Genomic DNA, 112,818 nt, shown 5'->3' with positions numbered 1-112,818 from the left:
ACTTCTCCCAGATTGAGCTGCTGTTTCAGAGCTTCTGCTTGGTTTAAATCGCCCCGCTGGGCAATAATTTGCGTTTTCTCTAAGGATTCCGGCCAGTCTTCGATCACGTAAACGCGACGAATGCCAAGCTTCGCCAAAGCCTCCGCCAAAGCTTGGGCAGCTTGCGGCTGTCCTGAGGAGTCCTGAATAGCCACACGCAGATCTTCAAAGGCGAGGCGATCGATCGGCTGGAAGCTCTGTTGCCCAAAGAAATCACTGACGAGGCGATCGCGCGCTCCTTCATCCAAGCGCCAATAGCTGATCTCGTCTTGCATGATCGGCCGACCCGGCAGCATCACCATCCGCATCTGCGAGAGATCCTGCTGCAGTCCAATACTGACCAGCGCCATGATCTCCTCAAAGCTGAGGTTCGTATCCACGTATTTCTGGAGGACCTTCACCAGATCCGGGGCCTTGGTCAGAATCAGCGGATTAGCCAGTTTTTGGCGTAGGGCGCGCAGTAGCATCTGCTGGCGCTGAACCCGCCCGATGTCGCCGAGTTCGTCGTAGCGGAAGCGGGCAAATTGTTCGGCCTGATCGCCATTGAGGGTTTGGCGACCAGCAGGTAAGTCGATGTAGAGCTTTTGCGTGTTGTCGGTGTAGCGCATCGGCTTGGGCACATACACCTCAATCCCGCCGACGAGGTCAACCAACTCCTTAAAAGCCGTGGTGTCGATCCGCAGATAGCGATCGATGGGGATGTCATTGAGGGTGCGACTGACCACATCAGCTGCGAGCGCTGGTCCCCCAAAGACATTAGCCGCATTCACTTTGGTGGTGCCATAGCCCGGAATTGCCACCTGGGTATCACGGGGAATCGATAGCAGACTTGTAGTTCCTTCTAGGGGGTCAAAACGCAGCACGAGGAGGGTATCGCTGCGGGTGCCAAATTTTTCAGCAGCCTCATTGGTTTCTGCCTGATCCAACCCCATGACGAGGACATTGACAGGTCGGTTGAAGCTGTAGGGCAGCAATGCCATCAACGGCGAGGTGGGGGCAACCGGCTTGGCTGATCGACTGAGCGGCAGGGCATAGACCAACCCAGCGGTAGCGATCGCACTCAAGCTGGCGATCGCCGCCATCAACCCAACCTGGGGCCAGAGCCGGCGCGATTTTGGCGCGGGCGACGGAACACGCTTCACCTTTGGTTGAGCCACAGTTCGAGAAATGGGTGAAGCCCCCACAGATTTACCTCAGTCAGAATTGACGGATTATAGGCGACTCTCAGCGCTCAGCAAGGTTGGCTGGCGTGCAGTTCTCGTAGCGGCTGCGATCGCACACAGTATTTATACCTAATTTTAGTCGTTTACCTAGGTGAGATAACTGTGGTCTATCCGCATCATTGGCGAGCAGCGATTTCGGGACTTTTCGAGCTCCGGTAAGGTGGAAACATTGGCTTTGTCCTCATGGTTTGGCATGACTGCAGCACTTCCCCACCGTCGCGCCCGCGCCCTCAAACCTGGGAGCCGTCGGCCTGCCAAGGATCTTTGCAGCGAGTGTGGTCTCTGCGACACCTCTTATGTGCATTACGTCAAAGAGGCCTGTGCTTTTTTAAACCAGCAGTTTGAACCGCTTGAACAACAGGTTCATGGGCGATCGCGGGATTTAGAAAACCCTGAGGAGCTGTACTTTGGGGTGCACCAATCGATGACCGCCGCCCAAAAGCGAGAGCCAATCGAGGGCGCCCAGTGGACTGGGATTGTCAGTGCGCTGGCCTGCCGGATGCTGGAGCAGGGCTGGGTGGAAGGCGTGGTCTGTGTCCAAAACAGTCCCAGCGATCGCTTCCAGCCGGTGCCCGTCATTGCGCGGACGACCGATGAGATTTTGGCGGCGCGGGTCAACAAACCCACCTTGTCACCCAACCTGAACGTCCTTGATCTGATTGAGCAATCGGGGCTGAAGCGGCTGCTGGTGATCGGTGTCGGTTGCCAAATCCAAGCCCTGCGCGCGGTTCAAGACAAGCTGGGACTCGAAAAGCTCTACGTGCTGGGCACGCCTTGCGTCGATAACGTCAGCCGTGCTGGTCTGCAAAAGTTTCTGGAAACCACCAGTCGATCGCCTGAGACGGTTGTGCACTACGAGTTCATGCAGGACTTTCGCATCCACTTCAGGCATGAAGACGGCAGCACTGAGACCGTGCCTTTCTTTGGCCTCAAGACCAAGGAGCTGAAGGACGTATTTGCGCCTTCCTGTCTAAGCTGCTTTGACTACACCAACGGCCTTGCGGATCTGGTCGTGGGCTACATGGGCGCACCCTTTGGTTGGCAGTGGGTTGTGGTTCGCAATGCGATCGGCCAAGAAATGTTTGAGCTGATCCAAGACGATCTGCGCCTGCAGCCGGTCCAGAGCAGTGGCGATCGCCGGGCGGCGGTGCAGAACAGCATTCCCGCCTATGAGCAAGGCGTCCAGCTACCGATGTGGGCCGCTAAGCTGATGGGCCTAGTGATTGAGCGGATTGGTCCCAAAGGACTGGAATACGCCCGCTTTTCGATCGATAGCCACTTCACCCGCAATGCCCTTTATGTGCGGCGCAACTATCCCGAGAAAGCTGACGCTCACATTCCTGAGTTTGCCAAGCGGATTGTCAGTCAGTATCAATTGCCGCCGATTGAGGGATAGTCATTCGGGCTTGGCAATGAGCGAGAACATTCTGCCCAAGAATGTCTTTTGTCTGTGACTGAAGGCAGCGGCCCTGAGTGCAGGACTGATCACTAGGCGTGGCGATAGATTCCTATGTGGCAGTGCATCCCTTAAGCAAACCCGTGGTTCGGCTTTCCCCCTTGCTGTACCTGATAGGATGCCTGTATTCCTTTATGCAGCGCTTTTTCGCGCTTTTGTCGCCGCTTTTTTATGGAACCTGGCAGTAGTAGCCGCGCCAACGCACCCGCGCCCCAAACGCAACGATGGTCTGAACGGTTTGGAATTGCGATCGCGTTGGCAACCTTAGTCATTCCCTTCTGGGTCATTAGTTTTTACTCCACAACGCGGATGGCTGCGCCACCCCCACCCGCCTTGCAACTACGGGGCAATTAATCCAGCGAGCGATCGCTTCCTTCTTCAATTGCAAGATCAACGCTAGATCCAGAGCCTGTCTGCCGAAGTCGGTGTAATTGTTGTGGTCTGAAAGCGTGGCACGCTAGGAAAGCACAATGCCGGAGCCAATTGAGATGAGCAACGTCTCAGAACCTTGGTGGGTTCAGCAATGGCTAGATCTGATCAACGCCTATCGCTTTAAAAAGCGCTTAGAGCGCGGCTGGCGCTATGCCCGCGAAGGACATGTGCTCAGCATCCGTTTTCAGGGCCAGAAAGTAGAAGCTGAGGTGCAAGGCACTGAGCCCAAGCCCTATCGCGTTTCCCTCTGGCTCGATCCCATTCAGGATGAGGACTGGAATTACGTCATTGATGCCTTAGCGGCTGAAGCCCGCTGGTCAGCGCTGTTGCTGGCCGGTGAAATGCCGGCAGACATTGAGACCGTCTTTGCCCGCAACGGCCTACGCCTGTTTCCGTTCAGTCTCAGCGATGTTCACTCGCGCTGCAGCTGTCCAGACAAGGCAAATCCCTGCAAACATGTCAGCGCCATCTACTATCGCCTCGGCGATCGCTTTAGCGAAGACCCCTTCGTGCTTTTCCAACTCCGTGGCCGTCATCGAGATCAGTTACTGGCGGAGCTGCGATCGCGACGTCAGATAAGCCTTACAGCCGCAGCAACAACAGCCGCCGTTGCGGCTCCCAAGCTGCAACAGTTTTGGGATTATTCAGCCCCTCTCGATCCTGACTTGGTGGTAATTACACCAAACCTTGGAGAAACCGTGATCGACCAACTGGGATCTTTACCCCTCGCTAGCGACCCCCGCTTGCAGACGAGTGCCAATCAATGGCTCGGACAATTACGGCAGTTGTATGGCGATGTCGCCCAGGCCGTCTTTCTCGAATCAATGGCCACAGCTAGCGATCGCTAGACTCGTCGCGCTTCGCTTCACAACTGAGTTAAACTCAAGCGATCGCTTACAGCAACCAAGCCAAACAAGGCATCAACTAGTAGCGTTCCGAGCACGGCACCCGCAAACGCCCAGTGGGCAGGACGGGGCTGACGCAATGCCCAGACACCTGCCCCACAGAGCAAGGGAATGAGCACGATCGCCCCCACCAAAGCAGTCGGTGATTGGAGACAGGCGATCGCCTGCTGCGCGAGTGGCAACGCTTCAGTGGGACTACTGCGGGCAATTTCTCGCCAGAAGGGAACGGCACCAATCCAGTAGAAGTAACCGTCGGTGACCGCAGTGCCGATCAAGGAGCCCAAGTAAAAACCATGGCCAACCAGACCTTGCTGGCGTCGCAGCCCCACAATGACCAAAGGAAGGGCGATCGCTTCGACTGGCAGATGGAGGTAGGGTTCCCAACGCAACCAACCCCAATAGATTGAGCCAGCCAACCAGCTCCACGCAAAGCCTTGGAGAAGATCGCCCCAACTCTGCCAGCGCGGTTGACGCTGCAACAAACCAGCGATCGCAAACCAAATCAGGCTGATTAGCAGACTCGCCTCTGGACAGAGCCGCACCAAAGGGGCTTGGACAAAAACTGGTACGGAGACCAGAAAGGCGGCTGCCCACAATTTGACCCAGGGGCGTGGCGTACTAAGAGCCATGTCCCGTGACAGCAGCCGGACAAGGGTATCGGCGGTTGGACGGGACGTAACAACCAAGGGAAGCAGACGCCTTTTAAGGAACTTTATTTTTATTCACATTAGCAGAGATTATTTCCTTGAAAAGCGCAACGGTTGGAGTGGCGGTTGTTCTGAGCGATCGCAGGTCTACGGCACCCTCGTGATCAGCAAAGTCGTCACGATTCCTACTGCATTCCCCGTCTTAGGAAGGAACCAGTTCTGCGATCGCGGTTTTGTGGTCAGCGATCGCGGCGGGCAGCGCTTCAATTTGCACGGCGCAGGCTTTCAGTTCCGGTTCGCCAGAAATGGGACAAGCCGCAGGATGAGTGAGGGCATTGGCCTCGGTACGATCGCCCCAGAGCGCCCCCCAGTGCATCGGCACGAACAGGACTCCCGGCGAAATCGCTGTCGTTACTTTGGCGGGGAAACAGCCTTCGCCACGCCGCGATCGAATCAACACCGGTTGTCCCTCGCTGATCTTGTAGCGATCGGCATCGCGGGGATGAATTTCAACAAATGCGCCAGGGTGCAACTTCTGGATCTTGTCGATCCGACCCGTGCGGGTTTGGGTATGCCAATGGCCGTAGAGTCGTCCCACCGTCAGCACAAGTGGGTAGCGGACGTCAGGCGGTTCTGCCACCCCAAGGTGATGGAATGGCTGGAAGCGGGCTCGACCATCGGCATAGGCAAAGCGATGGTTGGTGTAGAGCCGCTTACTCTCGGTTGTCGGTTCTGCGCCTGCTGGGAAGGGCCACTGTTGTGGGCCAGCCTTGGCTAACAGTTCATGACTCAGACCACTGAGATCACAGACTCGGCCAGCCGTCACCTGCACATATTCTGCAAACACGGCAGCAGAATCAGCGTAGTCGAAATGGAAACCCAAGCGCCGTCCGACTTCTGCGAAAATCTGCCAGTCAGCTCGTGCTGCCCCCGGTGGCTGCCGAAAGGCTTGGCAAAGCGTGACGCGCCGTTCAGAATTGGTCATCGTGCCCGTTTTCTCGCTCCACTGGGCAGCAGGTAAAAGGAGATGCGCGTAGGTGGTGGTTTCGGTGGGATGGTAAGCGTCTTGGAGAACAGTGAAGGGCGATCGCTTCATGGCAGCTTGAGCCCGTTTCACATCCGGCAGACTCACCGCTGGATTCGTAGCAGCCACCCAGAGTAAACCAACGGCACCTTGCTCCAGTCCTTCGATCATTTGCCAAGCGGTGCGGCCAGGTTGAGCGGCAATGCTGCCAGCAGGCAGTCCCCAAATCGCTTCCACATCGGCACGATGTTTAGGATCAATCACCTTGCGATAGCCCGGCAACAGGTGCGCCAGTCCGCCAGTTTCGCGGCCGCCCATGGCATTGGGCTGCCCCGTCAAGGAAAAAGGGCCACAGCCCGGTAGACCAATCTGCCGCGTCAGCAGATGCAAGTTGATCAGGCTCGTTGCTTTGGCTGTGCCCTGAATCGATTGATTGACACCCATCGACCAAAGCGAGAGCCAGCGCTGCGCCGAAGCAATCAGGTCGGCGGCTCGGACGAGATCGGCAATTTCTAGTCCTGTGAGTTCTGCCGTACGCTGAGGCGGGTAATCCTGAATGATGGCCAGCCAGTCCTCAAAACCCTCGGTCTGGTTAGCAATGAAGTCTTTTTTGACGTAGCCCATCTGATGCAGCAGCCAGCCCAAACCGTTGAGTAAAGCAACGTCGCTGCCAGGCTTGAGAGCAAGGTGGAGATCGGCGACTTCAGCGGTGGGCGTACGACGCGGATCAACAACGATCAGGTTGGTGCCGCCCTGTTTATGGCGCTTGCGATAGCGGTTAAACAGAATCGGGTGGCATTCTGCCGTGTTGCTGCCGACAATCAGCAAGCAGTCTGCTAGATCCAAGTCCTCGTAGCAAGCTGGTGGGCCATCACTGCCAAGGCTGAGGCTATAGGCCGACACTGCCGAGGACATGCAGAGGCGAGAGTTGGTGTCGAAATTGTTGGTGCCCAAACAGCCTTTTACCAGCTTTTGGGCGATGTAGTAGTCCTCGGTTTGAAACTGGCCAGAGCCGTAGAAGCAGATGCCGTCTTTGCCGTAGTCGGCTTGTACCTGCTGGATGCGATCGCAGAGGCGATCGAGGGCTTCGTCCCAGCCAATTTCCGTAAACGGATCGTCGAGACTGGCTCGAAACATTGGATATTTCAGCCGATCCTTGCTGACGGATTCCGCGACTGTTGCGCCTTTGACGCAGACCATGCCCTGACTAGAGGGATGCTGGCGATCGCCCCGAATTTGCCAGACTGGTGTGCCCTCGCGATCGCGCACGGTTGCTCGACCGGGTTGGGCGGGAGGAACGGCTTCGAGACCACAACCGACACCGCAATAAGGGCACAAGGTTTTCGCAGGGTCGGTCATGAGTCGCGTGATGGCCGGCAGAAATTGGGTACTAAAATTGCCCTCGCCTTCCACTCCTCTCCTTCAACGGCTGAAGAGCGCTTGAAAGCGAGATTGAGGTCCCTTCTCCTGTGTAAGAGAAGGGATGCTGGGATGGATAACCCCCTCAGGGATTTCCCTGCGCTGACGAGCAGCAAGAGGAGGGATTAATCGTCGTCGTGAGCAAAGCGTCGATAGAGGAAATCGAGGGCTTCGGTACGCAATTGGGCGTAGCGCGAGTCTTCCACCACCGCTTCACGATCGCGGGGGCGATCGAAGGGAATCTCCAGCACTTCACCAATCGTGGCAGCAGGACCGTTGGTCATCATCACGACGCGATCAGCTAAGAACAGTGCTTCGTCGATGTCGTGGGTGATCATCAGCACCGTTGGGCGCGTCTCCTCCCAGATATTGAGCAACTCTTCTTGCAGTTCTTCCTTGGTGATTTGGTCAAGGGCACCAAAGGGTTCGTCCAGAATCAGCACTTCAGGCCGAATCGAGAGCGCCCGGGCGATCGCCACTCGCTGTTTCATACCACCCGAAAGCTGATCGGGTCGCTTATGCTGTGCCTCCATCAACCCCACGAGCTCAAGGTGATGATCAACAACTTGGCGTTGCTCGTTGGGGCTGAGGTGGGGCCGCGCTGCTTTAACCGCCAGCGCCACATTTTCGCGAGCACTCTTCCAGGGCAAGAGCGAATAGTTTTGAAACACCACCATGCGATCGGGGCCGGGTTCCTGAATTGGCTTTCCATCCAAATAGACCCCGCCGCTGGTGGGATGCGAGAAGCCAGACACCAGATTGAGCAGCGTTGATTTGCCGCAGCCCGAGTGGCCGATCACACAGATAAACTCTCCCTGTTCCACGGAGAGATTGATGTCCTCGATTGCAACGTAGGGACCGCGGGGCGTGGGGAAAGTTTTGCCAACGCAATCGAAATGCAGAAAACCCGTTTTCACTTTCGAGGCCGTGGGGGGAAGGATGGCAGTCATGGTCAAGACCTAGGCAGAAGTGGCAAGCGGAATGGGAGCGACTTGAATCGGCGCTTTGATCTCGAATTGTTCGAGGTACTGCAGGGGACGATCGGGGTTGAAGGGCACCGCATCAAACAGCTCGAAGGTCCGCTGGCTGGGTGCGATCAGTGGGAAACCGACTGAGGCGATCGCAGCCTCATAGATGTCGCGGCGATAGACGCGATCGAGCAGTTCTTGCCGGTTCTTGGGCAGTGGCGTCAGTCCCCAGCGGCAGAGCTGCGTGAGCAACCAAGTGCCTTCCAGCGGATTGGGGTAGTTGGCCTGATCGACATGGAATTGGTTGAAGCGCAGGATTTGTGTGGGTTCACCACCCAGACCAAAGTCGAAATAGCGCTTCAGCACAGCTCCAGCTGCAGAGCCGAGATATTGCGGGCGTTGCAGCACTTCGACGATGCGATCGCGCTGACGCGGATCATCACAGATTTCCCCGGCCTTGAGCAGCGCAGCGCAAAGGGCGATCGCTGCTTCAGGATTAGCTTGTAGCCACGCTTCGGGCAAGCCCAGCACTTTTTCTGGGTGCCCTGCCCAAATATCTAAATCCGTGGCGAGCACGTAGGCTGAACCAGTTTGCACTGCCAAGGCGATGCGCATTTCGCCAGCGGCAAAGCCATCGATTTCCTCAGCCTTAAGCGCCTCCACCATCTCGTAGGGCGACATCACCACCAGCTCGACATCCCGATCGGGATCCAAGCCGATACTGGCTAACCAATAGCGCAGGAGCAGGGCGGGCATCGCGATCGCATCAGGAATAGCCAAGCGCAAGCGCTGGGGATGCTCAGCGAGGAAGTCCCGCAGATCCTCAAGGCTGCGCACGCCTGCTTCCAAGTAGCGACGGCTAAAGGCGATCGCGCCACCATTGCGGCTGACTGTCAGCGGCGTGGCAATCGGCAGTGGACGGTGACCGCCCAAACCCATGGTCATCGCCAGCGGTTGCGATGCCATCATCAAAGCACCGTTCAATTGCCCAAGGCGAAGGCTATCTTCCAGCGATTCCCAAGTCAGGAAGGATTGCAGCTCAACTTCCAGACCCACGTCTTGGAACAAGCCCAATTCTTTCGCGATCGCTAGGGGAGCACAGTCATTGCCTGGCAAAAAGCCGAGTCGCACTGTTTGCTGCCGCGAAGCTGTGGCCACGGCAGGTACAGATGTCGGCACTGCTTTGGATCGCCGTTTCGCCCGCCGTTGTTGCTGCAGGAAGTTGATCAACTCGTTCCGCAGCTCGTAGTAGTGCGGTGTTTCCATCATCTCCAGCCGCTGCCGGGGACGCGGAAAATCAACTTCAAGAATCTGGCCGATTTGCGCTGCCGGTCCATTGGTCAGCATCACCACGCGATCGGAAAGCAGGAGTGCTTCATCGACATCGTGGGTGACCATCACGGCGGTCACGCCCGACTCTTGGCAAATCCGCATCAGCTGTTCTTGCAGGTTGCCGCGAGTCAGAGCATCTAGAGCGCCGAAGGGTTCATCCAACAGCAGCAGTTTGGGACGAATCGCCAAGCCCCGAGCGATCGCAACCCGCTGTTTCATGCCGCCCGAAATCTCGTGCGGGTACTTGTCTGCGGCTGCTCGCAGTCCCACCAAGTCGATGGTTTCTTCAACGATCGTGCGACGTTCCGTGCGGTTGCGATCGCGAAGGACGCTATCCACCGCTAGAGCAATGTTTTGACGCACGGTTCGCCAGGGCAGCAGCGAATAGTTTTGGAACACCACCATGCGATCGGGGCCGGGTTCCGTCACTTGCCGACCTTCAAGGATGATGCCGCCGCTGCTGGGTTGCGTGAGCCCTGCAATTAAGTTGAGAAGAGTGGATTTACCACAGCCGGAGTGGCCAATTAAAGAGATAAATTCGCCGGGGCGGATATTCAGACTGACATCTTTGAGGGCAATGTACTGACCGCCACCGGGCAGGTTAAAAACCTGATGAACGTGGTCAACCGCTAAGAAAACAGACATGACGATGAGACTCCCTAGCGGCTGACAGGACTGACACGACGACCAATCCAAGCCACAAGGCGATCGAGGCTCAGACCGACGAGACCGACATAGAAAATCGCCAGAATAATTTGACTCGAACTCCCATCCCCGCCAGCGTTGTAGGAATCCCAAATAAAGTAGCCAATTCCACCGTCAGCTTTGAGCATTTCAGCAGCCACGATCGCTAACCAAGCGAGGCCCACTGCAATTCGTAAGCCAGCAAAGACATAAGGAACAGTTGAAGGAATCAAAATATTGAGGATGTAGTCCTTCTTGCTGAGTTTGAGAACGCGAGCAACGTTGTTATAGTCATCCGGAATTTGGTTAATTCCAACCGCCGTATTGATGATAATTGGCCAAATTGCCGTAATGAAAATCACGAAGATTGCTGAAGTGTTGGCATCTTGGAACACCATCAAGGAGATGGGGAACCAAGCCAGCGGGGGCACCGTTCGCAGAACTTGAATAACCGGATCAAGCCCTTTGCCAAGAAACTTGCTCATACCCAAAATGCCACCGATCAAAATGCCGGTGAACGCAGCCAAAAGGTAGCCGATCGCAACCCGTTGTAGGGAGATCAGAATTTGTAGACCCAGACCCTTGCTGGTACCACCGTTATCAAAGAAGGGCTCCGCAATGTAGGGCATCCAGGTGTTGGCCACCACGTTGATGGGGCCAGGCAAACGGGATTCCCCAAGGATGGCTGAAATCACTTGCCAGATGGCTAAGAAGATCGGCAGGCAGATGACGTAGGGCAGGAAGGGCTTGAGCTTAGGATTGCTAGCCCAAGCCGAGCGACGAAGTGAACTGGGAGGGCGGAGTGCGGTAGTCATGACAGAAAACGGTGAGAATGCCTGCGATCGCGCGATCGCAGGCGTGAACAAGATGACTTAGGCTTTGATGGCTTTAAATTTGAGGCCGTCGAGATAGGCTTTGGGGTTTTCGGGGTCAAAGGTGACGCCATCGAAGAATGTCTCTACCCCGCGCGAATCACTAGCAGGAATATCCTGTTCGCGACCAATCGCTTTTGCTGCTTCGCGCCACAGATCGCTGCGATTGACTTTGTCAACCAGAGCTTTCGTATCGGTTGAAGCTGGCAGATAGCCCCAGCGAATGTCCTCCGTCAAGAACCAAAGGTCATGACTCTTGTAGGGGAAGGAAGCATTTTCACTCCAGAAACGCATCCGTAGGTCAGAGTTTTTAACCACACGGCCATCGCCATAGTCGATGTCGCCTTGGAGACGGGGTTTGATGTCTTCGATACTGGTTTTGAAGTACTTATCCTGAGCAGTAATTTTGCAAAGCTCGTCCAGATTAGCGGGATCTTCGCACCAAATCTGTGCCTCTTGAACTGCTTTGAGCAATGCCATCGCCGCTTTCGGATTTTTGTCAGCCCAATCCGCGCGAACTGTTAGCGCTTTTTCAGGGTGGAACTTCCAGAATTCACCCGTTACGGCTGCGGTATAGCCTAGTTTTTTATTCACTAAGCGCGCATTCCACGGCTCACCGACGCAGAAGGCATCCATCGTGCCAGTCTGCATGTTGGCGACCATTTGTGGCGGCGGAATGACCACAATATCTGCTTCTGTTGTGGGGTCCACACCATTGGCAGCCAACCAGTAGCGCATCCAGAGGTCATGGTTACCGCCAGGGAAGGTGACCGCAGCCTTCAGCAGTTTTCCAGATGCCTTTTTCTGATCCGCAATTTCCTTGATCTTGGGATCTTTCAGCTGAACCTTTTCAGCCAAGAACTCATTGGACAGTGAGAATGCCTGTCCTTGGGTATTCAGCCGCGCCAAAATATACATCGGCAACGGTTGTTGCGATTTGGTAATCGCTCCCGCAGTCAGCAAGTAGGGCATCGGGCTGAGGATGTGAGCACCGTCAATGCCACCGCGATCGCTACCCAACTCCAAGTTGTCGCGGGTAACGGCCCAGGAGGTTTGCTTCACCACCTTGGTTTCTGGCAGGCCGTACTTGGCGAACATCCCTTTTTCGAGGGCAATGATCACGGGTGCGGCGTCGGTCAGGGCAATAAAGCCCAAGGTCACCCCTTTCACTTCCGGTGCGTCACCGCCACTCGCGCCACTGGGGGCTGGCGTTGAGGTCGATCCGGTTGTGTCAGTGGGAGCGTTATTGCCACCACAGGCATTCAGCCAGAGTGCAGCAGCTGCAGTGCCACCTGCGGTCAGCAAGAACTTACGCCGAGAAAATTGACTCATGATTTTGGAAGTGGAGATGACAGGGTAGTGAATCAGGCACGGTGAAGAGTAGGACTTAGCGCGATCGCGCCTGAGCCCCAAATCGCTCGATCAGCAGTTGGCGCAACACATCCGGTAAGTCCTCACAGGCGATGCCCGTCAGAGCTTTCTCTCCGAGATGAGCTGCGTGGCCGACTTGCCCCCCCAAGAAGATGTCCACACCCTCAACGACTTGGCCGTCCTTGCGAACCTTGGCACCCATCAAACCGATATCGGCCACTTGGGGTTGACCGCAGGAATTGGGACAGCCGGTCCAGTGAATCCGGACTGGACGGGGGAGATCTAGCTCAGCCTCGAGTGCTTGGGCGATCGCGATCGCCCGCTGCTTGGTCTCGATCAGTGCGAAGTTGCAATACTGCGACCCGGTGCAAGAGACCGTACCTCGGCTGAGAGGCGCCGGCTGGGGCGAGAAGCGAGCCAGCAGGGGTTCTGCCAGCAGCGCCGGCAGTTGAGCATCGGAAATGTGGGTGAGGATGACGTTTTGCTCAACTGTCAGTCGCACCTCGCCTTGACCATAGGTGTCGGCGAGACGGGCCAACTCATAGAGGTCTTCCGTTTTCAAGCGTCCCACCGGCACATGCAAACCGACATAATTCAGGCCCGTTTGTTTTTGCGGGTGGACGCCGAGGAAATCGCGCTTTTCCCAGTCCATGGCCTCGGGTGCAGCCTCTGACAAGGGCGATCCATAGACTTCGCAGACGACTTGGCGGAAGTGATCAATTCCCCACTCATCGATCAGCCACATCAGGCGCGTCTTCTGGCGATTGCCGCGCGAACCGTGATCGCGGAAGACTTCGAGAATGGCACGGCTGAGCTGAATTACGCTTTGGTCAGCAGGCACCCAAGCATTGAGTGGGATGGCTGGCGCTACTCGGGTCGAGGAGAAAAAGCCACCAACCCAAACGTTGAAGCCCAGCACTCCATTGTGATAAGCCGGCGTAAAGGCTAAATCATTAATTTCAGCGTGAATCGAATTATCCCGTCCGCCTTCGATCGCAATATTAAACTTGCGAGGCAAGTTTGTAAACTCAGGGTTGCCTTGACCCAAAGCAGTCAGATTGTCTTGCAAATCCTGAATGAGCGATCGCGTATCAAATAACTCATCAGCATCTAAGCCGGCCACTGGTGACCCAGTGATATTTCGAACGTTATCCATACCAGACTGCACGCTGGTTAAACCCACCGATTGCAGTCGCTCTAAGAAGGCCGGCGTATCTTCTAATAACAGACCGCGTAGCTGTAAATTTTGCCGCGTGGTGATATCAACACTAGCTTGGTCGCCATAGCGTTGGAGAAAATTTGCTAAAGCATTCAATTGCCGACTCTGCAAGATTCCATGGGGAACTCGCAGTCGAGCCATAAATCGACCTGGCGTTACGGGTCGCCAGAAAATACCCAGCCATTTCAGCCGATGCTCGCGATCGCTGGGGTCCATTGCTTCCCAGCCAATTGAAGCAAAATGCTCAACTTGATCACGGACGGCTAACCCGTCTTTTTCGAGCTTTATCTTCTCAAATTTATTGAGTTTTTCTGTAGTAACAGTGGCTTGAGCCATGGATTCATCTGCCTATCAAGCAGCTTGCATGTTCGGCAGATTAGGCAGAATCTCTAGCTCGATTGGTAACAGAAACTACAACTTTCTTCGGGACATGCAAATCTTGCAAGAAGTTTGCGCAGGAAGAACATTAAGTAACAACTGCTACTCTTTGCCCATAACGCAGGCAAAGAGTAGGTATTGAGGCAGCGATCGCTATTTTTAGTAGCAATTGCTACAAGTTCAGTACCCAAACCTCGCTTAGGTAGAGCCGTTAGCATGGTTTTTGACCTGTGTTGATTGCACATGATTGATGCAACATTTGCAGAAAGCGCTGGCTGGCCCGTCGGTGATTTCGAGCACTGCTGGCGACAGGTGCAGCAACTCGCCAAAAGCCTTGATATTCGGGTCTTAGAAGACGGTCTCGACCGTTGCCAAAGCAATCCTGATGATTGGCAAACGCAATGGCTGGTGGCCTATCTCTGTCGTTTGTGGCAACACGATCGCATTCCAGCCGTTCTGCGCACCCTGCAAGGGTTGTGTCGTGATGGCTTAGTCAAAACAGAAATCTATAGGGCTTGGTTAGCGCAAGGAGCGATCGCCACCGACTCTATCCAAGCGGCCTTAGAGGATCCTGAAGAGCGACCTTGGCTGCTGCCAGCGCTAGCCAGTCACCCTGATCCGGCGATCCAACAGCTGCTTCAGAATTTTAGTAGCGATCCCGATCCGCAATGGCGATCGCTGGCGGCGACGGCGCTGGGATCAGCTAGCCACTCCCATAGTCGCCCCAGACTCGAACAGCTGTGCCAAGATCCTGAGCCGCTCGTTCGTCGTGCAGCCCTTGAGTCAGTGCGCTTCTCGGATCAATTCACAGAGGCTGAACGGTTGGCTGTTTTGAGGGCAGGGGCTTGGGATCCTGATCCAGAGGTCGTGCGAGTAGCCGTTTGGAGTATTGCTGCGATCGCCAACTCCGACGCTTGGAATAGTTTGGCGATGATCGCCACCCAGTCGAGTCGGGGCCGTGCCGCTGCCCTCGCTGCGCTCGCGGATGCTGGCACGACTGAAACTCTGACGGCGCTGGCCCGCCTCTCAACGACTGCCTGGACTGTCCCAGACTGGCAAGCCTGCCTGCGATCGCTGGGGCAGCACCCCCACAAACAGGCAGCGACCTTGTTGTTACTGCGCTGGTTGCCGCAGTGTCCCTGTCCGATGGATGGTCTCTACAGTCTCAAGCAGCTGGATGACCGTACTGCCCTCTCGCAACTGCGATCGCTCCTCAATCTCCCGACCTCTCGAGCCCTGCAGACCGGCGTGCGATCGCTGATTCAGGAGTGGGAGCAGTCGCCATGCGCCTAGAACAGCTACAAGCCGCGCTGCGAGTTGCCGAAACCGGCAGTTTTCAAGAAGCAGCCCAAAAGGTTGGCTGCAACCAATCGACAATCAGTCGCCAAGTCAAGGGGCTTGAGGATGAACTGGGAATTGCCCTATTCCGGCGGCAAGGACGGATGAAGTTGACGGCAGCTGGTGAGCGGCTGCTGCCGCGTCTACGCCGCATTTGTCAGGAGTGGCAAACCGCTTGCGCCGAAATTGATGAGCTGTTGAGCGGCCGCCAAACTGAATTGTGCATGGCGATCGCCGACTCCATTGGCGGCTGCTATTTGCCAGCTGTCCTCAATCGGTTTCAACAGCAGTGGCCCTCCATCCGTCTGCGGGTCAGCACTCTCGGCAGCGATCGCGCCCTCAAGGTGTTGCGCGACGGCCTGATTGATCTGGCAATCGTCATGGACTCCCCCAGCATGACCACGGGTTCAGGACTGGTGGTCGATCTGCTGCTAGAAGAAGAGGTGCAGGTGCTGCTGGCAGCAGATCATCCCCTCGCCGCCCAAAAAGCGATCGCTTGGGAGCAGCTCAGCCAAGTTCCCCAAGTCGTGTTCAAAGATGGCTATGGCATGCAGCGCTTGGTAGAGCAACGTTTTCGAGACTTGGGGCTAGAGCTCAATAGCTGTCTGGAACTTAACTCGCTCGACAGCTTTCGTGGCGTTGTGCGAGAAGGCTACTGGCTGGCGCTATTACCGCAAGCTGCCTTGGTCGATGCCCGCCATGATCCACGGTTAGTGATTCGCCCCACGACAGAGCCCCGTCTGAGTCGGCGGATCAAGCTCGTGATTCCAGAAGATCATCTGAGTCTGCCCCCCGTTCGCCATTTTCGGCAGCTCTGCCGCGAAGCCATGACTGCTGAGTTAGCCGATCTCAAAGCAGTGAGTCAGTTGTTCTAATTTCAAGGCTGCCACGGGTTAGGGAGCAAGTCGCTGGGCAATCGGTGAGGCGGGTGCGGTTGGGAGTGATGGCGTCGGCGTCATTAACTGCGAGAACAACAACAGACCAATTGTGCAAAGACCGCTATTGAGCCACAGTGCTGTCCGAGTGATAGGAGTGGGTGCAGCCATGATCGGGAGCAGATCAATCCTGCTGAGTGCTGATGCTTCCTAGACTGCAGCCGCGATCGCGGAGTTACTGTGCGCTGGATCAGCAGCAATTGTGAGATTGATCACAGGGCATCCAGTCTGACGCCGGCGATCGCCGGACCAGCGTGCTCATTACTCGCTAGGGGTTGACCGCAGCGCGTAGGCCATAGCGAATCAAGGTTTGCACCGAGAGTTGCCAAGGATCGGACATGCGATCGAGGAGGCCGCGCTTTTCGAGTGCACTCAACTCGCGAGAGGCGGTTTCCCGAGCCATGCCTGCCAAACTGCCCAGAATGCTGACATTAATCGCCGGGACAGGTTGCCACGCCGAGGTCAGCTGCGGCAGCGCGGCTTTTTGAGCTAGGCAGTCAAGCGCCTCAACGATGCGGGCGGTCGCGTCTTCGCTGCGATAGACGAAGCGACGGTTAGTTTCCAAGAGACGCCGCGCCAGCCCTTGGGCCAAGCGCAGGCCCAATTGCGGCTCCACCTGTAAGGCTTGTGCGAGGGGCATCGATTGGAGATGGATCACCTGCAGCGGGGTGAGGGCGGTGACATCCGCCGTCCGACTCTCAAACCCCAGAGCCCGCAGTTCCCCGAAAAGTTCTCCAGCCCCGAGCAACCCAACAATCACTTCAGCACCGCCTGAACTAGCGATCGCCACCTTGGCCACACCGGCCGTAATGAGGTAATAGCCATCGCTCCAGTCATGCTCTAACAGCACGGCCTGCCCCGCAGGATAGTGGCGCGATCGGCTGGTTTGGGTCAACCGAGTTAGTTGTTCTGCTGAGAGATCCGCAAAGAGCGGGTGTTGCTGAAGGGTCGAGGAGTCTGCCATGCCAACTGCTGCGATCGCTGAGTGACACTTTGGAGCCGACTCAGCACAGGAAATCCAGTCTTGGCCTGAGCCAAAGACACGGTATGCACGATCGTTGATGGGCTGAGCCAAAGTGTCAATCCACTCGCTGCTCTCAACCGGCAAAGTAGCATCCACGCGATCGCCCACTTCACTCTCTATCCCAGGAAGGAGAAGCGATCGCGGTAAACTCAAGCCCACAACTGGTTGGTGAGTGACAGGCGACACCCCTATGGATCCTGTGCTGGAATTGGAAGCCGTGAGTAAGTGCTTCCAACGCTATGCTCACCCTCGCGATCGCCTCTGGGAGCTGCTCTTTCCTCGCAAATCACGGGTGCAGACCTTTCAAGCCCTCGAGGATGTCAGTCTACAAGTGGCACCCGGTCGAACCGTCGGCCTTGTCGGACGTAACGGCGCTGGCAAAAGTACCCTACTGCAAATCGTGGCAGGCACCCTCACGCCCAGTCGTGGTCGTGTGCAAGTGCGAGGCCGAGTGGCCGCCCTCCTGGAGCTTGGTAGCGGCTTCAATCCAGAATTCACCGGTCGCCAGAATGTTTTCTTCAATGGGCAGCTCTTGGGTCTAACCCCCCAGGAAATTCGCGATCGCTTTGCTGAGATTGTGGCTTTCGCAGAAATTGGCGACTTTTTGGACCAGCCAGTCAAGACCTACTCCAGCGGCATGATGGTGCGGCTGGCTTTCTCGGTTGTGGCTCACCTCGACCCTGAGTTACTGATTGTCGATGAGGCTTTAGCAGTCGGCGATGCTCGTTTTCAGGCCCGCTGCATGAAGCGGATTCGTGAACTCAAGGAGAAAGGAACCACCATTCTTTTTGTCTCCCATGATGCCAATGCCGTGCGCATGCTCTGCGATGAAGCGGTTCTGCTGGAATGCGGACGGATTCTGGAGCAAGGCAACCCGAATTGGGTGCTCAATCATTACAACCAGTTGCTCGGTTTAGAAGATCGCGATGACTATCGCCCCCTCGCGAAAGAGACCCAGCAAGCAGGTCTCTGCTACACACTTCAGGCCTATCACCCCAACCGCCATGGCAATGGGCGTGCCACTATCACCCGCGCTTGGCTCAGCGGATCCGGATTGCAAGCTGGCAAGGTCATCCAAGGTGGCGACCTCACGCTGGCCTTCCAGCTGCAAATTCACCAAGATTTACCAGACGCACTCATTGGCTTGTCGATCCGCAATCTCTACGGGGTTGTGATCTATGGCACCAACAACCTGCAGCTGGAGAAACGCCCCAAGGCTTTGGCCGCAGGCAGTTGCCCTGAATTGAGCTTTCACTGGCGCAATCAACTGAATGCCGGGGTATACACAATCAGCATCGCCATCACCAGTGAGGATTGCGAAGTCTACGACTGGATTGATGAAGCCCTCGTTTTTGAAGTGGTCAACGATCGCTTCTGCGAGGGGGTGATCGACCTTGGCGCTGAAGTTATCTGGCAATCTGACACAACTCCCTCTCGCTCCTTCCTAACGATCGATCCAACCAGCTGAGACACCCCACTACGCAGACCACGGCTCAACTTGCACCATTGCAACTAACACAACTAATTTGCAGTAGCCTATTGCTATCACTCACAGGCGATCGCTGACTACAGGCTGCGGATGCTCCTGCGATCGCGTTTTCTCACATCTCACTTAGGCCTATCTGCTCACTCGTTCTGAACCGCCGGCGCAGCCAGAGCGACCTACCCACTCGCCCTGAGTTTATTGAGAAATAGTTGCATTAAATAATGTTCAGCTGTAGAGTAGTGAGCGACGTGTTCTCTTCTCCTCTTTGGCACTCAGCCAAACGGGATCGGCATTTGGGGCGGCGGTGGGTCGCCCTTTTTTCTGCGAAGGGCCCACGGCTGAGCGGGCTACACTCAGAAGTCGAACCTGTTTGACACCCGCTATGACTGCTGCGATCGCTGCCCCCGCCTACGATGCCATCGTGATTGGCTCGGGCATTGGCGGACTTGTGACGGCAACCCAGCTCGCAGCCAAAGGGGCAAAGGTTTTGGTGCTAGAGCGCTATTTGATTCCGGGCGGCAGTGCGGGGTCATTCGAGCGGCACGGCTATCGCTTTGATGTTGGCGCCTCGATGATTTTTGGTTTTGGCGATCGCGGCACGACGAATTTGCTGACTCGCGCCTTGGCAGATGTGGGGCAGACGATCGAGACCGTGCCCGATCCCGTCCAAATTCACTACCACCTACCCAACAATCTCGACCTCAAGGTCCATCGTGACTACGAGGCATTCCTGAAAGAACTGATCGCCCAGTTCCCTGAAGAGGCGGAGGGGATTCGCCGTTTTTACGACGAGTGCTGGCAGGTCTTCAACTGCTTGAATGCCATGCCGCTGCTCTCGCTGGAAGAACCAAAGTATCTGTTCAATGTCTTCCTGCAGCATCCACTGGCCTGCTTGGGCTTGGTCAAATATCTGCCCCAGAATGTCGGCGATATTGCGCGGCGCTACATTCAAAACCCAGAGCTGCTGAAGTTCATCGATATGGAGTGCTACTGCTGGTCGGTGGTGCCCGCGACGATGACGCCGATGATCAATGCCGGTATGGTCTTCAGCGATCGCCACTACGGCGGTATCAACTATCCCAAGGGTGGTGTCGGTCGCATTGCCGAAAAACTGGTGGAAGGTCTGGAAGCCAAGGGCGGCGCGATTCGCTACAAATCCCGTGTCACCCGCATTTTGATCGAGAACGGACGAGCGATCGGCGTGGAATTAGCGGATGGTGAAAAACTCTACGCCAAGCGGATTGTCTCCAATGCCACCCGTTGGAATACTTTCGGCGAACTGCTGCCGCCACAACAAGAGCCCGCTAAGGAACAGCGCTGGCAACAACGCTATCGGCAATCGCCCAGTTTCCTCAGTCTTCATCTCGGGGTGAAAGCTGATCTGCTGCCAGCCGGTACGGAATGCCACCACATCCTGCTGGAGAACTGGGAGGAATTAGAAGCAGAGCAAGGCACGATCTTTGTCTCGATCCCAACCCTGCTCGACCCATCCCTCGCACCGCCTGATCGCCATATCATCCATACCTTCACGCCCAGCTGGCTGGGTGAATGGGACAACCTCAGTCCTAGTGAATATCGCGATCGCAAGGCAGCAGCGGCCGCACAACTGATTCAGCGCTTGGAAGCGATCTTCCCCGGACTCAGTGGCGCGATCGACTATCAAGAAGTGGGTACGCCCCGCACCCATCGCCGCTTTTTGGGTCGGCAAAACGGCACCTACGGACCGATTCCGCGCCGTAAGTTGGCCGGTCTGCTGGGGATGCCCTTCAATCGCACTGCAATTCCCGGTCTTTACTGCGTTGGAGATAGCACCTTCCCAGGTCAAGGACTAAACGCTGTGGCTTTCTCGGGCTATGCCTGCGGCCACCGTGTCGCCGCTGACTTGGGTTTGGTCTAAGGCGATGGATTTAGACAGTGATGCGCTAGGACGCTACATCAGTGCAACTGAGGGAGTCAGCAAACCTTGGTTGTTGTTGCAGTTGCGTCTGAAAAAGCTGCAAGACAATCGCGATCGCATGGAACCTGCAGCCTACGAAGCCGCGATCGCAGAATTACACCAAGCCCTGATGGATTTAGGCGAATGGTGGGTTGGGCGCGAAGCGGAAGTCTTTGGAGGAGGGAAACCGCATGACGACTGATGCCTTGCCAGAGCAGCGCATTTATCGCATTTCACCCCTGATTCGCGTCACCCTGCTTCTGCTCTATCTCGCCTTGACCAGTCCCTTGGCCAGTCTGGCAGAAGTCACGGCTGCACCTATTTCACCGCAATTGCTAAAAGTTGGTCTGGCGATCGGGTTCGTCTTGGTCTATGCCGCGCTAAGTGAGCAAGTGGAAATCAGCCCCGAGGGAATTCAAGTTCGCTATCCGGCTTGGTGCCGTTGGTTTCTGCGGCGACAGTGGCAACTGCCGTGGGATGCGATCGCCCGTATTCAACCGCGATCGACGGGGCAAGGCGGACTGGTCTATTACCTCATCGATCGCCAAGGTCAGGGCTATCTCCTGCCAATGCGGATCGCTGGCTTTGCGGAGCTAACTCGAATTCTGCAAGCGCGAACCACGATTGATATGCGCGATGTTCGACCTCTCTCTCAGCCTTGGATGTACTTGATCCTGTTGGTACTGACGCTGCTGCTGTTACTGATTGATGCTTGGGTAGTTTGGGTCGCGATGCCTGATTTTGCTGACGTGATCGCCAGTTCCCTCTCAGCCTCAGCACAGTTGGGCTGACGGGCGATCGGAGGGAGATGGCAGCTCTCAAAAATGGCTCAAATTTTTTTGGAAACTTCGGGAACCTTGGCGCAAGCCAGCCGTCTAAAAGCTCCAGATAGGCTCTAAGCCGAACAGCGAGGAAGTGGAAGAGGGAGGCATTGCTTCCCTCATTTATTTTGAAAAGCCGCGATCGTAACAGGATGTCCATCACATCTAACGCCGATCAAGGATTGGCTGGAACCGCTTCAACAGTCATTTACCAGTGCTGCTGAATTAGAGCGATCGCAGATTTTCCATAGCAAAAACCGAGCTAAGTCATAGACTCAGCCCGGTTATCAACTCTCACTTAATCTCTGATGCTTTCCTAGAGAGGATGGAAGAGCAAATCAGGGAAGAAGCGGTTGAATTCGATCAAGATACCGGCGGTAATCGCAAACCAAATGGTTGCGAGAATCGGGGCAGAAGAGAGATAGCGTTTCAGTCCATCCATGGCCAGGAATCAGCTCCGTAAAACGACAGGAATCTTAGCGGGGCGAGACGGTGATTTCGTCTGCTTTCGCGAGTAGCTTACCGCTGCTGAACTCTTGGAGCGCTGCCAAGGGCCAAGCAAAACCAGTCAAGGAAAACTTCACAGCCAAGGGCACATCGATCACGATTTCCTTGCCCGCAGCATCTTTGTCAGACTTAATCGCTTGCAGGTAGGAACGACCCACCCAGCCGATCCAGCCAGCAATGTAGAGGAACAGCAAACTGGGGATGATGAAATCACCAGCATGATCCAGACGGCCATCCACAATCAGGTGGGGCAGACCATCCGCACCGCAAAGGGCTTGCGAATAGTTTTCGAAGCGGGCTTTCGCCTGGGGAGTTGCAGCGGCTTCAGCCCGTTGGATGAAACGGGGGGACTCGCTACAGGGCGTCAGGCCGGCAACATCAGCCGAAGCCTGGGGAGCAAAGCCCAGCCACAGACAGGCGGCGAGCACGACAGCAAACAGTCGACGCATGAACTGGCTTCCTTCGAGAAGTGACGACAGAACAGTCGCATTGGGAGCCACGATCGAAATGAGCGATCGAACTCCGACCAGCAGTACCAAAGATTCGACGACGAGCGCCAAGCACTCGTTTCCGAATAGAATCAATCCCGAAGCTTCGGGAAAGCTTTATCAGGAACCGTATCAGTTGATGACAACCGTTTTAGCAGTTGAAACAAGTTGTGATGAAACAGCGGTGGCGATCGTAAAGGATCGTCATATTCTCAGCAGCATTGTTAGTTCGCAGATTGATCTGCACCGTCGTTACGGTGGCGTTGTACCCGAAATGGCAGCGCGCCAACATCTGGAAACTGTCAATCCGGCGATCGCTCTTGCCCTCTCCGAAGCAGGCCTTGATTGGTCCGCGATCGATGGCATTGCGGCGACGGTTGCACCCGGTTTGGTCGGAGCTTTACTCGTTGGCACGATGGCCGCCAAGACGCTGGCGCTGTTGCACAACAAACCGTTTTTAGGCGTTCATCACCTCGAAGGCCATATTTTTGCGGCCTATCTGCAGGAGCCATCGCTGCAGCCGCCCTTCCTGTCACTGCTGGTTTCGGGTGGCCACACCAGCCTGATTCGGGTTGATGGCTGCGGCCAGTACCGCACCCTCGGTCAGACTCGAGATGATGCCGCGGGTGAAGCCTTTGACAAGGTGGCACGGTTGCTGGGCTTGGGCTATCCGGGTGGGCCAGTGATCGATCGCCTGGCAGCGACGGGCGACCCAGCCGCGTTTCGTTTGCCAGAAGGGCAGATCTCGCTGCCGGGCGGGGGCTACCATCCCTATGACTGCAGCTTTAGTGGCCTCAAAACCGCAATGTTGCGACTCTGCGATCGCCTGCGATCGGAGTCTGATGAGTTACCGATCGCGGACTTAGCTGCCAGCTTCCAAGCTACGGTGGCCCGAAGCTTGACCAAGCGCGCGATCGCGGCAGCTTTGGATGAAGGATTAACCACGATCGCGATCGGTGGCGGGGTCGCAGCCAATCGCGGTCTGCGGGAACAACTCGGCAAAGTGGCAACTGACCACGGCATTACAACGCTTTTTCCGCCGCTGTCTCTGTGCACTGATAACGCTGCCATGATCGCCTGTGCCGCAGCGGCTCACCTTGCGGCTGGCGATCGCTCGGATCTGAGCCTGACAGTGCGATCGCGCTTGCCTTTGGAATCTGTCGCCGAGTTGTACCAAGCGTCGGCCTAGTAGGTCATCACTCGATAGCAGCACAGGAGCGATCGCCGCTAGACTGCTGGCTGGGAGTCTGGCAGAGATATGGCGCGCTTTCTGCATCTTGCGGATGTTCACTTAGGCTTCGATCGCTACAACAACCCCAAGCGCACCACAGACTTTTTTGATGCCTTGGAGGATGCTTTAAAGCGCCATGCGATCGCTTCAAAGGTGGATTTTGTAGTGATTGCAGGCGACCTATTCGAACATAAGGTCGTACAGCCAGCCATTCTCAGTCAGGCCATGCTGGCGCTGGAAATGCTGCAAGAAGCAAACATCCCAGCGATTGCGATCGAGGGTAACCATGATCACCGGCCCTACGGCAGTCGCAGTAGTTGGCTGCGTTATCTCGCTGATTGGTACGGACTGATCCTGCTAGAGCCTGAAGCCAGTGTGGCTGAGGGAGAAAACCGTTATCAACCGTGGGATCCGGAAGAATACACAGGCAGCTATATTGACCTCGACTGTGGCGTGCGCGTCCTCGGTTCTTGCTGGTATGGCTCGGCCGCTCCGCAAATGATTCGCTTATTGGCTGAAGATATTCGCGCCTTACCACCCGGGCCTGAACATACGGTGATGCTGTTTCACCACGGCGTGGAAGGGCAGATCGCTCGCTATAGCGGCGCCTTGCGCTACGAGGATCTGTTGCCGCTGCGCGAGGCAGGCGTCAACTATCTGGCGCTCGGTCACATTCATAAGTATTACGAGCTTGAAAATTGGGTGTTTAATCCTGGCTCGGTGGAAGCGAATAGTATCGCTGAGGGCCAAGATCAAACTCCACGAGGCGTTCTGTCAGTGGAATTGAAGCCAGGAAACCCGCAGCCGCTGGCCACTTTGCAACGAGACTATCTGCAACGGCCTGTCTTGCGCCTCCGCCTTGAAACTCGTGTGGATTGGTCACCCGCAGACCTTGAAGCAGCCGCGATCGCAACGGTTGAGCAGGCGATCGCAGCCGGACAAACCCAAGCGGCGATTGTCGAACTGCGCATTAGTGGCCCAGTCGCTTTTCCGCGCTCGGATCTCGATACGCGATCGCTGCAGCAACAGCTTCATCAGCAGAGCGAAGCGCTAATTTTCAACCTGCGCTACGACGTCACTGGTCAGGAATTTGCCTCACCCATCCTGCCGAGTGAACAGGTGACCCCCGAGGTGATTGAGGCAAGCGTCTTTGCGGATCAATTGGCAGAGCATCAGGCCTATCGCGATCGCTGCGATCAACTCACGCCCGTCTTGCAAGACCTTAAAGACCGTTTGCTAAGGGGCGAAGAGCCAGCCAATCTCTATCACTTTCTAGAAACCGCGATCGCCTCAACGACTGCTCCAGTTGAAATAACTACGGCAGAGAAGTCAGCAACGAGCGATTGCCAGCCCAGTCGTTAATCATCGACATTCAAGTCTGCCAGTGGCTGAACATTGCGGAGCTGTTGCTGTACATCGTCAATGGCTTCGCTGAGCTGAGCAATCTTGTCTTCAAGACCCCGCCGCGTATTGTCCATCGGCCCCTCAGTCCCATCATCACTGTCCCCACTGAGGTTCTGATCAGAGTCAGCTGCCTGACGCTGACTGAGGGTGACCCCCAAGATGCCGCCGAGGATGCCGCCGAAGACAGCTCCCAAGAGAAAGCCGCCGGCAAAACGGTTGGGTTGGCTCATGGTGAGTTGCGGATGGGGAGAGGTTCACTGTTCATTCTGAAGGGCAGTCGCCAGCGCCTGCAAGCAGACCAAGGATTCAGAGGATCGTGATCGCGCAGCCAACGGTGTCGTTAATCACAGCTTTTGCGAATGCGTTAGGTTATCTCTTAGGTTAAGAACCGTTTAAGAGTCTTTATGCGATCGCCTTTTTTCGCGATGCTGAAAAGCCTCTAGCTCTTTCCACTGCTAACCCGGGGAGGGGGAATGCCCATGTTTGCACCTGCATCGACCGTCAAAGCACTACAACGCGACGCTGAGGATCTGTTAATCCCAGCCGGTAGTGTGATTTTTGCGGAGGGGGAGGCTGCTGAAGAAATGTATGGCATTCTCTCCGGCGAGGTAGAACTCAAGGTCGGAGATCGCACCGTTGAGGTTCTCAAGACTGGTGATGTTTTTGGGGAAGGCGCACTGGTGCAAGCCCAGAAGTTTCGTGCCACCACTGCGATCGCCCGTCAAGATTGCCGCCTCGCTCGCCTCGATCGCCGGCGTTTCCTGTTTGCTATCCAAGAAACCCCAACCTTTGCGCTGGATGTGATCCGAAGCTTCTCGCGACGGCTGCGGACGCTCAAACAGACAAAGCTCGCTGGAGCCGAAGCTTAGCCGCTGAGTTGGGCGATCGCTGAGACTAGCGACTCGACTTCTGCTTCTAAAGTCAGGTAGTGACAGCAGGCTCGGAGACAATCTGGGCCGACCAAGCTGCGGATTTGCAGCCCTTGGGCTTCGAGCTGGCTGACGATTTTGAACGGAGCTTGAGGGCTATCAATCTGAAACGAGACAAGTCCGGATTGTGGCGGCGTGGTTGCGAGGCAGCGCACTTTTGGTAATGCCTGTAACGACTGCCAAAGCAACTGTGCTAACTGACGGGCGCAGTCGTAACGCTCCTCAGCAGTTCCGTAGTCGGCTTGTTGGGCGATCGCTGCACTTAAGCCGGCATAGAGCGGATAAGCCGAGGTTGCAATTTCATAGCGGCGGCCATCGTTTTTAGGCCGAATTGGCCAGCCTTGGGCATTCTTCTCGACCCCTCGCCAACCTAGCCAAGTCGGTAGCAACTGCGATCGCGCCTCAGGGTGACTGTAGAGTCCGCCCACACCCTCCGGACCACAGAGCCACTTGTGACCTGTAAACGCGTAGAAATCCACCCCGCTTGCGGGCAGATCCAGCGGCAAGATCCCGACGGATTGTGCCCCATCCACCAATAGCCGGCAGTCTTGTCGATGCGCTTGTTCCGCGATCGCTTCTAGGGGCAGAACCGTGCCGTAGTTCCAGAGGACATGGCTGATGGCAGCGAGTCGCGTTCGTGGCTGCAGCTGCGTAGCAAATGCCTCTGCTAAATCTTGACCCGCCACGACCGCAGCCTGTAGCGGCCAGATATCCAGCTCCACCGCGAAGCGCTGGGCGATCGCCTGGGCAGTAGCCACGACGCTGGGATGCTCACAGTCGGTGATCAAGAGGCGATCGCCGGCTTGCCAGTCGACGCCCCAGAGCACGATGTTGCAGCCAACTGAGACATTTTCGGTCAGGGTGATGTTCTCGGGCTGGGTTTGAAGGAGCGCCGCCAAATCTGTACGGAGGCGATCGCTGATCTGTTCGACTCGTTGACCCGCCGCCAGGGAAAAGGGTCCGAGCTGTTGTCCTTCCAGAAAAGCAGTCTGGATCGCTGTGAGCGCTGAAGTTGAGAGGGGTCCCTGCCCCCCGTAGTTAAAGTAAGTCTTGGTCTGTAGCGCGGGAAATTGCTGGCGGTGGGTGAGCAAGCGATCGCTGGTCATCAGCAGGTCAACGGGATGCGGGTTTCTTCACCGTAGAGTGGAAACGACCCTCTCGTGAATGCAACCCATGCTGAAGCTATACGGCGGTGCGCGGACCCGAGCATCTCTCGTGGCTTGGTACCTCGAAGAACTTGGACAACCCTACGAAGCCGTTGCGGTTGATCTGGCTGCAGGCGAACATCGGCAGCCGCCCTTCTTGGCCCTCAATCCCTTTGGGAAGGTGCCTGCTGTCGTCGATGACGAATTCAGTCTTTGGGAATCTGGTGCCATCCTGCTCTACCTTGCCGAGAAGTTTGGTGAACTCCAAACCCTGCAAGATCGGGCGATCGCAGCACAGTGGGTGTTGTTTGCCAACGCAACGCTGGGGCCAGGGCTGTTTGTCGAAGCCAACCGCGCCAAAGAAGCGCCGCGTCTCCTGGGTAGCCTCAATACCCTGCTCAGCCAGCGTGACTATTTGGTGGGCGATCGCCTCGGCGCGGCGGATATCGCCGTCGGTTCCTATCTGGCTTATGTTCCGATGTTTTTCCCGGACTTTGACCTCAGCCCCTATCCCGCTGTGCAGAGCTACATCAGTCGTCTGACGCAGCGACCGGCTTATCAAAACACGATCGGTCGGCGCTAGACGACGTAACCCAGCAGTTCGTTGCGCTAGACCCGAAGAAGATCCCGGATTGGCTGAGCCATGACGACTCCTCCCTCTGTTGCTGCTGAGATTTCCAATCCGCCTGCCGCACCGCACTGGAGTAATCCGCTGGTGCGGCTGTTTAGCCCCGAGTCCTACCTGCTGCTGCTGGCGGCGGGTGTCGGGCTGAGCACGGGCGCTGCGATTGTGGGGTTCCACCTCCTCTATGAATCTCTCCATCAAGGGGTGTTTGGCTGGCTCAGTAGCGCCCTGTCTGCTTGGGGAGGCTATCGCACCTTGGCCCTTATCCCCTTACTGGGTGGGCTGGTGATGGGTGGATTGATCCTGATCTGGCCCCGCTTTGGACCGAGCATGACCGGGCTGATTGGTCTAGCACGGGGTACTGGAGCCGATGAGCCACTGCGAACCCCCCAAAAGCTGTTGGCGGCTTCGCTATCCCTTGCCAGTGGCGCATCGCTGGGGCCGGAGGGGCCAAGCGTGGAGAGTGGCGGCAATTTAGGGCTGGCGATCGCTCGCTGGGCACGGATGTCGCGGGAGCGGCAGCTGTTGCTAATTGGAGCCGGTGCTGCAGCTGGGATTGCCGCTGGCTTTAACGCCCCGATCGCGGGGGTATTCTTCGCTTTTGAGGTGGTGCTCGGCACCAGTTTCGCCGGAGCAGCAGTCAGCGCTGTCTTGATTGCAGCTGTGTTGTCAGCGCTGGTTGCTCAAGTGGGTTTAGGCGCTCAGCCCGCCTTTTCTCTACCAGCCTATGTGGTGCGATCGCCCTTAGAACTCCCGCTCTATCTGGGATTGGGCGTGCTCGCCAGCTTAGTGTCCAGTAGCTACATGGCATTGGTGCAGCTACTCCAGCAAGCCTTTCGGGGCGAGACTGCGATCGGCTCGGTGTTGGGCCAAATCCCGCGATCGCTGCGTCCCGCTCTTGCAGGGTTGATTGTTGGGCTTGTTTCGCTGCAGTTCCCCCAAGTGCTGGGCGTTGGCTACGAAACGATCGAGGGGTTGCTGAGCGGCATGAGCCTGACGCCCCTGACGATGGTGCTCTTGTTGATTGGCAAGCTTGGCCTGACGGCACTCTGTTTAGCCAGTGGCTTCGTGGGGGGTGGCTTTGCACCCGCAATGTTCCTCGGTGCAGTTCTGGGTAGTTTCTACGGCTGGGTGTTGACGGCGCTGTTTCCGACCTCTTGGATTCCGATCGCCTCCCCACCGGCCTACGCCATGGTGGGCATGGCTGCCGTACTGGCGGGGAGTGTCCGTGCGCCGCTAACTGCGATTTTGCTGCTGTTTGAACTGACGCGGGACTATCGGATTGTGCTGCCGTTGATGGCGGCGGCAGGTCTGAGTGCTTGGCTGGCCGATCGCCTGCGCCCGAAAGCGACCCATTCAGACTTGCCGGGATTGCCCCAGAAGCGGCAACCGGATCTGCCGCTACGGCTACCTGTAGAAGTGGCGCTGCGTCCCGTCGAGTGCTGGCTCCCCAGTGACATTCCCGCCGATCAAGCCCTCGCACAGCTGATCGAGGCCGCCAGCTATCACGCCTTGGTTCACGATCGCCACGATCGCGTCCTTGGCTTGGTGACACTGCCTGACTTACAGCGCAGTCTCTCGGCGACACCGACAGAACCGCTCTTGGCGATCGCCAGCCGAGAGTTGATTTGGGTGCATTGCGGCGAAAGTCTCGCGGAGGCGATCGCGCGGATGGATGTGCGCGGTCTGCAGCAGTTACCCGTGCTTGCCGGTGGAACGGATGAGAGCGCTGTGGCCATCACAGCTGTCCAAGGCTGGGTCGATCGCGACAGTATTCAACAAGCCCTCAACCTGGCGGAAGCCCAGGATCAACTCCTGGCCCATCAAGCCCGTCAACTGACCGCCCCCGTTCTCACGGAGAAAACCTGATGGCGATCGCGCTGGATGATCTGCTGAAAACACTGCGGCAAGACTATGCCCGCTTCCCCAAGGATCAAAGCTTTGAGGTCTACGACCCCGACGTGTTCTTTCAAGACCCCCTGACCCGCTTCCAAGGCCGCGATCGCTACCAGAAAATGATTGCCTTCATCGATCGCTGGTTTCTGGATCCTCAGCTCACTTTGCACGATATCCATCAGACTGAGACTGGCCTCGAAAGTCGCTGGACGCTGAGTTGGACGAGTCCTTGGCCTTGGCGACCGCGATCGCAAATCAGTGGCCGCACCCTCTTTGAACTGACGGCGGAGGGCAGCATTCGCAGCCACCGCGACTACTGGGATTGCTCACCCTGGGCGGTTTTACGCCAACAATTACCGCGACGGCGCACTAAAAATCCCCGATAGAATAAGTTGACGAATCTTTAAGCGATTCTCATCAGGGCAAGGACTTCATGCGTGTAATTTTGATGACCGGTAAGGGCGGCGTCGGCAAGACCTCTGTGGCCGCTGCCACCGGCTTGCGCTGTGCAGAACTCGGCTACAAGACCTTAGTTCTGAGTACGGATCCGGCCCACTCCCTCGCCGACAGTTTCGATATGGAACTCGGCCATGAGCCCCGTGAGGTCAAGCCCAACCTTTGGGGTGCCGAACTGGATGCCCTGATGGAGCTAGAGGGCAACTGGGGCGCGGTCAAGCGCTACATCACCGACGTACTGCAAGCTCGGGGACTGGAAGGGATTGAGGCAGAGGAGCTGGCGATTCTGCCGGGCATGGACGAAATCTTCAGCCTCGTCCGGATGAAGCGCCACTACGACGAAGGCGAATATGAAGTCCTGATCATCGACTCGGCTCCCACCGGAACTGCGCTGAGGCTGCTCAGTCTGCCCGAGGTGGCAGGCTGGTACATGCGCAAGCTCTACAAACCCTTCCAAGCCGTTTCAGAAGTGCTGCGGCCGCTGGTTCAGCCTCTCTTTCGCCCAGTGGCGGGCTTCAACCTGCCGACCAAAGAGGTGATGGATGCCCCCTATGAGTTCTACGAACAGCTAGTCGAGCTGGAAAAAGTCCTGACCGACCCAGGAACGACCTCAGTGCGTTTGGTCACCAACCCCGAAAAAATGGTGATCAAGGAATCGCTGCGGGCCCACGCCTATCTCAGCCTCTACAACGTCGGCACCGATTTGGTGATTGCCAATCGGATCATTCCTGACAGCGTTACCGATCCGTTCTTCCAGCGTTGGAAAGAAAATCAAAAGCAATATCGCGACGAAATTCACGCCGATTTTCAGCCGCTGCCGATCAAGGAAGTTCCGCTCTACTCGGAAGAGATGTGTGGACTGGAAGCCCTTGAAAGGCTGAAAGAGACCCTCTACGCCAACGAAGATCCAACACAGGTTTACTACAAGGAAACCACCCTCCGAGTTGTCCAAAACGGCAGCGACTACAACCTCGAGGTCTACTTGCCGGGAATTCCCAAGAGCCAGATTGACCTCAGTAAAAATGGCGATGAGCTGAACATTCGCATTGGCAATCACCGCCGTAATCTGGTGCTGCCCCAAGCTCTGGCTGCCCTCAATCCGATGGGAGCCAACATGGAGGATGACTACCTCAAGATTCGCTTTGCAGCCAGTTGAGAAAGCGGCTAAGAAGGGAACGGCAGCCGCTGAGGCAGCGTCATTGATAGCTTGAGGTGCTGATTGGGGGTCCCATGGCTGTTCGTCGTCCGTTTGCTGCTGCGATCGCGGCCTTGGCCATTACGGCAGGGCCTGCTCAGGCTCAATCCTTTGATCCGGGCCTGCTCAACCTGCTGCGGGGTGGAATTCAGCTGTTTCAAGGCCTGAACTTTAGCAACCTCAATCCCAATCAAGAGGTGCAGCTAGGGCGGCAAATGAATCAGCAGATGCTGAGTCAACGCTTTCGCCCCAACCGCGATCGTGCCTTGGCGGCTTACATCAACGATGTGGGTCAGCGGCTCGCTGCCCAGAGCGATCGCCCCGATCTTCCTTGGCAATTCCAGGTGGTCGATAGCCGCGAGATCAATGCCTTTGCCACGATGGGCGGCTACGTCTACATCACCACGGGCATGCTCGGTTTCCTGAGCAATGAAGCCGAATTAGCCGGTGTCCTCGCCCACGAAATTGGCCATATTGAAGGACGGCACCTGCCCCAGCGATTGGGCCAAAGTTACCTACAGCAAGCCGGTCTTTCTGCTTTGGGGATTGATAGCGATCGCTTTACGCAAGTTGCCGTCGACCTGGCCCTGAATCGTCCCAATAGTCGTAGTGCTGAATTTGATGCGGATGCCCGCGGCCTGCGAGTTATGGAACGGGCGGGTTATGCCCCAGCCGGGCTGATCTCGGTGATGAATAAGCTAGCTAGCCTCGGTAACAACGGCATGACCTTTCTCAGTACCCACCCTGATTCTCGGGAGCGGGCACGCGCCTTGACTGCTCAACTGAATGGCGATCGCAATCGCATCAATCAGGGCTTTGGCCTGGATGACCGTAGCTATCGCCAGCAGGTGTTAGCTCGCCTCTAAGCGATCGCCTAGAATCCCTCGGTGCGCGGCAGAATCGCTTGGGATGCCGGACGGACTCGACCTAGAGCCGCCCATTCTTGCAGTTGCTGAATTTGCTGCTGGGCTGTGCGCGCCAAAGGAACGAGCTGCCCGATCGCATCGATGATGTCGTCGGTATTGAAGTCGCGATTCTGGCTAAAGCCAAGGTGCATGGCTTCAATCAGCGCCTGCTCAATTTCCGCACCCGAAAAGCCTGGCGTGGCAGCTGCCAATCGTTCCAAGTCGTAGTTGCGCAGACTTGAGGGCCGTAACCGATTCAGATGCACTTCGAAGATGGCGCGGCGTTCCTCTTGATTGGGCAGCCCAACAAAGAAGATTTCATCGAAGCGGCCCTTGCGTAGCAGCTCTGGCGGCAGGCTAGTGACATTATTCGCCGTCGCTACAACAAAGACCGCACTTTGTTTTTCCGCCATCCAAGTCAGCACCGTGCCAAAAACGCGATTGGCGGTGCCGCTGTCGCCGCGACCGTCCAAGCCAGCGAAGGCTTTATCGATTTCATCGATCCAGAGCACGCAGGGCGACAACGCCTCAGCAATTTGGATCATCTGACGGGTGCGGGCTTCCGATTCCCCAACCAGACCGGCAAATAGCCGTCCTACATCCAGGCGCAGCAAGGGCAGATGCCAATAGTGGGCGATCGCTTTCGCAGTCAAAGATTTGCCGGTGCCCTGAATCCCCGCCAGTAGTAATCCGCGCGGATGGGGCAAGCCGTAGCGCCGTGCCGCTTCGGAAAAGGCACCGCCCCGTCGCAGCAGCCATTCCTTCAGCAGATCTAAGCCGCCGATATCCGACATCTGCTCATGGGCAGGGATGAAATCGAGGATCTGGGTCTGACGAATGGTCTGACGTTTTTCTTCCAGAATTAGGTCGAAATCTTCGCTATTCAGCTCACCATGCTTGGCGATCGCACGGGCAATGACACGGCGGATCCGTTCCAGCGACAGTCCTTGGCAGCTGCGAACCACTGCATCCAAATCTGCTTCGGAGAAGCGCTGACCGGTGGCTTGCAGCAGCCGCTGCAGCTCGACTCGAATTTCGGCCGCCGTCGGCAGCGGAAACTCAACGACGGTGATCACCTCGGCTAGGTCGTCGGGAATCGCCAAGCGACTGCTGAGGATCAACAGGTTTTTGGGCTGGGACTTGAGGCGACGCGCTAGGTTGCGCAGCTTGCGCGAGACGGCTGCATCTTCCAAGAAGCGATGGAAGTCGCGCAGAATGACCAGTGCTGGAGCAGTCGCCGGCAACTGATCGAGATATTCCAAAGCTTGCAGCGGATTGCGCTTGCCAAAGCCTTCACTGTTGGCTGTGCCTTGGTAGCCCTCGACAAAATCCCAGCAGTACACTGCCCGATCGCCCTGACTTTTAGCGACCGCCGCGATCGCCGCTTCAGCCCGCTCCTCTTCGTTGGTCGCGAGGTAGAGCACGGGATACCGCGCCCGCAAGAGAAGGCTAAGTTCTGCTTGAAAAGAGTTCATTCCCCGAGGCGATCGCGCAGCTTCGCTAAGGCTAACCACCGCTCATCGACGAGGGTGGGTTCTGGCTTCGGTTCAGGCTGGGGCGGGCCAGGGCAATCTTCAGCGCAGACGTTACGCAGGGGCAATGCGAGGCACAGCTGCTCGTAGAGCCATTGCTGCGGATCAAAACTGCCGTCCGGCGGCAGACTCTCTTCCAACTCGTCTTCCGGCTCCCATTCCGCCAACTCAGGCGTTTCATCGCGCAACCAGATCAGTTCCCGCGTTTCTACCTGCAGACGATGGTTATAGCAACAGAGGCAGCGATCGCAGGTGAGATTGACGATCGTCTCTGCCTGGAGCATGACTTCTAGAAAGCTGTAGCCATGTCGAACCGACAACTCACCCTGCACCGGCGTCAGGCTCTCGAAACCTTCAACTGGATCGGCCAGTTCCCAGCTCTGGGTTTGTTGGGGTTGCTGAAGCAGCTGCTGAATCGGAAAGGGACGGAAGCGCGATCGAGCCATGGTTATTCCTCAGCGCGGCGGCTGATGAGCAGCGATCGATGCGGTTCGCGGCCCTCACTCACGGCTTGCAGGTGAGGATAAGCGTCAAACAGTTCATGGAGAACGCGGCGATCGGCTGAAGAATAGTGTTCTAGCTTCTCCGGCTCCCCAGAACTCAGGACGCGATCGGCCACTTGGGCCGTCAGTTGACTCAGTTCCTGCCGCCGTTGCTGCCGATAGCCCGCCAGCTCAATCGTGAAGTGGAGATGATCGTCTGGTTCACGATGCTGATTCAGGGCCAAGTTCGCTAGAAACTGCAGCGCATCCAGAACAGCGCCGCGATCGCCCGTCAATAGAGCCGCCCGTTCCGGCAACAGCTCTCCCTCAGGGTCGAGTTCTAGCCACCCTTCAGGCTCTGTGCGACCTGCGACAGAACGCAACTCAGCCTGCACTGCAACCGGACAACCCATCCGTTGCAACGTTTCGGTTAGCCAGACTTGACCTTGGTTGAGAGCGAGCTCGTGGGTCATCCGTTTTTCTTCTTGCGATTGCCGCCGGGTTCAAAAGGTAACCGTTCCGCCGTGGTGTCAATCGTCTGATTTTTAGCCGAAGCTGTGCTCAGACCACTACCACCCGTGCCGCCTGCACCTTCCGCCACCAATTTCTGCAGATTTTCCGGCAGGGGTTCCCGCATCAGGATGAAGGTCTGCAAGGTCTGGAAGATGTTGGCGATCACCATGTACATCAGCACCCCAGCCGGCAGGGGGAAGAACAGGAACATGCCCGAGAACAGCACCGGCGTAATTTTGTTGACCTGATCCTGCTGAGGATTGGGAGCAGCACCTTGGGAGGAGAGTTGTTGGCTGACGTAGAGGCTGACGCCAAAGGCCAACACGAGGCCCAACACATCCCAGTTGATGCCGTCTTCGCTCTGGATCCCGACTTCGCCCAAGGCTTTGATAAACAGGAAGCCGTTGTTGGCGGCAATACCCGGAATCGTGACTTGCAGCGTTGCGTCACCCGCAGAGACGGCTTCGACTACGCCATCTTCGCCAACCCGAATGTGTTCGCTGCCCTTGGTCACGCTCCAAGTCGGTTTTAAATCAGCAGCGCGATCGCCCACCAAAGACTCAAACGATTCGCCGTTCGTGCCTTGGAAGGCTACCGTCGTGCGATCGCCCACACCCAGCTGGGTGCCCGCTGGTAGAACAGCTGCGACCCGGTAGTGCACACCATCGGCGACAAAGACGTTTTGGGGCTTGGTCGAAAACGCACGGGGCTGAACTTGGGCAATCTGCTCTGAGGGCAAGACTTGCAGATTGACGGTGTAGTTGATGTCCGCAAAGGGCGAGCCCCGCAGGGTGGCAAACAGCGCAAACAGCAGCGGCATTTGCAGCAGCAAGGGGAAGCAACCCGCTAGCGGGTTGCCAAATTCCTTGAATAGCTTGGAGGTTTCTTCCTGCAGCTTGCTGGGATCGTTGGCATAGCGCTCCCGAATTTCCTGCTGCCGCTTCTGCATGACAGGATTGGCAATGCGCATCCGGCGCGCATTCCGAATCGCCCCGGCACTGAGGGGATAGAGCGCGATCCGAATCACTAAGGTCAGCGCAATAATCGCCAAACCATAGCTGGGTACCAATCCATAGAAGAAGTCTAGGATCGGCAACATCACGTTGCTGGAAAGAAAACCGATTCCGAAATCCATGTAGGCCCCGGGGTCAGACGCAAATGGGAGACACCGCTTTCCAATCTACTGGAAATTGCCGCGTCCCTTGTCAGATTGGGATAACTGCGATCGCGACTCGATCGCTAAAACCCTCGAGCTGACAGGCTTGGATGGGAATCCAACCTACCGAGTGCCATCGAGGGTTTCGTTGAGATACTGTGCTGCAGATTAACGTGTCGTGCGTTAAGCAGCCGTCACTGTTTTTGCTTGCTTCGCAGCCATCTGGGTTTTGATGAACTCGACAACGCCACGATAGTTGGGCACCGATCGCATTTCGAGGCGAGAGCGATCCTTGAGGATCAAGCAGATATCGCCCCAGAAGCCCAAACCACGGGGAATGCTGACTAGATCGGCAATTTCGGAGTAGATAATCTCACTACGTTCACGCCCCTGCCAGCCACCGGTGACGGTAATCCGGCGATTAGTAATCCGAAAGCGCAACCACAGCGCCCGCACGATCGCGCCCACAGCCAAGGGAAGGCCAACGAGTGTTAGCCCAATCAGCAGGTTCAAAATCAGGTCGCCTTTGTGGGGCCCACCTTCGTAGAACACTTCTTCATTGACGGCCATGGATAATCTCTGCCCGAGTTAAAAGGTCTTCTAATTCTTGCAAAAACTCAGCCGTGCTGGTGTTGAGGTCAATCCCCGTCTTGACGGTGAGCAAGCCATCAAAGCCTGGTCGCAGGCGCTCGCGCAGTTGCAGCAAAGCCGCTTGTAGTCGGCGTCGCAGGAGATTACGACGCACCGCTCGCTTGTGCACTTTCAGGCTGACCACAATCGCAAACCGACTGGATGCGCTTGATTCAGGCTGGGGAAGCCAGCGAAACAAAAGCGAGGGCGTCGAAAGTTTTCGACCCCCTCGATACAGTGCTGGAAAGCGATCGCGTTGTCGCAGCCGATGGCAACGAGGCAGAGCCAAGGGTCTTAGACAGCGAGACGAGCCCGACCTTTGCTGCGACGAGCTTTAATCACGCGACGACCGGTGGCGGAGCGCATCCGCGCCCGGAAGCCAGAAGTGCGCTTCCGCTTCCGGTTGGTTCCTTCGAGGGTGCGCTTAGTCATAACTGTGCCGGTTCAAAAATCACAATTTTTAATCGTAGCATCTGTCTCTAGTTGTTACGGAGATCGATCGTGACGATCCAGCTGCCCAAGTAGCGACTGATCGGCAAGTCACCGGGCGACAAAGCCGAGGCGTTGAACTGGAACATCCCCGGGTTATTCGGGTTGATCACGCCTTCAAAGACAACACCCAAGGTCGTGCCAGCCGGGATCGGTGCCTGCGGGTAGAAGTCGATGCGACCGTTGTCGCGATCGATATCGCGATCGCTGAGGGGAACAACTTCATCACAACGGGTACGCGAGAGAACATTGCCCAGTCGGCAGATGCGCAGGGAAACTTTATCGTCGCTAAAGGAGCCGGTGTAATAGGTCGGATAGGTAATCGTCAGCTGTTGAATCGCCTGTTCAATTTCACGACCGGGAATCGCGAGGGTGTAGCGATCGAGCGCACCGACGGTGCCACTGTTCAGGAAGTATTTCAACTCCCGAAATCCGCCTTCATTACCATTCCAACGCAGGGTCAGTCCCGGCAGGCCTTGCGCTAGCACAGGCGGGACGGAAACAGCTGCCAGCCCCGTTGCACAGGCAATCGCAGCGGCGACAGGGAATAGACGAGAACGAGCCATAGCGGATTAGGGATGGGCAAACACGACCATTATGACGAGCGGGCCAACATTGCGGTTCCTGAATTGTTACGCTTCCTTGGCTGGAATCCCGAAAGCATCTTGAAAATTGCTGATCCCCTAAAAAGCCGCTCCTAGGATGCGATCACCGGTCAACTGCCCAGCAGAAGGCTGTTTCGACAACGCGGCGGAATCCCGTCAGCAAACCGTAATGAAGATTTTGATTCCCTGTGAGCCGGGGCTGCAGGAGCGCCGTGTCGCCATGCTGCCCTCGCAGCTTGCCCGTCTCAAACAACTGACGGGCGCAACGATTCAAGTTCAAAGTGGAGCCGGCCGCTGGTTGGGGCTGAGCGATCGCGACTATCAAGCCGCTGGCGCTGAAGTCAGCGACGAGATCGAAACCCTGTGGCGTGAAGCCGATCTGGTTCTTTCGATCGGGCCTTGGAGTAGTGAGGAATCTACTCCCCTAGGCTGGCTCAAAGCTGGGGCTTGTTTGATAGGTCTGCTCGATCCTTGGTCACAAACCGCCAGTCTCGATCGCCTCGCTGCCCAGGGGGTTTCTGCGCTCAGCTTGGAACTGATTCCCCGTATCAGTCGGGCGCAGGCGATGGATGTCTTATCCTCCCAAGCCAGCATTATTGGCTACCGCAGCGTGCTTCTAGGGGCCACGGCTCTCGGACGCTATCTGCCCATGTTGACGACAGCCGCTGGTACCATTCCCCCTGCCAAAGTTATGGTGCTTGGTGCTGGGGTCGCTGGGTTACAGGCGATCGCCACAGCTCGCCGACTAGGAGCCGTCGTCAGTGCCTTTGATGTGCGCCAAAGTGCAGCTGAAGAGGTCCAAAGCCTCGGGGCGAAATTCATTGAAGTCGACTTGAGCGAGTCTGCTGAAGCTGGCGGTGGCTACGCCAAACAGCTCAATGAGGACAGCATGGTGCGACTGCGCGCTGGGCTTCTGCCCCATCTGCAGCAAGCCGACCTGATTGTGACTACAGCGCAAGTGCCGGGCAAGCCAGCTCCTTGCCTGATCTCGGCAACGATGGTGGCGCAACTCCAACCCGGGACGGTCATTGTCGATGCAGCAGCTGAACGCGGCGGCAACTGTGAACTGACTAGCCCCGGCCGCGACGTGGATATCGATGGGGTGAAAGTGCTGGGTCCCACGGCGATCGCAGCAGGACTTCCCCACGATGCCAGCTTCCTGTTCGGTCGAAACCTACTGGCCCTGCTTCCCCTGATCTGTCACGAAGGTCAGCTTCAACTTCCGCTGGAAGACGAGATCATCGCGGGCTGCTGCGTTGTCACTGCCGGTGCTCGACGTTTTCCACCGCAACCGAAGCCCATGCCTGTGCCGGAGGCTGTATGACTATCACCAACTGGTTTGCCGCTCTATTTGTCTTTACGTTGGCCAGCTTTGCGGGTCTCGAAGTCATCAACAAAGTACCGCCGACACTCCACACCCCCCTGATGTCGGGCGCCAATGCCATCTCCGGCATTGTCTTGCTAGGTGCTCTAACGCTCTTGGGTGGAGAAGGCCCACCACTTCTCAAAGGATTAGCTTTTGCAGCGGCTGTCTTGGCCACAGTGAATGTGGTGGGCGGCTTCTGGGTGACTGATCGCATGTTGGCGATGTTCAAAGCACGGGAGACGAAGTGATGCGAGAACTGTGGGTTCAAAGCAGCTATCTCGCTGCGACCATTCTTTTCTTTCTGGGCTTGAAGCAACTAGGCCATCCTGCCACGGCTCGCCAGGGCAATTATCTGGGGGCCGCTGGCATGGGCTTGGCGGTGCTGGGCACCGCCTTTCACCCAGATCTACATGATCCGTGGTTACCGCTCTTGGCCGTCGGTCTGGGCAGTGTGGCCGGCATTGTCTCCGCTCAGAAGGTGGTGATGACTGCCATGCCGCAGATGGTGGCCTTGCTCAATGGCTTGGGTGGAGCTGCCTCCGCCTTAGTGGCGATCGCAGAATACTTGCGCCTAGCGCAGGTGCCGATGACAACAGTGCACCAACTCCCAACTCTGATTGCCCTGATCCTGGGGCTGCTGATTGGCGGCGTCACCTTAAGCGGCAGCCTCGTCGCCTTCGCCAAGTTGCAAGGTTTAATCAGCGGTCAGCCCCTGACTTTGCCTCAGCATCGGCTGTGGAGTGTGCTGCTCCTGCTGGGCTTTGTGAGTGGTGCTGTGCTGTTCCTCGTTGCCCCCCAGGCACCTACTGCCTTCGCGGTTCTTAGCGCACTCGCGATCGCCACAATCCTGCTGGGGCTGTTTTTCGTGGCCCCTGTGGGTGGTGGCGATATGCCCGTGGTCATTGCGCTGCTCAACTCGTTGTCGGGTCTGGCAGCCAGTGCAGCTGGTTTTGCCGTCAACAACAATCTCCTGATCATCGCGGGTGCCCTCGTCGGCGCTTCGGGCTTGATCCTGACGGTGATTATGTGCAAAGCGATGAACCGATCGCTAACTAACGTTCTCTTCTCGGGGCTAGTAGCCACCGCTAGCACTGGCTCGGGAGAGGCAGCAACCGCAGGCGATCGCAATGCCCGGCAGATTGATTCTGAAGAAGGAGCGATGCTGCTGGGCTACGCCCGTTCAGTCGTGATTGTGCCGGGTTATGGCATGGCAGTGGCCCAAGCACAGCACACTGTCCGAGAGTTAGCTGAACAACTGCACCGTCTTGGTGTGGAAGTGAAGTATGCAATTCACCCCGTCGCTGGTCGGATGCCGGGACATATGAATGTCCTGCTGGCAGAGGCCAATGTCCCCTACGCTCAGCTCTACGACTTGGAGTCGATTAATTCCGAGTTTGAACACACGGATGTTGCCCTGGTGATCGGCGCCAATGATGTCGTCAATCCTGCCGCTCGCCTCGATAACAGCAGCCCGATTTATGGCATGCCGATTTTGGATGTCGATCGCGCCCGTCAAACGATTGTGATCAAGCGCAGTATGGCCAATGGCTATGCTGGCATCGACAATCCACTCTTCTACGGCGATCGCACCGTCATGCTCTTTGGCAGTGCCCGCGATGTTGTCTCTCAGCTTGTGGGTGCAGTCAAGGAATTGATTTAACAATCGACGTCGATTGCAACTCAACAAAAAACCCCTTCTGAGCTTTGACCTAGAAGGGGTTTTACTGATTCGATTTCGATGGCTCCTGCTAGTCACAGGGCTGAGTGATGATTCTGCAGTGATTGACTCCAGTCAGGGGCAATGTCCAGTGCACTCAGCCACGAAGCTACGAATGAGTTGCGATCGCCTACTGGGCTGGCGTTGAGGAATTCGCACCTCGGAATTGATAAATCAGATAAGCCCCTAAAGCCCCGACCAAGAAACCAGCGACGTTGCGGAATAGCGGTAGCCAGTCGGAAGTCCGCGTGATCACCGGCCCAATGCCGAAGGCAATGAACAGAATGCCCCAAAGCGGCGAAAAGATCAGAACCCATTGCCAAGCAATGACTTGGCCCGGCTTACGGGGGTGAGCTGTAAAACCACAGACCAAGCCGCCCAGAACAGAGGTGACGAGTGTGAGGATCCATTGCTCTTGAGGGAGTCCTGGCACCACACTGCACCCGCCTTGGCGGAGACACCCTTCGATGGAATGTAGAGAGTCGAAGATCGCTCGGTCTTCGCCATGGTCGCGCACATAGAACTGGTTGCCGTAGCGGGTTTGTAACTCCACCCAAAAGGTACGGGGCATAAAGGCGTAGAAGGCTTCGCCGACATTGAAGTTGAGTAAATTCCCGCCCCGTTGATCTGCGACCAGCAGGACACTGCGCTCATCTAGGTTCCAAAAATCCCGCACGGCGAGGCCCGGCGTGCGATCGAACTGCGTCAGCACCCGCAGCTTCCAGCCAGTTTCCTCCTCAAACTGGTTGAGTTCCCGCGCGAGGCGTTGCTCTTGGGTATCGGTGAGAACGCGAGCCAGATCGATGATGGGCGTGGGGCTATCAGGTAACAGCTCCGGGTTATTGAAGGCGTGAGCTGGCGCAGCAGGGATGAATAGCAATAGCGCCGCGATCGCAGCACAGAGTTTCGGAAGCCAGGAGGTCAACATGGGCAGTACCGGAACGGCGCGGAAAAAGGACAAGGCAATGCAGCAAAAATCACAATTCTTAATAAGACTCTCATCGTAGCAAGCCGACTCCCGCTCTCATCACCTCCCCAGGATTTCTAGCGTGCTAGAGAAAGCCTGAAAAACCACCTTCAATTGAGGCAAGGCCATCGGTTTCGCAAATCGTACCCGTCGGCAAAGCGGATACCAGTTTTTAAGAATGACTCAAGACTTAGTCAGCAGCGTCCCAATCTGGGGCGATCGCGGTGGAGTGTCGATAACCGAATGACTCGCGATCGCCGTTAGGCTACCGTGATTCCAAAGCCCCTCCATGTGAGAGCGTTCATGGCCATCAAGGAGAATCCCACGCGGCCCAGCCGCAATCGCATTATCAGCCTGGTTTTGTTTGGCGTGGGTCTATTCTTTCTGCTGATTGGATTGATCCCCGGTGTGGGCAGTCCACAGGTGTCTCGGGTGCCCTACAGCTTGTTCATCGATCAGGTGAATGATGGTTTGGTAGCCCGTGCCTACATCACCCAGGAACAGATTCGCTATCAACTCAAGGATGATGTTGAGGGTAAGGCTGGCGATGTCCTGAGCACAACGCCGATCTTTGACTTAGAACTCCCGCAACGACTGGAACAAAAAGGGGTTGAGTTTGCCGCCGCCCCGCCCCAGAAAGGGAACTTCTTCACAACCTTGCTGGGCTGGATTATTCCACCCCTGATCTTTATCGGGGTCTTGCAATTTTTTGCTGCTCGTCAAGCCCGCAACGGCCCACAGGGAGCGCTTTCCTTTACCAAGAGTCGCGCCAAGGTCTACGTCGAGGGTGATGATACCCGTACCACCTTCGGTGATGTTGCAGGGGTTGAAGAAGCCAAGGCAGAGCTACAGGAAATTGTTGATTTCCTGAAAACCCCCGAACGCTACCTCAACATTGGCGCCCGCATCCCCAAAGGGGTGCTGCTCGTGGGGCCGCCAGGGACGGGTAAAACCCTGCTGGCCAAGGCCGTCGCTGGCGAAGCGCGAGTGCCGTTCTTCTCCATTTCGGGCTCTGAATTTGTTGAACTGTTCGTTGGGGCGGGCGCTGCTCGGGTCCGCGACCTGTTTGAACAAGCCAAACAAAAGGCTCCCTGTATCGTCTTCATCGACGAATTGGATGCAATCGGCAAGTCCCGTGCCAGCGGCAACTTTATGGGGGGCAATGACGAACGCGAGCAGACCCTCAACCAGTTGCTGACCGAGATGGATGGCTTCTCAGCGGATGGAGCCACCGTCATTGTCCTAGCGGCCACCAACCGACCGGAAACCCTCGATCCAGCCCTGTTGCGACCGGGTCGTTTCGATCGCCAAGTCCTGGTTGATCGTCCTGACTTGGCTGGGCGGAAGGCCATCCTCGACATCTATGGCCGCAAGGTCAAGCTCGATCCTGAGGTCGATCTGCAAGCGATCGCAGTACGCACGTCTGGGTTTGCAGGTGCTGATCTAGCCAACCTGATCAACGAAGCGGCACTCCTCGCCGCGCGTAATGGTCGCACCCAAGTGGCGCAAGCCGACCTCAACGAAGCAATCGAGCGGGTAGTCGCCGGCCTTGAGAAGAAGAGCCGTGTACTCAACGAGAACGAAAAACGGATCGTTGCCTATCACGAAGTCGGGCATGCGATTGTCGGCGCTTTGATGCCTGGAGGCAGCAAAGTCGCCAAGATTTCGATCGTGCCTCGCGGCATGGCGGCCCTGGGCTATACCCTGCAACTACCGACGGAAGATCGCTTCTTGCTCAGTGCGGAGGAATTGAAAGGCCAGATTGCCACCCTTCTCGGTGGGCGATCGGCGGAAGAGATTATCTTCGGCAGCATCACCACCGGGGCATCAAATGACCTGCAGCGGGCTACGGATGTGGCTGAGCAAATGGTCACGACCTATGGCATGAGCCAAGTCCTAGGACCGCTGGCCTTCGATAAAGGAGGCGGTAACAATTTTCTCGGAGGGGAGGGGATGAATCCTCGTCGTCGGGTCAGTGATGAAACCGCCAAGGCAATCGATGCCGAGGTGAAGCAACTCGTAGACGAGGGCCATGAGCAAGCACTGGCCATTCTGCAACGTAATCGTGACCTCCTCGAGGAAATTGCCCAGCGCATCCTCGATGTGGAAGTGATTGAAGGCGAAGAACTGCAAGCCCTGCTTCAGCGCGCTGAACTGCCAGAACTCCAACCGGCGTAAGTCATCTGTCGCAATTCAATAACGAGACCCTTCTTCGCAGTGAGTGGAGGAGGGTCTTTTATAGGCGCGATCGCGCCAACCATGAGGGTTTCTTCCAGAGTAGTCATGAGTTCGCTCGAGAATTGCGCAGGCAAGTGCTAGAGGCTCCGGAGAGGACTGAGCTTGCCGCGACCCACAAAAAAGCGGAACCCCCAGATGGGAATTCCGCTGCACTCCAGAGAGGTCAAATGAGGCGCGATCGCCTCCTTAGGGTTTAGGCAAACACTTTGGTTTGAGCGCGCAGTTCGCCTTTGGCGTATTTTGCTGCGAACTCATCCAAACCTTCTTGCTTGATCTTGCTAGCTTGGCCAGCGGTGTTGAAGGCCACGTAGCGATCGACGCACACTTGTTTCATGTACTTGATCGCCGGTTTGTTGAAGTGGCGGGGGTCAAAGTTGCTGGGGTCTTTGGCCGCTGCTTCACGAACCGCAGCCGTGAAGGCCAAGCGGTTGTCGGTGTCGATGTTGATTTTGCGGACGCCGAGTTTGATCGCTTTTTGGATCTCTTCGACGGGAACGCCGTAGGTTTCCGGAATTTGACCGCCGTACTCGTTGATCAGTTCCAGCAACTCTTGGGGCACCGACGAAGAACCGTGCATCACCAAGTGGGTGTTGGGCAGACGACGGTGGATTTCTTCGATGCGGCTGATTGCCAAGATTTCGCCCGTCGGTTTGCGGGTGAATTTGTAAGCACCGTGGCTGGTACCGATCGCAACGGCCAGGGCGTCAACTTGCGTTTTTTCGACGAAGTCAACCGCTTGGTCGGGGTCGGTCAGCAGTTGCGAATGATCGAGAGTGCCTTCAAAGCCGTGGCCGTCTTCTGCTTCGCCTTTGCCGGTTTCCAAGGAGCCCAAGCAACCCAGTTCGCCTTCGACGCTGACGCCGATCGAGTGAGCCACATCCACCACTTGGCGGGTCACTTCGACGTTGTACTCGTAGCTTGCAGGGGTTTTAGCGTCGGCTTCCAAAGAGCCGTCCATCATCACGCTGGTGAAGCCGTTTTTGATGGCGGAGTAGCAAGTGGCCGGGCTGTTGCCATGGTCTTGGTGCATGGCGATGGGGATGTGGGGGTAGGTTTCCACAGCCGCCAGAATCAGGTGGCGCAAGAAGTTTTCGCCAGCGTAGCTACGGGCACCCCGAGACGCTTGCAGAATGACAGGGCTATCAGTTTCGTCTGCCGCTTGCAGAATCGACTGAACCTGCTCCAGGTTGTTGACGTTGAAAGCAGGAATGCCGTATTCGTTCTCAGCTGCATGATCAAGCATGAGCCGCAAGGGTACGAGCGCCATAGAAGGTCCTCCGACTTGGGTTCCTGAATGCTGACGACCTGTTCGACCAGGCCGCAACTCTCTGTTCAAACAATCTTAGGCTAAGGGCAGCCCTGCAGACGGTCGCGAGCAATGCTAAGCGGGATCAAGCCGCGATCGCTCCTCAAACGACTGCCCTGTCATCGCAGATCCCTAGTTCAGGACTGCAATTACTAACAGCCTACACAAGAGCTAATGGTGACTACTGAAAAAATGGGTCGCCTGGGATTCGAACCCAGGACCAATCGGTTAAAAGCCGAGTGCTCTACCGCTGAGCTAGCGACCCATGCCTGATTGAGGCACGTTTTCTAATTTAGCATAAGTGCCTTGCTCCGCAAGCGATCGCCGCAAGGATTTCAGTCAGATGAGGCGAGGCGGGCCTGCAGGCGCAGAAATTCCAGCGGCAGACCATCGCGATCGGCCAAAAACATCACTTCGTAGATAGTGCTTCCAATCTGTTGCTGGCGCGGAGTCAGCAACACTGGGGCTAGGTCTTCGCCCTGAGCCTGTAGTCTGGCCTGAAACCCATCCAGCCACTGACTAAGATTTGGCGTCTGCTCAGTCAGGTCAAAGGAGAGATGGTAGTAGCCGGTGTAGTGCTCGTCGTGGAAGGCATCAGCGGCAGGTTGGGGTTGGGGGACTTGCAGGAGTTCGATGCGGCCGCCCAAACCTTCCATCCAGCAAGCCAAGGTGTAGCCGGCAGTGAAGCGCTCGCAAACCTGAAATCCTAGAAGTTCGTAGAAGGCGATCGCGCGATGGATATTGGCTGTTCGGATCGAGACGTGATGCATGGGGCAGGGTGCAAGTGGGTGTGGATGGTTGAGTTGTGATGATTCTGGTCTATCAATCAAAACCTTTGTCCGTGGGGGTGATTGCGCACCCCCACACCCACGCACTGGGGGACTCGACTCCCCCAGCCCCCCCCGCAACAGGATGATCGGTGGGACTTCATGGGTAAGAGTCAGACATTGCGATTAGTTGACTTGCGGGAGCAGGCATTTGGGTTTGAGGCTCAAACAGCACTCCAAGGGCAATCATGATGTCTGCGTCACTGACGGCGATCGCGGTCTTGGGGCTGGCGGCTCTGCTGGACTATGGCGTGGGCGATCCCTGGGGCTGGCCGCATCCGGTGCAATCCTTGGGTTGGGTGATTGCTCGCTGGCGCGACTGGACGTTTCGCTGGCTGAAATCTCCGATCGCTCAGCGGATCTCAGGCGTGGTCCTGACGATTGTTCTAGTGGCTGGTAGCGCGATCGCCAGTTGGGCAGTCTTTGACGCGATTGCTCGTTGGTCGCCACTCCTCTCGGCAGGATTACAGGTGATTCTGCTGGCGAGTTGTTTCGCCGGTCGGAGTCTGCGCGAGGCGGCGGCAGAAGTTCTGAAGCCTTTAGTGGCTAATGATTTGCCAGCAGCCAGAATCGCCCTGAGTCGCTATGTAGGTCGCGATACCGATCAGCTCTCGGCGACCGAGATTCAGCGAGCGGTGCTGGAAACTGTGACTGAAAACGCGACGGATGGCGTATTGGCACCGCTGTTCTATGCCGGACTGAGTGCAGTGCTAGGACTTGGCCCTGTCCCTTTAGCGATCGCCTACAAAGCCGCCAGCACTCTGGACTCAATGGTGGGTTATCGCCGTCCGCCCTATACCCATCTTGGTTGGTTCCCAGCTCGCAGCGAAGATGTCTGGACTTGGCTACCCTGCCGCTGCGTGGTGCTGACGATCGCGATCCTCAGCGGTCGACCTCAGCAAGTCTGGCAAATCTGTTGCCGCGATGCACCAGCGGATCCCAGTCCTAATGCGGGTTGGAGTGAAGCAGCCTATGCAGCGGCCCTCGGTGTGCAAGTCGGTGGCGACAACCACTACCAAGGCCAAATTGTCTCGAAGCCACTATTGGGGGATCCGGTGCGATCGCTGGACACCACGGTGATTCAGCAAGCCTTGCGTCTGACCCGCATCGCTTTCCTGTTGTGGTTGGCGGTAATTACGGTTTTGCTCCTGCTTCAAGGGCGCTGAGAGGCGTCCCCTCAGCCCAGTATTCTGGGAAAGGCTTTTTCCATATCTCATGCGCGTTCGTGTCGCTGTTCCCGCTACGACGGCCAACCTCGGGCCGGGTTTTGACTGCCTTGGGGCAGCCCTAACGCTCTACAACCAGTTTTGGTTTTCGGTGGCACCTTCAGGTGAGCTGGAGATTACGGCTCGCGGCCTCGATGCCGAGAAGATTAGTGGCGATCGCGACAATCTGGTTTATCAAGCCTTTGCTGCCTTCTTTGAAAAGCAGGGGCAGCCTGTCCCTGCCCTCCGGTTGGAGATTGAGCTGGCGGTGCCGCTGGCACGAGGCTTAGGGAGTTCTGCGACCGCGATCGTGGCCGGTCTTGTCGGTGCGAATGCGCTGGCAGGCAACCCGTGGACCAACGCTCAACTTTGCGATCTGGCGACGGAACTGGAAGGTCATCCTGACAATGTGGTGCCGGCGCTGCTGGGCGGTTGTCGCTTAGCCGCTCGCGATCGCCAAAATCAGTGGGCGATCGCCGATCTCGACTGGCACTCTGACTTGATTCCGGTCGTTGCCATCCCGGACTTCGAACTCTCAACGGAAGCAGCGCGTCAGGTTCTCCCCACGCAATACAGCCGCAGTGATGCGATCTTCAACGCTGCTCATGTCGGTCTCGTGGTGCGATCGCTAGCCAGTGGCAATGGTGAATGGCTAGCAGCCGCTCTCCAGGATCGCCTCCATCAGCCCTATCGTCAGGTGCTGATTCCCGGCTATGAAGTGGTGGAAGCTGCTGCTTTGAAGGCTGGCGCTTTTGGCCTAGTGATCAGCGGTGCCGGCCCGACCCTATTGGCGATCGCCAGCCCAGATCACGCTGAAGCAGTGCGACAAGCCATGCAGACAACCTGGCAAGCAACTGGACTGTCTGTCCGAGCTGAAATTCTGGCGATCGCCCAGACTGGGACGCTTGTCGAATCGGAAGCCGAAAATTAAAGTCACGATCGTGTCATAAAACTTTACAATCAAGAAAGAGTGGCGATCGCTGACTTGAGTATTTCTACTCAGCTCGGGTATATACTGGATGCCGAGCCACTAAGCAAATCTGCTTATCGACCAGGCTTGCACCTGGAGACCCGATGACAAGCGAACAATTTCCCTGGCTTACGAGCATCATCCTGTTGCCAATCGTGGCAGCACTCCCCATTCCGTTAATCCCTGATAAGGATGGCCGGACAGTCCGCTGGTACTCCCTATTGGTGGGGCTGGCGGATTTTGCGTTGATGGTCTACGCCTTCTGGCAGCATTTCGATCGCAGCGAAGCTGGGCTGCAAATGGTCGAAAAGATTAGCTGGGTTCCGCAAATCGGCCTCAACTGGTCCCTGGCTGTCGATGGCCTGTCGATGCCCTTGGTGCTCCTGACCGGATTGGTCACGACGCTGGCTATCCTGGCCTCGTGGAACATCAACGTCAAGCCCAAGCTCTTCCATTTCCTGCTGCTGCTGCTTTACGGCGCTCAGATTGCCGTTTTCACAGCCCAAGACATGATGCTCTTCTTCCTCGTCTGGGAATTGGAGCTGGTGCCGGTCTACCTGCTGATCTCGATTTGGGGTGGCCCCAAACGGCAGTACGCCGCCACTAAATTCATCCTTTACACCGCCCTTGCCTCACTGTTCATCTTGGTGGCGGGTCTGGCTCTGGCCTTCAGCGGTGATAGCTTTAGCTTTGACCTGACTGAACTCGGCCTCAAGAACTATAGTTTCTGGCTGGAACTGCTAGCCTACGCTGGCTTCTTGATCGCTTTTGGCGTCAAACTCTCAGTCTTCCCGCTCCATACTTGGCTGCCGGACGCTCACGGCGAAGCCAATGCACCCGGATCAATGCTGCTGGCTGGCATCCTCTTGAAGATGGGGGGCTATGCGCTGATTCGCTTCAACGTACAACTGCTGCCGGAAGCGCACATCCACTTTGCGCCTGTTCTTGCCGTTCTGGGCATCGTCAACATCATTTACGGTGCGTTCAACGCCTTTGCCCAAGACAACCTCAAGCGCAAGATCGCCTACTCTTCGATCTCGCACATGGGCTTTGTCCTGCTGGGAATTGCGGCCTACAACAGCTTGGGTCTGAATGGCGCCCTGTTGCAGATGCTCTCCCACGGCTTGATTGCAGCAGCACTGTTCTTCTTGGCAGGCGTTGCCTATGAACGCACCCACACGCTGCAAATTCCGCAAATCAGCGGTCTTGCCAAGCAAATGCCCGTCACCTTTGCACTGTTCACGGCGACGGCGATGGCTTCCTTGGCGCTGCCGGGTATGAGTGGTTTTGTCAGTGAACTCACGGTTTTCCTCGGCTTCACCGACAGTGTCTACAGCAGTGGCTTCCGCACCGTAACTATCCTGCTGGCCGCCGTGGGCTTGATCCTGACGCCCATGTATCTGCTTTCGATGCTGCGCCGGATCTTTTACGGCAACTACAACCTGCAACTGGGCCAAGTGCTGGCAGATGCTAAGCCCCGTGAGCTGTTCATCACCTTCTGCTTGCTCATTCCCACCTTGGCGATCGGTTTCTATCCGAAGCTGACCACTCAGGTCTATGACGCCACGACCACTGCTTTAGCCGCTCAAGTGCAGGCGAATCTACCTACCGTTGCCTTGACTCAGCAAGGAAGTCTCTACTCGCAGATGCCAACGGGTGAAGAAACGACGGCAGTCTCCATGGTCTCCGCCCCTGTGATCGATTAAGTCCTCACTGAAGCACTTGATTGATCAGCAGGAGCACTTGCTGCACTGCATCTCCTCTCTCATTGCGAGGGAGGAGATTTTTCGTTGGAGGAGGTTGAGTTGCTTGAACTTGCCAGTAGACCGATAGGTCATTTTAGGGGTGTCCTGGCCGACGACCCCAGCGATCATAGGTTTCAAAGGGCTGTTCAATCCAAGGATTATCAGTCAGGACTTGTGCCACAAAATCCGGCTGAAACTGGCTACTGGGTTTCTGCCAAAGGACAGCTGTGCGCAGCTCCATAACCTTTTGGGTTTGTTGCAGCCAGACCCTGGTTTGCTGCAGGGTTTCGCCGGAATCCACGAGGTCATCGACCAGCAGTAGCGGACTGAGTAGGCGATCGCTGGTCATGGCGATGTTGGCACCAATCTGAACGGCACCGCGATCGCGACCTGCTTCACCACCGTAGGATTGCACCGCCATCACTGCCAGCGGCACTTGCAAGATGCGCGAGAGGGCATCGCCTAAATAAAGACCGCCCCGCGCGATCGCAAGAACCTGTTGCGGCCGCCAATCTGATTGCTGAATCGCGATCGCGACTTGCTCAATTAGGGTCTGATAGGCCAGCCAATCGACCTGCAAAACCGCCGTCATGCCGTTGGCAGCCCAGCATCAGGCTGGAATTGCTGGCGATACCAGTCGATCACCGTTGTTAAATCGAGTTGCTCTAGTGAAATCGATGCAGCAGTCGCCGCTTGACTGAGCGGCTGCTTGGCCGAAAGCAACAGCCTTGTCCAAAAATTGAGAAACGATTGATCGACCGTCAAACCTTGTTGCTTCAGGGCCTCAGCAAGTTGGGGAGACTGTTGCAACCAAGCCTGTAGTTGCGGCGCTTCGATCGCGGCGATCGCTAATTGCTGATCAGCAGCTAATGCTTGCAGGAGGCGCAGGGAATAAGCCGCCAGCCGCAGGGAAAAGCGATCGCGGGCAGGGAGTAAGGTCGCTTCAATCGCAGACACTTCCTCAAGGCTGAGCAAGTTGGCAAAGGGATCAGCAGTCATGGTTGAGGTTGAATCAAGTAGCCACAGCGATGTTCACCATCGATCAGCCAGTGAGTGCGCTCCACATGGCAGTCGGGCAGGGTTTCGGCAAACAAGGCCAGCTCGTGGTCACAGACGCGGGGGAAGGACTCGGCGACACTGGCGATCGCACAGTTATATTCCGTGATCACAAAAGCGGGCGGGCTGCGATCGGGTGCCGGATGGACTTCGGCCATGAAGCCTTCGGCCTGCCGTAAGGCAGCCAACTGTTGCAAACGATCGGCCAGACTGCCCTGCCCCAACTGTTGCCGATAGACCTCGGCCTTGCGACGCCATTGGTGAGCCAAAACTGCTTCAAACTCTTGGGGCGGCAACATTTCGGAGAGACTGTCCAGCAAATCCACCGCAAAGCGATCGTGGCTACTGGGAAACTGCGATCGCCCTTGGCGGCTCAGCCGGAAATGATATTGCGGCCGTCCCATGCCAGCCACAACCGCTTCCTGTTCAATCAGACCTTCTGTGGCTAAATCCTTGAGATGCCGCCGCACCGCTTGGAGACTAATTGCGAGGGCTTCCGCGATCGCCGCAGACGTTGCTTGCCCTTGCTCTAGCAAAAGACTGAGAATCGCTTCTTTCGTTGTAGGGCTGTGAGCGGGGGGCATTCGCTTTCTACAATGCAAGAGGGAATCTGGATGGACTTGGCAGCGATCGCAGCGGACGCACTTGAACCCAAGACTTTGACAACATTGATGTTGTTCAAATAACCTAAGGTAGTTAAGCAACGTCTGTGTTGTTCAACCCAGATTATACCGACTTCGTCATTCCCCTCTTCTTCCCATGACCCAGACGACCAGCCCCGCTTCAGCCTCCGACAAAAGCTTGGAGACCATGCGGAAGTTTGCTGAAACCTACGCCAAACGGAGCGGCACCTATTTTTGTGTCGACCCCGGGGTGACAGCCGTGGTGCTGGAAGGCTTGGCTAAGCACAAGGAAGATCTGGGGGCTGCTCTCTGCCCTTGTCGTCACTACGAAGACAAGCAAGCCGAAGTGGAAGCGGCGTTTTGGAATTGCCCATGCGTGCCCATGCGCGAACGCAAGGAATGCCACTGCATGCTGTTCCTGACGCCGGAAAACGAATTCGCTGGGCCGAATCAAGAGATCAGTCTGGAACAAATTCGCAGTCTGACTCACCCTGCTTAACGCGATCGCCTGTCTGCCGCTGCCCTGAGAGAGAACCGCCATTCATGAGCGCCACGGTGCAAGCGCTGGTTAACCAGCCTTACAAATACGGCTTCGTCACCGACATTGAGACCGAAAAGATTGCCAAGGGCCTCAGTGAGGACGTTGTGCGTCTGATTTCGGCCAAGAAAGAAGAGCCAGAGTGGATGCTGGAATTTCGGCTCAAGGCCTATCGTCGCTGGCTGACGATGGAGGAGCCGGATTGGGCAGCGGTGGGCTATCCCGCGATCGACTACCAAAACATCGTCTACTACGCAGCACCCAAGCAAAAAGCTGAGAAGAAGCAGAGCTTGGATGAAGTCGATCCGACGCTGTTAGAGACGTTTGAGAAGCTGGGGATTCCCCTCAGCGAACAGAAGCGGCTAGCGAATGTGGCTGTTGACGCGGTGTTTGACAGCGTTTCAATCGCCACCACCTTCCGCGAAAAGCTCGCTGAAGAAGGCGTAATTTTCTGCTCCATTTCAGAAGCCGTACGGGAATATCCCGAACTGGTGAAGCAGTACCTCGGCAGTGTGGTGCCGATTGGCGACAACTACTTCGCAGCGCTCAACTCTGCAGTCTTTAGTGACGGCTCCTTTGTCTTCATTCCCAAGGGCGTCCGCTGCCCGATGGAACTGTCAACTTACTTCCGAATCAACAGCGGCGACACCGGTCAGTTTGAGCGGACGCTGATCGTTGCCGAGGAAGGCAGCCACGTCAGCTATTTGGAAGGCTGCACCGCACCGATGTTCGACACCAACCAGCTGCATGCGGCGGTGGTGGAACTGGTGGCCTTGGATGATGCCGAGATTAAATACTCGACCGTTCAAAACTGGTACGCCGGCGATGAAAACGGCAAGGGCGGCATCTACAACTTCGTGACCAAGCGCGGTCTCTGCAAGGGTCGCAATTCCAAGATTTCTTGGACGCAGGTGGAAACCGGCTCAGCAATCACCTGGAAATACCCCAGTTGCGTGCTGGTTGGCGACAACAGCGTTGGTGAGTTCTACTCCGTGGCGCTGACCAACAACTGCCAGCAGGCCGACACTGGCACCAAGATGGTGCACATCGGCAAAAACACCCGCAGCACGATCGTCAGCAAGGGCATCTCTGCTGGACGATCGCAGAATAGCTATCGCGGCTTGGTCAAAGTAGGGCCACAGGCGACAGGGGCACGCAACTACAGCCAATGTGACTCGATGTTGATTGGCGATCGCGCTGCTGCGAACACCTTCCCCTACATCCAAGTCCAAAACGCCAATGCTCAAGTTGAGCACGAAGCCTCGACCAGCAAAATTGGCGAAGATCAGCTCTTCTACTTCCAGCAACGGGGCATCTCCCTCGAAGACGCAGTGTCGATGTTGATCAGCGGCTTCTGTAAGGACGTCTTCAATCAGCTGCCGATGGAATTTGCCGTCGAAGCCGATCGCCTACTCAGCCTCAAACTGGAAGGCTCAGTCGGCTAACCCCATTTCTTCACCATTGACCCATCGTTTTGTCCGCAGGAACGACTCGTGATTATCGAAAACAGTGATGTGATCCTGTCGATTCAGGATCTGACAGCTGAGGTTGAAGACGCTGCCATTCTCAAGGGCGTCAATCTCGAAGTACGCGCCGGTGAAATCCACGCAATTATGGGCCGCAATGGCTCTGGCAAAAGCACCCTGTCCAAAGTCTTAGCAGGGCATCCGGCCTACCGCGTCACCGGTGGCAGCGTCACCTACAAAGGGCAGGATCTGCTGGCACTCGAACCGGAAGAGCGATCGCGCGCTGGGGTCTTTTTGGCCTTCCAATATCCGCTAGAAATTCCTGGCGTCAGCAACCTCGATTTCTTACGCGTCGCAGTCAATGCCCGTCGCAAGGCTGCAGGCCAAGAAGAATTGGATGCCTTTGACTTCCAAGAGCTGGTGGAAACCCGCTTGGATGTGGTCAAAATGAATCCCGATTTTCTCGGCCGTGGCGTCAACGAAGGCTTCTCGGGCGGCGAGAAAAAGCGTAACGAAATCCTGCAGATGGCGCTGCTAGAACCGAGTCTCGCAATCCTAGACGAAACTGATTCTGGCCTAGATATTGACGCACTCAAGATCGTTTCCGACGGCGTCAATCAGTTAGCCAATGCTGACAACGCCACAATTTTGATCACGCACTATCAGCGCCTGCTCGACTACATCAAACCCGACTTTGTGCATGTGATGGCGGAAGGCCGGATCATTCGCACCGGTGGCCCCGAATTGGCGCTGGAGCTGGAAGAAACCGGCTACGAATGGGTCGACCAAGCTTTGGCAGGAGCGGTAGTCTAATGACGCTTTCTGTGGTTTCTCCTCTGGAGCAAGTCAACTCCGATGCTGCGCCGGTTTCCGCCGTCGAGCAACGGCAAACCGTTCTCCAGCAACTGCTGAATTTAGGGCAGTCCGCAGCCGGGGCTGAGTCGTTGCAAGCCCAAGCTCGCGATCGCCTTGCTGATTTGGCAATCCCTTCGACGAAAGTTGAAGACTGGCGGTTCACCGATCTTTCCTTGCTGCTGAAGCGATCTTTTTTGGCAGCACCGGCGACAGCAGAGGCAGATTTCGTCGAACCGCTTTTGCTGGCGGACGTGCCGCTGCGAGCCGTCTTTGTTGATGGTCAATTTCAGCCGGCGCTTTCCAGTACGGAATGGCCAGAAGGACTGAGTCTGACGGTTGGCTTTGATGCTGCGATCGCCCAAAACTTACTGGCCGACGACCTGTTTGCCACGCTGAATACGGCGGGCTTTAGTCAAGCAGCTGTGATTCGGGTGGCTGCCGGAGCTGCGATCGCGCAACCCCTGCATCTGCTCTGGATTAGCAGCAGCACCAGCGATACAGCGTTTAGTCAGCCCCGGGCCTTGATTGAACTGGGCGCGAATAGTGCCCTGACGGTGATCGAAGATTTTGCGCCACTCGGCAACGACTGCACGGCGGATTACTTCGTCAATGCCGTCACGGAAATTCAGCTGGGTGCCAATGCTCAGCTGCAACACAGCCGCGTTCAACGGGACGGCGATCGTGCTGTTCACATCGGTACAACGACGGTGCAGCAAGAACGGGATAGTCGCTACCACGGCATCGCGATCAGCACCGGCGCTCAACTGTCGCGCCACAATTACCTGGCGGCTCAGAATGGTTCGCAGGCCGAAACGATTCTGGATGGTTTGAGTCTGGCCGATGGCGATCGCCTCGTCGATACTCACAGCGGCATTTTCTTCAACCAGCCCCATGGCCGCAGCCAGCAACTGCACAAGTGCATTGCCAGCGATCGTGGTCGGGCAGTGTTCAGCGGTCGCGTGGTGGTGCCGCAAATTGCCCAGCAGACCGATGCGGCGCAATTGAGCCGGAATCTTCTGCTCTCTCCGCGGGCACGGATTGACGCCAAGCCACAACTGGAAATCGTTGCCGATGACGTCAAGTGCAGCCACGGCGCTACCGTCAGCCAGCTCAGCGAAGACGAGATCTTCTATCTGCAAAGCCGTGGCTTGGATCAGGCAGCCGCCACCCATTTGCTGATTGAAGCTTTCGCTGGCGAAATCCTGCAAAAACTACCGTCTGCACAGTTGCGTGAGGCTCTTAGCCGCTGCGTCAGCTGCCGTGCCGAACGTCCGGAATCCTCTCCTGCCTCCTAGAGCTGAACCATGACTGCGATCGCCCTGACCAATCTTGCGACTGAGGTTCGTGCCGACTTCCCGATCCTGCATCAGCAGGTCAACGGCAACCCATTGGTCTATCTCGACAACGCGGCAACCTCGCAAAAGCCGAGAGCGGTGATCCAGTCCCTCGTCGATTACTACGAGGGCTACAACAGCAACGTCCATCGCGGCGTTCACACCCTCAGCGGCAAGGCAACTGATGCCTACGAAGCAGCGCGGCAAAAGGTGGCGCGGTTTGTCAATGCTCGCAGCGAACAGGAGATCGTCTACACCCGTAATGCCAGCGAAGCGATCAACCTCGTCGCCTACAGCTTCGGCATGAATTTTCTCCAAGCCGGTGACGAGATCATCCTCTCGGCCATGGAGCACCACAGCAACCTCATCCCTTGGCAATTTGTAGCGGCCAAAACGGGAGCGGTGCTGAAATTCGTCGGCGTGACTGAGACAGGACAGTTCGACCTCGAGCAGTTCCGCAGCCTCCTCAGCGGTCGCACCAAACTGGTGTCAGTTGTCCACGTGTCCAACACACTGGGCTGCTGCAATCCCGTCACGGAAATCTGTCAGCTCGCCCATGCCAAGGGTGCGCGAGTACTGATTGATGCCTGCCAAAGTCTGCCCCATCAGGCGATCGATGTGCAGGCGATCGATTGTGATTGGCTCGTCGGTTCTGGTCACAAAATGTGTGCCCCAACCGGCATTGGTTTCCTCTACGGCAAGCTCGACCTATTGCGTCAAATGCCGCCTTTCCTAGGTGGCGGCGAAATGATCGCGGATGTCTTCCTCGATCACGCAACTTATGCAGATTTGCCCCACAAATTTGAGGCAGGAACCCCCGCGATTGGAGAAGCGATCGCCCTCGGTGCTGCGATCGACTATCTCACTGCGATCGGCATGGACCGCATCCACGCTTACGAACAGCAACTGACGCAACATCTGTTCCAGCGGCTGACCGAAATTCCGGAAATACAAGTTTACGGGCCAACCCCGGAACAGGATCCGCATCGCGCTGCCCTCGCTGCTTTTACGGCTGGCGACGTGCATCCCCACGATCTCTCAACCATCCTTGATCAGTCAGGGATTGCGATTCGGGCAGGCCATCACTGCACCCAACCCTTGCATCAAGAATTAAAGATTCAATCAACCGCGCGTGCGAGTTGCTATTTCTACAACACGACCGAAGAGATCGATCGCTTCATTGATTCGCTCAAAGAAGCCGTTGAGTTCTTTGGCGCAATTTTCGCTTAGGCGATCGCGATCACTTGTGCTGTTGCTCAAGGACTACCCGCATTGACCGCTGCACTACTCAAAATTGGTGAAATCGCCAAACAAGTTGGGGTCGCCGTCGGCACGATTCGCTATTACGAAACCCTGCAACTGATTCAACCCAGTACGCGGGGGGAAAATGGCTATCGCTACTACACTCACCAAACGATTCAGCACCTGCAATTCATCCGGCAGGCACAGACTTTAGGATTTTCACTGGAGGAAATCCGACAAATTCTGACGGTCTATGCCGAAGGCACACCCCCTTGCGGATTAGTGCAGACTCTACTCAATCAAAAAATTGAAGCTTTAGAAGAGAAACTCCAGCAGATTCAAACCTTCAAAGCGCAGCTAGAGTCCTACCGCGATCGCTGGCAACAAACACCTCAGCCTCAGACCTTGGCAGAATCAGAGATCTGTCCGCTAATTGCCACAATTCCTCAGACGTAATACGCCCAAACTTCGCTACTGAAACTCGCCTAGCATTTTTACTTCTGGATGAAGGCTGACGCCAAAGCGATCGCGTACAGTTCCTTGGACGTGCTGAATCACATCAAGAATGTCTTGGGCGCGGGCAGAGCCACAGTTCAAAATGAAATTGGCATGCATTTCAGACACCTGGGCATCACCAATTTGATAGCCCTTTAAGTTGCATGCTTCAATCAGTTGCCCGGCTTTTTGCGGCTCGGGGTTACGAAAGACGCTGCCACAATTCGGCAGATGATACGGTTGGGTACGTTTGCGCTGTCGGAAATTGGCACTGGTATCCGCTAAGACCTGCGATCGCTCAAATCCAGGCTGGAGCTGCAAGTTCACTGAGACAACACAAGCCTGACCCGATTGCAGGATTGAGTGGCGGTAATCATATTGCAAGTCAGCCTGTGACCAGGTTTCTAGACCGCGCGGCGTAATCACTTGAACCGATTGCAAACTATCAGCCATGCAACCGCCTTGAGCTCCAGCATTCATGACTGCAGCTCCGCCGATCGTGCCCGGAATGCCCACCGCCCATTCCAAACCACGCCAACCCTGCCGAGCAGCTGCCCAAGCGAGTCGTGGGATCGGTTCACCAGCAGCGACTTGGATCAAACCTGCTGCTGGATCAAATCGGGCACCTTGGAGTTGCCGCAAATTGATCACCAAGCCATCCAAGCCGCGATCGCTGATCAACAGGTTAGAACCGGCACCTAAAAACGTGATCGGCAGACTTTCAGACTGAGCCCACTGCCAAGCCGCAGCGATCGCTTCCGAAGACTGCGGCTCCAAATAAAATTCCGCCGTGCCACCCACCCGAAACGTCGTCAGTGGCGCCAGTGAGACAGCCGATCGCAGTCCTTCGAGTGACATCACAACTTCCATCAGCCCTGAAATTCTAGGCTGCGGAGCGATCGCAGGCGTAGTACGCCAACAATCGGGGAATCACTTGATTGAGATTACCGGCGCCCAGGAAGAGCGCTAGATCACCCGGTTGCAAGAGCTGATGGAGAGCTGATTCAATCGCCTCCAAATCAGGAGCATAGTGGACGTTGTCTTGATGCTGGGCGATCGCATCAGCCAAGGTCTGCCCACTCAGCTGTCCCGGATTGCGTTCACCCGCAGCATAGATATCACTGATCAAGACCAGATCAGCCGGGCCAAAACTCTGGGCAAATTCGGCCAAGAAAGCTTGGGTACGACTGTAGCGATGGGGTTGAAAAATCGCGACCAAACGCTTCGGTACTTCCGGTAAACGGCTGCAGCCCGAATCAATTTGTAGCCGGGCTGCCGCCAAAGTGGCTGCTAATTCACTGGGATGGTGCGCGTAGTCATCGACGAATTGAATCCCTTGGGCAGAGCCCCGAAATTCAAAGCGACGCCGAGCCCCTTCAAAACCAGCCAACCCTTCACGAATGCTGGCAAAGTCCATCCCTAAATGACGGCAAGCAGCGATCGCCGCCAGCGCATTGCTGAGGTTATGGGCTTCGAGGAGAGGTAAGTGAATGAGCCCGAGAATTTCACCGCGCTCCCAGACCCGAGCTTGGGTCCCACTACCGCGGAAACTGATTTGATCGACGGTGTAATCTGCACCCCGCGTCGGATCAAGGCTGTAGCTGATCGTGCCCGGAATGCGATCGCGCACCGTGGGACAGTCCCAGTTCGCGACCAATTGGGTGCAGTTGTTGGAAAACGTCTCGAAGGTTGCGATCACTGCTTCCAAGTCGCAGTAGTGATCGGGGTGATCCAGCTCAATGTTGGTGATGATGCCAATCGCTGCTTGCAGTTTGACCAGCGAGCCATCGGACTCATCCGCTTCTGCCACGAGGTGACGGCCTTGTCCTAGGCGGGCGTTACCGCCTAGGGCATTGACCTCGCCGCCAATCACGACGGTTGGATCCAGACCTGCTTGGTAGAGCAGATAGGCAATCAGCCCACTCGTTGTCGTTTTACCGTGGGTTCCAGCAACTGCAATACCTTCATAAACCCGCAGCAGTGCCGCCAGCAAATCGGAGCGATGAAAGACCGGACAACCTAGATCAATAGCCGCCTGGTATTCCTCGTTATGAGCGTGGATCGCGGTAGAGCAAATGACTTGTGGGGATTGACCAGCAGAGACCGCTTCCTGAAAAAATGCCAGATTGGCAGCATCTTGGCGATCGAAAATCTGGGCCCCCAGATCCGCAAGGCGATCGGTAATGTGGCTGCGGCGGATATCGGAACCCGAGACTGGCAACTGCCGTTCAGTCACCACTTGAGCAAGAGCTGACATACCAATGCCGCCAATGCCAATGAAGTGAAAAGGGCGCCCCTCTAGGTCTACCGCGATCGTCATCCGTCAACCCTCACGTCCACACTAAGGGACTCAAATCCGGCGATATCATAGCAAGCTCTGACAAACAAGCTGTCATTGCTGTCTAGCTTTTACCGTGATCCCCAAGTCAATCGAGGACTATTTAGCCCAGTGACTACTCACCCTCGACACTGCATACAAAGCAGCGGCTTAGCTTAGCATCTTGTCCTGCGATTCAGCAGAAAGAGCGAGTCTTAATGCAGTATGATCAGAAAGCTTAATAGGTATTTACACCTGAACGCACGTACGAGGGTATAGGGCAGTGACGATTCGAGTCGCGATCAATGGCTTTGGCCGCATTGGCCGGAATTTTCTGCGTTGCTGGTTTGGACGGCAGAACACCGATCTAGAGGTTGTGGCCATTAACAACACCTCGGATGCACGGACGGCTGCTCACCTGCTGGAATATGACTCAGTTCTCGGCCGCTTCAACGCTGACATCAGCTACGACGAGAACTCCATCACCATCAACGGCAAGACGCTGAAAATCGTCTGCGATCGCAACCCCCTCAATCTGCCTTGGAAAGAATGGGACATCGACCTCGTCATCGAATCGACAGGCGTATTTGTCACGGCTGAAGGCGCATCTAAGCACATCCAAGCCGGCGCTAAGAAAGTCCTGATCACCGCTCCTGGCAAAGGCGAAGACGTCGGCACCTATGTGATCGGTGTCAACGACTCTGAATATCGCCACGAAGACTACGCCGTCATCAGCAACGCCAGCTGCACCACCAACTGCTTGGCGCCAGTTGCCAAAGTTCTGCACGAGAACTTTGGGATCATCAAAGGCACGATGACCACCACCCACAGCTACACGTTGGACCAACGCATCTTGGATGCCAGCCACCGCGATCTGCGTCGGGCACGGGCTGCTGCAGTCAACATCGTCCCGACCACAACGGGCGCTGCCAAAGCCGTTGCCTTGGTCATTCCTGAACTGAAAGGCAAACTGAACGGCATTGCGCTGCGTGTCCCCACCCCGAACGTCTCCGTGGTTGACCTCGTGGTTCAAGTGGAGAAGCGGACAATCACCGAGCAGGTCAATGAAGTCTTGCAAAAAGCTGCACAAACCACGATGAAGGGCATCATCAAATACTCTGATCTACCCTTGGTGTCTTCCGACTTTCGCGGCACGGACGAATCTTCGATCGTGGATGCCAGCTTGACCCTCGTGCTCGATGGCGACATGGTCAAAGTGATTGCTTGGTACGACAACGAGTGGGGCTACAGCCAACGGGTTGTGGACTTGGCGGAACTTGCCGCACGCAAGTGGGTAGCTTAAGGGTTGTCTGATCCCTCTTAAGGTTTAAGTGTCGGTAGCCTCCTGATGTCAGGGGGCTTTTTGTTTCTTCGTTCAGCAGCATTTACTGATTGAATGCCTCCAGTGCTAAGGCGGCATTTGAGATTCTTTTCGCCTGTCAAACGAAGGCTGAAAACATGATTCTGCTTTTGATCCCTTGGATTCGTTGGCAGAGCGAGGCCGGGACTCTTCAACTGCTATTTCTATCTGGGTCAGGAGTGAAGTTGCTTAGGTTCACCCCTAGTTCAGTCTGTTGACGATCGCAGTCTTCCTTGACCTCCCAGCCTGAACACAGATACAGTCGCCGTGCGATCGCGCCAAAATGACAGCGCTCAATGCTCTGTCTCCCGCGATCTCAATCTAGGAATTCGGCCACAGAACTTGGATTGGCCGAGAGAGATGTCAAAATTTACAGAAGTGATGATTAGGAGCGATCGCCGCATGGCTTTGCTGGAGACCCGCACCGAGCCAATGGTGCTCAACATGGGCCCGCATCACCCGTCAATGCACGGGGTTTTGCGCTTGATTGTCACCCTCGACGGCGAAAACGTCATCGACTGTGAACCCGTGATCGGCTATCTTCATCGCGGCATGGAGAAAATTGCCGAGAATCGCTCCAATGTAATGTTCGTGCCCTACGTCAGCCGCTGGGATTACGCGGCGGGCATGTTCAACGAAGCGATCACCGTCAACGCTCCTGAGAAGCTTGCCAATATCCCGGTGCCTAAGCGGGCCAGCTACATCCGGGTGATCATGCTGGAGTTGAACCGGATTGCGAACCACCTGCTCTGGCTTGGCCCTTTCTTGGCAGATGTGGGCGCTCAAACACCCTTCTTCTACATCTTCCGCGAGCGGGAGCTAATCTACGATCTTTGGGAAGCGGCGACAGGGCAACGCCTGATCAATAACAACTATTTCCGCATTGGCGGTGTTGCAGCCGATCTGCCCTACGGCTGGCTCGAGAAGTGTATCGACTTCTGCGACTACTTCGAAGCCAAGGTCGATGAGTACGAACGGCTGATTACCGATAACCCGATCTTCCGGCGCCGTGTCGAAGGGATTGGCTTGATCACCCGTGAAGAAGCCCTCAACTGGAGCCTCTCAGGGCCGATGCTGCGGGGGTCTGGCGTTAAGTGGGATCTGCGCCGCGTCGATCATTACGAGTGCTACGACGACTTTGATTGGGACGTAATCACGGCGGAGGAAGGTGATTGCTTTGCCCGCTATCGCGTTCGCGTCCAAGAGATGCGCGAATCGCTGAAGATCATTCGTCAGGCCTGCGCTAGCATTCCGGGCGGCCCCTACGAAAATCTCGAAGCGCGGCGGATAGCGGAAGGTAAAAAGTCGGAGTGGTACGGCCCCGACTACCAGTACATCAGCAAGAAAGTAGCTCCCACCTTCAAGATTCCGGCGGGTGAACACTATGTCCGTCTGGAAAGTGGCAAAGGGGAACTAGGCGTCTTCATCCAAGGTGCGGACGATATCTGCCCCTGGCGCTTCAAAATCCGTGCTCCTGACTTCAATAACCTGCAGATTCTGCCCCAGCTGCTGCAAGGGGTGAAGGTCGCCGACATCATGGCGATTCTGGGCAGCATCGACGTGATCATGGGTTCCGTCGACCGCTAGCCATACATCAGCTTGAGAAGCTATCAATTTCCAGCTATCTGATCAGAGTCAGCTGCGAAGTAGATAGCTTTTTAAGTGGTAGGGGCTGAAGGACAGGGATGCGGCCCAAGCGGCGAGACTGGAACGAGCTGAAAAGGCTGGAGTCATGGCTGACTATCAGTTTCAACGAGTAGTTCGCTTTGCAGATACGGATGCGGCAGGAGTTGTCTACTTTGCGCAACTTCTGTCAATCTGTCATGAAGCCTACGAAGCCGCGATCGCAGATCTCGGGTTTGACGTTCGATCCTTCTTCAGCGATCGCGGGACGTTGATCCTGCCGATTGTGCATGCGGGGATCGACTACCGTCGACCAGTTCACTGCGGCGATCGCCTGACGATTGATCTGCAGGCCACAGCCTTGAGCAGCGATCGCTTTCAAATTGACTATCAGGTTAGTTGCGAGGGGCAAGCTGTTGCGCAGGCACAGACGGTTCACCGCTGCTTAACCAGCCAAACTCGCAAGCGATCGCCGTTACCCGATCGCTTACAGACTTGGCTGCAGTCCTAGACACGGCGCTGTGTAATCAATCCCAGTAATTACCTTGAGCCAAAGCAGTTGAACTGTTCTGTTCATGATGGTCAGGTACGAATTAATCAGAGTCGATGACTAGCGCCATCGACTCGTTTTTGACGAACAAACAGCTCTGTCACACTGGTTCTAACAGACAGCGACTTTGAGCTCGTCAATTTTTTGCTGACACCGGCATCGACATCGACTGACTGAGATGACAGACTGCTCTACCGTTAGGCCTGATAGTTAACAATCCGAGCAAAGCTCTCAGCATCTAGACTAGCTCCACCCACAAGCGCTCCATCAATTTCAGGCTGTGCCATGATTTCGTCGATGTTTTCGGGTTTGACGGAACCACCGTACTGAATCGGCACATCGGCATCCTTGAGTTGGCTACGGATCAAACCAATGACGCGATTCGCTTCCTCAGCAGCACAGGTATCTCCCGTGCCGATCGCCCAGATCGGTTCATAAGCAATGACCAAGTTCGATTGATCAACACCAACCAAACCCTGTTCGAGCTGGCGGCTAATTACGGCTTCTGTTTCGCCTGCATCACGCTGTTGCTTCGATTCACCCACACAAAGAATGGCGAGCAGACCATAGGACTGTGCCGCCAGCAAGCGTTGGTTCACAGTTTCATCCGTTTCACCAAAGTACTGGCGTCGTTCACTGTGGCCAATCACCACATAGCGAACGCCAATCTCGGTCAGCATCGCCCCAGAAATTTCTCCTGTGAAGGCCCCTTCCTTAGCCCAGTGGACATTTTGAGCCCCGACGCGCACGCGACTGCCATGGAGCGTTTTACTGAGGCTTGGCAGCGTCGTGAACGGTGCGCAGAGGACAACCTTGCGAGCTTCGGGTGTCTCGCTGAGCTGCGGTAGAAACGCTTGCAAGAACTCCAGGGCTTCGGCCTGGGTTTTGTACATTTTCCAGTTCCCGGCAATGATGATCCGACGCACGGCTGACTGTTCGCTCCTTGCAAGACCGTTCACCAGTTTATGATGTCGCCGGACTTCTCCCAAATTGAGGCCAGCGTCAGGCCGGCTGAGGTTGCGATCGCAACATGTTAAGCGCTACTGCTTCAGCGACTTTAATCCCATCAATGCCGGCTGAGAGAATACCACCGGCATAGCCTGCACCCTCGCCAGCGGGAAAGAGGCCAGTGGTATTGATGCTTTGGAAATCCTCACCGCGCTTAATCCGCACGGGAGACGAGGTGCGCGTTTCCACCCCCGTCAACATGGCATCGGGTAGGGCAAAGCCTTGGATCTGTCGATTGAAGGCGGGTAGGGCTTCACGAATGGCTGCGATCGCATAGTCAGGCAGACTCTGGCTGAGATCGGTGAGATGCACCCCAGGTGCATAGGAGGGGCGCACGCTTCCTAATTGCTGGGAAGGACGACCGGCTAGAAAATCCCCGACGAGCTGACCTGGGGCTTCGTAGGTGCCACCGCCGAGTTCAAAGGCTTTGGCTTCGAGGCGACGCTGTAGATCAATGCCCGCGAGGGGATGGCCAGGATAATCCTCTGGTGTGATGCCGACAACGATGCCACTGTTGGCATTACGTTCGTTACGGGAGTACTGGCTCATACCGTTGGTGACTACCCGCCCCGGCTCGGAAGTCGCTGCAACGACCAGTCCACCCGGACACATGCAGAAGCTATAAACCGTTCGCCCATTTTGGCAATGGTGCACCAATTTATAGTCGGCAGCACCTAGGGATTTATGGCCTGCAAAAGGTCCGAAACGAGCGCGATCGATGAGCGGTTGCGGATGTTCAATTCGAAAGCCAATTGAGAAGGGTTTAGCCTCGATGTAAACACCCTGATCAAACAGCATCTGGAAGGTGTCTCGAGCGCTATGACCGATCGCTAAGACAACATGGCGGGCTGGGATATAGTCGCCATTCGTTAGCCGCACCCCTTTCACTTGCCGGTCTTCAATGTGGATTGATTCAACTCGACTTTGAAAGTGAATTTCACCACCCAGTGCTTCGATACGAGCCCGCATTTGCTGAACCACGCCCACAAGTTTGAAGGTGCCAATGTGGGGTTTATTAACGTAGAGGATTTCGGGATTAGCTCCGGAGTTGACCAGTTCTGTTAAGACCTTACGGCCATAGTGCTGCGGGTCACGAACTTGGCTGTAGAGCTTGCCATCTGAGAAAGTCCCAGCACCGCCCTCGCCAAATTGGGCATTGGATTCCGGGTTAAACTCGCCCCGTTTTTTCCAAAAGGCAAAGGTATCGGTAGTGCGATCGCGGACGGTTTTACCCCGCTCAAACAAAATGGGTCGGAAGCCCATCTGAGCCAAGGTCAAGGCAGCAAACATGCCGCAGGGACCTGCACCAATCACCACGGGTCGCTCCATCAACCCTTCCGGTGCTTGAGCAACTACCCGATAGGACATATTGGGCGTGGGATTGACGTGAGGATCTTTTTGGAAGCGCTGGAGGAGCTGAGCCTCATTCTTGACTTCAAGATCGAAGATATAAACCCAAACGATCGCATCTTTTTTACGGGCATCATAGCTGCGCTTGAAAATCTCATAGCGAATCAAATCACCCGCCTGAATTTTCAGTTTTTGCAGAATTGCAGTGACGATCGCCTCAGGGGGATGATCGAGCGGCAATTTGATTTCGGAGAGGCGCAGCATAGGAGCGTTCAGCTAACAAAAATGAAAGTGCGATCGCCAACGATGAGCCGGAGCATCCGAGCGGTTAATACAGCTCGTACTTCATCAATTGGCAAAGCAATCCCCCATTATAAACAGGCGTTCGCTGAGCCGATTTCAGCCCGATCGCCCGTGCTAGCTCTTTGTTGCCACTGAGGACAAAGGCCGTCCAGCCCTTGAACTGTTGCTTGAGTACATCGCCCAACTGTTTGTAGAACGCTCCCAGATCGCTATCGCTCCCTAAGCGTTCGCCGTAGGGCGGGTTACAAATCACCACGCCACTATCAGCAGGAGCAACAACTTCCGAGAGATCGAGTTGGGAAAAGTAAACCTGCTCAGCCAATCCGGAATTTTCAGCATTGGCGATCGCCTGATCCACCACTTCCAGCTCGCGATCGCTGCCCCAAATGGGAGCCGGTAGAGCCTTGCGACGACTGGCTTGAGCTTGCTGACGTAAGTCATCGAACAACTGCGCATCGAAATCGCACCAGCTTTCAAAGCCAAAGCGATCGCGAAACAGACCCGGGGCCACTTGCAGCGCCATCAACCCCGCTTCTAAGGGCAGCGTGCCAGAGCCACAGAGCGGGTCATAGAGCATCTGAGACGGATCCCAGCCCGAGATTTGTAAGAGAGCAGCGGCCAGCGACTCTTTCAGGGGGGCCAAACCAACCGCCGGACGATAGCCGCGCCGGTGCAAGCTGCTACCCGAGCTATCCAAGCTGAGACTGCAACGTTCTTGGGCAAGGTGAACCCGCACCAGCAGATCCGGTCGTTCCGTGTCGATGGGCGATCGCTCACCGAACTGATCCCACTGCTGATCGACGATCGCGTTTTTGACCTGCAGGGCGGTGAAGTGGCTGTGGTTGAGGCGATCGGTTTTGCCGGTGGCACTGACTGCAAAACTGCGATCGGGCGTCAAAAAGTAAGACCAATCAATGTCGCGAATGCCTTCGTAGAGATCGGTGGCATCCCAGCAGGGAAATTGATCGATCTCCCAAAGAATCCGAAACGGAATCCGCGCCCACAAATTGACCTTGTAGAGCAGGGCGCGATCGCCTTGGAAAGCAACACCACAGAACTGGGGTTCGACCGCTGCCGCGCCGAGCTGCTCCAACTCTTGCGCTGCGATCGCCTCGAGACCACGACCAACGGTGGCAAAGTACTGATTCATGACGGGAAGGAAACCATGGAGGACTGCTGTCCTGAACCGTCACGAAAGAGGACAGTCTTTGATCCTAGCAAGGCGCTTTGGTGGCGACCGCAGTCCGGCATTGAATGCGATCGCGAGCCCTAGCCTTCATCCAGTTTTGCCGCACACTAGAGGGCGATTGCCACCTGCTCCAACTGTGCTGACTCTCTTACTGGCCAACCTGCCACCCAATTCCAGCAGTGCCATTTCAGAGCCGAGTGCAAACTTGGCAACCACGCTGACGATCTGTTTGCTTGGGGCCACAATTGTTGCCCTGATCTCCCGGCGCTGTCGCATTCCCTATGTCACGGGCTTGGTTCTAGCGGGGCTGGCGATCACCGATGTCCTACCCCAAAAACTGGGCATCGACTCTGGTCTCATCCTGAATTTGTTTCTGCCAATTCTGGTCTTTCAAGCCGCGATCAATACAGATATCAGCCGTCTCAGGAGTTCTTGGCCCCCCATTAGCGTATTGGCTGGACCCGGCATTCTCATTGCCACGGCGGTGACGGCCACTATCCTCAAATTTGGCTTAGGGCTGAACTGGATTGCGGCGCTGCTCGTGGGCAGCATTTTGGCGATTACCGACACAGTTTCGGTGATTGCGGTTTTCCGAGAGGTCACAGTTCCCTCACGGCTAGCAACCATCGTTGAGGGTGAAAGCCTCTTCAATGACGGGGTTGCGCTGGTCATTTTTGGTTTGGTTGTGGAGCTGCAAGCAGGTGAACAAGTCACGGTTCTTGGTGCTGTTCAGTCCTTTTTTGTCGTGATTTTGGGAGGCGGACTGCTGGGGTTAGCCACGGGCTACCTCGCCTCAGGACTGTTTCGGGCTTTGGCCGATGACTCGCTCAGTGGCGTTCTCCTGACTGTGGCGGTGGCTTTTGGCACCTTTCAACTAGGCGAAGCGCTTGATGTTTCCGGTGTTGTGGCGGTGGTCGTTGCAGGCTTGACGGTGGGTGCCTTAGCACTCGATCGCGCCCAGTCACCCTCGAGTCGACTCACACTCCTGAACTTCTGGGAATACGCAGCCTTCTGCGTCAACACCTTCATTTTTTTGTTTATCGGGGTGGAGGTTGACCCGAAATCGCTCCTGCAAACCCTGCCAGCAGTGCTGCTAGCGATCGTGGCCTACCAGCTCGCCCGCCTAGTCACGGTCTACCCTTTGATGGCGCTGGTCAATCGCTTCGATCGCCCCGTTCCTGTGCGCTGGCAACATGTGCTGTTCTTGGGCAATATCAAAGGCTCACTCTCGATGGTCTTAGCCCTTAGCTTGCCCGCAACCCTCAGCGGTCGCAGCGAGCTGGTCAATCTTGTCTTTGGGGTCGTGTTGCTGTCTTTAGTGGGACAAGGGCTGAGTTTGCCTTGGCTGGTAAAACGACTGAAAGTGGCAACCCGTTCCACGCGATCGCAGGAAGCTGAACAACTCCAAGCCCAACTGATCGCTGGCAAGGCGGTGCAGGCTGAACTCTCCAGTCTTTACGATGCTGGTGTCTTGCCCAAGGCCATCCACGAGGAACTGCGAGCTCGCTATCAACTGGCGATCGCCGGAGCGGAGCAATCGCTGCGCGGACTCTACAACCGGCGGTCGACCGATCTCCGCAGCAGTGCTGCACCCCCATCCTCAATGTTGCAGCGCCGACTGCTCTTAGTCGAGAAGAATGCGCTGCTGGAATCCGTGCGCAAGGGCATCCTGACGGACGAATCGATCAGCGATCGCCTACAGGTTATTGATGCAGCACTCCTGCAGGCTGAAGTGGACTGAACAGACTGGGCATCAAAAAATTCACCAGCGCTTGCACCAATCCAGGCTTAGTCGCGAGCAAAACAGTCGCATCCGCTTCCAGCACGGTGTTGCCACTGGGAATCACCAGATCAGCTTGGGGATGGGGCTGGTAGCCAATGATCAAAGAAGAACTCGGAAAGTCGATATCTTGGGCGATCGCAGCCACACTGCGGCCAATCACTGGCGATTGACGATCCAGCGTCAGTTTAAAGACTTCAATTTGCCCCTGTTCAAAATGCAGCATCGACTCAACCTGCGGGCATTTGATCGCATTGACCATCGTCGATACCACCAGATCAACCGTGCTGATGATGTGATGGGCACCCGCAAGGCGCATCGGCTCAATAAAGTCCCGTTGACTGATCCGGCTGATAATTCGCGACACACCGTAGTGACGAGCCAAAGTCACGAGCGCCAAATTTAGGGCATCTTGACGGAGAACCGCCGCAACCGCATCGGCTCGACAGATCCCAGCCTCCACCAACACATCCGTACTGACAGCGCTCCCCTCAAAAGCCATCGCTCCCAGGCGATCGCGTACCATCCGGCAGACCTGCGGATTGTCATCAATCACCGCAACAGTATGCCCTTGATCCAGCAGTTGCCGAGCTAGCTGCTGTCCGATTAAACCAGCACCACCAATCAATACATACATAAGCACTTTTAGGAAGTCGCCTGAATTTTAGCAATCACCGAACAAGGCGCGATGGTCTACCAGCCTTTGCTTATAGCGGCATTGATCCAGAAACTTCTTAATCGAATCACTTGAGAAGTTAAGAAATGGATTTAGAGATGAGCAATCGCCTTCGCCAATTCTTAATTGACCGACAACTATGTACTTAGAGTGACTTAGGAAAACCATTGTAGAAAGTGAAGTAGTCGTTTGGTCATTGGCGTGAGGAGGGTTCGTCGGTAAGTGTCTGCTGCTTTTTTGATACTTTCTGCTTGAGTTGGATAGGGATGAATCACGCCACTCAAAGCACTCAGACCTAAGCCATGAGCGATCGCAGTCGAGATCTCAGAAATAATTTCACCGGCATGGGGAGCGACAATCGTTGCGCCAAGAATCCTGTCTGAATTAGGTTGGTGATGGATTTTGATGAATCCTTCAGTCTCTCCATCCACGATCGCGCGATCGACTTGGCTGAATGGGATCGTAATTGTTGCGATCGCGATGCCCTGTTGCTGGGCAGAACGCACCGAAAGACCAACATGAGCCACTTCTGGATCCGTAAAAGTTACTCGCGGAACAATTAAGTTACTCACTTTTGATCGCCCTAGGCCCAAGGGTGAAAAGAGCGCATTCTTCAGAACAATTCGAGCTGCAGCATCAGCAGCATGGGTAAACTTCCAATCTAAACAGATATCTCCCGCTGCATAAATCTTAGGATTACTCGTTTGCAGATAGTCATTGACAAAGACACCATGATTCACTTCATAATCAACACCTGCCGCTTCAAGATTGAGACCTTGAACATTGGGCGATCGCCCTGTTCCTACTAAAATTTCATCAACTTGAATGAATGAGTCTTGACCATCTTGACGGTAGTAGATTATTTTCTCTTGTCCATCTTTTTCAGCGCGATCAATCTGAGCAGCAAGAATCAGTCGAACCTCTTCTGTAGTCAATTGCTGCTGAATAACCACAGCAACTTCCGGATCTTCTTTTTTTAAGAGTTGTGGTCCTCGATGGAAGAGTGTTACCTGACTGCCCAAACGCTGAAAAGCTTGCGCTAATTCACAACCGATTGGCCCACCACCGATCACTGCTAAACGCCGAGGACAATCAGTCAAGGAAAAGACTGTTTCGTTAGTCAAGAAGCCAACAGACTGCAGCCCACTAATCGCTGGGTGCTTTGCGTGTGCCCCTGTGGCAATTACCGCTTTACGAAAGCTCAGAGCTGAATCACCAACTTGAACTGTTTGGCAATCGCTAAACTGAGCCTGACCGAAGAAGACATCAACGCCAAGATCTTTGAAGCGCTCGGCTGAGTCATGAATACTCATTGCTGCTCTGACTTGCCGGACTCGCTCCATTACAGCAGCAAAGTCAATTGCGATCGCATCTTCAGGAATCTGAATCCCTAGCTTTTTCGATTTTCGTAGTTCTCCAATTACCCGAGCGGCACGAATGAAAGTCTTGGAGGGTACACAACCAAAGTTGAGGCAATCACCACCCATCAAGTGCTTTTCAATCAACGCAATCTTGAGTCCTATCCCTAACCCTGCCGCCCCTGCTGCTACGACTAGCCCCGCAGGTCCAGCACCAATCACTACCAGATCGTAGGATTTTGGAGGGATCGGATTCGTCCAATTCTGAGGACTGACTTGGTCAATCAGGAATTGATTTTGCGCATCTGAGGGACTGATGAGATCCGTAACCGATTGAGGACCTGACATCATCACTCTCCTGCAGAACTCACCACTGTTTGCAATGCTTGTCGAGCAATTCGCGTAACGTAGAGAGTAACCGCAACAGTGGCAAAAAATCCTAGGCCATGAAAAGCCCAATCTGCGACTTTGGGTTTCGACAAGTCACCCACACTTAGACTAGCCAAGTCACCTGCGAGAGAACCCATATAGACATATAAAACTGTTCCCGGAAGCATGCCAATTGATGCTATAGCATAGTCTTTCAAAGTAACACTAGTCACGCCATAAGCATAATTCAAAAAGTTAAATGGGAAGAGAGGTGAAAGTCGTGTAAGCAAAACAATTTTGAGGCCAGATTTTCCCATCGCTCGATCGATTGCCTGAAACTTTGGATGACTCGTAAGCTGCCGATAGACCCAACGACGAGTAAGATAGCGCCCCACTAAAAAAGCAACGATCGCTCCTAGAGTTGCACCGATAAAAACATAAAGTGATCCCCAGACAACGCCAAACAGGACACCTGCACCAAGCGTGAGGAGAATACCAGGGAAGAAAGCAACTGTGGCTACTATGTAGAGTCCAATAAAAGCGATCGCACCGAGCGAACCGAGATCATGAATCGTGGCTAAAGCATCACGCAACACCACCTGTAAATTCCAAACGGTTGCTTGATCTGAGGCGATCGCAAGCAGCTGACTCAGCAAGGGTATTGGCATGGGGCAGGTGATATCAGAAATGAATATCTGAAGATTATCGGTGATGATGCAGGGATCGAGGTAGCTATTACAATTCAATTTTTATCTGCAAGCACAATCCTTTCAATTTCTGGATTCAATCTAAGGGCTGATTTAGTTATGCAACTCCGCCAAACGGCATTCTCTTGGTGACAGGAGCACAAACAGGGCAGGCTGTCACCGTAAGCTAAAAATATGACTGCAATCCCGATGACGCCCCTGGTTGCTTGGCTAGAAACTGCAGCCTCCACTGATTTGGGGCCAGCTCACTACTGGTATGAAGCGGCCTGTCCTCGGAGTCGGCGTTGGCTGCGACTGCCTCGAACTACGCTGGCAGAACAGTTGGCCCAGCAACTGATGCAGCAGATTGAAGCGCAACGGCTCGTGCCATTTGAAGGCAAGATGTTTGGCCTGCTGATTGCTGAAAATCATCAGGGCGATCGCTTTGTCTTACAGGCTTTTTCTGGCTCGCTTCAGGGCAAGGCCGAATGGCCAGGTTGGGTACCCCCGATTCCTGGGCGTGAACGCACCAGGTTACAAGAGGAATTGACCCTACTGGAGCTGCAGGATATTCGCAGGACTCTGCAGGAGAATCAGCAGCATCCCAGCCGTGCAGCACTCCAGAAGGCTGAGCAAGTGTGGCAAGACCGACTGGATCAGCTCAAAGTGGAACAGCAGCAACACCGCCTCCAGCGCCAGCAAGCGCGTGACCAAGCGATCGCCCAGCTCAGTGGTGAGGCTCTCGACCAACGCCTTTGGGAACTCGAACAGGCGGGTGCCGATGATGGGTTTGCGCGATCGCGCCTCAAGCAAGCCCGTCGCCAAGCCTTAGCAGACTTACAGGAAGAAGTTGCTGCACTGGATGCAGAGTGGCAGCGCCTTCGCCGTCGTCGTCGCGCTATCTCGCGAGCCCTGCAAACGGCGATGCATCAAAGCGCTACCCTACGCAGTTTTGACGGGGTGGAACAGGCGATCGCCAGTTTGGGGCGTCTGCCAACGGGCACCGGTGATTGTTGTCTGCCAAAACTTTTGCACTGGGCAGGTGTCGCTGGCCTCACGCCCCTCTCGATCGCAGAGTTTTGGTGGGGGCCACCCCTCGGCGATCGCCAAGCAGGACAGTTTTATGGCCCTTGTCGCGATCGCTGTCAGCCGATTCTGGGGCATTTACTCGCAGGCCTCCCGCCAGCTTCAGAGGAACCCACGGAGCTGCCGATTCTCTATGAAGATGCCGATCTCCTGGCGATTGTCAAACCGGCTGGCCTGCTGTCAGTTCCTGGCACGCGAGGACTTCAACAAGCCAGTGCGATTCAACTGCTACGGCAACAGTTTCCTGATTTGCCGACCTACTGCGTTGTGCATCGGCTTGATCAAGCGACTTCCGGTGTTCTCTTGGTTGCTCGCAATCGTCCCACGCAAGCCGCTCTGTTTGAGCAATTTCGACGGCGGCAGGTTCACAAAGTCTACGAAGCACTCTTGGAAGGGCGCCCCAATCGCAACGAGGGCATGATCGACCTACCCCTGCGACCCGACTGGAGCCGACGCCCCTACCAACTCGTCGATCGCGATTGCGGGCGCGCCGCCCTTACCCACTATCGCTGTATCGGTCAAATGGGTGATCGCTGTCGCATCGAACTGCAGCCGATTACGGGGCGTACCCATCAATTGCGGCTGCATATGGCTCACCCTGAGGGATTAGGAAAACCGATTGTGGGCGATGATCTGTACGGTCATAGTAGCGACCGCCTCTACCTACATGCGCGATCAATCCGCTTCCAACACCCCAGCCAACTCGGTTGGATTGAGCTTGAAAGTCCAACCCCTTTTTAAGCAAAATTCAGCAAAATAATCACAACATTCAAATCATCAAAAGATTGAAAGTGACTGACCAGACTGAGTAATCAATGATTAATATCAGCACAAAACTTATCGTTATTTCTATCTAAAACTGAACATTGAAGGGTGTATAATTTTTAGGCTGACGGTTCTAGTGGGGATCAGCCACTAGAAGCAATGGGGAAAGTGCAGTGTAAGTCTGCCACTGTCCCGCAACTGTAATGAGAGTATCCATCTCTGAGTCAGAATGCCCGCCGTACAGCTCCTAAAATACTGTCTGCGAGGTACAGGCACATGCAAATTCAATCTGGGCAACCATTGTATTCTATTCAGCGATCGCTCCAAAGATTCAGCCTTTTGAGTGTGCCCATCCTTTTAGTTCTGTCAGCATCGCCCGCATTTGCTCATCATGCGATTGGTGGCGAAACACCCACAACTGTTTTTGAAGGATTGCTGGCTGGCTTAGCCCACCCCGTTATTGGTATCGATCATTTTGCCTTTGTGATTGCAGTTGGTTTGCTCGCGTCAGTGACCCGCCAAGGGGTGTTAAGCATTGCTGCCTTTATTGTTGCTGCTTTATTGGGTACTATGCTTCATCTTGCCAGTCTTAATCTACCCGGCGTAGAACTCTTGATCTCCGCTTCAGTTCTACTGTTTGGCTGGTTACTAGCTCGCAAATCTATGCTTCCCACTTGGGCGATCGTAGGTTTGGCAGCGATCGCGGGTATTTTCCATGGTTATGCCTATGGTGAGGCCATTATTGGTGCCGGTATGGCTCCCTTGTTTTCCTATTTGATTGGCTTCAGTCTGACTCAGCTTGTCATTGCAGTTGCTGCTTGGTCTGTGGGTCGCGCTTTGATCAATCAGTCCTCTGAAACAGCAATAACGACGTCGCCCTTGAAAACAACAGGGCTCATTTTGGTAGGTGTTGGACTTTCTTTCCTAGCGTCTGAGCTCATTAATCTTGTGCTGCCCCAAGTAGCTTAAACGCTCTCAAACACATTTGAGGGATCATAGAAAAAGGGGAAATAATTTCCCCTTTTTTGATCGCTGCTCAGACTGTAACTAAGCTCTCAAGTTAGGCGCTGAAGTATTTAGCAACAGGGTGATAGGCAATAATCGCTGTGGTCGATTGTTCTGGATAGAGTTGCTCACTCTCATCCATGCTCATACCAATGCGATCGGCACCCAAAAGATCGAGTTGAATCCGAGAATCTGCCACATTTGGGCAAGCCGGATAGCCAAAACTATAGCGACTTCCTTGGTAACGTTGTGCCAAAATATCGCGCAGGTTATCTGGCTCCAGCGAACCATAACCCAGTTCGCGCCGAATACGAGCATGGGTCCACTCCGCCAAGGCTTCAGCTAGTTGCACAGCCAAACCATGGAAGTAGAGATAGTCACTGTATTGATCGCCGGCAAATAACTTCGCTGCGAACTCCGTTGCCTTGTGCCCAACTGTCACTGCTTGCATCGGGAAGACATCACGAATACCTGACTCTTCCGGTGCAAAGAAGTCCGAAATGCACAGTCGCCGCAAACTGCGTTGACGGGGAAAATCAAAACGGGCCACGGGACGATCGCGATCGCTTGGGTCAAAAATCTGTAGGCTATTCCCGACTGCAACACAAGGGAAGTAACCATAAACCACTTGCGGCTCTAGCAGATCTTCTTCAAGAATTCGCGTCGTCCACTGCTGGAGAATCGGCTCGACTTTTTCTGAAATAAAGGCATCGTAGTCCTCGCGACTTTGCTCCTTGGGCTTACGGAATTGCCACTGACCGACAAAGAGAGCTTGGCGATCAAGGTAGCTGAAGACTTCTGCAAAGGGAATTTCTTGAGGACCGAGGATTTTGGATCCCCAAAACGGTGGTGTGGGGCGAACGATATCAACTGCAACAGCTTCCGATCGCTGTAAATCGATCACAACTTCTGATTTAGTCTCTGCTGGCTCAGCAGGCTCAGAGTCTTCAGCAGCGATCGCGGCAACCTGCAAAGGCTGTCCCTGTTCATCCAAGAAACCCAACTGGTCATCCCATTGCTCCTTGGACTTTGCTGCCATTAGCTGATCCATGAAATGAAGATCAGCGAAAGCATCTTTGCCATAGATGACTCGACCTTTATAGGTCTGTTGGCAATCCTCATAAACAAACTTTGGCGTTAGTGCCGCGCCGCCCAAAATGACTGGAACTGAAATACCTTCCTCGTTGAAGGTAGCTAAGTTTTCCTTCATAAAAGCGGTGGACTTCACTAACAGCCCACTCATGGCAATACAGTCTGCATTGCAGTCACGATAGGCTTGAATAATATTTTCAACCGGTTGTTTAATACCAATATTGACGACTTTGTAGCCGTTGTTCGTCAGAATAATATCGACTAAGTTTTTGCCAATATCATGGACATCCCCTTTAACAGTTGCGATTAAGAATGTCCCTTTGCCCGAGTCATTGGTTTCCTCTTTATCCATGAAGGGCTCAAGGTAAGCCACAGCAGACTTCATGGTTTCAGCTGATTGCAGCACGAAGGGCAACTGCATTTGGCCGCTACCAAAGAGATCGCCAACCACCTTCATGCCATCCAGCAAAAAGGTGTTGATAATTTCTAGCGGTGGGTACTGCTCAAGCGCAGTCGCTAATGCCTGATCTAAGCCAATCCGTTCGCCGTCGATGATGTGTTGTTTGAGGCGTTCTTCTAATGGCAAATCAGCTAGCGAAGGACCACTCGCTCGGGCTTCCTTCGCGCTGACGCCTTCGAACAGGGTTGTCAGTTCCGTCAGGGGGTCGTAAACACAGATTCCATTCTCAAAGCGACGGCGATCGCCAATCAAGTCACGGCAAACCTGCAGAGGTTTCTCATCAATTTTGCTGAGGGGCAGAATTTTAGCAGCACTAACGATCGCGCCATCCATTCCTGCTTCACAGGCATCGTGAAGAAAGACTGAATTGAGGACAATTCGAGCTGCAGGATTGAGGCCAAAGCTGATATTAGAAACACCCAGCAGGATGTGAACACCGGGAAGATTCTCCCGAATCAAGCGAATCGCTTCAATCGTCTCGCGACCATTGCCGCGATCCTCTTCAATCCCTGTTGAGATTGGCAAAGCGAGTGGATCGTAGAAGATTTCGTGTGCGGGAATGCCAAATTCCACAGCATCCCGATAGGCCCGCTGAGCGATCGCAAACTTTTTCTCAGCCGTTCGCGCCATCCCTTCTTCATCGATGGTGCCAACGACAATGCCAGCCCCATACTGTTTAGCTAGCTCGAGTACTTTGAAAAAGCGCTCATCCCCATCCTCGTAGTTTGTAGAGTTGAGGATGCATTTACCGCCTGCTTTCTTGAGGCCGGCTTCCATTTTTTGCCACTCGGTCGAGTCGAGCATCAGCGGCAAATTGACATTGGTAACGAGCCGCGACACCAGTTCACTCATGTCACGTTCGCCATCGCGACCGACATAGTCCACGTTGACATCGAGAACGTGCGCTCCCTCTTTGACTTGGCTGCGGGCGATCGCAACTAGTCCATCCCAGTCCTCTTCATTCAGCAGTTCCCGTACTTTTTTGGAGCCGCTAGCGTTGAGTCGCTCGCCAATGATCAGGAAAGAGTTGTCTTGAATGTAGGGCGTAGTGCCGTAGATCGAAGCCGCAGAGGGAATGTAGTTAAACGGCTGCCGTTGCTGATGGTCGCGATCGCGTCGCACGGGACGGTCTTTGGCTTGAAGTTGAGTTGCCACCTCTGCTAGTTGGGCGATGTGCTCAGGCTTCGTGCCGCAGCAGCCACCAATCACTTGCACGCCCAGATCTTCGACAAAGCGATGCAGCGCCATCCGTAATTCCATCGGCGTCAGGCGATAGTGCGCATGGCCACCGACATTCTCCGGAATCCCGGCATTGGGAATACAGCTGATTACAAACGGGGAATGCTCGCTCAGATATTTAATGTGCTCGACCATGCGATCGGGGCCGGTGGCACAGTTCAACCCGAGGATATCGATCGGATAAGGCTCTAGAATCGCCAGCATCGCTGCCACATCCGAACCAACCAGCATCGTGCCGGTGGTTTCCATAGTCACTGAGACCATCAGCGGCCGGCGATCGCCTTTTTCTGCAAAGACTTCTTCAATGCCGTTCAGTGCCGCTTTGATCTGCAGCACGTCCTGACAGGTTTCGACAATGAAGAGGTCAACGCCGCCATCCCACAGACCCCGCGCCTGCTCAGCAAACGACGCCTTCATCTCGTCATAGCCGATATGCCCTAGGGACGGTAGCTTTGTAGTTGGTCCCATTGACCCAGCAACAAAGCGCGGTTTCTCTGGCGTCGAAAACTCCGTCGCGATCGCCTTCGCAAGCTTAGCCGCCTCCACATTCAGAGCATAGGCATGCGCTTCGAGGCCATACTCCGCCAGCACGATCGAGGTCGCCCCAAAGGTGTCTGTCTCGATTACATCCGCGCCCGCTTCTAGAAACTGGCGATGCACTATCGCGATCGCCTCAGGCTTGGTGCGAATCAACCACTCATTACAGCCTTCTGTTTCAGGCCCACCAAAATCCTCAGCTGTCAGGTTTTGAAACTGCAGGGTGGTTCCCATGCCGCCATCAAAAACCAGCACGGGCCGCTCAGGGCTATGCAGACGGTCGAGGAACAGGCTTTGCATGGTTACAGTGCATCAGCAAGCAATCTTTTCCAGTGTACGGAGGATTGTCGGTCTGCTTCCGGTTGGAGCGATCGCTTGGCAACGGTTAACTGAGGGGAACATCAGGGCGACTGAAGGGCAATTCGGCGTTAATGGCCTCAATTTCTTGACTTTCGAGGTCATTGACCTGTCGCAGCCAACTGCCGAGGATTTGGCCGAAACGGGGCTGATACCAGCGATGCAAGCTCCAATTTGGCGTAGCGGGGAAACCGCGTCGTTTCTTGTGGCTGCCGCCCGCCCCCGGATCGAAACTTTGAATGCCGTTGGCGATCGCCCACTCAATCGGTTTGTAGTAACAGACGTTGAAGTGGAGGTTGTCGATTTCGCGATCGCAGCCCCAGTAGCGACCGTAGAGGCGATCGCCTTTATGCACACAGAAGGACATGGCGATCGGGCGATCGCTGCCTTCAGGAGTCGCCGCCACAAACAGCAGGCGATCCCGTGAATTGTGCATGGCGCGATCGAAGAAGTCCCGCGTGAGGTACTTGCTGCCCCACCAGCCGAACTTGTCGCAGTGGTCGCTGTAGAAGCGATACATCAGCGGAAAGTAATCGCGGGGAATTTGGTCGCCACTCAGACAGGTCAGCTCCAGCCCCGCCCGCTCCATCGATTTAACTTCGCGTTTGATATTGCGCCGCTGATTGGCATTGAACATGCCGAGGTAGTCGTCGAACGTTCGAAAGCCGTGGTTTTGCCAGACCGAATTGTGATGCTGCCAAGCGCTGTAGCCTGCGGCTTCTACTAAAGGCTGCCAGTCAGGATCGACGTAGAGAAAATTGCAGCTGAGGATCTGATTGTTCTCGCAGAAGCGATCAATTTCCCGCAGCATCAAGCCTGTCAGCGTTGCCTCATCTTCTGAAGGCACAATCAAGAAGCGATAGCCCACCGCTGGCGTCAACGGCGTCATGCCCAGCAGCTTGGGGTAGTAGCGCAATCCCAAGCGACCGGCGAGATCAGCCCACTGTTGGTCAAACACAAATTCGCCGTAGCTGTGGCCTTTCAAATAAAGCGGCGCAGCAGCAATCAGGCGATCGCCCCGCCAAACGACGAGATGACAAGCCTGCCAGCCGGCCTTCGCCACAACACTGCCCGAAGCTTCTAAATCGTGCAGCCAATCCCATTCCAGAAATGGCGTGGCCAAGGGCTGCGCGATCGCATTCCAATCCTCTCGCGGCAGATCCCCGAGGCGATCGCACCATTGGAGTTTGAGCTGATCCGTCACGATGGGCTGGGGGCAAAGGTAAACGCTTTTGAGCCTATCGTGTCTCTCTAGCGACGGCGGTAATGCAAGAACAGCTCATCGCCTACGGGTTCTGCACTAAGAAGCTTCCAGCGGGGCGCATCCGCGACTGAAAAGTGCAAACCTGCCACCAAAGGAGAAGCTGGGCGAGCGCCCAGCAATAAGGGGCAAAGCGTCAGATACAGCTCCTCAATCCGGTCTGCCGCCAAGAGGCTGCCTAGCAGTTGCCCACCCCCTAAAACAGCAAGCTGCTGCCAAGCCAGATCGAATTGCGTAAAGGCATCTTCCCAATCCAACTCAGCCCGACCTGCCGTCAGAATGCGATCGAAGCCGGACTGACTGCCCCAACGATCGCGTCCTTGCTCTGTGGTCAATAACCAGCGCGGCACCGGCTGCTGAAAAAAGCGGCAGGCCTGATCGATCTGTCCCGAAGCCGAACAGATGATTTGCACTGGCTGCAAAGGCTGATCGCGATCGCGGCGTTGCTGTTGCAACTGAGGATCCGTTACCGATCGGCAGCTGCCATAGGCTCGCAGGGTGGCTGCACCCATCAGCACCGCATCCGATTGCGCCACGATCGCTTCGAGTCGCTGTTGATCCTGTTTTGAGCCAAAGCGGGCTGGAATTGCTGCCGCTTCAGCAATCCGTCCATCCAAACTGGTGGCGAGCACCGCGACAACTCGCATGCAGACTCTCTTCGGTTGATCGCTATGGGGAGTTTCGCTGAGTCCCAGTCAGACAGAACTGGAATACCTCAGGATCAAGACGGTGCACGTAGAGCTGCCTGCTGAGCAGCTTGAATTTCGATGATGCCCTGTTCAGCCAAATCCAAGATGCGGTTGAGCTGCGCTCGCGTGAAGTGATTGGCCTCAGCCGTGCCTTGAATTTCGATCAACTCACCGCGATCGCCCATCACCACATTGCAATCGACATCAGCTTTGACATCCTCGGGATAGTTAGGGTCGAGGAAAGCTTCGCCCTCAATCAAGGCTACGGAAACCGCCGCCACCGATCGTTGAATTGGAGACTCCATCAACTCCCCTTGATCGATCAACTGCGCGATCGCATCCTGTAGCGCGACCCAGCTGCCATTGATCGCCGTCGTGCGGGTTCCGGCATCCGCCTGCAAAACATCTGCATCGATCAAGAGAGTTCGCTCGCCTAACTTTTCGAGGTCGATCGCAGCTCGCAAGCTCCGTCCAATCAATCGCTGGATTTCTTGGGTACGCCCCGACAACTTCAGCCATTCCCGCGATTGGCGATCGGGCGTGGCACCGGGCAACATGCGATACTCTGCCGTCAGCCAGCCCTGTCCTTTTCCCATCAACCAGCGAGGCACGCCCGACTGGATTGTCACGGTGCAGAGCACCTGCGTTTGGCCAAACTGAGCTAGGACTGAGCCTGCAGGAAACTGGGTAAACCGTCGCTGAAAGGCGATCGCACGCAGCTGATCAGGGCGGCGACCATCGGGACGAATCCAGGGCATGCAGGCCAAGGGGCTGAGGGTTAGCCTTAGCCTATCAAGGAAGTTAGCACTACAAATAGTGCCAAGTTTTTCTCAAACAGAATTTCAGCGCTATATTTAGAATCCAGTTCCTCGGTGTGGCCTGCTCCATGGTCTCTCAGCTCAAGCCATCTCTGCTGTCTGTGGTTCCCCAAGAAAAGCCTAGACAGCCTTTGCCGATGGTTGAGGGACTGGTGCAAATCTTCACGGCGAGCCAGCGTGGATTTTTCACGAGCGTCATGTCGCAAGCCCTGCGATCGGCGGGGCAAGGCAACACGGCGTTGGTGGTGCAGTTCTTGAAAGGCGGTTGCCAGCAGGGACCGGATCAACCGATTCGCTTGGGTCAAAACCTAGAGTGGGTACGTCTAGGGGTGCCAGGTTGTGTGGATACGCCCGACATTACTGACGACGAAGCGATTGCCCTCAAACAGCTCTGGGCCTTTACGGTTGAGGCGATTCACAGTGGCTACCATGAGCTGGTGGTCTTAGATGAGCTAACGCTAGCGGTGGACTTTGGCCTGATTCCCGAGGCTGAGGTGGTTCAGCTCCTGAGCGATCGCCCCCGCCATGTCGATGTGATCCTGACTGGGCCGCGTGTCTCGGAAGCGCTGCTCGCGATCGCGGATCAAATTACTGAACTCCGTCGGGGAAGTCGTTATTAACTGAACCGGAGCGATCGCGCTTGGTTCCTGCTGACTGAGGGCCGACCCTGCCCATAATGGGTCTAAGCGTTGTCGCTCTCAGGGGCGATCGCTGCTGTTGCGAGCAAGCAGGAGCCGCCAAGTGATTGAAATGAAAGTGGCTGGAATTGCCCTTGAGGCTGCCACCCGCAGTCCGATTGTGCTGCTGCGCGATTCCAGCGAGCGGCGCGCTCTCCCGATTTGGATTAGTCAGGATCAGGCTAAGGCCATCTTGGCTGTCCTAGAAGACCAGACCCCACCGCGGCCGCTGACCCATGACTTGATGGCTGAACTCTTACAGCAGTGGGAATTAACGCTCGAAAGCATCATCATCCACTCGCTGCAGCACAATACGTTTTACGCCAGCCTACGCGTCCGGCAGGGTGAGGTGGTCAAAGAAATTGATGCACGGCCCAGCGATGCGATCGCCCTAGCTTTGCGGACTCAAGCCGCCATTTGGGTGATGGAAGAAGTGATTGCTGAGGCTTCGATTCCTGTGGATCAGGAAGCCGATGAAGCGGAGCAAGAAGCCTTCCGAGATTTCCTCTCCGAGATCAATCCCGCCGATCTGATTCAGCACCATCGCAGCCAGCGGGGAAACTAGAAGCCGCGATCGCAGATCTGTGGGTCTGATGCCAGCCATGCATTATCGCAAATACGGTCGAACCGGGCGATCGATCTCACGGTTTTCGTTGGGGTTGATGCGCTGTCTAGACTCTGCAGCGCAACTCGAGGCAGTGATTGCCGCGGCTTGGCAACTGGGAATCAATCATTTTGAGACCGCTCAGTCCTACGGCCCCAGCGAAGCCTATCTCGCTACAGCCCTGCGATCGCTACAATTGCCCCGCGATCAAGTTGTGATCACAACCAAAATTCTGCCCGATCGCGATCCTCAGCAGATGGTGGATGCTGTGTTGCGATCGCGCGATCGCTTGGGGATCGACCGGATTGATTGCCTCGCCCTGCATGGTCTGAATCAGCCCGAGCATTTGCAGCAGGCGATCGCGGCGTTGCCTGTGCTCCAAGCCTTGCAAGCGGACGGGGTCTTCCAGCATTTAGGCTTTTCCAGTCACGGCGATCGCGAGTTGATCCTGCAGGCGATCGCCACCGATGCCTTCGACTTTGTCAGCCTGCACTACTACTTACTGTTTCAGCGTCACGCGCCAGTCATCGAAGCTGCAGCAGCACGTAATCTCGGCATTTTCATCATTTCGCCAGTGGATAAAGGCGGGCTACTCCACCAACCTTCGCAACAGTTGATTGCGGACTGTCACCCCTTCAGTCCTTTGGCGCTTAACTATCGCTTTTTGCTCAGCGATCGCCGCATTACCACTCTGAGTTTTGGGGCAGCCAAGCCAGAGGAGTTAGCGGTTCTTCAGGATTTTGTGGATGCGGATCAGCCGCTCAGCCCAGAAGAGACGGATGCGATCGCACGACTGGAACAGGTTCGCCAGCAACGGCTAGGCACAGACTACTGTCAGCAGTGTTACGCCTGCCTACCCTGTCCCGAGGCCATCAATATCCCCGAGGTTCTGCGGCTCAGAAATCTCGCGATCGCCCACGACATGCAAGCCTATGGGCAATACCGCTACCGCATGTTCGAAAATGCTGGGCACTGGTTTCCGGGGCAGCGAGGGAGCCGTTGTACGGACTGCGGCGATTGCTTACCCCGCTGCCCTCACCACTTGCCGATCGCGGATTTGGTGCGCGATGCTGATCAGCGATTAGCAGGCGCGCCTCGGCGGCGTCTGTGGGGAGATTAGCTATGCTCGCCAGTCTACTCAGCGTCAGTCTGCTGGCCTCAACCCCTGCCGGCATTGATCCCTGGACAACGCCCCCCCGTCCAGACCCAACCCCACTGGATTTTGCGCTACTCGATACTGACCAGCCCCTGGTTTGCACTGGTTCAGAGGCTTCGCTACCACCGGGTACGACCATCACGAATCGCACGATTTGCCCGCTGGGAATCATGCAGCCCGACCTCTGGCTAACCCGAGATCTCTATGCCCGCGACCTCGATCCCCAGTGGCTCGTGCAGTTACCTCAACCCGGGCAACCGGGCCGGGTGGACTTGGTCGTTCGCACTGCTGAGTGGAGTAATCGCAGCTATTTTGGTCGCTATCGCTTTTTGATGATCTTCGGTCGGGTCAGCAGTGTTGCGGGCTATAACCTGCGCATTTTTAACCGAGCTGGCCAGCGTTTGGGGAGCTACACCTGCTGGTATCAGCCCGATCCTGTGGGTTGCGTTGTCAATCTCACAACCCCCGGCACCCGTGGTTAGCAGCAGGCACCGAGTCTGAACCACTGCGAGATAAAAAAACGGATCTGAGTGATGAACCCAGATCCGTCTCTTGCCATTCAGCAAGGCTTTAGAGCGTTAGGCTTTCCGGTTGGTTTTCGATCAGGTCTGCTAGGTCTTTGAGGAAGGCCGCTGCATGAGCACCGTAGATATGGCGGTGATCGCAGGTCAGGTTGACTTGCATTTGCCGCTTCACACCAAACAGACCGTCGGCTGTTGCCACCAAAGTTGGTTTCGAAGCTCCGATCGCCAGAATTGCACCGGTGCCTGGCGGCAGGATCGCATCAAAGCGATCGACGCCAAACATCCCGAGGTTGGAGAGAGTAAAGGTACCGGTGGTGTACTCTTCAGGCTTCAGTTGCTTGGTGCGCGATCGCGCGACCAGATCTTTCCAGTTGCGGGCCAAGCTGTAGAGATCGGTTTGATCGGCGCGACCTAGTACCGGCGTCAGCAAGCCACCGTCATCCATGGCCACCGCGATCGCCACATTGATCGCTTCGTTGTACTGGACGCCACTTTCCGTAGCGCGAGCATTGAGCAGCGGGTGCTTCGCCAAGGTTGCAGCTACTGCTTTAGCAAGCAGCACCGTGATCGTCACACCCTTGGGCTTGAGCTGTTTGGCCAGACGGTCGATCGCGTCGGTGGTGATTGTGTAGCCTACCCGGAAGACCGGCACGTTCAGGCTCGCTTCCATGTTGCGCACGACAGCCTGTTGGAAGGTGCTGTAGGGCACGAACTGGCCAGGCGCGATCGCAGGGGTAGGCGCTGGTGCAGCAGGAGCAGTGGCAACAGTCGTTGCGACAGGGGCAGGCGCAGCAACCGGAGTCACAGGAGCCGCTGCGATCGCCGGCTTTGAAGTGACCCCTGCTGCAGCTTCGACATCAGCCGCCACAATCCGGCCATGAGGACCACTACCGGTCAGGGTTGCGAGGTCAACGCCCAAGCTCTTCGCCAGTTTTTTGGCACGTGGCGATGCAACAAGGCGATCGCTCCGGGTCGCGGCTGGAGCAGCAACAGGTTCAGCACTGGCAGCTACGGGTTCAGGCGCAGCTGGGGTAGCAGGTGTTGCAGCAGTCGCCGTAGGCGCACCGTTACCAGCAGCTTTTTGCTTGGCAACTTCAATTTCCGCTTCAGTTTCTGCAATCAGAGCGATTGCTTCACCGACTGGGGCATTGCCGCCTGCCGGCACAATGATTGTGGCTAGGTAGCCTTCATAGAAGGATTCCACGTCCATATCGGCCTTGTCAGACTCGACGATCAAGACCGTTTCACCCTTCTCAACGCGATCGCCCGGAGCCTTCACCCACTCGACGATCTTGCCCTCGGTCATGGTGGAGCTAAGGGCGGGCATGAAGACTTCGTGGATCATGAGCGAGTTCCGAAGGGGTAGCGCAGCAAACGTCCGCCAACTGGCGGTTCAATCAACAGCCGATCTTATCGCGAGCCGTGGTCCGGACTGGTGGCGATCGCTGCAGATTTTCGCGGATTCAGAGGCAGAGCACAGCGTCTTGGGGTCGCAATTCTGCTGCTAGCTAACCCTCGGTCCAGATAGATGCCGACTTCCACAAAAGCCAGCAGAATCAAGCTACCCCTCTCAATATCAAAACCAAACTGCTCAGCGGATTCAGGCTGTTGACTCGGGTGAGTGAGCTGGTTCACATCCCGCTTCACACACCCACAGCCCGTTCTCACTACTTCTGAAGATTGGACTCAGGTGTCGGCGGACAGGTGCAAGTTGGCTGAGCCGTCGGCGTTCCACTACGGATTGGGCCGTTGTAGTCTATCCGCACCGTTTTGCCATCGAAGGAGACGCTGATCTTCGACTCCACAGTCGGCGGTAGTCCTTGAGGTTGCCAGCCTGGGACACCCCCGACAAACCGAAACGTGAAGAAGCCATTGGTATAGGTGTAATCTGTGCCGCTACCACTGCCATACATTTTGCTCTCAGCAACATAGCGATTGAGTCCCCCATTGGCTTGTTCTGCTGCCGCTCGCGCTAAGTTCTTGGCTCGATTGAGGGCTAGGAAAAAGGCCTGATTACGAGGCGTGTTATCCGGCGGTGCCACCGGATTGAGAGCGTCTACGGCAGTCGGGCTCGTGGTGGGCGCTTGAGCCATCAAGCTAGGCGCAGCACAAGTGAGTTGAGCCGCAACGAGTAAAGCCAGAGACATGGTTTAGGAGTCCTCGGGATCAGTCTGCATCAGACGCTGTTGCCATTCGGCGGCGATCGCGGAGTCTTGCGCCAACTCCTGCTCTAATAAGTCTCGATCGCTGCTGTAGATCAAGTTATCGGCCTCAATTTTGGCTTGGGCTTGCCAAGGTGCCAGTTGTTCAAGTTTCTTTCGCAGCGCCGCAGAAGGCTTGCGGAGGCTATCGGCCCAACGTTGGCGATCGCGGTTGCGGCATCGGATTGCCTGATTTTGGCGTTGAATCCAAAACCAGCGCACTGCTGGTACGGCCAAGAAGCCAATTGCATAAATCAGCAGAAAGTCATACAGCCCAGCCACCAAGGCAACCACCCCGCCGAGGCTAGCCACACTGGGTAGCAACAGCAGCCCACCAAACAGGGCCGCGAGCAGGAGGTTCACGCCACCGAGAGCAATCACCCCGATAATTTGTCCACGACTAGCCTGACTAAATGACCACAGTCGCTCTTGCAAGCTGCGGACCACCCGCGATCGCCCGTCGGACTCTGCCGCAGTGACCTGGAGAGCAGGAAACTGGTAGACCAGCTGGCCACTGTCGCTGACCCGGGGATGGCCGTCAAAGCGCACTAGCACCGGTAGCAGATCCGACTCGCTGGAATCCAAGGGGCGATCGAGATAGGGCTGGAGTTGTTCTGCAATAACTGCGCCTTGCTGACGCCGAATGCAGGCTCCCATCAATTGCCAACGCTGTTGTTCGCGATCGCGATTGGGGTCGCCATCACCAAACAAAAACGAAAAAATAGCTTCGAGAAAACTCAGGGAGTGAGGCTCAGTCTGTGATCCGCTCGGTCCATCGAAGGTGAGCCACAACCACCAGTCCCCCCCCCAACGGTCCCCTGTCGAGCCAACATCACTGCTGCCAGCATCACCGCCACCACCAACGCTGATGTCACTGTCGCTAAGAGCCAGCAAAATCGCGATGATCGCAACAATAAACAAACCAATCGATAACAGCAGCCCGAGTCCAAATGAAATACGGACTAAGTAGAAGAGAATCCGCCAAAGCTGCTGCCCCAACAATTGCAGCTGTTGTTGCCAGGACTGTCGCCGCAGACGCTGCTGCAAGTTGTGAGGGAATTGAAAAACAAGATCGCCGCGATCGCTGACTTGCAAGCTGGCTTGGCTAGCTGCGGCTAGCTGCAGCAATTGATGCTCAACCAAAGCCACACGCATTCCTGCCTGGGCAGCGACATCACCGACGGTGACGCGATACCCCAAGTGCTCGATCGCCTGAACAAGAGGCTGTATGGACTCCATCCAATACCGAGTGCGATCGCTCCTAGTTTATCGACTCAGGCCAGTGTCAGGCTTTGTTGTGAACAGCAAACTGGAATGGCAACTTCCTAGCACAACCCCTCAAGCTCTAGTTATTCTGCTCTCGATGAACAATACTAAAATTCGAATTGATAAATTCTAAAAACTGAGTCTAGATTTCCCGACTTTCAGTGTGAGCTGCTCCCTCATGAGGCTGCTGTCGCGATCGCAAGAAAAACTGGTGCCAGCTTGGCAGGAACGGAGCGCCGTCTGGCTGGGTCAAGGTCTGGCGATCGCTGCAAGCTTTGCCACTGCTTTTAGCGGGACGATGGCACTGTTGCGCTGGTCTCCTCTGCAGTGGGCGATCGCACCGTCGCCACCAATATCACCAGCCGTCGCGGATGAACTCCCTGCTAATCCCGCACCACCACCCGCTGCCTTTGAATTCATGTTGACAGCAGTCGGTGATTCTGGCTGGACGCGATCGCATCAGCGAATCAATCGTTATCAGCAAGGCTTCCGGCGAGCGTATTTCCAATTTGATCCCAAGCGCCAATATCTCGGGGATCTCAACTATCTCAACTGGGAGACCTCCGTAGGAATTCAATGCGATCAATTTTGGGCACTACCAACTGACAAAACCTTTGCCTTTGTGACCCATCCGCAAGAGTTACGCGATGCGATTGATCTCGGCTTTAACCTCATTGGCCTTGCCAATAATCATTCCTTTGACTGCCTACGATCACCAGAAGGGCAGGGAGTTAATCAAACCCTAAAACATTTACAAGATATTCAGGAGAAAGCATCTCAGCCACTGGTTTTCAGTGGAGTTCGTCAGTCAAGTCAGGTTCAACCAAAAGCTCAGCAATTCTCACTACCTAATGGTCAAATTCCTGTGCTCATGATCAGTGCCTATGTGGGGGGCGATCGCAACTATTGTCAAAAAGTCATTTGTGCTAGTCAGCTGAATCGCTATCAAGCTTTGCTCAAGCAGCATCGTGGGCTCAGAATTTTAGCGCTTCATAGCTGGAATCCTGCCAGCCACGCACAACTCAAGCGCATCCTACAGCGATCGCTCCAGCAGGGCTTAATTGATGTTGGGATTGGTTCGGGGCCACATATTGCTGAGCGGGTTGAGATTGTTTCAACACCGCGCGGGCCTGGAATTTATGCATCCAGTCTTGGCAACTTCATTCATCCCAGTCTGATGGCTCAGCCCTATAACCTTATGCTCTCCAGTCGTTGGTCTTACCAGCCGGATCAACAACAGCTTAAGTTGCAATCAGTGACAACCCTGGAAATAAGCTGCACACCTAGTACTTGTCAGCCTCGCCGGCAAAAACTGCTCTGGAGTCAACGGAATAGTAGCGATCGCTCACAATCATGAGTATGAATTCTATCAATTTCCCGAATTGAATCAGTCATCTATACAATTCACAATCAATTGAATATTTGGTCATTTTTATTTCATAGTTTGACTTTTATTCTTAAGCTCTTTTAGGATCAACAGGACTCACCTCTCTGCGCGATCGCTTATTGGTGCTTGTCAGCGCTCAAGTTTCGCGATCACTCCAAACGATGACATCACCCCGAACGCCTCGTATCGCTCAACCGTTTCTGCTCCGAGTCCTGCATGGCATCACAGGAGTCCTACTCATTGCAGCGATTCTGACAGCCTATTGGACCTATGACACCTACGATGGGCGTTGGGGACGTATTCCCTTGCCAAAAGTTGAGGCAATGGAAGGGATTCACGGCACCTTTGGGCTACTAACATTGCTCATCTTTCCAGCTTTTTTGATCTATGCAGTTCATCGAGGTCAGAAGCGCTTAATTCAAGCCAACTCACTGCGACAACTGACCCGAATTGGACATCCAAGCTGGTGGTATACCCTCAATCGCTGGATTAACACCAGTGCGTTAGTTCTGCTGACTTTTGCCCTGTTCAGCGGCAAGATGATGGGTGAACAATGGCTGCCGCAAGGTGAACTTGATCACGCGTGGTATCTCGCCCATCTCCTCTCTTGGGTACTCATGGTTGTGGCAATTGTGCTGCACATTGCGGTCAATTTCAAAGTCGGAGGCGTACCATTCTTAGTGTCAATGTGGCACTGGCGCTATCAGCGCTCGGAAAGTCCCTACTTTTGGCCAAGTCAGATTGCTCAAGGTTGGGTTGCCCTGCGTCAGGGAACTTGGCTTCGCTGGTTTCAACCCTTGTCAGGCTTAATGGTGTTGGAACTCGGAATTCTGGCTAGCCTTGCGATCGCGTGGATTCTGCCTCTGTTAAAAGACCGCTGAGAATCATTGCTGAGAGCGATTAAAGAGGCTCTTTTAGTCATTCGCACACAATCCAAGCAAGTCGATGACACTGTTCCTTTAATCAAGGAACCGTCTGCCCTGAGGCTCGTGATGCACTATCGTCAGCAGTCCCTCATCGATCCCCAAGATTTGGGCTACCGTCGCTTTTGCCGTGACCATAAGTTGATCAATCAAAAAATTGGCACCCCAGCGACTATCGACCCGACTGTTGTGCTGGCCGAGGAAGTAGAGTTGGCTGTCCGCCACTGTTTGTTGCTGCACTTTGGCTCACTTTCGCCCCATCGCATCCTCAGTTATGAACAGCGCAATGCCTGGGGATATCAGCGCCGCTATCGAGAACTAGATGCTGTGGTAGGCGATCGCCGCAATCCGCAATTCTTCGTGGAAATCAAGTCCGTTACACAGCAAGGTCGTGGGCTCAAAACAGGTCAGCCCCAGCTTCAAAAAAGTCTGGCAATCGCGCAAGAGCGTTGGCGATCGCTGCGGGGACTGTTGATTGAAGTCGCTTGGGATGCTGAGTCCTGGACAGAGGACCCTGACAAATCCGCTGCCACAACCCTACTCAACACGCTTACTGTTGCCCCACAAGCAGATCAGGAGCTGATGGTGATTCATTGGTCGGGGCAGCAGCTTGTGACTAGAATGGCCGAGCTCGGTGCGCCGCTTGACCCTGACATTCTGGCTTGGGCGGAGTCTGCCTACTTTTCTCAAAACCTGGCCGGCTGAGCACTCCCCATAAACTTGGGAAGACCATGGGTGTAGTCAGCTGCTGAACTACAGTATCCAGCGCGACGAACAGAGATCGATGTGGGATAGCTATCGAGCCGATCCCCAGAGCCGCTAGGCTGTCACTATCGTTTAGTCGAGAACCTGTCTGGATGCAGCCTCCCGATCAATTGCGCGATCGCTGTTGGACGATGGTCGTGACCAGTTTGGCATTGGTCGCCATTAGCGTTTGGAGCTGGCAGAGCCGTCCGCAAACGGAGGAGCCTCCGGTTGACGTCACCCTAGAGCAAACCCAATAACTGCAAGACAGCAATTATTTTGCGAAATGTAATAATTTCTGGCCGCTAAAAATTTCGCTGCCTACACTGGCTGCCAATTCTCGGTTACATCGCAGTCACTATGGGCTTTGTCTTTGAATTACTGGGCGTTTCACCCATCTTGGATGTCTTTCAGCACCAAACCTTCCGTCAGCATCCCCAAGGGTTAGCCTATTTAAGCGCTCCAGAGGCTCCCTTGGATCCATTCTTGGAGTCTGCCCGCCAAGTCTCGCCCGATCACGGCTGGAATGTCGATCAAGCCGTTGATAGCGTGATTCGCTACTGGCTGCGCAATGCCGAGGCGGTTCATCACTGGCAGCAGCGCTTACTGGAATCTGGTCGGGAATGCCTGTTAGTGGCACGGTTGGGCGATGAGCAGGCCTACCGCAACGACCTCAATGCTCTGTTAGCTGAATAGGTGGCCTACCCCAGCGGCTAGCACGGCACAGCCCAGCGGCACGCTGAGGTTGTCGATGCCATACCATGACCACAACTCCAGCAGAGGAGCTGCGATCGCCACGGCCAGACTGATCGCGATCGCACCGGGGGTTTGGGCTAGCCCCAGCAACGTCACAGCCACCAGAAAGCTGACCGCCATCATCGTTAAACTCCCTTCCCAGCTTTTCTGGCCAATTCCTTGAAGGTGAAAGCGATGACGTCCCCACTGCTGGCCCACCAAAGCGGCCAGTCCGTCGCCGTAAGTCATCACTAAAATCCCTAGGGCTGCATAGCGAGGAGCCCAATGCCAAAAGCCAGCGATCAAGAGTCCAATACTGACGGCGTAAAAAAAGGTGCCGAGGCTGTGGCGGCCCACATTTTGAATTCCGGGCAGAATCGGTAGCCAGAAGGAGAGCAGTGCCACACCGGAGAACAGCACCGCTGCTGCAATCCCGATCGCAGCTGGAATTTGAAAGGCCCAAGCAATCAAAATCACGTTGCCGGTCCCGATGTGGACGATTTTGCGCACCCACTCATTGGGGACTTGGGGGTGACGACTAGCCCACCAAGCCAGCAAGCCCACCAAGCCTAACCACGCCACGACCGCTAAAATGCCGCTCACACGCGCCTGCCCACATCTCGCGTTCTAGCCTATCGCTCTCGCTAACCGGACTTGCCGAGGAAATCCTGATTTCATCAGTTACCACGAATCAGCGATCGACTAGGGAGCAAGCCGGGCTTTCCCTAAACGGGTACTGGCATACCATTGCGCGATCGCCGGTGCCCAATCTTGAAAGTGCGGCCAGATCAGATCGCAGAGCTGCTGAATTTCAATTTGTGCATCCTTCTTGCTGCGCAAGTCGAGAAAGTGCATCAGCGATCGCAGGGTGAAGCTAACGACAAAATGCTGGCGATAGTCAAAGGGCAAAATGCCACGAGCATGTTCTTCGGCATAGCCAGCTTCCAGCAGTTCTTGGTAGCGCAAGGCTGCCTGTCGGCACAACTCGAGATCTTTAGCGCGTTCTTCCTCGGTGTAGGTATACTTCTTGCCTTGGCGATCGAGGTACTGCCCCACCGGGCGCAAGTAAAAGATGTCTTCGAGGTCAATCTTGCCCGCTGCTGCATCTGCAACACGCTGCCCGGTGTACCGCATCGACTGAACATCGAAGCTGACACCGATGCGATGAGTCCGAGCCTGCTGCATGACGCTATGAGGGAAATAACCCACATTGAAGACAATCATGGCGTGCTCTAAGGGACCATAGTGGCCCCGCTCACCTGCGAGCAGTCGCTTAATAACGACCTCACCGGCTTTGTCTTCCGTGGGCCAGGAATCGCGTTCTTCAATGACAAATGACTCGCTGTAGTCTTGGTGCATCGCCGCATAGATGGTCTGCTGAGGATTGGGGGTGCGGCTGATGACCTCAACACGGAAGCGATTCATAACAGCAATCGACAGGACAAGTTCTACTAGCTTATGCGGCTGCGACCGAAGCATTGCCTACCACTCAGGTAAGCCAATTAATTAAGGGAGACGACTAACAGTCATCAGGTCATGGTGCTGGCTGATTGGTGGACTGCAACATAGTGGGGTGTAATGGCTCCAGCTGAGTCTGGGGATAGTAGAACTTCAGGATGCGATCGTAGTTCCAACCCTGGCGCGCAAGCCCCATTGCCCCCGTTTGGCTGAGGCCGACACCATGGCCAAAACCGCCGCCGACAAAGCGATAGGCCAGCAGACGACCGCTACTATCCCGCTCGGGCTCCAAATAAAACAGGGTGCTGAACAGCCCTGCGAAAGCGCGGCGGACTTCATCGCGACCAATGACAATCGGCCCGCGATCGCTCTGTACTGTCACTTCCAAAACACGACCACTGGGCGATCGCTGACTGATCGTGACTGATTGAATCTGCTGAAACTCAGCTCTGGAGTCACGGCGATCGCGGAGATAGGTTTTCAGGTCGGCTTGAATTTCTGCCAAGCTGCGACGGCGCTGCCAGCGGAAGCGCGGTTGCCCCGTTTCGTTAAATCCCTCGCGCAGTTGCAGAAACGATTTGAGGTTGGCTTCTTGGTTAAGGGGACGCGCTTGTAAATTCCAGAGTGGGCGCACCGCGTCCAACCGAGGTTGTAAGTAAGTGCGCTCCTGCCCGAGCCAAGCATCTTCAAAGGCGGCAGTCACGCCACCTGTCGTTGATGAATAGACTGCATCAATCAGCTGATTGTCGTAGCTGAGCACCAAGCCTCGGGTTTGGCGAATGGCTTGCTCGACAGTGGGTACCCGACTTTCCCAGCCACGATAGACCTGACATTGCACATCGGCGCAAAGTTCATAGTTATCGACCCGAAAGCGCCGCACATTGCGCAAGGCATAGGTCCGCGCCAGAATCGCTTGAGCGGCGATCGCTTGGGCGGGGGCTCCCGCTCCGATTTCATGGGGAACCACGCCGCTGAGATAGTCTTCGATCGCTACTGTATTAACGAGCGTGAAATCACCGTAGGCATTGGGCTGCAGTGTCAGCCGACCGGGATAGGGAACGCCAGCGACCGTGATTGGCCCATTGCTCTCAATTTCTAGGCGATCGCCCTGAAAGCGTTGTTCACCCAGCTGCCAGACTAACTGTGGCCTTGTCGTGCGGGTTTCGCTGCGCAACACTGCAGCTTCAGCCCCTTCACTGCGGAGGCGTTGCAGCAGACTAGGCAAAGCTGCATCGGGAAGATCGGGTACGGGCTTGAGCCAGACTTCCCAGCCCTGAGGCTGGGCAATTTCGACATCAAAGCCCTTGGCTCGCCATTGCTCGGCACTGGCTTCAGCACTCTCAAAGCTGCGGTGCTGACTGATCACTAGGCGCGATCGCTGCTCTGGCACTGCCAGCAGTTCAGGCGCAATTGCGACCGTCAGGCGCTGCACTCGGAACTGACGGGGCTCGCCTGCAGCCGTAAAACGCACAATTAGCGATCGCTGCCCACCGGCCACAATTTGTAGGCGATCGCTGGGCTGCTGACCAAAGCGCTGGACAATGCCGACTCGTAACGTTGGATTGAGAGGGGCTTGGGCCTGCGTAACTGGTGCCGATGGCAACAGTCCCAGACCGATTGCCAAGGGAACAGCCCAAAATTTCAGCATGGATTCAGACAGACAACTGCAAAATGCTCGAACAGAGCTTCATTCAGTGTGACAGGGTCCTCAGGCGATTCATGGTCTTGCCCGCTAGACTGCAGCACAGGGTTCAAGATGCTGGGCTCCAGCCTTGTTCTGGGTTGCGCTGCAAGATGCCATGCTGACGACATTCTCAACCCTACTGACTTGGGGGCTACGGCTCTTTGGTGGCTTTTGGCTAGTTGGCGGACTGCTGGCGCTTCAAAAGGCGCGCCAAGCCTATTTGATAGACAACTTTCTCGAAGCACTCAGCAACGAAAAAGAAGACCGGCTCACCAGCTGTTTTCTCCTGATTGGATCTTTGCTGACTCTCTTCAGTGGCGCTGGCTTACTCATCAGTACCCAATGGGTCTTGATTCCCTTGGCTCTGCTTGTCCTCTCACAGCTCGTTTACTTCCGCATCAAGGAGCTGCGCTTCCAGCAAGCAACCAACGACGAGGAACGCAGTGATGCTACGGTGCAACCCTCCACTGAGAATGCCTTTATCGTGTCGCTAGTCGTCGCGATCGCAGCTTTTCTATGCTGGCGATTGGGTGGCTTGCGCTGAGGCTTAGCCCTGCTCTCTAACGCTGGCCCATTACCAACATGTAAATGAATGTTACAAGCTTTCACTCAAGCGGCGATCGCCCTGGCTTTCCACTATAAAAAGCTGCTCATTCCAGTGGTCATAAGCTTTTCTTTAGCTTGGACTGCGATCGCTAATTTTTTTGCTTAAAGTCTCTTTACGAAGAGAGCCCTAACGCGAGTCAAAAGCCAAGACTCCGAGTAACCGCTACGCTGCCGCCAGCGTTCACAAGCCTTTCAAACCCCTACTGGCTAAAGCTTCACAATTTTTAGCGAACTTCTGAGGCGCGATCGTTGTATAAGAATGCCTAGGCAGCTGGATAAGGTTCACTTATTGTCATCTGACAACAGTGAACTGATTACATTGCTCGCTTACCCCTCTCGTTTAACAAACGATTTAATGTAAATCATTGTTAATGAGTCTCTCACAATCAAGAGTTTTCTTGAAGAATGATGGGGACGGTTCAGGTGCAGGGTTTCCCTGCAGAGATTGCGGAAAATCCGCATTCTCGTTTTAGGAATCGAGAGTCAATAAAAGTCGAGAACAGGAGACTGGTTGAATGACTTTTGATGCTTTCACCAAGGTGGTGGCTCAAGCCGATGCCCGTGGCGAATTCCTCAGCGACGCACAACTGGACGCGCTGAGCCGCTTGGTCGCAGAAGGCAACAAACGGATCGATACGGTCAACCGCATCACCGGCAACGCTTCGGCGATCGTCGCTAACGCTGCTCGCGCTCTCTTCGCTGAGCAACCCTCGCTGATCGCTCCCGGCGGCAACGCTTACACCAACCGTCGCATGGCTGCTTGCCTACGCGACATGGAAATCATCCTCCGCTACGTGACCTACGCGGTCTTCACCGGCGATGCGTCCATCCTCGACGACCGCTGCTTGAACGGTCTGCGTGAAACCTACCTGGCTCTGGGCGTGCCCGGTGCTTCGGTGGCTGAAGGCGTTCGCAAAATGAAAGACGCTGCTGTCGCCATCGTTAGCGACCGCAACGGCATCACCCAAGGTGATTGCTCCGCCATCATCTCTGAGCTCGGCAGCTACTTCGATAAAGCTGCTGCTGCTGTTGCCTAGTCAACGCCTCGGTTTTTAACAACAGACCTTTTTCAGAGAAATAGGGAATCATGTCCAAAACTCCTCTGACCGAAGCTGTCGCTGCTGCTGATTCGCAAGGCCGTTTCCTGAGCAGCACTGAACTGCAAGTCGCTTTTGGTCGCTTCCGTCAAGCTGCTTCCGGTCTGGCTGCAGCGAAAGCGTTGGCTAACAATGCTGACAGCTTGGTCAACGGTGCTGCAAATGCTGTCTACAGCAAGTTCCCCTACACCACCAGCACCCCTGGCAACAACTTCGCCTCCACCCCCGAAGGCAAAGCTAAGTGTGCTCGTGACATCGGTTACTATCTCCGGATTGTGACCTATGCGTTGGTCGCTGGTGGCACTGGCCCCATTGATGAGTACCTCCTCGCCGGTCTTGATGAAATCAACAAGACCTTCGACCTGGCCCCCAGCTGGTACGTCGAAGCGCTGAAGTACATCAAAGCCAACCATGGCCTCAGCGGTGACTCCCGCGATGAAGCCAACTCCTACATCGACTACCTCATCAATGCCCTCAGCTAGTCAATAGTTGACATCATGATCAACCCGGAAAGAGCAGATTCTGTTGTCATACAGAGTTTATCTGCTCCTTTCCGGGTCTTTTTTTAAAAAGCTTTTGGAGTTGAGTATGACGAGTCTTGAAGCAGCACGTCGTCTCGGATTCTCGGCCTATAGTGAGTCAGCTCCTTTAGAATGGCGTGCCGGTGCATCTTCGGATGACATCAACGCCATCATTCGCGCTGTCTATCGACAAGTGCTGGGCAATGATTACGTCATGAGTACCGAGCGCTTAATCAGTGCTGAATCTTTGCTGCGCGGTGGTGAAATTTCTGTTCGCGACTTTGTTCGGGCAGTCGCTCTTTCCGAACTGTATCGCGAAAAGTTCTTCCATAACAATGCTCACAATCGATTCATTGAGCTGAACTTTAAGCATCTGCTCGGTCGTGCACCCTACGATCAAGCTGAAGTTGCTTCCCATGCTGCGACTTACCATAGCCACGGCTATGACGCAGACATCAATTCCTATATTGATTCTGCTGAATACACCGAAAGTTTTGGGGACAATATCGTCCCTTACTTCCGGGGATTTGCAACGATTCGGGCACAAAAAACAGTTGGCTTTAGCCGCATTTTTCAGCTCTATCGGGGCTATGCCACGAGTGATCGCTCAGCTAGCAGTCAGCGATCGCGGCTCGATCAAGAAGTGGCGCGCAACGCCGCCTCTCCAGTCTTGATCGGCTCGACCGGTAGTGCCCTGGTGGGAACTTGCGGTGGTAGCCGCGATCAACTGTTCCGCGTTCAAGTGCAACAACAGGGAGTTACTGCGCGCACCTCCAATCGGATTCGCCGCAGCAATGCCACCTACTTTGTGACCTACGAAAAGCTGAATGCGACTCTGCAACGGGTTCATGCCCAAGGCGGCCGCATCGTCAGCATCACCCCAGCCTAGTGATTCGCTCAGCTCCTCGTTCCTCCTTTTTTGAGGTCTGCTCTCGATGGCAATTACTGTCGCATCTTCTCGTTTAGGCACTGCGCCATTCAGCAATGCTTCCCCAGTCGAACTCCGTCCCGACGGCGATCGCGACCAAGTGCAAGCGGTGATCCGCGCTGTTTACCGTCAAGTACTCGGCAATGACTACGTCATGAAGTCAGAGCGTTTGACCGCTGCTGAGTCACTGCTGGTCAATGGCTCGATTTCGGTGCGTGACTTTGTCCGCGCCGTCGCTAAGTCTGAGTTGTACAAGACCAAGTTCTTCTACAACAACTTCCAAACCCGCGTGATCGAGCTGCACTGCAAGCATTTGCTAGGTCGTGCTCCCTACAGCGAAGCCGAAGTGATCGAACACCTCGATCGCTACGAAACCCAAGGCTATGATGCTGATGTCGATTCCTACATCGACTCCGCTGAATACCTCGAAACCTTCGGCGAAAGCATCGTTCCCTACTACCGCGATATCGAGTACCACGTGGGGCAGCAAAGCGTTGGTCTACCACGCCTGTTCTCGCTCTACCGCGGCTATGCCACCAGCGATCGCACTTCCTTGGGTGGCAACAATCCCCGCTTGGCTGCAGACCTTGCAGCTAAGTCGGTCGCACCAGTGGTGGCGCCCAGTGTTGGCACCAACTACGTTGCTTCCACGAAAGGCGAAGCGCCAAAGCGGGCCCTCGGTGGCACGACGCCCTTCGGCCAAACTGCCAGCCGTGTCTTCCGAGTTGAAATTGCTGCCATTAGCAAACCGGGCTTCCCGAGCGTGCGGCGCAGCAATCGCTCACTGCTAGTACCCTACGAGCAACTGAACAACACGTTGCAACAAGTCAATCGCAGTGGCGGCCGCGTGGTCAGCGTTGCTCCGGCTAGTCTCTAGCCCATTGGAAGTGAGAGCTGCTGTTCGGGCGAGCGTTGCGGCTTTCACTTCTGCTCCTGTCTTTTCCGTCTCTCCAGAGGTTCTGCACTCATGTTGGGTCAATCCGCTTTGGTCGGCGCACGCAGCGGTGCCGTAGCCAACCGAGTCTTCATCTACGAAGTTGAAGGGCTGCATCAGAGCAATCAGACTGATCTGAATCGCTATCCCGTTCGTCAGAGTGGCACGGTGCAATTCAAAGTACCCTATGCCCGCATGAACGAAGAGCTACGCCGCCTCAATCGGCTGGGTGCACGTATTGTCAGCATCAAGCCGCTGACTGATGATGCAGATGCTGACGCCTAGATTGAGCCTTAGATGAGTGATTGTCAGTTCTCGATTGTCGAGGACTAGGCGATTGAGCAAACGTAGTCATCCTCCCTTTCTCGAGTTTTTGAAGGGGAGGATGCTTTTTGTTGGCGAGCAGTCAGTACTGTCGCAGATGGAAGGGATGGCAGTCCTACTGAATAGGAGGCGAGCGATCGCCTCTGTCAGCATTTGTATCGAAGGCGACTGCCATGCTCAGGCTGGGGGCATATTCTCAGCAGCCATCAGGCTTTGATGACTTGCTGGGTTGTTCCTCTTTGGTACCTAGAGGCCCTGCAGATAGGTTTGCTGTGCGCCGATGATTAACCATTATTAAAAAAGTGCCTGACGTTCCGCTTTTCTCTAAAAATATTTCTTGGTTGGTCTGGTTGGCTGCCTAGGTTTCTAGGTGTCATGCCACCACGGGTTGGTACTACCAGATTCCAGCCGTTCGCTGTCGGTTACGACCCGCTTTCACAAAAACACGACTAAAACGTCGAGAACAGGAGACTGGTTGAATGACTTTTGATGCTTTCACCAAGGTGGTGGCTCAAGCCGATGCCCGTGGCGAATTCCTCAGCGACGCACAACTGGACGCGCTGAGCCGCTTGGTCGCAGAAGGCAACAAACGGATCGATACGGTCAACCGCATCACCGGCAACGCTTCGGCGATCGTCGCTAACGCTGCTCGCGCTCTCTTCGCTGAGCAACCCTCGCTGATCGCTCCCGGCGGCAACGCTTACACCAACCGTCGCATGGCTGCTTGCCTACGCGACATGGAAATCATCCTCCGCTACGTGACCTACGCGGTCTTCACCGGCGATGCGTCCATCCTCGACGACCGCTGCTTGAACGGTCTGCGTGAAACCTACCTGGCTCTGGGCGTGCCCGGTGCTTCGGTGGCTGAAGGCGTTCGCAAAATGAAAGACGCTGCTGTCGCCATCGTTAGCGACCGCAACGGCATCACCCAAGGTGATTGCTCCGCCATCATCTCTGAGCTCGGCAGCTACTTCGATAAAGCTGCTGCTGCTGTTGCCTAGTCAACGCCTCGGTTTTTAACAACAGACCTTTTTCAGAGAAATAGGGAATCATGTCCAAAACTCCTCTGACCGAAGCTGTCGCTGCTGCTGATTCGCAAGGCCGTTTCCTGAGCAGCACTGAACTGCAAGTCGCTTTTGGTCGCTTCCGTCAAGCTGCTTCCGGTCTGGCTGCAGCGAAAGCGTTGGCTAACAATGCTGACAGCTTGGTCAACGGTGCTGCAAATGCTGTCTACAGCAAGTTCCCCTACACCACCAGCACCCCTGGCAACAACTTCGCCTCCACCCCCGAAGGCAAAGCTAAGTGTGCTCGTGACATCGGTTACTATCTCCGGATTGTGACCTATGCGTTGGTCGCTGGTGGCACTGGCCCCATTGATGAGTACCTCCTCGCCGGTCTTGATGAAATCAACAAGACCTTCGACCTGGCCCCCAGCTGGTACGTCGAAGCGCTGAAGTACATCAAAGCCAACCATGGCCTCAGCGGTGACTCCCGCGATGAAGCCAACTCCTACATCGACTACCTCATCAATGCCCTCAGCTAGTCAATAGTTGCTGCATTGTGCAAGCCCAGGTCTCTCAGGGGAGCTGGGCTTCCCTTTTTTAAGTGAATGATTTTAAGAGTCTGCGTCTGAGATGAGTGAAGCGGTAACGCCAGCAGAAGCACTGACCTACGAGCAAGCGATCGCCAATCTCCGGCAGACGGCGGATACCGGCGATCGCTACTACGCAGCTTGGTGGCTGGGTCGCTTTCGGATGAAGCAACCCGAGGCGATCGCGCTGTTGATCGAAGCCTTGGACGATACCCTCGATCGAGCTCCTGATGGCGGCTATCCATTGCGACGCAATGCGGCGCGAGCTTTGGGCAAGTTGGAGAGTACCGAGGCGATCGCTCCGTTAATCACTTGTTTGGAGTGTGAGGACTATTACGTCCGCGAGGCTGCCACCCAATCCCTGGGCGAGCTGCAGGCAACGGTTGCAATTCCAGATCTGCTGAAGCTATTGGAGGGTGGGCCCGAGGCAATCGCAGCGATTCCCGGCAAGCCCCATCTCACTCAGCCAGCGGACGCGGTTATGGAAACCTTGGGGCAGCTGCGAGCTACGATCGCTATCCCTGTCATCCAGGCCTTTCTCGATCACCCCCTCGATAAAATTCGCTTGGCTGCGGCGCGATCGCTCTATCAGCTCACTGGCGACGATCAGTATGCTGAACAAGTGGTGCAGGGATTGCGCGACCCCAAATTGCAACGGCGGCGATCGGCTCTGATGGATTTAGGAGCGATCGGTTACCTGCCAGCCGCCCCTCAAATTGCTCAAACTCTCGCCGAAAACAGTCTCAAGCTGATCTCGCTCAAAGGGTTACTGGATGCCCATCTGCAGCGACAGTCTCTCGATGCAATCGCTGAATTCGATGAGTCTGCAATCGAGCTCATGGATTTAATGGATGGTCTGCTGTAAAGGCTTATGACGACAGAACTGATTGCGGCGGTTGAAGCTGCTGATTCAGCAGAAGGACTCGTGAAAGCGGTTGCTGCATTGGCAGCAGCACAGACGCCGGATGCCATTCCTACCCTGATCGGAGTTCTGGCTTTCAATAATCCAGGAGCCGCAGTAGTCGCAGTTGACGGCCTAATTCAACTGGGTCCCCCAGCTGCTCAAGCGATTCTCAATAATCTCGATGACTATAACTATGGGGCGCGAGCTTGGGCACTGCGAGCTTTAGCCGGTATTGGCGAGCCTGCAGCACTACCACTACTCCTGTCGGCGGCACGCGAAGACTTTTCCCTGAGCGTGCGGAGGGCCGCCACCTATGGCCTAGGACGATTACGCTGGGCAGACTTAGCCGAGAGCGATCGCCAGAACCAACAACAGCAGTGCTATGAAACCCTGCGACTCTGCCTTCAGCATGATCCGGAATGGGTGGTCCGCTACGCGGCAGCCGCTGCTCTCGAATCCCTAGGGCCAGCATCACCCCAGTTACTGCCAGCGATTCGTGAGTTACTGGGCCAGCAGGCACAAATAGATGAAGAGCGAGCGGTTCAGGCGCGATCGTGGTTAGCGGAGCAGCGGTTAGCCACTGGTGTATAAAAGGATATCTCTGCGCCCAAGGATTCATGACTGAGTCGCTGGTCTACACAGAAGAGCTTTACCGAATTGGAGCGGAACTGCGAGCAGCCCGTGAAGCGCAAGGGTTAGATCTCGCTGCAGTGGCCGCTCAATGTCGCGTGCGAGCCAGCTATCTCGAAGCCATCGAGAGTGGAGAAGTCCAGCGCTTGCCTGAACCCGTCTTTGTCCAGGGGTTTATTCGCACCTATGCTCGTAGTCTGGGACTCGATCCCGACACGCTGCTGGCCGATCTCTCCCTCGCAGAAGTCAAGACTCCAACGCCAGCGACGCCCAAATCATCCGTTTCAGATCAGCGATCGCCAGTCAAAATTGCCCTGCCCTCCAAAGCATCACTGGGACTGGTGGGGCTCATTGTTGTTGTTGTGGCAGCAGTGGCAGGCACAGGACTGGCTGTCTGGAACTGGCGACAACAGGTGGCTCTCGCCCCAACGCCGACTGCTCCTGAACCCCCGCCTCCACCTGCAGCAGCATTGCCTAACACTCCTCTAGAACCAGCACCAGCACCCAACACAGTTGGGATCGCCTTCCGAGGACCTGCTTGGGCTGAAATTAGCGTGGATGGCAAAGTGGTGTTTTCAGGAACGGGCCGCGCAGGCCAGCAGCTATCATTTTCGCCGAAGCAGGAAGTCGCCATCAATCCAGGTCGCCCCGATCTGATCTGGTTAAGTCGTGCCGGTCAAGAGGCCCAGCCACTCGGGACAATTAGTGAGGTGCAAATTTATCGCATCCCCGTTCAGGCTGAGCCTTCGACAGCAACCAGCACTAATCCGGACCGCTAGCGCCTCATCGTCTGGTCTATCGCCTGATCCAGCCCTCAGGCTAGAGTCGAAAAGACGTCGTCTGCATGAAGCATGGATTGGGTTGAGACCCGTTGCTACCGCATTTTGGATGCCAACCTCGATCGCGCCCGCGAAGGGCTGCGCATTCTTGAGGAGTGGTGCCGTTTTGGACTTGAACGCGCCGACTTGAGCGCCATCTGCAAGGCACTACGGCAAGAAGTCGGCAGTTGGCATCGCCCAGAGTTTCGCCAAGCCCGCGACACAACCCATGATCCGGGAACCAGCCTCAGCCATCCCCAAGAGCGTCAACGGGCTGACCTCAATGCGGTTTTACTCGCCAACTGTGCGCGGGTGCAAGAAGCGCTACGGGTGATTGAGGAGTACGGCAAGCTGATCGAGGGGGATCTCAGCGATCGCGCCAAAGCGATGCGCTATCAGCTCTACGTCTTGGAGTCTCAGCTGCAGAGCCGCGATCGCCTCAGTCGCTTACAACAGGCACGACTATATCTCGTCACGTCGCCCCATCCTCGCCTGCTGGAAGTTGTCGAAGCTGCTCTCTCAGCAGGTCTAAAGCTGGTGCAGTACCGCGACAAAAATCAGGAAGATGCGACGCGCTTAGAAACCGCCTGCCGCTTGGCGGAACTCTGCCAGCGCTACGGAGCCCTGTTCCTCGTCAACGATCGTGTCGATCTGGCACTAGCTTGCGGTGCAGACGGAGTGCATCTCGGTCAGCAGGATGTACCGATGGAAGTGGCTCGACGCATTCTCGGTCCCGATCGCATTGTCGGGCGATCGACCACCAGTCCTGAAGAGCTGGCTCGCGCCAATGCCGAAGGGGCAGACTACATCGGCGTAGGTCCCATCTTTGCAACCCCCACCAAACCGGGCAAAGCAGCCGCCGGTTTTGAGTATTTGGACTACGCCCGCCAGCAGGCTCAGCAGCCGTTTTATGCGATCGGCGGTATCGATGCCAGCAATGCTACTGAGGTGGTTGCTGCCGGTGCCGATCGCCTCGCGGTTGTGCGCGCCATTATGGATGCACCCGACCCGAAAGCGGCTACTGCTGAACTTTTACAAATGCTTTAGAGTCTGAGCGATCGTTCATGTCTGAACCCATCTCTCTCCAGATCAATGGGGAGTTCCGCAACTGTCCTGCGGGTCTGACTTTGCCTGAACTTCTGCGCAGTCTAGGCCTAGAACCTCGGCTTGTGGCGGTCGAGTACAACGGCGAGATTTTGCACCGCCAATTTTGGGAAAGCACCACCCCCACCACAGGCGATCGCCTAGAGATCGTCACCATCGTTGGGGGTGGTTAGATACGGTAATCTCACCCTGGGTTAGCCTCTAGTCAGAGAAATGTCTAAGAGCCAGCCGCTACAGTAAGAAAGAGCGCAGTCTCCCTGCCTCAGCGCTGCATTCCACAAGACTATGCGCAAGCCATTCCTCAAATCGATTGGACGACTGTTGGTAGTCGTTTTACTGGTGGGCAGTTTGACCCTCAGTGCTGCTCAATCTGCTTGGGCTGCCCGCGGTGGGCGGATCGGCGGTGGTTCTTTCTCGGCTCCCTCGCGTAGCTTCAGTAGCCCGTCGCGATCGTTCAGTGGGGGTGGCGGTGGCTACTACCGAGGTGGCGGCGGCTTTGGCTTTCCCTTTGTCTTGCCCTTTTTCTTCGGCGGGGGCGGGGGCCTGTTCGGCTTCTTGGTCATGATTGCGATCGCCGGTTTCCTGCTGCGAGCATTTCAAAACGCTGGCGGTGGTGACGGCAATAATGCTCGTCTAGCGCCTGTCAGCAATTCGCAGGTGGCGATCGCCCAAGTTCAAGTGGGTCTGCTGGCCGGTGCGCGATCGCTGCAGAGCGATTTGGAAGCCCTCGCCATGCGGGCTAACACCAATAGCAAAACGGGATTGGCTAACGTCCTGCAAGAGACCACACTTGCTCTGCTCCGCCACCCAGAATATTGGGCCTACGGCAGTGCCGAAGCGCAACGTGTCACCTGGGGTACCGCAGAGAATGCTTTCAACCGGCTGACGCTGATGGAGCGCAGTAAGTTTTCGGGCGAAGGCATCTCCAACGTTGATGGTCAGGTGCAACGGTCAACCCGCACGGCTACCGCGATCGATCCCCTCAGCCAAGCACCAGCGGAATACATCGTGGTGACGTTGCTGGTCGCAGCAGCGACCAAGCTCAATCTGCCAGCGCTGAATAGCACCACCGATCTGCAACTCGCACTGCGGCAGATTGGGGCGATCGGTAGCGACAATTTGCTAGCGGTGGAAGTGCTCTGGAGTCCGGATTCAGAAACTGAAAGTCTGACCCGTGAAGACTTGATGGCCAATTATCCCGACTTGCGCGTCCTCTAATCGCAATTGCTCTCGCTTGCTTGAGAGCCTATGAGCCAGACTTCTCAGTGGGGTCTGGCTTTTTGGTGAGCTTTCTCGAAATCACAACGGAACGATTCAAACGGCTCTGCACTCTAGCGCTGACAGGCATCGCAGCAAATTGAGCCAACCAGCCCAAGTGCCTAGGAAGAGCAGGGGGTTAAGTTTGACCCGTAATTACGCGATCGCCTTCTAGCCAAAACTAGAATTTCTGTAGCTGTTGCTACCGAAGGTGGCCCATGAGTACGATTATTCCGATTTCTCAGGGCATTACAAGTGCAGAAACATTTGTGCCGATGCCTCGCCAATGGGTGCAACTGCGCGATCGCTGTTCTGAATACAGCGCAGATCAAGCCCTCTTAATGTGCGAAGCGTGGAATGATGCGTGGGTTGCTTGGGTGCCTGATCACGGTGAGGTGACTTTGCAGCGGCATCAATTCTTGCAGCATACCAATCCCTCCAGCGCTGTATAACAGTCTTGAGATCGCTACTACGGCAGAGCACTGGCTGTCCGAGGTCTGTCGATCACCCCCAAGGGAGTGACGAAATGGAACCGCTAAAGTGCGCCCGGATTACGAACCGCTGGATCGGATGGCTGTAGGAAACGCACTTCTAGGCGATCGCCTTTTTGAAGGCCGAGTTCGCGGCTACGCCCTGCCCGCAGCTCAAGCACTGTATCGATGGGAACAAGAGCAGGGCCATAGCTAGGGCAAGGAAGACTGAGACAGGGACGCGCTTCTTGAACGATCGCGCGGATCTCGCCTTGGTAGAGAAAGACCATATCTAAGGGTTCTGGGGTGTTGAACATCCAGAAACTGACAGGCCGCGCTTGGGGGAAGGGAAACAACATGCCGCGATTGTCAGGCAGTCGGGGACGAAACATCAGGCCGCGTGCTTGCTGTGCGGGGGTCATGGCGACTTCTAGCTGAATCCGCTGGCCGTCAATCGTGACCTCAGCTCCAATGGGCAAATACTGAGCGCGATCGCTTGCGGCTTGTCCACGGCAACTCAAGCCCAACAGCGAGACCGGAACAACCGCGATCGCTAGCCGTTGCAGCCAATGCTGATTCCAGAACGCACGCATGATCACGCTTGCAAACTCATGAGCAACTATCGGGGCAAAAGTCCCTCCTTTCAGCATGACGACTGTTCGCTGCGATCGGTTGCCCATCACCGCAATTCATGAATGCTCGTCCTGACTCACTGACCTTCATGCGAACAGGCACAGTCTCAATCCCCTGAGGCTGACAAAGTGAACACTTGATCGGAGAAGTCCGGCAAGTCAGCGCAAGCTGAATCAGCCGGCGAAGTCACTTGGCTTTTAGTAAAAGTTCAATCATTCGTCCTTCAACTTTCTCAGAACAAAAAATCATTGCAAACCAACATGATTTGTTGAAAATTACTGCAGTTCAGGGCAATTGTCGACCTTGCAGATCTAGCAGAAAGTATTGGCCTATCTTGGTGGAATTCACAATGAGAAAATATCAGTCATTCTTTAGATTTCGGAACTGATCCCCCGCCTAACTTGGAAAGAGGGAGAGGAAGTAATATGCGCCGCCTCAGCTATAGCCTTGGTGCTGCCATCCTTGGCAGCTTGGGGATTTGGGTTGCGGCTGGCCTGTCACAGGTGGCTTGGGGAGATGGCGCCTATCTCTATGGCGAAGCCAACACTCGGGATGAAATTGGCAAAACCTATCTCGTCTTCGCAGCCGCTGGGAACCGTTTGGAAGGAGCCATCTACATGCCCTATTCCTCTTTTGATTGTTTCCAAGGAACGATTCACGATCGCCAATTGGTGCTGACAATTGCCGATAGTTTTGATGGCCAAGAATATCGCTTCACGATTCCGATCGCAGCAACTGACCCCAAACAACCGCCCCAGCTTGCCGGTTTTTACGAGCTAAAAACCCTGAGCGACAACGACCAACGCATTCTGGAACAGTGCCGTCAACCACAGCGATCGCGTTGATCAAGAAAATCGCTCCCCCAGCATTACTAGAGGAGCGATCGCTCAATTACGACGTAAGACCGTCAGACGCGTGAACTAGGCCAAAGCGCCATCTTTCTGCAAGAACTTTTCCAGCTCCGTCAGGTCTTCTTCGGTGATCTTGGTCTGCATCGGGCAGTGCTTGGGTCCGCACATCGAGCAGAACTCCGCCGTCTTGTAGATGTCCGCTGGCAGGGTTTCATCGTGGTATTCCCGTGCCCGCTCTGGATCCAAGCTCAGATCAAATTGCCTGTTCCAGTCGAAGGCGTAGCGTGCCCGACTCAGCTCATCATCGCGATCGCGCGCACCCGGACGATGACGTGCGATATCCGCTGCATGGGCAGCAATCTTGTAGGCGATCAAGCCATTGCGCACATCTTCGGCATTGGGTAGACCCAAGTGCTCTTTGGGTGTGACGTAGCAGAGCATTGCCGTACCATACCAGCCCGCCATCGCTGCCCCGATCGCACTGGTGATGTGGTCATAGCCAGGGGCAATGTCAGTCACGAGCGGACCCAAGACGTAGAAAGGCGCTTCCGAGCACTCTTCCATCTGTTTGCGGACGTTGAACTCAATCTGATCCATGGGAACGTGGCCCGGCCCTTCGACCATGACCTGCACGTCATGTTCCCAGGCGACGCGGGTTAGTTGACCCAAGGTTTTTAGCTCACTCAACTGAGCATCGTCACTGGCGTCGTGTAAGCAACCCGGCCGCAGTGAGTCGCCCAAGCTGAAGCTACAGTCGTAGCGCTTAAAGATTTCGATGATGTCGCGGAAGTGCGTGTAGAGCGGGTTTTGCTTGTGGTGATAAAGCATCCACTGGGCAATGATGCCGCCCCCCCGCGAGACAATCCCGGTAATCCGGCTTTTGACCTTGGGCAGGTGTTCAATCAGCAGACCAGCGTGGATGGTTTGGTAGTCGACGCCCTGTTCGCAGTGCTTTTCGATCACGTGCAGGAAGTCATCAGCGCTGAGTTTTTCAATGCGGCCATGCACCGACTCCAGCGCTTGATAGACCGGCACCGTCCCGATTGGCACCGGCGAAGCATTGATGATCGCCGTACGGATTTCATCGAGGTTGCCGCCGCCCGTCGACAGATCCATGACGGTATCAGCGCCATATTTGACCGCCAGCTTCAGCTTCTCAACTTCTTCATTGATGTCGGAAGCATTGGGCGAAGCGCCGATGTTGGCATTGACTTTGCACTTGGAGGCAATGCCGATCGCCATCGGCTCGAGGTTGGTGTGGTTGATGTTGGCCGGAATGATCATGCGGCCGCGCGCCACTTCATCTCGGATCAGCTCGGCTGGCAGGTTCTCACGCCGCGCCACGAAGTCCATTTCTTCGGTGATCACGCCTTGGCGGGCGTAGTGCATTTGGGTGACGTTGACTTGACCTCGGCGGGGTGCGATCCAGTCGCTGCGCATAATGACAGACTCCTTGCGAGATGAGTGGCAATTCGCGACCGAACTGCCATGCGACTAGGAGTACCCGATTTTCGAGGAGAAGACCCTCGATCGCCTGTTGCCACGCGATCGCCATGGGATCATTCTGACTAGCTTCCCTCCGCCGGTATTACCCGGTGCCAGGTTCCAAGGGTGTGATCTCAGCCCAACCCTGTTGAGCACCCCTAGCCTGCTCAAATCTTAGCTGACGGCTGGGACTGTCCCGCTGCCGCTGGCGATCGGGATCACGAGAGATCTGGTGAGTTACCAGCTGACAACAGGCACTCAAGACCAGTAGTTGATCAGGCTTTGCACAAAGCCCAGCAGCACTCCTAAAACCCCGCCGATATTGACGATCGCCTGCAACTCACTGCGGACAATGCCCTGAATCGCTGCTTCGAGATCGGCAGCGGGTGTGGCTTCGACCCGACTGATGATCAGGTCATCCAACGCGAGGACGGGCAGCGCTGCAGCAACTAAATCTTCCAATTCATGCTCCAGCCGCTGGTCGAGGATCAGTGCCACTTCATGACTGAAAGCCGCGATCGCCGCTTCACTGATCACGGCGGTCCGCAGGCGATCGAGTAAGGCCCGCGCTGCACCCGTCCAATCCAGTCCCTCCAAGGCTTCTTCTAGGAGGGCAAGACCATCCTGATCGAGCCACTGGCGCAGTCCCTGACGCAGTTGAATCCGCAGATCGTTGAGGGTGGTTTGGGGTAAGTCGGTCAGTTGAAACGTCTGTAGCGCTTGGCTGAGCTGCTGACGTAAGGCCAAGCGTTGACTGAGCTCAGCAATTACCGCATCGCCTGCTTCGGGCTGCTCGCGCAGGAACTGCCGCAAGCGCTGCAAGCTGGACTGCACCCCAAACAGGTTGGCGATCACCCAGTCGGTGCCGCGGGTGCGATCGCGCACGATGCGATCGAGGTTGCGAATGTTTTGATCCGTTAGGAAGTCCAGTGCAACGCGTCGAATTTGATCGGGGGGAAACGCGCCTTCCAAAAGCCAATCGCCTAGCTGTTGCGCTTGTTTTGGCCCCAGTTTTTGACTGAGGAGCTGGGTGTCAAACCAGCGATCAATCTGGGCATCCAAACTTTGACGTTGACGCACGATCGCCCGTAACCAGCGTGGCAGTGCACTACCTGCCAAGTCGCGCAGAACATCAGCGGCGACCTCAATACTGCGCGGGTCACGAATCTCACGCAGTCGCTCTAGCAGGAGCGCCACCAGCCAAGCGATCGCCGCTTCCAAGCGCGGCAGTTCGAGCAGACGTCGAGCCAGATCGTGGAGTGCATCAGGTGTCAGAAGTGATCCCAAAATGGCATCGGCAATCCGCCGTGCCAAACGCCCTTGGTTCGCTGGAATCAGTCCAGGCGTGAATGGTAGCCGCCAGCCCCCGATCAGGATTGGGTGATAGGGCCGAAACAGCATGCGGATGGCGAGATCGTTGGTGAAGTAGCCAATGATGCCGCCCACCACTGGCGGCAAAAGCCACATCCCCAGAGTGCGCCCGTCCAAACTTATGCCTCAACCACCAACACACCCATCAGCCCTGCTGCCAGTTCGTAGTGCTTGGCCTGCTGAAAACCAGCCGCGATCGCCAATTCCACTTGCTGATGCCCTTGGGGAAACACTTCCAGACTGGCATCGATGTATTCATACTCAGCAGCACAGTCTCGGGCGGCAGCGGCAGGCACGACCCAGCGATCGAGGTAGAACTGCTGAAACTGTCGTAGGACAGGTGCATAGGGGCGGTGCATATCGAGGATCGCCGCCTTAGCACCGGGTTTCAACACCCGTTGCAACTGCTGCAAAACTGTAGAAATATCCGGCACATTGCGCAGGCCGTAGCCCAAAGTCGCCGCATCAAAGTAATCAGCTGGGAAGGGAAGGTCGAGGGCATCGTCGCGCTGCCAGTCGATCACCCGTGCGCTGGCACTGTGACGAGTGCGATCGGCCGCGACAGCTAAGAGAGCTTGTGAGCGATCGAGACCAATCACTTTCCCCTTAGAGCCAACCGCCTTCGCCAGCAAAAAAGCGAGATCGCCGCTCCCGCAGCAGAGATCCAAAACGCGATCACCAGCCTTGGCTCCGGACCATTTCACTGCCATCCGCTTCCAAATGCGATGCAGCCCAAAACTCAGCTGGTCGTTCAGATCGTCATAGATTGGCGCAATCTGATCGAACAATCCTTCGACCGCATCAGGAGCCAGCACACTCATGGGGGTTCATCACACTCCGTCCCTCACCCTATCGCAGCGAGAGGACGACACTAAACCCTTGAGACTGTAGCGATACAGTTTGAAACTCACGCAAGGTGCGATCGCAATTTGAACGATTCACGCTCTGCGCCGAAAAAAGGACTTTAACCTCGGCTGGCGACAAACAGTTGATCATTAATCTCTTGCAACTGCTTGCCCATCTGTGGATCAGATTGACGAAGCTGACCAATTTTTTCACAGCTATACATCACTGTTGTGTGATCTTTACCGCCAAATTGTTCACCAATTTTCGGCAAACTGAGATCGGTATGCTGACGCATTAGATACATGCCAATTTGGCGAGCGAGACTCACTTCTCGACGCCGCGAATTTCCCCGCAAATCATCCACTGAAACCCCAAAGCTTTCAGCAACCGTTTGGAGAATCACCTCGGGTGAAAGCTCCATTTTCTCCGTCGGAGGTGTCAACACTGGCGCAATGTTAGAAAGCGTCAGGGAGAGGCCCGAGATAGACGCATAGGCTACGGCACGTGTCAAAGCGCCTTCCAGTTCCCGAATATTGGAGGTATAGCGAGCAGCAATATATTCAATAACATCCCGTGGCAACGGCATGTTTTCAAATTCTGATTTTTTCTGGAGAATGGCAACCCGCGTTTCAAAGTCAGGGGGCTGAATATCTGCAATCAATCCCATTGAGAAACGAGAAATTAAGCGCTCCTGTAGACGTGGGATTTGACTCGGTGGGCGATCAGAAGCCAACACAATCTGCTTACCCGCTTCATGCAAGGAATTAAAGGTATAAAAGAATTCTTCTTGGGTATATTCCTTGCCTTCGATGAACTGAATATCATCGACCATGATCACATCAGCGGCACGATAATGCTCGCGGAAGCTCTGCATACTATCGCGCCGAATTGCAGCGATTAAATCATTCGTAAATTGTTCGGTCGAGACGTAGAAAATCTTGGCATCGGGGTCAATTTCAAGGCGATAGTGCCCAATCGCCTGCATCAAGTGGGTTTTACCAAGACCGACCCCGCCACAGAGAAAGAGCGGATTGTATTCACGACCTGGGTACTCCGCGATCGCTAGGGACGCGGCATGGGCCATGCGGTTGTTGGCTCCAACCACAAAGCGGCTAAAGACGTACTTAGGATTGAGGTCACTGCTGCGCAGGGGTGGGCGACCTGCAGTCGTGGAGGTTTTGGGGACTTCGACGGGCGGTGGTGGACTGATGGCTGGCCAAAGTTCAGCGCCAGAATCAGGCTCAGTGCTGGTGTCACTCTGAACGCCAATCTGCAGGTCGATCGTATGTCCAAGGATTTCAGCAGCCACATCCGCGATCGTGCGCAGGTAGTACTTCTGCAACCAGTTCCGCGCAAACGGGTTGGGGGTACTGAGGCGAAGAACCTTGCCATCGAAGGCCTCTGCCGTTGCTGTCTTGATCCAAGTCTCAAACGTCGGCCGGCTCAGCTGGTGCTGCAAGCGTTCCAGAATTTGTTCCCAGATGTGTTCTAGGGACTGTTCCACAGCGATCGCAGCTGAATAGGGAATCAATACTATAACCCCAACTTTTTTGCAGCGTTGCAT

Annotated in this window: 112 protein-coding genes, 1 tRNA gene and 2 riboswitches (1 of these 115 only partly in view); of the genes, 61 read left to right on the top strand and 52 right to left on the bottom strand. The window is 55.5% G+C overall.

Going from position 1 to position 112,818, the window contains the following annotated elements:
- On the bottom strand, nt 1-1,196 hold the 5' portion of the coding sequence (locus DOP62_RS00570; protein WP_338441760.1) for an LCP family protein. Its footprint begins 88 nt before the window's first position; only the first 1,196 of its 1,284 coding nucleotides appear in the window; it begins with the start codon at nt 1,194-1,196; the stop codon falls past the left edge of the window.
- A gap of 259 nt (nt 1,197-1,455) precedes the next feature.
- Here DOP62_RS00570 and DOP62_RS00565 point away from each other — a divergent pair, with 259 nt between their 5' ends.
- From DOP62_RS00565 to DOP62_RS00555, 3 genes are all read left to right on the top strand, one after another.
- Nucleotides 1,456-2,658 carry a Coenzyme F420 hydrogenase/dehydrogenase, beta subunit C-terminal domain gene (locus DOP62_RS00565; RefSeq protein WP_208673695.1) on the top strand — a complete coding sequence of 401 codons (1,203 nt, stop codon included), beginning with the start codon at nt 1,456-1,458 and terminating at the stop codon, nt 2,656-2,658.
- A 231-nt stretch (nt 2,659-2,889) separates the two neighbouring features.
- Complete coding sequence (locus DOP62_RS00560; RefSeq protein WP_338430376.1) at nt 2,890-3,072, top strand: hypothetical protein; 183 nt, start codon at nt 2,890-2,892, stop codon at nt 3,070-3,072.
- Nucleotides 3,073-3,206: 134 nt separating this feature from the next.
- Nucleotides 3,207-3,998: an SWIM zinc finger family protein gene (locus DOP62_RS00555; protein ID WP_208673693.1), complete on the top strand. Its 792-nt coding sequence runs from the start codon at nt 3,207-3,209 to the stop codon at nt 3,996-3,998.
- A gap of 17 nt (nt 3,999-4,015) precedes the next feature.
- Here the strand turns inward: DOP62_RS00555 and DOP62_RS00550 are convergent, their stop codons facing one another.
- The 7 genes from DOP62_RS00550 to DOP62_RS00520 all read right to left on the bottom strand — a co-directional run bounded on the left by DOP62_RS00550 (nt 4,016) and on the right by DOP62_RS00520 (nt 13,927).
- Nucleotides 4,016-4,741 (bottom strand): DUF3120 domain-containing protein, encoded by a 726-nt coding sequence (locus tag DOP62_RS00550; RefSeq protein WP_261789826.1) that lies wholly within the window; start codon nt 4,739-4,741, stop codon nt 4,016-4,018.
- Between the two features lie 163 nt (nt 4,742-4,904).
- Nucleotides 4,905-7,085 carry a molybdopterin oxidoreductase family protein gene (locus DOP62_RS00545; protein ID WP_208673691.1) on the bottom strand — a complete coding sequence of 727 codons (2,181 nt, stop codon included), beginning with the start codon at nt 7,083-7,085 and terminating at the stop codon, nt 4,905-4,907.
- Between the two features lie 185 nt (nt 7,086-7,270).
- Nucleotides 7,271-8,095 (bottom strand): nitrate ABC transporter ATP-binding protein, encoded by an 825-nt coding sequence (locus tag DOP62_RS00540; RefSeq protein WP_208673688.1) that lies wholly within the window; start codon nt 8,093-8,095, stop codon nt 7,271-7,273.
- Nucleotides 8,096-8,104: 9 nt separating this feature from the next.
- Nucleotides 8,105-10,090: a nitrate ABC transporter ATP-binding protein gene (locus DOP62_RS00535; protein WP_208673686.1), complete on the bottom strand. Its 1,986-nt coding sequence runs from the start codon at nt 10,088-10,090 to the stop codon at nt 8,105-8,107.
- Nucleotides 10,091-10,104: 14 nt separating this feature from the next.
- Nucleotides 10,105-10,944 carry a nitrate ABC transporter permease gene (gene ntrB / locus DOP62_RS00530; protein WP_208673677.1) on the bottom strand — a complete coding sequence of 280 codons (840 nt, stop codon included), beginning with the start codon at nt 10,942-10,944 and terminating at the stop codon, nt 10,105-10,107.
- A 57-nt stretch (nt 10,945-11,001) separates the two neighbouring features.
- On the bottom strand, nt 11,002-12,333 hold the full coding sequence (locus DOP62_RS00525) for a CmpA/NrtA family ABC transporter substrate-binding protein (protein WP_208673675.1): 1,332 nt from the start codon (nt 12,331-12,333) through the stop codon (nt 11,002-11,004).
- 55 nt (nt 12,334-12,388) lie between these two features.
- Nucleotides 12,389-13,927, bottom strand: a complete 1,539-nt coding sequence (locus DOP62_RS00520; protein ID WP_208673672.1) for a ferredoxin--nitrite reductase — start codon at nt 13,925-13,927, stop codon at nt 12,389-12,391.
- Nucleotides 13,928-14,212: 285 nt separating this feature from the next.
- Here DOP62_RS00520 and DOP62_RS00515 point away from each other — a divergent pair, with 285 nt between their 5' ends.
- Complete coding sequence (locus tag DOP62_RS00515) at nt 14,213-15,262, top strand: HEAT repeat domain-containing protein (protein ID WP_208673670.1); 1,050 nt, start codon at nt 14,213-14,215, stop codon at nt 15,260-15,262.
- Nucleotides 15,253-16,182, top strand: a complete 930-nt coding sequence (locus DOP62_RS00510) for a LysR family transcriptional regulator (protein WP_208673668.1) — start codon at nt 15,253-15,255, stop codon at nt 16,180-16,182. The genes DOP62_RS00515 and DOP62_RS00510 overlap by 10 nt, the downstream gene beginning before the upstream one ends.
- A gap of 18 nt (nt 16,183-16,200) precedes the next feature.
- Here DOP62_RS00510 and DOP62_RS00505 read toward each other — a convergent pair whose 3' ends face one another.
- Nucleotides 16,201-16,353, bottom strand: a complete 153-nt coding sequence (locus DOP62_RS00505) for a hypothetical protein (protein ID WP_208673666.1) — start codon at nt 16,351-16,353, stop codon at nt 16,201-16,203.
- Between the two features lie 157 nt (nt 16,354-16,510).
- A complete protein-coding gene (locus DOP62_RS00500; protein ID WP_370538825.1) occupies nt 16,511-17,452 on the bottom strand; it encodes a Crp/Fnr family transcriptional regulator in 942 nt (313 codons plus the stop codon).
- 4 nt (nt 17,453-17,456) lie between these two features.
- On the opposite strand from DOP62_RS00500, the gene DOP62_RS00495 reads away from it, so the two are divergent.
- The 4 genes from DOP62_RS00495 (at nt 17,457) to DOP62_RS00480 (ending at nt 21,479) form a co-directional block, all read left to right on the top strand.
- Nucleotides 17,457-18,734, top strand: a complete 1,278-nt coding sequence (locus tag DOP62_RS00495; RefSeq protein ID WP_208673664.1) for an ABC transporter ATP-binding protein — start codon at nt 17,457-17,459, stop codon at nt 18,732-18,734.
- Nucleotides 18,735-19,134: 400 nt separating this feature from the next.
- Nucleotides 19,135-20,649 (top strand): carotenoid isomerase, encoded by a 1,515-nt coding sequence (gene crtH, locus DOP62_RS00490; RefSeq protein ID WP_208673662.1) that lies wholly within the window; start codon nt 19,135-19,137, stop codon nt 20,647-20,649.
- Entirely contained in the window at nt 20,606-20,890 is a 285-nt protein-coding gene (locus DOP62_RS00485; protein ID WP_261789823.1) for a hypothetical protein, read from the top strand. The genes crtH and DOP62_RS00485 overlap by 44 nt, the downstream gene beginning before the upstream one ends.
- Nucleotides 20,880-21,479 carry a hypothetical protein gene (locus DOP62_RS00480; RefSeq protein WP_208673657.1) on the top strand — a complete coding sequence of 200 codons (600 nt, stop codon included), beginning with the start codon at nt 20,880-20,882 and terminating at the stop codon, nt 21,477-21,479. Before DOP62_RS00485 ends, DOP62_RS00480 begins: the two co-directional genes overlap by 11 nt.
- A 346-nt stretch (nt 21,480-21,825) precedes the next feature.
- Here the strand turns inward: DOP62_RS00480 and psaJ are convergent, their stop codons facing one another.
- Nucleotides 21,826-21,951, bottom strand: a complete 126-nt coding sequence (gene psaJ / locus DOP62_RS00475; protein WP_173282512.1) for a photosystem I reaction center subunit IX — start codon at nt 21,949-21,951, stop codon at nt 21,826-21,828.
- 34 nt (nt 21,952-21,985) lie between these two features.
- Entirely contained in the window at nt 21,986-22,465 is a 480-nt protein-coding gene (locus tag DOP62_RS00470; protein ID WP_208677057.1) for a Photosystem I reaction center subunit III, read from the bottom strand.
- Between the two features lie 178 nt (nt 22,466-22,643).
- Between DOP62_RS00470 and tsaD the strand changes: the two genes are divergently transcribed.
- Together tsaD and DOP62_RS00460 are read left to right on the top strand one after the other, a co-directional pair.
- Nucleotides 22,644-23,693, top strand: coding sequence for a tRNA (adenosine(37)-N6)-threonylcarbamoyltransferase complex transferase subunit TsaD (tsaD, locus tag DOP62_RS00465; RefSeq protein WP_208673655.1), 1,050 nt, complete (start codon nt 22,644-22,646; stop codon nt 23,691-23,693).
- Between the two features lie 69 nt (nt 23,694-23,762).
- Nucleotides 23,763-25,097, top strand: a complete 1,335-nt coding sequence (locus tag DOP62_RS00460) for a metallophosphoesterase family protein (protein WP_208673650.1) — start codon at nt 23,763-23,765, stop codon at nt 25,095-25,097.
- Here the strand turns inward: DOP62_RS00460 and DOP62_RS00455 are convergent.
- Nucleotides 25,094-25,369, bottom strand: a complete 276-nt coding sequence (locus DOP62_RS00455) for a hypothetical protein (RefSeq protein WP_208673649.1) — start codon at nt 25,367-25,369, stop codon at nt 25,094-25,096. The two genes, DOP62_RS00460 and DOP62_RS00455, sit on opposite strands and share 4 nt — an antisense overlap.
- A gap of 249 nt (nt 25,370-25,618) precedes the next feature.
- On the opposite strand from DOP62_RS00455, the gene DOP62_RS00450 reads away from it, so the two are divergent.
- Nucleotides 25,619-26,008 (top strand): cyclic nucleotide-binding domain-containing protein, encoded by a 390-nt coding sequence (locus DOP62_RS00450; protein WP_208673648.1) that lies wholly within the window; start codon nt 25,619-25,621, stop codon nt 26,006-26,008.
- Here the strand turns inward: DOP62_RS00450 and DOP62_RS00445 are convergent.
- Nucleotides 26,005-27,174, bottom strand: coding sequence for an aminotransferase class V-fold PLP-dependent enzyme (locus DOP62_RS00445; protein ID WP_208673646.1), 1,170 nt, complete (start codon nt 27,172-27,174; stop codon nt 26,005-26,007). The two genes, DOP62_RS00450 and DOP62_RS00445, sit on opposite strands and share 4 nt — an antisense overlap.
- Before the next feature lie 67 nt (nt 27,175-27,241).
- Between DOP62_RS00445 and DOP62_RS00440 the strand changes: the two genes are divergently transcribed.
- The 5 genes from DOP62_RS00440 to DOP62_RS00420 all read left to right on the top strand — a co-directional run bounded on the left by DOP62_RS00440 (nt 27,242) and on the right by DOP62_RS00420 (nt 32,251).
- Nucleotides 27,242-27,796: a glutathione S-transferase family protein gene (locus DOP62_RS00440; RefSeq protein WP_208673644.1), complete on the top strand. Its 555-nt coding sequence runs from the start codon at nt 27,242-27,244 to the stop codon at nt 27,794-27,796.
- 60 nt (nt 27,797-27,856) lie between these two features.
- Entirely contained in the window at nt 27,857-29,707 is a 1,851-nt protein-coding gene (locus DOP62_RS00435; RefSeq protein ID WP_208673642.1) for a chloride channel protein, read from the top strand.
- Nucleotides 29,707-30,120 carry a DUF2358 domain-containing protein gene (locus tag DOP62_RS00430; protein ID WP_370538824.1) on the top strand — a complete coding sequence of 138 codons (414 nt, stop codon included), beginning with the start codon at nt 29,707-29,709 and terminating at the stop codon, nt 30,118-30,120. The genes DOP62_RS00435 and DOP62_RS00430 overlap by 1 nt, the downstream gene beginning before the upstream one ends.
- Before the next feature lie 47 nt (nt 30,121-30,167).
- A complete protein-coding gene (locus DOP62_RS00425; protein WP_208673640.1) occupies nt 30,168-31,346 on the top strand; it encodes a TRC40/GET3/ArsA family transport-energizing ATPase in 1,179 nt (392 codons plus the stop codon).
- A 74-nt stretch (nt 31,347-31,420) separates the two neighbouring features.
- Nucleotides 31,421-32,251: a M48 family metallopeptidase gene (locus DOP62_RS00420; RefSeq protein ID WP_208673638.1), complete on the top strand. Its 831-nt coding sequence runs from the start codon at nt 31,421-31,423 to the stop codon at nt 32,249-32,251.
- A gap of 8 nt (nt 32,252-32,259) precedes the next feature.
- Here DOP62_RS00420 and DOP62_RS00415 read toward each other — a convergent pair whose 3' ends face one another.
- From DOP62_RS00415 to DOP62_RS00380, 8 genes are all read right to left on the bottom strand, one after another.
- Complete coding sequence (locus tag DOP62_RS00415) at nt 32,260-33,765, bottom strand: AAA family ATPase (protein WP_208677056.1); 1,506 nt, start codon at nt 33,763-33,765, stop codon at nt 32,260-32,262.
- A complete protein-coding gene (locus tag DOP62_RS00410) occupies nt 33,762-34,268 on the bottom strand; it encodes a YceD family protein (RefSeq protein WP_208673633.1) in 507 nt (168 codons plus the stop codon). The genes DOP62_RS00415 and DOP62_RS00410 overlap by 4 nt, the downstream gene beginning before the upstream one ends.
- A gap of 2 nt (nt 34,269-34,270) precedes the next feature.
- The gene (locus tag DOP62_RS00405) at nt 34,271-34,777 is read right to left on the bottom strand and encodes a Jag family protein (protein ID WP_208673631.1); all 507 of its coding nucleotides are present in this window, start codon (nt 34,775-34,777) and stop codon (nt 34,271-34,273) included.
- Entirely contained in the window at nt 34,774-35,952 is a 1,179-nt protein-coding gene (gene yidC, locus DOP62_RS00400; protein WP_208673630.1) for a membrane protein insertase YidC, read from the bottom strand. Before yidC ends, DOP62_RS00405 begins: the two co-directional genes overlap by 4 nt.
- Before the next feature lie 204 nt (nt 35,953-36,156).
- On the bottom strand, nt 36,157-36,543 hold the full coding sequence (locus tag DOP62_RS00395; protein ID WP_208673628.1) for a PH domain-containing protein: 387 nt from the start codon (nt 36,541-36,543) through the stop codon (nt 36,157-36,159).
- The gene (rnpA, locus tag DOP62_RS00390; RefSeq protein ID WP_208673627.1) at nt 36,530-36,892 is read right to left on the bottom strand and encodes a ribonuclease P protein component; all 363 of its coding nucleotides are present in this window, start codon (nt 36,890-36,892) and stop codon (nt 36,530-36,532) included. Before rnpA ends, DOP62_RS00395 begins: the two co-directional genes overlap by 14 nt.
- Nucleotides 36,893-36,897: 5 nt before the next feature.
- A complete protein-coding gene (gene rpmH / locus DOP62_RS00385; protein ID WP_011242384.1) occupies nt 36,898-37,035 on the bottom strand; it encodes a 50S ribosomal protein L34 in 138 nt (45 codons plus the stop codon).
- Nucleotides 37,036-37,082: 47 nt separating this feature from the next.
- Nucleotides 37,083-37,658, bottom strand: a complete 576-nt coding sequence (locus DOP62_RS00380) for a DUF2808 domain-containing protein (protein ID WP_208673626.1) — start codon at nt 37,656-37,658, stop codon at nt 37,083-37,085.
- Nucleotides 37,659-37,794: 136 nt separating this feature from the next.
- On the opposite strand from DOP62_RS00380, the gene DOP62_RS00375 reads away from it, so the two are divergent.
- From DOP62_RS00375 to DOP62_RS00365, 3 genes are read left to right on the top strand one after another with little or no spacing between them, the layout of a single operon-like run.
- A complete protein-coding gene (locus DOP62_RS00375) occupies nt 37,795-39,021 on the top strand; it encodes an NAD(P) transhydrogenase subunit alpha (RefSeq protein WP_208673625.1) in 1,227 nt (408 codons plus the stop codon).
- Complete coding sequence (locus DOP62_RS00370; protein WP_208673622.1) at nt 39,018-39,311, top strand: NAD(P) transhydrogenase subunit alpha; 294 nt, start codon at nt 39,018-39,020, stop codon at nt 39,309-39,311. Before DOP62_RS00375 ends, DOP62_RS00370 begins: the two co-directional genes overlap by 4 nt.
- Nucleotides 39,311-40,723, top strand: a complete 1,413-nt coding sequence (locus DOP62_RS00365; protein ID WP_208673619.1) for an NAD(P)(+) transhydrogenase (Re/Si-specific) subunit beta — start codon at nt 39,311-39,313, stop codon at nt 40,721-40,723. The genes DOP62_RS00370 and DOP62_RS00365 overlap by 1 nt, the downstream gene beginning before the upstream one ends.
- A gap of 187 nt (nt 40,724-40,910) precedes the next feature.
- Here the strand turns inward: DOP62_RS00365 and DOP62_RS00360 are convergent, their stop codons facing one another.
- Nucleotides 40,911-41,708 carry a TPM domain-containing protein gene (locus DOP62_RS00360; protein ID WP_208673617.1) on the bottom strand — a complete coding sequence of 266 codons (798 nt, stop codon included), beginning with the start codon at nt 41,706-41,708 and terminating at the stop codon, nt 40,911-40,913.
- Between the two features lie 342 nt (nt 41,709-42,050).
- Between DOP62_RS00360 and ftsH4 the strand changes: the two genes are divergently transcribed.
- Nucleotides 42,051-43,925: an ATP-dependent zinc metalloprotease FtsH gene (gene ftsH4, locus DOP62_RS00355; protein ID WP_208673616.1), complete on the top strand. Its 1,875-nt coding sequence runs from the start codon at nt 42,051-42,053 to the stop codon at nt 43,923-43,925.
- 253 nt (nt 43,926-44,178) lie between these two features.
- Here the strand turns inward: ftsH4 and fba are convergent, their stop codons facing one another.
- The 3 genes from fba to DOP62_RS00340 form a co-directional block, all read right to left on the bottom strand.
- On the bottom strand, nt 44,179-45,252 hold the full coding sequence (gene fba, locus DOP62_RS00350; protein WP_011242426.1) for a class II fructose-bisphosphate aldolase: 1,074 nt from the start codon (nt 45,250-45,252) through the stop codon (nt 44,179-44,181).
- Nucleotides 45,253-45,484: 232 nt separating this feature from the next.
- Nucleotides 45,485-45,556, bottom strand: a tRNA-Lys gene (locus DOP62_RS00345).
- Between the two features lie 70 nt (nt 45,557-45,626).
- On the bottom strand, nt 45,627-46,061 hold the full coding sequence (locus tag DOP62_RS00340) for a VOC family protein (protein ID WP_208673615.1): 435 nt from the start codon (nt 46,059-46,061) through the stop codon (nt 45,627-45,629).
- Nucleotides 46,062-46,306: 245 nt separating this feature from the next.
- On the opposite strand from DOP62_RS00340, the gene cbiB reads away from it, so the two are divergent.
- From cbiB to DOP62_RS00325, 3 genes are all read left to right on the top strand, one after another.
- Nucleotides 46,307-47,284 (top strand): adenosylcobinamide-phosphate synthase CbiB, encoded by a 978-nt coding sequence (cbiB, locus tag DOP62_RS00335; protein WP_370538823.1) that lies wholly within the window; start codon nt 46,307-46,309, stop codon nt 47,282-47,284.
- A 49-nt stretch (nt 47,285-47,333) separates the two neighbouring features.
- On the top strand, nt 47,334-48,254 hold the full coding sequence (gene thrB / locus DOP62_RS00330; RefSeq protein ID WP_208673613.1) for a homoserine kinase: 921 nt from the start codon (nt 47,334-47,336) through the stop codon (nt 48,252-48,254).
- A 143-nt stretch (nt 48,255-48,397) separates the two neighbouring features.
- On the top strand, nt 48,398-49,999 hold the full coding sequence (locus tag DOP62_RS00325) for an NAD(P)H-quinone oxidoreductase subunit 4 (RefSeq protein ID WP_208673612.1): 1,602 nt from the start codon (nt 48,398-48,400) through the stop codon (nt 49,997-49,999).
- Between the two features lie 133 nt (nt 50,000-50,132).
- Here DOP62_RS00325 and DOP62_RS00320 read toward each other — a convergent pair whose 3' ends face one another.
- From DOP62_RS00320 to sufR, 3 genes are read right to left on the bottom strand one after another with little or no spacing between them, the layout of a single operon-like run.
- Nucleotides 50,133-50,630 (bottom strand): phosphoribosyltransferase, encoded by a 498-nt coding sequence (locus tag DOP62_RS00320; RefSeq protein ID WP_208673611.1) that lies wholly within the window; start codon nt 50,628-50,630, stop codon nt 50,133-50,135.
- A complete protein-coding gene (locus tag DOP62_RS00315) occupies nt 50,627-51,037 on the bottom strand; it encodes a hypothetical protein (RefSeq protein ID WP_208673607.1) in 411 nt (136 codons plus the stop codon). The genes DOP62_RS00320 and DOP62_RS00315 overlap by 4 nt, the downstream gene beginning before the upstream one ends.
- A complete protein-coding gene (sufR, locus tag DOP62_RS00310) occupies nt 51,034-51,678 on the bottom strand; it encodes an iron-sulfur cluster biosynthesis transcriptional regulator SufR (RefSeq protein ID WP_208673605.1) in 645 nt (214 codons plus the stop codon). The genes DOP62_RS00315 and sufR overlap by 4 nt, the downstream gene beginning before the upstream one ends.
- Nucleotides 51,679-51,853: 175 nt before the next feature.
- Here sufR and DOP62_RS00305 point away from each other — a divergent pair, with 175 nt between their 5' ends.
- From DOP62_RS00305 to DOP62_RS00280, 6 genes are read left to right on the top strand one after another with little or no spacing between them, the layout of a single operon-like run.
- Complete coding sequence (locus DOP62_RS00305) at nt 51,854-52,216, top strand: ferredoxin-thioredoxin reductase catalytic domain-containing protein (protein WP_208673604.1); 363 nt, start codon at nt 51,854-51,856, stop codon at nt 52,214-52,216.
- Nucleotides 52,217-52,260: 44 nt separating this feature from the next.
- The gene (gene sufB, locus DOP62_RS00300) at nt 52,261-53,700 is read left to right on the top strand and encodes a Fe-S cluster assembly protein SufB (RefSeq protein ID WP_208673603.1); all 1,440 of its coding nucleotides are present in this window, start codon (nt 52,261-52,263) and stop codon (nt 53,698-53,700) included.
- 48 nt (nt 53,701-53,748) lie between these two features.
- Nucleotides 53,749-54,534, top strand: a complete 786-nt coding sequence (gene sufC / locus DOP62_RS00295) for a Fe-S cluster assembly ATPase SufC (protein ID WP_208673602.1) — start codon at nt 53,749-53,751, stop codon at nt 54,532-54,534.
- Nucleotides 54,534-55,871, top strand: a complete 1,338-nt coding sequence (gene sufD / locus DOP62_RS00290) for a Fe-S cluster assembly protein SufD (RefSeq protein WP_208673601.1) — start codon at nt 54,534-54,536, stop codon at nt 55,869-55,871. The genes sufC and sufD overlap by 1 nt, the downstream gene beginning before the upstream one ends.
- A 9-nt stretch (nt 55,872-55,880) precedes the next feature.
- A complete protein-coding gene (locus tag DOP62_RS00285) occupies nt 55,881-57,140 on the top strand; it encodes a SufS family cysteine desulfurase (RefSeq protein ID WP_208673600.1) in 1,260 nt (419 codons plus the stop codon).
- A gap of 42 nt (nt 57,141-57,182) precedes the next feature.
- Nucleotides 57,183-57,608, top strand: a complete 426-nt coding sequence (locus DOP62_RS00280) for a heavy metal-responsive transcriptional regulator (RefSeq protein ID WP_208673599.1) — start codon at nt 57,183-57,185, stop codon at nt 57,606-57,608.
- Between the two features lie 15 nt (nt 57,609-57,623).
- Here DOP62_RS00280 and murB read toward each other — a convergent pair whose 3' ends face one another.
- Both murB and murC read right to left on the bottom strand, forming a co-directional pair.
- Nucleotides 57,624-58,517, bottom strand: a complete 894-nt coding sequence (gene murB / locus DOP62_RS00275) for a UDP-N-acetylmuramate dehydrogenase (protein WP_208673594.1) — start codon at nt 58,515-58,517, stop codon at nt 57,624-57,626.
- A gap of 13 nt (nt 58,518-58,530) precedes the next feature.
- Nucleotides 58,531-59,967, bottom strand: a complete 1,437-nt coding sequence (murC, locus tag DOP62_RS00270; protein WP_208673592.1) for a UDP-N-acetylmuramate--L-alanine ligase — start codon at nt 59,965-59,967, stop codon at nt 58,531-58,533.
- 280 nt (nt 59,968-60,247) lie between these two features.
- Between murC and DOP62_RS00265 the strand changes: the two genes are divergently transcribed.
- From DOP62_RS00265 to DOP62_RS00255, 3 genes are all read left to right on the top strand, one after another.
- On the top strand, nt 60,248-61,267 hold the full coding sequence (locus DOP62_RS00265) for a type I glyceraldehyde-3-phosphate dehydrogenase (RefSeq protein ID WP_208673590.1): 1,020 nt from the start codon (nt 60,248-60,250) through the stop codon (nt 61,265-61,267).
- 459 nt (nt 61,268-61,726) lie between these two features.
- Nucleotides 61,727-62,911 carry an NAD(P)H-quinone oxidoreductase subunit H gene (locus tag DOP62_RS00260; RefSeq protein WP_208677054.1) on the top strand — a complete coding sequence of 395 codons (1,185 nt, stop codon included), beginning with the start codon at nt 61,727-61,729 and terminating at the stop codon, nt 62,909-62,911.
- A 145-nt stretch (nt 62,912-63,056) separates the two neighbouring features.
- Nucleotides 63,057-63,458 (top strand): acyl-CoA thioesterase, encoded by a 402-nt coding sequence (locus tag DOP62_RS00255; RefSeq protein ID WP_208673587.1) that lies wholly within the window; start codon nt 63,057-63,059, stop codon nt 63,456-63,458.
- 236 nt (nt 63,459-63,694) lie between these two features.
- Here the strand turns inward: DOP62_RS00255 and tpiA are convergent, their stop codons facing one another.
- From tpiA to DOP62_RS00240, 3 genes are all read right to left on the bottom strand, one after another.
- On the bottom strand, nt 63,695-64,423 hold the full coding sequence (gene tpiA / locus DOP62_RS00250; protein ID WP_208673584.1) for a triose-phosphate isomerase: 729 nt from the start codon (nt 64,421-64,423) through the stop codon (nt 63,695-63,697).
- 76 nt (nt 64,424-64,499) lie between these two features.
- Nucleotides 64,500-66,119, bottom strand: coding sequence for an NAD(P)/FAD-dependent oxidoreductase (locus tag DOP62_RS00245; RefSeq protein ID WP_208673582.1), 1,620 nt, complete (start codon nt 66,117-66,119; stop codon nt 64,500-64,502).
- A gap of 64 nt (nt 66,120-66,183) precedes the next feature.
- Nucleotides 66,184-67,308 carry a THUMP domain-containing class I SAM-dependent RNA methyltransferase gene (locus DOP62_RS00240; protein WP_208673579.1) on the bottom strand — a complete coding sequence of 375 codons (1,125 nt, stop codon included), beginning with the start codon at nt 67,306-67,308 and terminating at the stop codon, nt 66,184-66,186.
- Between the two features lie 175 nt (nt 67,309-67,483).
- Between DOP62_RS00240 and DOP62_RS00235 the strand changes: the two genes are divergently transcribed.
- Nucleotides 67,484-69,088, top strand: a complete 1,605-nt coding sequence (locus tag DOP62_RS00235; protein WP_208673576.1) for a cation:proton antiporter — start codon at nt 67,484-67,486, stop codon at nt 69,086-69,088.
- Here DOP62_RS00235 and DOP62_RS00230 read toward each other — a convergent pair.
- From DOP62_RS00230 to DOP62_RS00220, 3 genes are all read right to left on the bottom strand, one after another.
- The gene (locus DOP62_RS00230; RefSeq protein WP_208673574.1) at nt 69,051-69,764 is read right to left on the bottom strand and encodes a potassium channel family protein; all 714 of its coding nucleotides are present in this window, start codon (nt 69,762-69,764) and stop codon (nt 69,051-69,053) included. The two genes, DOP62_RS00235 and DOP62_RS00230, sit on opposite strands and share 38 nt — an antisense overlap.
- Before the next feature lie 194 nt (nt 69,765-69,958).
- On the bottom strand, nt 69,959-71,512 hold the full coding sequence (locus DOP62_RS00225) for a mercuric reductase (protein ID WP_370538822.1): 1,554 nt from the start codon (nt 71,510-71,512) through the stop codon (nt 69,959-69,961).
- Nucleotides 71,512-72,276, bottom strand: coding sequence for a TVP38/TMEM64 family protein (locus tag DOP62_RS00220; RefSeq protein ID WP_261789820.1), 765 nt, complete (start codon nt 72,274-72,276; stop codon nt 71,512-71,514). The genes DOP62_RS00225 and DOP62_RS00220 overlap by 1 nt, the downstream gene beginning before the upstream one ends.
- Nucleotides 72,277-72,426: 150 nt before the next feature.
- On the opposite strand from DOP62_RS00220, the gene DOP62_RS00215 reads away from it, so the two are divergent.
- Nucleotides 72,427-74,043 carry an RluA family pseudouridine synthase gene (locus DOP62_RS00215; protein WP_261789819.1) on the top strand — a complete coding sequence of 539 codons (1,617 nt, stop codon included), beginning with the start codon at nt 72,427-72,429 and terminating at the stop codon, nt 74,041-74,043.
- 135 nt (nt 74,044-74,178) lie between these two features.
- Nucleotides 74,179-74,322: riboswitch (cobalamin riboswitch) on the top strand.
- A gap of 21 nt (nt 74,323-74,343) precedes the next feature.
- The gene (locus tag DOP62_RS00210; protein WP_208673571.1) at nt 74,344-75,036 is read left to right on the top strand and encodes a HupE/UreJ family protein; all 693 of its coding nucleotides are present in this window, start codon (nt 74,344-74,346) and stop codon (nt 75,034-75,036) included.
- Nucleotides 75,037-75,127: 91 nt separating this feature from the next.
- Here the strand turns inward: DOP62_RS00210 and metH are convergent, their stop codons facing one another.
- From metH to rph, 4 genes are all read right to left on the bottom strand, one after another.
- On the bottom strand, nt 75,128-78,700 hold the full coding sequence (gene metH / locus DOP62_RS00205) for a methionine synthase (protein WP_208673569.1): 3,573 nt from the start codon (nt 78,698-78,700) through the stop codon (nt 75,128-75,130).
- 85 nt (nt 78,701-78,785) lie between these two features.
- On the bottom strand, nt 78,786-79,961 hold the full coding sequence (locus DOP62_RS00200; RefSeq protein ID WP_208673568.1) for a GNAT family N-acetyltransferase: 1,176 nt from the start codon (nt 79,959-79,961) through the stop codon (nt 78,786-78,788).
- Nucleotides 79,962-80,008: 47 nt separating this feature from the next.
- On the bottom strand, nt 80,009-80,665 hold the full coding sequence (locus tag DOP62_RS00195; protein WP_208673565.1) for a RibD family protein: 657 nt from the start codon (nt 80,663-80,665) through the stop codon (nt 80,009-80,011).
- A 74-nt stretch (nt 80,666-80,739) separates the two neighbouring features.
- Entirely contained in the window at nt 80,740-81,465 is a 726-nt protein-coding gene (gene rph, locus DOP62_RS00190) for a ribonuclease PH (protein ID WP_208673563.1), read from the bottom strand.
- A 128-nt stretch (nt 81,466-81,593) separates the two neighbouring features.
- Here rph and DOP62_RS00185 point away from each other — a divergent pair, with 128 nt between their 5' ends.
- The 4 genes from DOP62_RS00185 (at nt 81,594) to DOP62_RS00170 (ending at nt 84,444) form a co-directional block, all read left to right on the top strand.
- On the top strand, nt 81,594-82,145 hold the full coding sequence (locus tag DOP62_RS00185) for a P-loop NTPase family protein (RefSeq protein ID WP_208673559.1): 552 nt from the start codon (nt 81,594-81,596) through the stop codon (nt 82,143-82,145).
- A gap of 121 nt (nt 82,146-82,266) precedes the next feature.
- Nucleotides 82,267-82,767 (top strand): bifunctional nuclease family protein, encoded by a 501-nt coding sequence (locus DOP62_RS00180; RefSeq protein ID WP_208673558.1) that lies wholly within the window; start codon nt 82,267-82,269, stop codon nt 82,765-82,767.
- A gap of 37 nt (nt 82,768-82,804) precedes the next feature.
- Nucleotides 82,805-83,926 carry an aldo/keto reductase gene (locus DOP62_RS00175; protein ID WP_208677051.1) on the top strand — a complete coding sequence of 374 codons (1,122 nt, stop codon included), beginning with the start codon at nt 82,805-82,807 and terminating at the stop codon, nt 83,924-83,926.
- 2 nt (nt 83,927-83,928) lie between these two features.
- On the top strand, nt 83,929-84,444 hold the full coding sequence (locus tag DOP62_RS00170; RefSeq protein WP_228382955.1) for a hypothetical protein: 516 nt from the start codon (nt 83,929-83,931) through the stop codon (nt 84,442-84,444).
- 88 nt (nt 84,445-84,532) lie between these two features.
- On the opposite strand, the gene DOP62_RS00165 is transcribed toward DOP62_RS00170, so the two are convergent.
- The 3 genes from DOP62_RS00165 to DOP62_RS00155 all read right to left on the bottom strand — a co-directional run bounded on the left by DOP62_RS00165 (nt 84,533) and on the right by DOP62_RS00155 (nt 87,926).
- Nucleotides 84,533-85,831 carry a dihydrolipoamide acetyltransferase family protein gene (locus DOP62_RS00165; RefSeq protein WP_338441714.1) on the bottom strand — a complete coding sequence of 433 codons (1,299 nt, stop codon included), beginning with the start codon at nt 85,829-85,831 and terminating at the stop codon, nt 84,533-84,535.
- A 322-nt stretch (nt 85,832-86,153) separates the two neighbouring features.
- The gene (locus tag DOP62_RS00160; RefSeq protein ID WP_208673557.1) at nt 86,154-86,633 is read right to left on the bottom strand and encodes a hypothetical protein; all 480 of its coding nucleotides are present in this window, start codon (nt 86,631-86,633) and stop codon (nt 86,154-86,156) included.
- 3 nt (nt 86,634-86,636) lie between these two features.
- Entirely contained in the window at nt 86,637-87,926 is a 1,290-nt protein-coding gene (locus DOP62_RS00155) for a hypothetical protein (protein ID WP_208673556.1), read from the bottom strand.
- 205 nt (nt 87,927-88,131) lie between these two features.
- Here DOP62_RS00155 and DOP62_RS00150 point away from each other — a divergent pair, with 205 nt between their 5' ends.
- The 5 genes from DOP62_RS00150 (at nt 88,132) to DOP62_RS00130 (ending at nt 91,703) form a co-directional block, all read left to right on the top strand.
- Entirely contained in the window at nt 88,132-89,310 is a 1,179-nt protein-coding gene (locus tag DOP62_RS00150) for a CapA family protein (RefSeq protein WP_370538821.1), read from the top strand.
- A gap of 191 nt (nt 89,311-89,501) precedes the next feature.
- A complete protein-coding gene (locus tag DOP62_RS00145; protein ID WP_208673552.1) occupies nt 89,502-90,221 on the top strand; it encodes a cytochrome b/b6 domain-containing protein in 720 nt (239 codons plus the stop codon).
- Between the two features lie 111 nt (nt 90,222-90,332).
- The gene (locus DOP62_RS00140; RefSeq protein WP_208673550.1) at nt 90,333-90,968 is read left to right on the top strand and encodes a hypothetical protein; all 636 of its coding nucleotides are present in this window, start codon (nt 90,333-90,335) and stop codon (nt 90,966-90,968) included.
- Between the two features lie 152 nt (nt 90,969-91,120).
- Nucleotides 91,121-91,267 carry a hypothetical protein gene (locus tag DOP62_RS00135; protein WP_208673548.1) on the top strand — a complete coding sequence of 49 codons (147 nt, stop codon included), beginning with the start codon at nt 91,121-91,123 and terminating at the stop codon, nt 91,265-91,267.
- A gap of 100 nt (nt 91,268-91,367) precedes the next feature.
- Complete coding sequence (locus DOP62_RS00130; protein ID WP_208673546.1) at nt 91,368-91,703, top strand: hypothetical protein; 336 nt, start codon at nt 91,368-91,370, stop codon at nt 91,701-91,703.
- On the opposite strand, the gene DOP62_RS00125 is transcribed toward DOP62_RS00130, so the two are convergent.
- The 3 genes from DOP62_RS00125 to DOP62_RS00115 all read right to left on the bottom strand — a co-directional run bounded on the left by DOP62_RS00125 (nt 91,692) and on the right by DOP62_RS00115 (nt 94,848).
- Entirely contained in the window at nt 91,692-92,345 is a 654-nt protein-coding gene (locus tag DOP62_RS00125; protein WP_208673544.1) for a diacylglycerol/polyprenol kinase family protein, read from the bottom strand. The genes DOP62_RS00130 and DOP62_RS00125 overlap by 12 nt on opposite strands.
- A gap of 99 nt (nt 92,346-92,444) precedes the next feature.
- Complete coding sequence (gene thyX, locus DOP62_RS00120) at nt 92,445-93,167, bottom strand: FAD-dependent thymidylate synthase (protein WP_208673542.1); 723 nt, start codon at nt 93,165-93,167, stop codon at nt 92,445-92,447.
- 109 nt (nt 93,168-93,276) lie between these two features.
- The gene (locus DOP62_RS00115; RefSeq protein ID WP_208673539.1) at nt 93,277-94,848 is read right to left on the bottom strand and encodes a SpoIID/LytB domain-containing protein; all 1,572 of its coding nucleotides are present in this window, start codon (nt 94,846-94,848) and stop codon (nt 93,277-93,279) included.
- A gap of 124 nt (nt 94,849-94,972) precedes the next feature.
- Between DOP62_RS00115 and DOP62_RS00110 the strand changes: the two genes are divergently transcribed.
- From DOP62_RS00110 to DOP62_RS00035, 15 genes are all read left to right on the top strand, one after another.
- The gene (locus DOP62_RS00110) at nt 94,973-95,428 is read left to right on the top strand and encodes a hypothetical protein (protein WP_261789817.1); all 456 of its coding nucleotides are present in this window, start codon (nt 94,973-94,975) and stop codon (nt 95,426-95,428) included.
- Nucleotides 95,429-96,005: 577 nt separating this feature from the next.
- On the top strand, nt 96,006-96,527 hold the full coding sequence (locus DOP62_RS00105; RefSeq protein WP_338430274.1) for a phycocyanin subunit beta: 522 nt from the start codon (nt 96,006-96,008) through the stop codon (nt 96,525-96,527).
- Between the two features lie 50 nt (nt 96,528-96,577).
- On the top strand, nt 96,578-97,069 hold the full coding sequence (gene cpcA, locus DOP62_RS00100; protein ID WP_011242807.1) for a phycocyanin subunit alpha: 492 nt from the start codon (nt 96,578-96,580) through the stop codon (nt 97,067-97,069).
- A gap of 106 nt (nt 97,070-97,175) precedes the next feature.
- Nucleotides 97,176-97,997, top strand: a complete 822-nt coding sequence (locus DOP62_RS00095) for a phycobilisome rod-core linker polypeptide (RefSeq protein ID WP_208673975.1) — start codon at nt 97,176-97,178, stop codon at nt 97,995-97,997.
- 46 nt (nt 97,998-98,043) lie between these two features.
- The gene (locus DOP62_RS00090; protein WP_208673973.1) at nt 98,044-98,913 is read left to right on the top strand and encodes a phycobilisome rod-core linker polypeptide; all 870 of its coding nucleotides are present in this window, start codon (nt 98,044-98,046) and stop codon (nt 98,911-98,913) included.
- Nucleotides 98,914-99,003: 90 nt separating this feature from the next.
- Nucleotides 99,004-99,255 carry a phycobilisome linker polypeptide gene (locus DOP62_RS00085; RefSeq protein WP_208673971.1) on the top strand — a complete coding sequence of 84 codons (252 nt, stop codon included), beginning with the start codon at nt 99,004-99,006 and terminating at the stop codon, nt 99,253-99,255.
- A 518-nt stretch (nt 99,256-99,773) separates the two neighbouring features.
- Entirely contained in the window at nt 99,774-100,295 is a 522-nt protein-coding gene (locus DOP62_RS00080) for a phycocyanin subunit beta (RefSeq protein WP_338430274.1), read from the top strand.
- Nucleotides 100,296-100,345: 50 nt separating this feature from the next.
- Entirely contained in the window at nt 100,346-100,837 is a 492-nt protein-coding gene (gene cpcA, locus DOP62_RS00075; RefSeq protein ID WP_011242807.1) for a phycocyanin subunit alpha, read from the top strand.
- Nucleotides 100,838-100,928: 91 nt separating this feature from the next.
- Nucleotides 100,929-101,750 (top strand): HEAT repeat domain-containing protein, encoded by an 822-nt coding sequence (locus tag DOP62_RS00070; RefSeq protein ID WP_208674205.1) that lies wholly within the window; start codon nt 100,929-100,931, stop codon nt 101,748-101,750.
- Nucleotides 101,751-101,756: 6 nt separating this feature from the next.
- Entirely contained in the window at nt 101,757-102,380 is a 624-nt protein-coding gene (locus DOP62_RS00060) for a HEAT repeat domain-containing protein (protein ID WP_208674204.1), read from the top strand.
- 26 nt (nt 102,381-102,406) lie between these two features.
- Nucleotides 102,407-103,198 carry a helix-turn-helix domain-containing protein gene (locus DOP62_RS00055; RefSeq protein WP_208674201.1) on the top strand — a complete coding sequence of 264 codons (792 nt, stop codon included), beginning with the start codon at nt 102,407-102,409 and terminating at the stop codon, nt 103,196-103,198.
- 72 nt (nt 103,199-103,270) lie between these two features.
- Nucleotides 103,271-104,284: a thiamine phosphate synthase gene (locus tag DOP62_RS00050; RefSeq protein WP_208674198.1), complete on the top strand. Its 1,014-nt coding sequence runs from the start codon at nt 103,271-103,273 to the stop codon at nt 104,282-104,284.
- A gap of 17 nt (nt 104,285-104,301) precedes the next feature.
- Nucleotides 104,302-104,514: a sulfur carrier protein ThiS gene (gene thiS / locus DOP62_RS00045; protein WP_208674196.1), complete on the top strand. Its 213-nt coding sequence runs from the start codon at nt 104,302-104,304 to the stop codon at nt 104,512-104,514.
- Nucleotides 104,515-104,626: 112 nt separating this feature from the next.
- The gene (locus DOP62_RS00040) at nt 104,627-105,559 is read left to right on the top strand and encodes a DUF1517 domain-containing protein (protein WP_208674193.1); all 933 of its coding nucleotides are present in this window, start codon (nt 104,627-104,629) and stop codon (nt 105,557-105,559) included.
- Between the two features lie 257 nt (nt 105,560-105,816).
- Nucleotides 105,817-106,050, top strand: a complete 234-nt coding sequence (locus DOP62_RS00035; RefSeq protein ID WP_208677111.1) for a hypothetical protein — start codon at nt 105,817-105,819, stop codon at nt 106,048-106,050.
- Between the two features lie 83 nt (nt 106,051-106,133).
- On the opposite strand, the gene DOP62_RS00030 is transcribed toward DOP62_RS00035, so the two are convergent.
- Nucleotides 106,134-106,661, bottom strand: a complete 528-nt coding sequence (locus tag DOP62_RS00030) for a DUF192 domain-containing protein (protein ID WP_208674190.1) — start codon at nt 106,659-106,661, stop codon at nt 106,134-106,136.
- 465 nt (nt 106,662-107,126) lie between these two features.
- Here DOP62_RS00030 and DOP62_RS00025 point away from each other — a divergent pair, with 465 nt between their 5' ends.
- Nucleotides 107,127-107,546 carry a hypothetical protein gene (locus DOP62_RS00025; protein ID WP_208674187.1) on the top strand — a complete coding sequence of 140 codons (420 nt, stop codon included), beginning with the start codon at nt 107,127-107,129 and terminating at the stop codon, nt 107,544-107,546.
- Between the two features lie 75 nt (nt 107,547-107,621).
- On the opposite strand, the gene thiC is transcribed toward DOP62_RS00025, so the two are convergent.
- The 4 genes from thiC to dnaA all read right to left on the bottom strand — a co-directional run bounded on the left by thiC (nt 107,622) and on the right by dnaA (nt 112,818).
- Complete coding sequence (gene thiC / locus DOP62_RS00020; RefSeq protein ID WP_208674183.1) at nt 107,622-108,992, bottom strand: phosphomethylpyrimidine synthase; 1,371 nt, start codon at nt 108,990-108,992, stop codon at nt 107,622-107,624.
- Nucleotides 108,993-109,109: 117 nt separating this feature from the next.
- Nucleotides 109,110-109,207, bottom strand: a riboswitch (TPP riboswitch).
- A gap of 88 nt (nt 109,208-109,295) precedes the next feature.
- A complete protein-coding gene (locus DOP62_RS00015; protein WP_208674179.1) occupies nt 109,296-110,525 on the bottom strand; it encodes a DUF445 domain-containing protein in 1,230 nt (409 codons plus the stop codon).
- Nucleotides 110,526-110,527: 2 nt separating this feature from the next.
- On the bottom strand, nt 110,528-111,229 hold the full coding sequence (ubiE, locus tag DOP62_RS00010; RefSeq protein WP_208674176.1) for a bifunctional demethylmenaquinone methyltransferase/2-methoxy-6-polyprenyl-1,4-benzoquinol methylase UbiE: 702 nt from the start codon (nt 111,227-111,229) through the stop codon (nt 110,528-110,530).
- 143 nt (nt 111,230-111,372) lie between these two features.
- Entirely contained in the window at nt 111,373-112,818 is a 1,446-nt protein-coding gene (gene dnaA / locus DOP62_RS00005) for a chromosomal replication initiator protein DnaA (protein WP_338441699.1), read from the bottom strand.

Source organism: Synechococcus elongatus PCC 11801 (assembly GCF_003846445.2).
GTDB lineage: Bacteria > Cyanobacteriota > Cyanobacteriia > Synechococcales > Synechococcaceae > Synechococcus > Synechococcus elongatus_A.
The sequence above is the reverse complement of the archived record's forward strand: the minus strand, read 5'-3'. Positions and strand labels throughout refer to the sequence as shown.

Coding starts and splice junctions, on each gene's coding strand:
- DOP62_RS00565 (WP_208673695.1), top strand. CDS start 1,456: ATGACTGCAGCACTTCCCCACCGTCGCGCCCGCGCCCTCAAACCTGGG.
- DOP62_RS00560 (WP_338430376.1), top strand. CDS start 2,890: ATGGAACCTGGCAGTAGTAGCCGCGCCAACGCACCCGCGCCCCAAACG.
- DOP62_RS00555 (WP_208673693.1), top strand. CDS start 3,207: ATGAGCAACGTCTCAGAACCTTGGTGGGTTCAGCAATGGCTAGATCTG.
- DOP62_RS00545 (WP_208673691.1), bottom strand. CDS start 7,085: ATGACCGACCCTGCGAAAACCTTGTGCCCTTATTGCGGTGTCGGTTGT.
- DOP62_RS00540 (WP_208673688.1), bottom strand. CDS start 8,095: ATGACTGCCATCCTTCCCCCCACGGCCTCGAAAGTGAAAACGGGTTTT.
- DOP62_RS00535 (WP_208673686.1), bottom strand. CDS start 10,090: ATGTCTGTTTTCTTAGCGGTTGACCACGTTCATCAGGTTTTTAACCTG.
- ntrB (WP_208673677.1), bottom strand. CDS start 10,944: ATGACTACCGCACTCCGCCCTCCCAGTTCACTTCGTCGCTCGGCTTGG.
- DOP62_RS00525 (WP_208673675.1), bottom strand. CDS start 12,333: ATGAGTCAATTTTCTCGGCGTAAGTTCTTGCTGACCGCAGGTGGCACT.
- DOP62_RS00520 (WP_208673672.1), bottom strand. CDS start 13,927: ATGGCTCAAGCCACTGTTACTACAGAAAAACTCAATAAATTTGAGAAG.
- DOP62_RS00515 (WP_208673670.1), top strand. CDS start 14,213: ATGATTGATGCAACATTTGCAGAAAGCGCTGGCTGGCCCGTCGGTGAT.
- DOP62_RS00510 (WP_208673668.1), top strand. CDS start 15,253: ATGCGCCTAGAACAGCTACAAGCCGCGCTGCGAGTTGCCGAAACCGGC.
- DOP62_RS00505 (WP_208673666.1), bottom strand. CDS start 16,353: ATGGCTGCACCCACTCCTATCACTCGGACAGCACTGTGGCTCAATAGC.
- DOP62_RS00495 (WP_208673664.1), top strand. CDS start 17,457: ATGGATCCTGTGCTGGAATTGGAAGCCGTGAGTAAGTGCTTCCAACGC.
- crtH (WP_208673662.1), top strand. CDS start 19,135: ATGACTGCTGCGATCGCTGCCCCCGCCTACGATGCCATCGTGATTGGC.
- DOP62_RS00485 (WP_261789823.1), top strand. CDS start 20,606: ATGCCTGCGGCCACCGTGTCGCCGCTGACTTGGGTTTGGTCTAAGGCG.
- DOP62_RS00480 (WP_208673657.1), top strand. CDS start 20,880: ATGACGACTGATGCCTTGCCAGAGCAGCGCATTTATCGCATTTCACCC.
- psaJ (WP_173282512.1), bottom strand. CDS start 21,951: ATGGATGGACTGAAACGCTATCTCTCTTCTGCCCCGATTCTCGCAACC.
- DOP62_RS00470 (WP_208677057.1), bottom strand. CDS start 22,465: ATGCGTCGACTGTTTGCTGTCGTGCTCGCCGCCTGTCTGTGGCTGGGC.
- tsaD (WP_208673655.1), top strand. CDS start 22,644: ATGACAACCGTTTTAGCAGTTGAAACAAGTTGTGATGAAACAGCGGTG.
- DOP62_RS00460 (WP_208673650.1), top strand. CDS start 23,763: ATGGCGCGCTTTCTGCATCTTGCGGATGTTCACTTAGGCTTCGATCGC.
- DOP62_RS00455 (WP_208673649.1), bottom strand. CDS start 25,369: ATGAGCCAACCCAACCGTTTTGCCGGCGGCTTTCTCTTGGGAGCTGTC.
- DOP62_RS00450 (WP_208673648.1), top strand. CDS start 25,619: ATGTTTGCACCTGCATCGACCGTCAAAGCACTACAACGCGACGCTGAG.
- DOP62_RS00445 (WP_208673646.1), bottom strand. CDS start 27,174: ATGACCAGCGATCGCTTGCTCACCCACCGCCAGCAATTTCCCGCGCTA.
- DOP62_RS00440 (WP_208673644.1), top strand. CDS start 27,242: ATGCTGAAGCTATACGGCGGTGCGCGGACCCGAGCATCTCTCGTGGCT.
- DOP62_RS00435 (WP_208673642.1), top strand. CDS start 27,857: ATGACGACTCCTCCCTCTGTTGCTGCTGAGATTTCCAATCCGCCTGCC.
- DOP62_RS00430 (WP_370538824.1), top strand. CDS start 29,707: ATGGCGATCGCGCTGGATGATCTGCTGAAAACACTGCGGCAAGACTAT.
- DOP62_RS00425 (WP_208673640.1), top strand. CDS start 30,168: ATGCGTGTAATTTTGATGACCGGTAAGGGCGGCGTCGGCAAGACCTCT.
- DOP62_RS00420 (WP_208673638.1), top strand. CDS start 31,421: ATGGCTGTTCGTCGTCCGTTTGCTGCTGCGATCGCGGCCTTGGCCATT.
- DOP62_RS00415 (WP_208677056.1), bottom strand. CDS start 33,765: ATGAACTCTTTTCAAGCAGAACTTAGCCTTCTCTTGCGGGCGCGGTAT.
- DOP62_RS00410 (WP_208673633.1), bottom strand. CDS start 34,268: ATGGCTCGATCGCGCTTCCGTCCCTTTCCGATTCAGCAGCTGCTTCAG.
- DOP62_RS00405 (WP_208673631.1), bottom strand. CDS start 34,777: ATGACCCACGAGCTCGCTCTCAACCAAGGTCAAGTCTGGCTAACCGAA.
- yidC (WP_208673630.1), bottom strand. CDS start 35,952: ATGGATTTCGGAATCGGTTTTCTTTCCAGCAACGTGATGTTGCCGATC.
- DOP62_RS00395 (WP_208673628.1), bottom strand. CDS start 36,543: ATGGCCGTCAATGAAGAAGTGTTCTACGAAGGTGGGCCCCACAAAGGC.
- rpmH (WP_011242384.1), bottom strand. CDS start 37,035: ATGACTAAGCGCACCCTCGAAGGAACCAACCGGAAGCGGAAGCGCACT.
- DOP62_RS00380 (WP_208673626.1), bottom strand. CDS start 37,658: ATGGCTCGTTCTCGTCTATTCCCTGTCGCCGCTGCGATTGCCTGTGCA.
- DOP62_RS00375 (WP_208673625.1), top strand. CDS start 37,795: ATGCGATCACCGGTCAACTGCCCAGCAGAAGGCTGTTTCGACAACGCG.
- DOP62_RS00370 (WP_208673622.1), top strand. CDS start 39,018: ATGACTATCACCAACTGGTTTGCCGCTCTATTTGTCTTTACGTTGGCC.
- DOP62_RS00365 (WP_208673619.1), top strand. CDS start 39,311: ATGCGAGAACTGTGGGTTCAAAGCAGCTATCTCGCTGCGACCATTCTT.
- DOP62_RS00360 (WP_208673617.1), bottom strand. CDS start 41,708: ATGTTGACCTCCTGGCTTCCGAAACTCTGTGCTGCGATCGCGGCGCTA.
- ftsH4 (WP_208673616.1), top strand. CDS start 42,051: ATGGCCATCAAGGAGAATCCCACGCGGCCCAGCCGCAATCGCATTATC.
- fba (WP_011242426.1), bottom strand. CDS start 45,252: ATGGCGCTCGTACCCTTGCGGCTCATGCTTGATCATGCAGCTGAGAAC.
- DOP62_RS00340 (WP_208673615.1), bottom strand. CDS start 46,061: ATGCATCACGTCTCGATCCGAACAGCCAATATCCATCGCGCGATCGCC.
- cbiB (WP_370538823.1), top strand. CDS start 46,307: ATGATGTCTGCGTCACTGACGGCGATCGCGGTCTTGGGGCTGGCGGCT.
- thrB (WP_208673613.1), top strand. CDS start 47,334: ATGCGCGTTCGTGTCGCTGTTCCCGCTACGACGGCCAACCTCGGGCCG.
- DOP62_RS00325 (WP_208673612.1), top strand. CDS start 48,398: ATGACAAGCGAACAATTTCCCTGGCTTACGAGCATCATCCTGTTGCCA.
- DOP62_RS00320 (WP_208673611.1), bottom strand. CDS start 50,630: ATGACGGCGGTTTTGCAGGTCGATTGGCTGGCCTATCAGACCCTAATT.
- DOP62_RS00315 (WP_208673607.1), bottom strand. CDS start 51,037: ATGACTGCTGATCCCTTTGCCAACTTGCTCAGCCTTGAGGAAGTGTCT.
- sufR (WP_208673605.1), bottom strand. CDS start 51,678: ATGCCCCCCGCTCACAGCCCTACAACGAAAGAAGCGATTCTCAGTCTT.
- DOP62_RS00305 (WP_208673604.1), top strand. CDS start 51,854: ATGACCCAGACGACCAGCCCCGCTTCAGCCTCCGACAAAAGCTTGGAG.
- sufB (WP_208673603.1), top strand. CDS start 52,261: ATGAGCGCCACGGTGCAAGCGCTGGTTAACCAGCCTTACAAATACGGC.
- sufD (WP_208673601.1), top strand. CDS start 54,534: ATGACGCTTTCTGTGGTTTCTCCTCTGGAGCAAGTCAACTCCGATGCT.
- DOP62_RS00285 (WP_208673600.1), top strand. CDS start 55,881: ATGACTGCGATCGCCCTGACCAATCTTGCGACTGAGGTTCGTGCCGAC.
- murB (WP_208673594.1), bottom strand. CDS start 58,517: ATGGAAGTTGTGATGTCACTCGAAGGACTGCGATCGGCTGTCTCACTG.
- murC (WP_208673592.1), bottom strand. CDS start 59,967: ATGACGATCGCGGTAGACCTAGAGGGGCGCCCTTTTCACTTCATTGGC.
- DOP62_RS00260 (WP_208677054.1), top strand. CDS start 61,727: ATGGCTTTGCTGGAGACCCGCACCGAGCCAATGGTGCTCAACATGGGC.
- DOP62_RS00255 (WP_208673587.1), top strand. CDS start 63,057: ATGGCTGACTATCAGTTTCAACGAGTAGTTCGCTTTGCAGATACGGAT.
- DOP62_RS00245 (WP_208673582.1), bottom strand. CDS start 66,119: ATGCTGCGCCTCTCCGAAATCAAATTGCCGCTCGATCATCCCCCTGAG.
- DOP62_RS00240 (WP_208673579.1), bottom strand. CDS start 67,308: ATGAATCAGTACTTTGCCACCGTTGGTCGTGGTCTCGAGGCGATCGCA.
- DOP62_RS00230 (WP_208673574.1), bottom strand. CDS start 69,764: ATGTATGTATTGATTGGTGGTGCTGGTTTAATCGGACAGCAGCTAGCT.
- DOP62_RS00225 (WP_370538822.1), bottom strand. CDS start 71,512: ATGATGTCAGGTCCTCAATCGGTTACGGATCTCATCAGTCCCTCAGAT.
- DOP62_RS00215 (WP_261789819.1), top strand. CDS start 72,427: ATGACGCCCCTGGTTGCTTGGCTAGAAACTGCAGCCTCCACTGATTTG.
- DOP62_RS00210 (WP_208673571.1), top strand. CDS start 74,344: ATGCAAATTCAATCTGGGCAACCATTGTATTCTATTCAGCGATCGCTC.
- metH (WP_208673569.1), bottom strand. CDS start 78,700: ATGCAAAGCCTGTTCCTCGACCGTCTGCATAGCCCTGAGCGGCCCGTG.
- DOP62_RS00195 (WP_208673565.1), bottom strand. CDS start 80,665: ATGCGAGTTGTCGCGGTGCTCGCCACCAGTTTGGATGGACGGATTGCT.
- rph (WP_208673563.1), bottom strand. CDS start 81,465: ATGCCCTGGATTCGTCCCGATGGTCGCCGCCCTGATCAGCTGCGTGCG.
- DOP62_RS00185 (WP_208673559.1), top strand. CDS start 81,594: ATGGTCTCTCAGCTCAAGCCATCTCTGCTGTCTGTGGTTCCCCAAGAA.
- DOP62_RS00175 (WP_208677051.1), top strand. CDS start 82,805: ATGCATTATCGCAAATACGGTCGAACCGGGCGATCGATCTCACGGTTT.
- DOP62_RS00170 (WP_228382955.1), top strand. CDS start 83,929: ATGCTCGCCAGTCTACTCAGCGTCAGTCTGCTGGCCTCAACCCCTGCC.
- DOP62_RS00165 (WP_338441714.1), bottom strand. CDS start 85,831: ATGATCCACGAAGTCTTCATGCCCGCCCTTAGCTCCACCATGACCGAG.
- DOP62_RS00160 (WP_208673557.1), bottom strand. CDS start 86,633: ATGTCTCTGGCTTTACTCGTTGCGGCTCAACTCACTTGTGCTGCGCCT.
- DOP62_RS00155 (WP_208673556.1), bottom strand. CDS start 87,926: ATGGAGTCCATACAGCCTCTTGTTCAGGCGATCGAGCACTTGGGGTAT.
- DOP62_RS00150 (WP_370538821.1), top strand. CDS start 88,132: ATGAGGCTGCTGTCGCGATCGCAAGAAAAACTGGTGCCAGCTTGGCAG.
- DOP62_RS00145 (WP_208673552.1), top strand. CDS start 89,502: ATGACATCACCCCGAACGCCTCGTATCGCTCAACCGTTTCTGCTCCGA.
- DOP62_RS00140 (WP_208673550.1), top strand. CDS start 90,333: ATGCACTATCGTCAGCAGTCCCTCATCGATCCCCAAGATTTGGGCTAC.
- DOP62_RS00135 (WP_208673548.1), top strand. CDS start 91,121: ATGCAGCCTCCCGATCAATTGCGCGATCGCTGTTGGACGATGGTCGTG.
- DOP62_RS00130 (WP_208673546.1), top strand. CDS start 91,368: ATGGGCTTTGTCTTTGAATTACTGGGCGTTTCACCCATCTTGGATGTC.
- thyX (WP_208673542.1), bottom strand. CDS start 93,167: ATGAATCGCTTCCGTGTTGAGGTCATCAGCCGCACCCCCAATCCTCAG.
- DOP62_RS00115 (WP_208673539.1), bottom strand. CDS start 94,848: ATGCTGAAATTTTGGGCTGTTCCCTTGGCAATCGGTCTGGGACTGTTG.
- DOP62_RS00105 (WP_338430274.1), top strand. CDS start 96,006: ATGACTTTTGATGCTTTCACCAAGGTGGTGGCTCAAGCCGATGCCCGT.
- cpcA (WP_011242807.1), top strand. CDS start 96,578: ATGTCCAAAACTCCTCTGACCGAAGCTGTCGCTGCTGCTGATTCGCAA.
- DOP62_RS00095 (WP_208673975.1), top strand. CDS start 97,176: ATGACGAGTCTTGAAGCAGCACGTCGTCTCGGATTCTCGGCCTATAGT.
- DOP62_RS00090 (WP_208673973.1), top strand. CDS start 98,044: ATGGCAATTACTGTCGCATCTTCTCGTTTAGGCACTGCGCCATTCAGC.
- DOP62_RS00085 (WP_208673971.1), top strand. CDS start 99,004: ATGTTGGGTCAATCCGCTTTGGTCGGCGCACGCAGCGGTGCCGTAGCC.
- DOP62_RS00080 (WP_338430274.1), top strand. CDS start 99,774: ATGACTTTTGATGCTTTCACCAAGGTGGTGGCTCAAGCCGATGCCCGT.
- cpcA (WP_011242807.1), top strand. CDS start 100,346: ATGTCCAAAACTCCTCTGACCGAAGCTGTCGCTGCTGCTGATTCGCAA.
- DOP62_RS00070 (WP_208674205.1), top strand. CDS start 100,929: ATGAGTGAAGCGGTAACGCCAGCAGAAGCACTGACCTACGAGCAAGCG.
- DOP62_RS00060 (WP_208674204.1), top strand. CDS start 101,757: ATGACGACAGAACTGATTGCGGCGGTTGAAGCTGCTGATTCAGCAGAA.
- DOP62_RS00055 (WP_208674201.1), top strand. CDS start 102,407: ATGACTGAGTCGCTGGTCTACACAGAAGAGCTTTACCGAATTGGAGCG.
- DOP62_RS00050 (WP_208674198.1), top strand. CDS start 103,271: ATGGATTGGGTTGAGACCCGTTGCTACCGCATTTTGGATGCCAACCTC.
- thiS (WP_208674196.1), top strand. CDS start 104,302: ATGTCTGAACCCATCTCTCTCCAGATCAATGGGGAGTTCCGCAACTGT.
- DOP62_RS00040 (WP_208674193.1), top strand. CDS start 104,627: ATGCGCAAGCCATTCCTCAAATCGATTGGACGACTGTTGGTAGTCGTT.
- DOP62_RS00035 (WP_208677111.1), top strand. CDS start 105,817: ATGAGTACGATTATTCCGATTTCTCAGGGCATTACAAGTGCAGAAACA.
- DOP62_RS00030 (WP_208674190.1), bottom strand. CDS start 106,661: ATGCGTGCGTTCTGGAATCAGCATTGGCTGCAACGGCTAGCGATCGCG.
- DOP62_RS00025 (WP_208674187.1), top strand. CDS start 107,127: ATGCGCCGCCTCAGCTATAGCCTTGGTGCTGCCATCCTTGGCAGCTTG.
- thiC (WP_208674183.1), bottom strand. CDS start 108,992: ATGCGCAGCGACTGGATCGCACCCCGCCGAGGTCAAGTCAACGTCACC.
- ubiE (WP_208674176.1), bottom strand. CDS start 111,229: ATGAGTGTGCTGGCTCCTGATGCGGTCGAAGGATTGTTCGATCAGATT.
- dnaA (WP_338441699.1), bottom strand. CDS start 112,818: ATGCAACGCTGCAAAAAAGTTGGGGTTATAGTATTGATTCCCTATTCA.